General features: G+C 66.8%; 93 protein-coding genes, 1 tRNA gene and 4 pseudogenes (2 of these 98 running past the window's edge). 38 read left to right on the forward strand and 60 right to left on the reverse strand.

All coding sequences use genetic code 11. The features are described 5' to 3' along the window. From tolB to aspS, 14 genes are all read right to left on the reverse strand, one after another. Positions 1-1237 carry the 5' portion of a Tol-Pal system beta propeller repeat protein TolB gene (tolB, locus tag AC3IR9_RS16070; RefSeq protein WP_489291941.1) on the reverse strand. It extends 83 nt beyond the left edge of the window, so only the first 1237 of its 1320 coding nucleotides appear in the window; its start codon is at positions 1235-1237; its stop codon lies off the left edge, out of view. A 162-nt stretch (positions 1238-1399) separates the two neighbouring features. Then, positions 1400-2461, reverse strand: coding sequence for a cell envelope integrity protein TolA (gene tolA, locus AC3IR9_RS16075; RefSeq protein WP_489291942.1), 1062 nt, complete (start codon positions 2459-2461; stop codon positions 1400-1402). After that, on the reverse strand, positions 2451-2879 hold the full coding sequence (gene tolR, locus AC3IR9_RS16080) for a protein TolR (RefSeq protein ID WP_489291943.1): 429 nt from the start codon (positions 2877-2879) through the stop codon (positions 2451-2453). The genes tolA and tolR overlap by 11 nt, the downstream gene beginning before the upstream one ends. A gap of 23 nt (positions 2880-2902) precedes the next feature. Beyond that, positions 2903-3682, reverse strand: a complete 780-nt coding sequence (gene tolQ, locus AC3IR9_RS16085) for a protein TolQ (RefSeq protein WP_489291944.1) — start codon at positions 3680-3682, stop codon at positions 2903-2905. Positions 3683-3692: 10 nt separating this feature from the next. Next, a complete protein-coding gene (gene ybgC, locus AC3IR9_RS16090) occupies positions 3693-4124 on the reverse strand; it encodes a tol-pal system-associated acyl-CoA thioesterase (protein ID WP_489291945.1) in 432 nt (143 codons plus the stop codon). Beyond that, positions 4114-5154 carry a Holliday junction branch migration DNA helicase RuvB gene (gene ruvB, locus AC3IR9_RS16095; RefSeq protein ID WP_489291946.1) on the reverse strand — a complete coding sequence of 347 codons (1041 nt, stop codon included), beginning with the start codon at positions 5152-5154 and terminating at the stop codon, positions 4114-4116. The genes ybgC and ruvB overlap by 11 nt, the downstream gene beginning before the upstream one ends. Positions 5155-5721: 567 nt before the next feature. Continuing rightward, a complete protein-coding gene (locus tag AC3IR9_RS16100) occupies positions 5722-7572 on the reverse strand; it encodes a potassium transporter Kup (RefSeq protein WP_489295864.1) in 1851 nt (616 codons plus the stop codon). A 119-nt stretch (positions 7573-7691) separates the two neighbouring features. Then, positions 7692-8282: a Holliday junction branch migration protein RuvA gene (gene ruvA, locus AC3IR9_RS16105; RefSeq protein WP_489291947.1), complete on the reverse strand. Its 591-nt coding sequence runs from the start codon at positions 8280-8282 to the stop codon at positions 7692-7694. A gap of 10 nt (positions 8283-8292) precedes the next feature. Next, complete coding sequence (gene ruvC, locus AC3IR9_RS16110) at positions 8293-8814, reverse strand: crossover junction endodeoxyribonuclease RuvC (RefSeq protein ID WP_489291948.1); 522 nt, start codon at positions 8812-8814, stop codon at positions 8293-8295. 129 nt (positions 8815-8943) lie between these two features. Further along, the gene (locus AC3IR9_RS16115; protein ID WP_489291950.1) at positions 8944-9675 is read right to left on the reverse strand and encodes a YebC/PmpR family DNA-binding transcriptional regulator; all 732 of its coding nucleotides are present in this window, start codon (positions 9673-9675) and stop codon (positions 8944-8946) included. 83 nt (positions 9676-9758) lie between these two features. Then, complete coding sequence (locus AC3IR9_RS16120) at positions 9759-10391, reverse strand: esterase/lipase family protein (protein WP_489291951.1); 633 nt, start codon at positions 10389-10391, stop codon at positions 9759-9761. 200 nt (positions 10392-10591) lie between these two features. Next, the gene (locus AC3IR9_RS16125) at positions 10592-11116 is read right to left on the reverse strand and encodes a GNAT family N-acetyltransferase (protein ID WP_489291952.1); all 525 of its coding nucleotides are present in this window, start codon (positions 11114-11116) and stop codon (positions 10592-10594) included. Between the two features lie 20 nt (positions 11117-11136). After that, positions 11137-11484, reverse strand: coding sequence for a DNA primase (locus tag AC3IR9_RS16130; RefSeq protein WP_489291953.1), 348 nt, complete (start codon positions 11482-11484; stop codon positions 11137-11139). A gap of 85 nt (positions 11485-11569) precedes the next feature. Beyond that, positions 11570-13321 (reverse strand): aspartate--tRNA ligase, encoded by a 1752-nt coding sequence (gene aspS / locus AC3IR9_RS16135; RefSeq protein WP_489291954.1) that lies wholly within the window; start codon positions 13319-13321, stop codon positions 11570-11572. Between the two features lie 471 nt (positions 13322-13792). On the opposite strand from aspS, the gene AC3IR9_RS16140 reads away from it, so the two are divergent. Continuing rightward, positions 13793-14452: a DUF3011 domain-containing protein gene (locus AC3IR9_RS16140; RefSeq protein WP_489295865.1), complete on the forward strand. Its 660-nt coding sequence runs from the start codon at positions 13793-13795 to the stop codon at positions 14450-14452. 15 nt (positions 14453-14467) lie between these two features. Here the strand turns inward: AC3IR9_RS16140 and AC3IR9_RS16145 are convergent, their stop codons facing one another. Beyond that, a complete protein-coding gene (locus AC3IR9_RS16145; protein WP_489291956.1) occupies positions 14468-15157 on the reverse strand; it encodes a hypothetical protein in 690 nt (229 codons plus the stop codon). A gap of 117 nt (positions 15158-15274) precedes the next feature. Here AC3IR9_RS16145 and AC3IR9_RS16150 point away from each other — a divergent pair, with 117 nt between their 5' ends. Together AC3IR9_RS16150 and ggpS are read left to right on the forward strand one after the other, a co-directional pair. Then, complete coding sequence (locus AC3IR9_RS16150; protein WP_489291957.1) at positions 15275-16561, forward strand: MFS transporter; 1287 nt, start codon at positions 15275-15277, stop codon at positions 16559-16561. An 8-nt stretch (positions 16562-16569) separates the two neighbouring features. Then, positions 16570-18870, forward strand: coding sequence for a glucosylglycerol-phosphate synthase (gene ggpS, locus AC3IR9_RS16155; RefSeq protein WP_489295866.1), 2301 nt, complete (start codon positions 16570-16572; stop codon positions 18868-18870). A gap of 115 nt (positions 18871-18985) precedes the next feature. On the opposite strand, the gene blaL2 is transcribed toward ggpS, so the two are convergent. Next, complete coding sequence (blaL2, locus tag AC3IR9_RS16160; RefSeq protein WP_489291958.1) at positions 18986-19891, reverse strand: L2 family extended-spectrum class A beta-lactamase; 906 nt, start codon at positions 19889-19891, stop codon at positions 18986-18988. Positions 19892-20123: 232 nt separating this feature from the next. On the opposite strand from blaL2, the pseudogene AC3IR9_RS16165 reads away from it, so the two are divergent. Next, a pseudogene (locus tag AC3IR9_RS16165) lies at positions 20124-20984 on the forward strand (LysR family transcriptional regulator); the annotation flags it as partial. Between the two features lie 198 nt (positions 20985-21182). Here AC3IR9_RS16165 and AC3IR9_RS16170 read toward each other — a convergent pair. Continuing rightward, positions 21183-23039 (reverse strand): ABC-F family ATP-binding cassette domain-containing protein, encoded by a 1857-nt coding sequence (locus AC3IR9_RS16170; protein ID WP_489291960.1) that lies wholly within the window; start codon positions 23037-23039, stop codon positions 21183-21185. Between the two features lie 343 nt (positions 23040-23382). Between AC3IR9_RS16170 and AC3IR9_RS16175 the strand changes: the two genes are divergently transcribed. Further along, positions 23383-25776: a TonB-dependent receptor plug domain-containing protein gene (locus tag AC3IR9_RS16175; protein ID WP_489291961.1), complete on the forward strand. Its 2394-nt coding sequence runs from the start codon at positions 23383-23385 to the stop codon at positions 25774-25776. Positions 25777-26061: 285 nt separating this feature from the next. Next, positions 26062-27762 (forward strand): YbaL family putative K(+) efflux transporter, encoded by a 1701-nt coding sequence (ybaL, locus tag AC3IR9_RS16180; RefSeq protein WP_489291963.1) that lies wholly within the window; start codon positions 26062-26064, stop codon positions 27760-27762. Positions 27763-27796: 34 nt separating this feature from the next. On the opposite strand, the gene AC3IR9_RS16185 is transcribed toward ybaL, so the two are convergent. Both AC3IR9_RS16185 and AC3IR9_RS16190 read right to left on the reverse strand, forming a co-directional pair. Then, positions 27797-28678 carry an AraC family transcriptional regulator gene (locus AC3IR9_RS16185; RefSeq protein WP_489291964.1) on the reverse strand — a complete coding sequence of 294 codons (882 nt, stop codon included), beginning with the start codon at positions 28676-28678 and terminating at the stop codon, positions 27797-27799. Between the two features lie 156 nt (positions 28679-28834). Further along, on the reverse strand, positions 28835-30151 hold the full coding sequence (locus tag AC3IR9_RS16190) for an O-acetylhomoserine aminocarboxypropyltransferase/cysteine synthase family protein (RefSeq protein ID WP_489291965.1): 1317 nt from the start codon (positions 30149-30151) through the stop codon (positions 28835-28837). Positions 30152-30383: 232 nt separating this feature from the next. On the opposite strand from AC3IR9_RS16190, the gene AC3IR9_RS16195 reads away from it, so the two are divergent. From AC3IR9_RS16195 to AC3IR9_RS16205, 3 genes are all read left to right on the forward strand, one after another. Beyond that, entirely contained in the window at positions 30384-31112 is a 729-nt protein-coding gene (locus tag AC3IR9_RS16195) for a winged helix-turn-helix domain-containing protein (RefSeq protein ID WP_489291966.1), read from the forward strand. A 3-nt stretch (positions 31113-31115) separates the two neighbouring features. Continuing rightward, entirely contained in the window at positions 31116-32405 is a 1290-nt protein-coding gene (locus tag AC3IR9_RS16200) for an ATP-binding protein (protein ID WP_489291967.1), read from the forward strand. Positions 32406-32516: 111 nt separating this feature from the next. Further along, on the forward strand, positions 32517-33317 hold the full coding sequence (locus AC3IR9_RS16205) for a MipA/OmpV family protein (protein WP_489291969.1): 801 nt from the start codon (positions 32517-32519) through the stop codon (positions 33315-33317). Between the two features lie 72 nt (positions 33318-33389). On the opposite strand, the gene clpB is transcribed toward AC3IR9_RS16205, so the two are convergent. Continuing rightward, the gene (gene clpB / locus AC3IR9_RS16210) at positions 33390-35975 is read right to left on the reverse strand and encodes an ATP-dependent chaperone ClpB (RefSeq protein ID WP_489291970.1); all 2586 of its coding nucleotides are present in this window, start codon (positions 35973-35975) and stop codon (positions 33390-33392) included. Positions 35976-36259: 284 nt separating this feature from the next. After that, the gene (locus AC3IR9_RS16215; protein WP_489291972.1) at positions 36260-37090 is read right to left on the reverse strand and encodes a DUF3014 domain-containing protein; all 831 of its coding nucleotides are present in this window, start codon (positions 37088-37090) and stop codon (positions 36260-36262) included. Positions 37091-37319: 229 nt separating this feature from the next. Here AC3IR9_RS16215 and AC3IR9_RS16220 point away from each other — a divergent pair, with 229 nt between their 5' ends. After that, positions 37320-38030: a glutathione S-transferase gene (locus AC3IR9_RS16220; protein ID WP_489291973.1), complete on the forward strand. Its 711-nt coding sequence runs from the start codon at positions 37320-37322 to the stop codon at positions 38028-38030. A 1-nt stretch (position 38031) separates the two neighbouring features. On the opposite strand, the gene AC3IR9_RS16225 is transcribed toward AC3IR9_RS16220, so the two are convergent. From AC3IR9_RS16225 to AC3IR9_RS16235, 3 genes are all read right to left on the reverse strand, one after another. Beyond that, positions 38032-39642 carry a SulP family inorganic anion transporter gene (locus AC3IR9_RS16225; protein WP_489291975.1) on the reverse strand — a complete coding sequence of 537 codons (1611 nt, stop codon included), beginning with the start codon at positions 39640-39642 and terminating at the stop codon, positions 38032-38034. A 166-nt stretch (positions 39643-39808) separates the two neighbouring features. Next, positions 39809-41530, reverse strand: coding sequence for a thiamine pyrophosphate-dependent enzyme (locus AC3IR9_RS16230; protein WP_489291977.1), 1722 nt, complete (start codon positions 41528-41530; stop codon positions 39809-39811). A gap of 99 nt (positions 41531-41629) precedes the next feature. Beyond that, positions 41630-42112 (reverse strand): DUF3574 domain-containing protein, encoded by a 483-nt coding sequence (locus tag AC3IR9_RS16235; protein ID WP_489291979.1) that lies wholly within the window; start codon positions 42110-42112, stop codon positions 41630-41632. Between the two features lie 223 nt (positions 42113-42335). Here AC3IR9_RS16235 and AC3IR9_RS16240 point away from each other — a divergent pair, with 223 nt between their 5' ends. The 5 genes from AC3IR9_RS16240 to AC3IR9_RS16260 all read left to right on the forward strand — a co-directional run bounded on the left by AC3IR9_RS16240 (position 42336) and on the right by AC3IR9_RS16260 (position 50668). Beyond that, entirely contained in the window at positions 42336-44786 is a 2451-nt protein-coding gene (locus AC3IR9_RS16240) for a TonB-dependent receptor plug domain-containing protein (RefSeq protein ID WP_489291981.1), read from the forward strand. A gap of 166 nt (positions 44787-44952) precedes the next feature. Next, positions 44953-45711: a trehalose-phosphatase gene (otsB, locus tag AC3IR9_RS16245; RefSeq protein ID WP_489291983.1), complete on the forward strand. Its 759-nt coding sequence runs from the start codon at positions 44953-44955 to the stop codon at positions 45709-45711. Positions 45712-45828: 117 nt separating this feature from the next. Next, positions 45829-47610: a glycoside hydrolase family 15 protein gene (locus AC3IR9_RS16250; RefSeq protein WP_489291984.1), complete on the forward strand. Its 1782-nt coding sequence runs from the start codon at positions 45829-45831 to the stop codon at positions 47608-47610. Next, the gene (gene otsA / locus AC3IR9_RS16255) at positions 47607-48971 is read left to right on the forward strand and encodes an alpha,alpha-trehalose-phosphate synthase (UDP-forming) (RefSeq protein WP_489291985.1); all 1365 of its coding nucleotides are present in this window, start codon (positions 47607-47609) and stop codon (positions 48969-48971) included. Before AC3IR9_RS16250 ends, otsA begins: the two co-directional genes overlap by 4 nt. Positions 48972-49312: 341 nt before the next feature. Then, positions 49313-50668: an OmpA family protein gene (locus AC3IR9_RS16260; RefSeq protein WP_489291986.1), complete on the forward strand. Its 1356-nt coding sequence runs from the start codon at positions 49313-49315 to the stop codon at positions 50666-50668. 10 nt (positions 50669-50678) lie between these two features. Here the strand turns inward: AC3IR9_RS16260 and AC3IR9_RS16265 are convergent, their stop codons facing one another. From AC3IR9_RS16265 to rluD, 3 genes are read right to left on the reverse strand one after another with little or no spacing between them, the layout of a single operon-like run. Beyond that, positions 50679-51122 carry a thiol-disulfide oxidoreductase DCC family protein gene (locus AC3IR9_RS16265; protein ID WP_489291987.1) on the reverse strand — a complete coding sequence of 148 codons (444 nt, stop codon included), beginning with the start codon at positions 51120-51122 and terminating at the stop codon, positions 50679-50681. A gap of 4 nt (positions 51123-51126) precedes the next feature. After that, the gene (pgeF, locus tag AC3IR9_RS16270; RefSeq protein WP_489291988.1) at positions 51127-51906 is read right to left on the reverse strand and encodes a peptidoglycan editing factor PgeF; all 780 of its coding nucleotides are present in this window, start codon (positions 51904-51906) and stop codon (positions 51127-51129) included. Then, entirely contained in the window at positions 51906-52901 is a 996-nt protein-coding gene (rluD, locus tag AC3IR9_RS16275; RefSeq protein ID WP_489291989.1) for a 23S rRNA pseudouridine(1911/1915/1917) synthase RluD, read from the reverse strand. The genes pgeF and rluD overlap by 1 nt, the downstream gene beginning before the upstream one ends. A 116-nt stretch (positions 52902-53017) precedes the next feature. Between rluD and AC3IR9_RS16280 the strand changes: the two genes are divergently transcribed. Both AC3IR9_RS16280 and AC3IR9_RS16285 read left to right on the forward strand, forming a co-directional pair. After that, positions 53018-53902, forward strand: a complete 885-nt coding sequence (locus AC3IR9_RS16280) for an outer membrane protein assembly factor BamD (RefSeq protein ID WP_489291991.1) — start codon at positions 53018-53020, stop codon at positions 53900-53902. Positions 53903-54048: 146 nt separating this feature from the next. After that, positions 54049-54423: pseudogene (locus tag AC3IR9_RS16285) on the forward strand (IS3 family transposase); the annotation flags it as partial. Here the strand turns inward: AC3IR9_RS16285 and AC3IR9_RS16290 are convergent. After that, positions 54411-55631, reverse strand: coding sequence for an ISL3 family transposase (locus AC3IR9_RS16290; protein WP_489291085.1), 1221 nt, complete (start codon positions 55629-55631; stop codon positions 54411-54413). The pseudogene AC3IR9_RS16285 and the gene AC3IR9_RS16290 sit on opposite strands and share 13 nt — an antisense overlap. A gap of 83 nt (positions 55632-55714) precedes the next feature. On the opposite strand from AC3IR9_RS16290, the pseudogene AC3IR9_RS16295 reads away from it, so the two are divergent. Together AC3IR9_RS16295 and AC3IR9_RS16300 are read left to right on the forward strand one after the other, a co-directional pair. After that, positions 55715-56596: pseudogene (locus AC3IR9_RS16295) on the forward strand (IS3 family transposase); the annotation flags it as partial. A gap of 185 nt (positions 56597-56781) precedes the next feature. Beyond that, the gene (locus AC3IR9_RS16300; RefSeq protein WP_489291993.1) at positions 56782-58020 is read left to right on the forward strand and encodes a lipase family protein; all 1239 of its coding nucleotides are present in this window, start codon (positions 56782-56784) and stop codon (positions 58018-58020) included. Between the two features lie 34 nt (positions 58021-58054). Here the strand turns inward: AC3IR9_RS16300 and AC3IR9_RS16305 are convergent, their stop codons facing one another. From AC3IR9_RS16305 to sucC, 3 genes are all read right to left on the reverse strand, one after another. Then, positions 58055-59689, reverse strand: coding sequence for an NAD+ synthase (locus tag AC3IR9_RS16305; RefSeq protein ID WP_489291994.1), 1635 nt, complete (start codon positions 59687-59689; stop codon positions 58055-58057). Positions 59690-60026: 337 nt separating this feature from the next. Beyond that, positions 60027-60902: a succinate--CoA ligase subunit alpha gene (gene sucD / locus AC3IR9_RS16310; protein WP_489291996.1), complete on the reverse strand. Its 876-nt coding sequence runs from the start codon at positions 60900-60902 to the stop codon at positions 60027-60029. A 20-nt stretch (positions 60903-60922) separates the two neighbouring features. Continuing rightward, entirely contained in the window at positions 60923-62092 is a 1170-nt protein-coding gene (sucC, locus tag AC3IR9_RS16315; RefSeq protein WP_489291997.1) for an ADP-forming succinate--CoA ligase subunit beta, read from the reverse strand. Between the two features lie 352 nt (positions 62093-62444). On the opposite strand from sucC, the pseudogene AC3IR9_RS16320 reads away from it, so the two are divergent. Next, positions 62445-64059 (forward strand): annotated as a pseudogene (locus tag AC3IR9_RS16320) (sensor histidine kinase). A gap of 88 nt (positions 64060-64147) precedes the next feature. Beyond that, positions 64148-65533: a sigma-54-dependent transcriptional regulator gene (locus AC3IR9_RS16325; protein ID WP_489291999.1), complete on the forward strand. Its 1386-nt coding sequence runs from the start codon at positions 64148-64150 to the stop codon at positions 65531-65533. A gap of 91 nt (positions 65534-65624) precedes the next feature. On the opposite strand, the gene pilB is transcribed toward AC3IR9_RS16325, so the two are convergent. The 3 genes from pilB to AC3IR9_RS16340 all read right to left on the reverse strand — a co-directional run bounded on the left by pilB (position 65625) and on the right by AC3IR9_RS16340 (position 68344). After that, complete coding sequence (gene pilB / locus AC3IR9_RS16330; protein ID WP_489292000.1) at positions 65625-67352, reverse strand: type IV-A pilus assembly ATPase PilB; 1728 nt, start codon at positions 67350-67352, stop codon at positions 65625-65627. 53 nt (positions 67353-67405) lie between these two features. After that, entirely contained in the window at positions 67406-67816 is a 411-nt protein-coding gene (locus tag AC3IR9_RS16335) for a pilin (protein WP_489292002.1), read from the reverse strand. 99 nt (positions 67817-67915) lie between these two features. After that, complete coding sequence (locus tag AC3IR9_RS16340) at positions 67916-68344, reverse strand: pilin (RefSeq protein WP_489292004.1); 429 nt, start codon at positions 68342-68344, stop codon at positions 67916-67918. Between the two features lie 356 nt (positions 68345-68700). Here AC3IR9_RS16340 and AC3IR9_RS16345 point away from each other — a divergent pair, with 356 nt between their 5' ends. Genes AC3IR9_RS16345 through coaE form a run of 3 tightly spaced genes read left to right on the forward strand, consistent with a single transcriptional unit; the run spans position 68701 to position 71462 of the window. After that, positions 68701-69960 (forward strand): type II secretion system F family protein, encoded by a 1260-nt coding sequence (locus AC3IR9_RS16345; RefSeq protein WP_489292006.1) that lies wholly within the window; start codon positions 68701-68703, stop codon positions 69958-69960. Between the two features lie 7 nt (positions 69961-69967). After that, positions 69968-70831 (forward strand): prepilin peptidase, encoded by an 864-nt coding sequence (locus AC3IR9_RS16350; RefSeq protein ID WP_489292007.1) that lies wholly within the window; start codon positions 69968-69970, stop codon positions 70829-70831. Positions 70832-70841: 10 nt separating this feature from the next. After that, positions 70842-71462 carry a dephospho-CoA kinase gene (gene coaE / locus AC3IR9_RS16355; RefSeq protein WP_489292008.1) on the forward strand — a complete coding sequence of 207 codons (621 nt, stop codon included), beginning with the start codon at positions 70842-70844 and terminating at the stop codon, positions 71460-71462. A 20-nt stretch (positions 71463-71482) separates the two neighbouring features. Here the strand turns inward: coaE and AC3IR9_RS16360 are convergent, their stop codons facing one another. From AC3IR9_RS16360 to AC3IR9_RS16380, 5 genes are all read right to left on the reverse strand, one after another. Continuing rightward, on the reverse strand, positions 71483-72850 hold the full coding sequence (locus AC3IR9_RS16360; RefSeq protein WP_489292009.1) for a sensor histidine kinase: 1368 nt from the start codon (positions 72848-72850) through the stop codon (positions 71483-71485). Then, entirely contained in the window at positions 72813-73490 is a 678-nt protein-coding gene (locus AC3IR9_RS16365; RefSeq protein ID WP_017356179.1) for a response regulator transcription factor, read from the reverse strand. The genes AC3IR9_RS16360 and AC3IR9_RS16365 overlap by 38 nt, the downstream gene beginning before the upstream one ends. 143 nt (positions 73491-73633) lie before the next feature. Further along, a complete protein-coding gene (locus tag AC3IR9_RS16370; RefSeq protein ID WP_489292012.1) occupies positions 73634-74104 on the reverse strand; it encodes a hypothetical protein in 471 nt (156 codons plus the stop codon). 238 nt (positions 74105-74342) lie between these two features. Further along, entirely contained in the window at positions 74343-75236 is an 894-nt protein-coding gene (rimK, locus tag AC3IR9_RS16375; RefSeq protein ID WP_489292013.1) for a 30S ribosomal protein S6--L-glutamate ligase, read from the reverse strand. A 134-nt stretch (positions 75237-75370) separates the two neighbouring features. Beyond that, the gene (locus AC3IR9_RS16380) at positions 75371-75808 is read right to left on the reverse strand and encodes a winged helix-turn-helix transcriptional regulator (RefSeq protein WP_489292014.1); all 438 of its coding nucleotides are present in this window, start codon (positions 75806-75808) and stop codon (positions 75371-75373) included. A gap of 64 nt (positions 75809-75872) precedes the next feature. Between AC3IR9_RS16380 and AC3IR9_RS16385 the strand changes: the two genes are divergently transcribed. After that, positions 75873-76826 (forward strand): aromatic alcohol reductase, encoded by a 954-nt coding sequence (locus AC3IR9_RS16385; RefSeq protein WP_489292015.1) that lies wholly within the window; start codon positions 75873-75875, stop codon positions 76824-76826. Between the two features lie 98 nt (positions 76827-76924). Here the strand turns inward: AC3IR9_RS16385 and AC3IR9_RS16390 are convergent, their stop codons facing one another. The 3 genes from AC3IR9_RS16390 to AC3IR9_RS16400 all read right to left on the reverse strand — a co-directional run bounded on the left by AC3IR9_RS16390 (position 76925) and on the right by AC3IR9_RS16400 (position 80052). Further along, positions 76925-77791, reverse strand: coding sequence for a hypothetical protein (locus AC3IR9_RS16390; RefSeq protein ID WP_489292016.1), 867 nt, complete (start codon positions 77789-77791; stop codon positions 76925-76927). A 233-nt stretch (positions 77792-78024) separates the two neighbouring features. Beyond that, a tRNA-Gly gene (locus tag AC3IR9_RS16395) sits at positions 78025-78098 on the reverse strand. Between the two features lie 124 nt (positions 78099-78222). Continuing rightward, positions 78223-80052: an autotransporter outer membrane beta-barrel domain-containing protein gene (locus AC3IR9_RS16400; RefSeq protein ID WP_489292017.1), complete on the reverse strand. Its 1830-nt coding sequence runs from the start codon at positions 80050-80052 to the stop codon at positions 78223-78225. A 203-nt stretch (positions 80053-80255) separates the two neighbouring features. Here AC3IR9_RS16400 and thiS point away from each other — a divergent pair, with 203 nt between their 5' ends. The 4 genes from thiS to AC3IR9_RS16420 all read left to right on the forward strand — a co-directional run bounded on the left by thiS (position 80256) and on the right by AC3IR9_RS16420 (position 83961). Beyond that, positions 80256-80456 carry a sulfur carrier protein ThiS gene (thiS, locus tag AC3IR9_RS16405; RefSeq protein WP_489292019.1) on the forward strand — a complete coding sequence of 67 codons (201 nt, stop codon included), beginning with the start codon at positions 80256-80258 and terminating at the stop codon, positions 80454-80456. 86 nt (positions 80457-80542) lie between these two features. Further along, positions 80543-81352, forward strand: a complete 810-nt coding sequence (locus AC3IR9_RS16410) for a thiazole synthase (RefSeq protein ID WP_489292020.1) — start codon at positions 80543-80545, stop codon at positions 81350-81352. Next, positions 81352-82086: a tRNA (guanosine(46)-N7)-methyltransferase TrmB gene (gene trmB, locus AC3IR9_RS16415; protein WP_489292022.1), complete on the forward strand. Its 735-nt coding sequence runs from the start codon at positions 81352-81354 to the stop codon at positions 82084-82086. Before AC3IR9_RS16410 ends, trmB begins: the two co-directional genes overlap by 1 nt. Positions 82087-82113: 27 nt before the next feature. Beyond that, positions 82114-83961 carry an SLC13 family permease gene (locus AC3IR9_RS16420; protein ID WP_489292023.1) on the forward strand — a complete coding sequence of 616 codons (1848 nt, stop codon included), beginning with the start codon at positions 82114-82116 and terminating at the stop codon, positions 83959-83961. A 69-nt stretch (positions 83962-84030) separates the two neighbouring features. Here AC3IR9_RS16420 and AC3IR9_RS16425 read toward each other — a convergent pair whose 3' ends face one another. Further along, a complete protein-coding gene (locus AC3IR9_RS16425; RefSeq protein ID WP_489292025.1) occupies positions 84031-84378 on the reverse strand; it encodes a Rieske (2Fe-2S) protein in 348 nt (115 codons plus the stop codon). A 176-nt stretch (positions 84379-84554) separates the two neighbouring features. Here AC3IR9_RS16425 and AC3IR9_RS16430 point away from each other — a divergent pair, with 176 nt between their 5' ends. From AC3IR9_RS16430 to AC3IR9_RS16445, 4 genes are all read left to right on the forward strand, one after another. After that, positions 84555-84833, forward strand: a complete 279-nt coding sequence (locus AC3IR9_RS16430; RefSeq protein ID WP_489292026.1) for a hypothetical protein — start codon at positions 84555-84557, stop codon at positions 84831-84833. Between the two features lie 128 nt (positions 84834-84961). Beyond that, on the forward strand, positions 84962-85669 hold the full coding sequence (locus tag AC3IR9_RS16435) for a fumarylacetoacetate hydrolase family protein (RefSeq protein ID WP_489292028.1): 708 nt from the start codon (positions 84962-84964) through the stop codon (positions 85667-85669). 56 nt (positions 85670-85725) lie between these two features. Further along, positions 85726-86130 (forward strand): large-conductance mechanosensitive channel protein MscL, encoded by a 405-nt coding sequence (mscL, locus tag AC3IR9_RS16440; RefSeq protein ID WP_489292029.1) that lies wholly within the window; start codon positions 85726-85728, stop codon positions 86128-86130. A gap of 242 nt (positions 86131-86372) precedes the next feature. Next, the gene (locus tag AC3IR9_RS16445) at positions 86373-87794 is read left to right on the forward strand and encodes a M28 family peptidase (RefSeq protein WP_489292031.1); all 1422 of its coding nucleotides are present in this window, start codon (positions 86373-86375) and stop codon (positions 87792-87794) included. Positions 87795-87839: 45 nt separating this feature from the next. Here AC3IR9_RS16445 and AC3IR9_RS16450 read toward each other — a convergent pair whose 3' ends face one another. The 11 genes from AC3IR9_RS16450 to AC3IR9_RS16500 form a co-directional block, all read right to left on the reverse strand. Beyond that, the gene (locus AC3IR9_RS16450) at positions 87840-89312 is read right to left on the reverse strand and encodes an alanine/glycine:cation symporter family protein (RefSeq protein WP_489292032.1); all 1473 of its coding nucleotides are present in this window, start codon (positions 89310-89312) and stop codon (positions 87840-87842) included. A 58-nt stretch (positions 89313-89370) separates the two neighbouring features. Beyond that, positions 89371-90354, reverse strand: coding sequence for a hypothetical protein (locus AC3IR9_RS16455; protein ID WP_489292034.1), 984 nt, complete (start codon positions 90352-90354; stop codon positions 89371-89373). A 400-nt stretch (positions 90355-90754) separates the two neighbouring features. Next, positions 90755-91975, reverse strand: coding sequence for an ISL3 family transposase (locus AC3IR9_RS16460; RefSeq protein WP_489291085.1), 1221 nt, complete (start codon positions 91973-91975; stop codon positions 90755-90757). Between the two features lie 503 nt (positions 91976-92478). Next, entirely contained in the window at positions 92479-93315 is an 837-nt protein-coding gene (locus AC3IR9_RS16465) for a TrmH family RNA methyltransferase (protein ID WP_489292035.1), read from the reverse strand. Beyond that, positions 93308-94825: an alanine/glycine:cation symporter family protein gene (locus AC3IR9_RS16470; protein ID WP_489292037.1), complete on the reverse strand. Its 1518-nt coding sequence runs from the start codon at positions 94823-94825 to the stop codon at positions 93308-93310. Before AC3IR9_RS16470 ends, AC3IR9_RS16465 begins: the two co-directional genes overlap by 8 nt. A 128-nt stretch (positions 94826-94953) precedes the next feature. Then, positions 94954-95493 (reverse strand): GNAT family N-acetyltransferase, encoded by a 540-nt coding sequence (locus tag AC3IR9_RS16475; protein ID WP_489292038.1) that lies wholly within the window; start codon positions 95491-95493, stop codon positions 94954-94956. After that, positions 95486-98611 carry an efflux RND transporter permease subunit gene (locus AC3IR9_RS16480; RefSeq protein WP_489292040.1) on the reverse strand — a complete coding sequence of 1042 codons (3126 nt, stop codon included), beginning with the start codon at positions 98609-98611 and terminating at the stop codon, positions 95486-95488. The genes AC3IR9_RS16475 and AC3IR9_RS16480 overlap by 8 nt, the downstream gene beginning before the upstream one ends. Further along, a complete protein-coding gene (locus AC3IR9_RS16485) occupies positions 98608-99699 on the reverse strand; it encodes an efflux RND transporter periplasmic adaptor subunit (protein WP_489292041.1) in 1092 nt (363 codons plus the stop codon). The genes AC3IR9_RS16480 and AC3IR9_RS16485 overlap by 4 nt, the downstream gene beginning before the upstream one ends. A 240-nt stretch (positions 99700-99939) precedes the next feature. Further along, complete coding sequence (locus AC3IR9_RS16490) at positions 99940-102000, reverse strand: TonB-dependent copper receptor (protein WP_489292043.1); 2061 nt, start codon at positions 101998-102000, stop codon at positions 99940-99942. Positions 102001-102074: 74 nt separating this feature from the next. Continuing rightward, positions 102075-102557: a hypothetical protein gene (locus AC3IR9_RS16495; protein ID WP_489292045.1), complete on the reverse strand. Its 483-nt coding sequence runs from the start codon at positions 102555-102557 to the stop codon at positions 102075-102077. 223 nt (positions 102558-102780) lie between these two features. Next, entirely contained in the window at positions 102781-103764 is a 984-nt protein-coding gene (locus tag AC3IR9_RS16500; RefSeq protein WP_489292047.1) for a LysR family transcriptional regulator, read from the reverse strand. Positions 103765-103943: 179 nt separating this feature from the next. Here AC3IR9_RS16500 and cysK point away from each other — a divergent pair, with 179 nt between their 5' ends. Both cysK and AC3IR9_RS16510 read left to right on the forward strand, forming a co-directional pair. Then, complete coding sequence (cysK, locus tag AC3IR9_RS16505; protein WP_489292048.1) at positions 103944-104903, forward strand: cysteine synthase A; 960 nt, start codon at positions 103944-103946, stop codon at positions 104901-104903. A gap of 244 nt (positions 104904-105147) precedes the next feature. After that, on the forward strand, positions 105148-105744 hold the full coding sequence (locus tag AC3IR9_RS16510) for an O-acetyl-ADP-ribose deacetylase (protein WP_489292049.1): 597 nt from the start codon (positions 105148-105150) through the stop codon (positions 105742-105744). Between the two features lie 63 nt (positions 105745-105807). Here the strand turns inward: AC3IR9_RS16510 and AC3IR9_RS16515 are convergent, their stop codons facing one another. After that, positions 105808-106446 (reverse strand): hypothetical protein, encoded by a 639-nt coding sequence (locus AC3IR9_RS16515; RefSeq protein ID WP_489292051.1) that lies wholly within the window; start codon positions 106444-106446, stop codon positions 105808-105810. Positions 106447-106734: 288 nt separating this feature from the next. Between AC3IR9_RS16515 and AC3IR9_RS16520 the strand changes: the two genes are divergently transcribed. Beyond that, on the forward strand, positions 106735-107415 hold the full coding sequence (locus tag AC3IR9_RS16520) for a hypothetical protein (RefSeq protein ID WP_489292053.1): 681 nt from the start codon (positions 106735-106737) through the stop codon (positions 107413-107415). Between the two features lie 46 nt (positions 107416-107461). Here AC3IR9_RS16520 and AC3IR9_RS16525 read toward each other — a convergent pair whose 3' ends face one another. Then, complete coding sequence (locus tag AC3IR9_RS16525; RefSeq protein WP_489292055.1) at positions 107462-108766, reverse strand: M1 family metallopeptidase; 1305 nt, start codon at positions 108764-108766, stop codon at positions 107462-107464. A 226-nt stretch (positions 108767-108992) separates the two neighbouring features. On the opposite strand from AC3IR9_RS16525, the gene AC3IR9_RS16530 reads away from it, so the two are divergent. Together AC3IR9_RS16530 and AC3IR9_RS16535 are read left to right on the forward strand one after the other, a co-directional pair. Then, positions 108993-110771: a S8 family serine peptidase gene (locus AC3IR9_RS16530; RefSeq protein ID WP_489292056.1), complete on the forward strand. Its 1779-nt coding sequence runs from the start codon at positions 108993-108995 to the stop codon at positions 110769-110771. Further along, positions 110771-111355 carry a DNA breaking-rejoining protein gene (locus AC3IR9_RS16535; RefSeq protein ID WP_489295868.1) on the forward strand — a complete coding sequence of 195 codons (585 nt, stop codon included), beginning with the start codon at positions 110771-110773 and terminating at the stop codon, positions 111353-111355. Before AC3IR9_RS16530 ends, AC3IR9_RS16535 begins: the two co-directional genes overlap by 1 nt. A gap of 65 nt (positions 111356-111420) precedes the next feature. Here the strand turns inward: AC3IR9_RS16535 and AC3IR9_RS16540 are convergent, their stop codons facing one another. The 4 genes from AC3IR9_RS16540 to AC3IR9_RS16555 form a co-directional block, all read right to left on the reverse strand. After that, on the reverse strand, positions 111421-112425 hold the full coding sequence (locus AC3IR9_RS16540) for a class I fructose-bisphosphate aldolase (RefSeq protein ID WP_489292058.1): 1005 nt from the start codon (positions 112423-112425) through the stop codon (positions 111421-111423). A 245-nt stretch (positions 112426-112670) separates the two neighbouring features. Continuing rightward, positions 112671-114137, reverse strand: coding sequence for a pyruvate kinase (pyk, locus tag AC3IR9_RS16545; RefSeq protein ID WP_489292060.1), 1467 nt, complete (start codon positions 114135-114137; stop codon positions 112671-112673). A gap of 214 nt (positions 114138-114351) precedes the next feature. Further along, the gene (locus AC3IR9_RS16550) at positions 114352-115002 is read right to left on the reverse strand and encodes an HAD hydrolase-like protein (protein ID WP_489292062.1); all 651 of its coding nucleotides are present in this window, start codon (positions 115000-115002) and stop codon (positions 114352-114354) included. Between the two features lie 40 nt (positions 115003-115042). After that, positions 115043-115343, reverse strand: partial view of a phosphoglycerate kinase gene (locus AC3IR9_RS16555; protein WP_489292063.1) — the 3' portion only. Its footprint extends 875 nt past the window's final position; the window shows 301 of its 1176 coding nt (coding positions 876-1176); its start codon lies beyond the right edge, outside the window — the gene reads right to left on this strand; its stop codon occupies positions 115043-115045.

Genomic DNA, 115343 nt, shown 5'->3' on the forward strand with positions numbered 1-115343 from the left:
CGGCCGAGACGGCATACAACACTCCACGGCCACCCTCGCGGGCGGCGTACAACACCATGCTTGCGTTGGGCGCAAAGCTCGGCGATTCATCCAGCGACCCCGGCGACAGCGTGCTCCAGCGTGCCGACCCCAGGCTGCTGTCCATCATGGCGATCTTGTAGGTATTGCCACTGCCCTGGGCCACCACCAGCTTCTTGCCGTCGAAGGACAGGCTGGGCGTGGCGTTGTAGTTGCCCTGGAAGGTCACGCGCGAGGCACTGCCGCCGCTGGAAGCCACCTGGTAGATCTGCGGGCGGCCGCCCCGGTCGGAGGTGAAGTAGATGCTGGCGCCGTCGGCACTCCAGGTCGGCTCGGTGTCGATGGCGAAGTGGTTGGTCAGCTGGGTGAGCTGCTTGCTGCCCAGGTCCATCACGTAGATTTCCGGGTTGCCGCTGCGCGACAGCGACAGGGCCAGGCGGCGGCCGTCCGGCGAGAACGCCGGGGCGCTGTTGATGCCGCGGAAGCTGGTGACCAGTTCACGGGCACCGGTGGAGATGTTCTGGATGTAGATCGCCGAATTGCCACGCTCGAAGCTGACGTAAGCCAGGCGGTTGCCATCCGGGCTCCACGACGGCGACAGCAGCGGCTCGGCCGAACGCACGATGGTCTGCGGGTTGAAGCCATCCGAATCGGCCACCATCAGCGCAAAGCGCATCGCATCGCCCTTGCCGCTGGCGGTCACGTAGGCGATACGGGTCCAGAATGCGCCGCGCACCCCGGTGATCTTTTCGTAGATGGCATCGGCCATCTGGTGGGCGACATCGCGCATGGCATTGCCACGGGCGGTCATCGCCAGGCCAAGCAGGCGCTCGCCCTTGGGCACGTCATACAGTTCGTATTCGACGCGGTAGGCGCCGGCGCCGGCATCCATGACCCGGCCGACCACGATGTAGTTCTGCTTCAGCGCGCGCCAGGTGGCGAACTGGATCTCGCTGCCACGGGTGGGCTTTTCGACGATCTGCGCTTCGGGCAGCGTGCGGAACTGGCCGGAACGCTCCAGGTCGGCGCGCACCACGGCGGCCACATCGGTCTGCGGGGCACCGGCGCTGCCTTGGTAGGGCATCGGCACCACGGTGATCGGCGTAGCGGACGCATTGCCGCCAATGATGTCGATATCCAGCCCCTTCTGCTGCGCGAGGGCAGCAAAGGGCAACAACAGCGCCGCAACAACGGCAAGCCAGCGAGGCATCTTCTTCATGGATCGCTCAATAGGGGGAAAACCGGAACGAGGGATAACAGGACGGCGGTGAACAGTTTCGCAATCATGAACCAAGGCCGTGTGAAATCCGAGTCACTGCAGACACAAAACTCACGCGCCGTTAACGATATTGATCAGCTGGCATCCCTGCCCCACCCCGGATCAGCGATCCTGCGCGGTGAACGTGAAATTGATGGTCCGCGCGAACACGGACTCAAACCCGCGGTACGGCAGCGGTTGCGCATTGAGCACGGCCGCCTCGATCGAGCGACGGCCCGCCTCGTCGAACGGGCAGCTGCCACTGACCTTGGCCTGGATGACCTGGCCACCGGGGATCTGGGTGATGGAGACCTGGCAGCGCTGCCCCAGCGGCACCGAATCGGGACGGGTCCACTGCGCCGACACCTTCTGCTGGATCGCTGCGGCGTACTTGGCGCTGAGATCGTCGCTGGTCCCGCCTGCACCGGCGGCCGGTTGCGCCGCGCCGGTGGCCCCGGACGTGGCGGCCGAGGCACTGGCCGCACGCGCGGCCGACACCTGGCGCAGCTTCTGCTCGGCCAGCTTGGCCTCGTTCTCCGCCTGCGCGCGCTTGCGACGGATCTCGGCCAGCTTCTTGTCGCGTTCGGCGTCGGCCTTGGCGTCATTGGCCTGCTGTTCCTGCTCGGCCAGCTTCTTCTTGTCGGCCGCTTCCTGCTGCTTGGCCAGGCGCAGCTTCTGCTCGGCCTGTTCCTGGCGCTGGCGCTCGGTCAGGTCGATCTGTTCCTGGCGACGCTTGGCTTCTTGTTCCTGCCGGGCTTTCTCGGCGGCGATGGACAGCGCGCTCACCGCGTCCTGGTCGACCGTATCGGGCTGCGCGACGCGCTCCTGCGCCTGTTGCTGCTGCGGCGTAGGGGCGTCCTGCGGGCGCGGCTCTTCAATGGGCTGCGGCGGCGGCACGGTGTCTTCGGGGATCGGCTCGGGCGGGACGACCGGCTCGGGCAGGTCCGGCAGTTTTTCCGAGGCGCGCAGCGCCTGGCGGGCGGCGCCGGCTTCGGACGCGGACAACTGCAGGCTGGCCTCGATGGCCGGATCGCCAGCGGCGGCCTCGGTGGTGCGCTGCGGCGACCACAGCCAGGCGCCGATGAACACCAGCGCAAGCAGCAGGTGCACGCCGATCGCCAGCGCGATCGGCAGACCCCACTTCTCTTCAGACTGGCGCTGCGGTGGCAGGGCTTCAGCGTGCATCGGTCGCCAAGCCCACCTTTTCCACGTTGGCGCGCTTGATCACGTCCATCGCCGCGATCACCTTCTCGTAGGCCACGGCCTTGTCGGCGGCCACGATCACGCGCACGTTCTTGTCCTGCGCGGCCAGGGCGCCCAGCTGCGCCTGCAGCTGGCCGGCGTCCATCAGCGCCGGCTCCTTGGCGTCGGGCAGCTTGAGGCTGAGCTGGCCGTCCAGGCGGACCGAGACGATGACCGGGTCCTGCTTGCTTTCCAGCGCCTTGGCCTGGGAGTTGGGCAGGTCGACATCAAAGCTCAGCGTGAGCAGCGGCGCGGTGACCATGAAGATGATCAGCAGCACCAGCATGACGTCGATATAGGGCACGACGTTGATTTCGGATTTGAGCTTGCGGCGCTTGCGGCGGCCGATGGCAGCAGTCATGGCAGGGTCCTTGTGCTGGGCGCTTACTCGTCGCCCGCGGTCTGGCGCTGCAGGATCGAGCTGAACTCTTCTGCGAAGGTTTCAAAACGGACCGACATGCGCTCCACGCGGGTGGTGAAGCGGTTGTAGGCCCACACCGCCGGGATCGCCACGAACAGGCCGATGGCGGTGGCGAACAGGGCTTCGGAGATGCCCGGGGCGACCGAGGCGATACCGGCCTGCTCACCGCTGTTGATCATGTCGTGCATGGTCACCATGATGCCGAACACGGTGCCCACCAGGCCCACGTACGGCGCGGTGGAACCGATGTTGGCCAGCAGCTCCAGGCTGCGTTCCATCTGGTCCACTTCACGGGTGTAGGTGGTACGCATGGCGCGCTGGGCGCCTTCGAGCTGGGCACGGCCATCGAAACCGCGCTTGTCGCGCAGACGCGTGAACTCGCGGAAGCCGGCTTCGAAGATCGCCTCCAGGCCGCCCACCTTGCGGTTGCGGTCGGTGGCCGAACTGTACAGCTTGCCCAGGTCGGCGCCGGACCAGAAGCGGCTTTCAAACTCGTCCGCTTCGCGGTTGGCCGCGTTGAACACGCGCGCCTTGCGGAAGATGATCACCCAGCTGATGAACGAGCCGGCCAACAGCAGCAGCACGATGATCTTCACCGGCAGGCTGGCCTTTATCATCAGGTCCAGGTAGTTGATGCCACCGCCATGGGCGGCCTGCGCGACCGTCTGCGCCGCAGCGCTGGTCACTTCCTGCGGCAGCGCCTCGGTCACCGTGGCCTGCAGGGCCAGGAGCATTGCGATCATCCGGTGTTCCTCACTGTGCGGATACTTGAAGTTCGTAGGGTTTCAACGCGGCAAGGAGTGCATCGTCCATGCCGCGCGGTTTGAAGGTGGAGGCATCCAATGCCGCGATCCGGACCTGGGCGGTCAGCAGCGTTTGATCGCCGCGACACACCGTCTGGTCGAACACCATGCTGGCGCGCTTGCACTGCACCAGCGTGGCGGTTACCTCCAGCGCATCGTCCAGCCGCGCCGGCTTGAGGAAGTCCATGCTCATCGCCCGGACCGCGAACACCAGGCCGTGCTCGGTGCGCGTGCGCTCCTGGCCAAAGCCCAGCGCCCGCATCCATTCGGTCCGTGCCCGTTCCATGAAGGCAACGTAGCGCGCGTGGTAGACCACCCCGCCCGCGTCGGTATCTTCCCAATATATGCGTGTCGGCCAACTGAACCGGGCGTCAACCGCCATCAATGGCCTCCGCGAACAGGTCCGCCGGCGGGTTCTTGGGCTTCAGGCCCAGGTGCCGGTAGGCCTTGTGCGTGCACATGCGGCCACGTGCGGTGCGGATCAGGAAACCCTGCTGGATCAGGTACGGTTCGACCACGTCTTCCAGCGTGCCGCGCTCTTCGGACAGCGCCGCGGCCAGCGATTCAACCCCGACCGGGCCGCCGTCGAAGTAGTCGACCATGGTCCGCAGCAGACGCCGATCCAGCTCGTCGAAGCCTTCCGGGTCCACTTTCAGCATCTGCATGGCGGCCTGGGCCACGTCCTGGTCGATATGCCCGGCGGCCTTGACCTGGGCGTAATCGCGCACGCGCCGCAGCAGCCGGTTGGCGATGCGCGGGGTGCCGCGCGAGCGCCGCGCGATTTCAGCCGCGCCTTCGGCGGTGCAGTCGATGTTGAGGATGGCGGCCGAGCGGCGCACGATCTTCGTCAATTCTTCCGGGGTGTAGAACTCCAGCCGGTGCACGATGCCGAAGCGGTCGCGCAGCGGCGCGGTCAGCAGCCCGGCGCGGGTGGTGGCACCGATCAAGGTGAACGGCGGCAGGTCGATCTTGATCGAGCGCGCCGCAGGGCCCTCGCCGATCATGATGTCGATCTGGAAATCTTCCATCGCCGGGTACAGCACTTCTTCCACCACCGGCGACAGGCGGTGGATTTCATCGATGAACAGCACATCGTGCGGCTGCAGGTTGGTCAGCAGCGCGGCCAGGTCACCGGCCTTTTCGATCACCGGACCGGAGGTGACCCGCAGCGCCACGCCCAGCTCATTGGCGATCACATGGCTCAGGGTGGTCTTGCCCAGCCCGGGCGGGCCGAAGATCAGCACGTGGTCGAGCGCGTCGCCACGGGCCTTGGTGGCCTCGATATAGATCGACAGCTGTTCGCGCACCGGCGCCTGGCCCAGGTAATCGGCCATGCGCTTGGGGCGGATGCTGGCGTCGGTGCCCTCGTCTTCGCGGGTGGCACCGGCAGCGATGATGCGGTCGTCGGTCATGCCGCAATTATGCGGCAAAAGCGTGAGGTTCGACCGGGCTGCGCCCGGCACCGCGTAGTGCCGGGCTCTGCCCGGCAACAGCCAAGGCCAAGGCATACAGCCGGTGTGCTGAGGGGAGGCGGGGTGGGTCCGGTTGCAGGGGACGCTGCAAGTCCCGCTCCGCGGCCCGGCCCAGCCGCTAGCGGCTGTGCGTTCGGTCGCATGCGAGGCAGTGCCTCGCAAGCAATGCGCCCTCACCCATGTAAGCTCGGTCGCCGCATCCATGCGGCTCACGCCCCCGCAACCGGACCCACCCCGCCTTCGCCAGCACCCCGGGCGCTGCCAGGCATGCAGCGCCAAGACCGCTTTCAGCCCAGCAGTGCCCGCCGACTGTCTGGAGGAGAGCCCCCTTGTTGTTCAAGGGGGCGCACCGAAGGTGCAGGGATAAGGTGGAATGCGCGGAACGCTGGCGCCAATGGCGACTGCGTTTCAAGGGGGCGCACCGAAGGTGCAGGGATAAGGTGGAATGCCCCCGGGCCCCGAGGTTTGCGCAGCAAACCTTGGGCCGCAGGTAGCGATCTGACGCAGTCAGATCTCTACCTGGGCACCCAGCTCGACCAACCGGTTGCCCGGAATCCGGAAGAATCCGGTGGCCGGGGCCGCATTGCGGTGCATCAGCGCGAACAGCTTGTCGCGCCAGATCGGCATGCCACGGTTGGCCGTGGCCACGATGGTCTCGCGGCTGGCGAAGAAGGTGGTGTCCATCGGGTCGAAGTAGATCCCGCCGTGGTCGCACGAACGCATCAGCGCCAGCGGCACGTCCGGGGTCTCCATGAAGCCGAAGCGCACATAGATGCGATAGAACTCATCGCCCACCGATTCGATCTTCAGCCGCTGGCCCTCCGGTGCATACGGCACCGGCAGCGTCACCACGTGCAGGAACACGTTGCGCTCGTGCAGCACCTTGTTGTGCTTGAGGTTGTGCATCAGCGCATGCGGCGCCACCGATGGGTCGGCGGTGAGGAACACCGCCGTGCCCGGAACGCGCACCGGCGGGGCCAGCATCAGCCCCGGCAGGAAGGTGTCGATGCGGATGCCGTCCTTGCGGATCTCATCGCGCAGCAGCTCCCTGCCACGGCGCCAGGTCCGCATCATGGTGAACAGCACGATGCCCAGCACCACCGGGAACCACGCGCCCTGCAGCAGCTTGGCGCCGTTGGCGATCACAAAGCCGAGGTCGATGATGAAGAAGATCACGCACAGCGGAATGATCCAGTAGCGCGATTTTGGCCACAGCGCGCGGGCCACCAGCGCCAGCAGCAGCGTATCGATGAGCATGGTCGCCGACACCGAGATGCCGTAGGCCACCGCCAGGTTGGACGAGCTGCGGAACGCCAGCACCAGCCCGATCACCATCACCGCGATACCCCAGTTGATGCCCGGGATGTAGATCTGGCCGATGGTGTCGTGCGAGGTGTGGGTGATCCGCATCCGCGGGATGTAACCCAGCTGCATGGCCTGGCGCGAGACCGAGAAGGCGCCGGTGATGACCGACTGCGAGGCGATCACCGCGGCCATCGTGGCCAGCACGATCATCGGGTACAGCGCCCACTCCGGCACCGCCTCGAAGAACGGGTTCTTGACCGCTTCGGGGTTGTTGAGCACCAGCGCGCCCTGCCCCAGGTAGTTCAGCACCAGGCACGGCAGCACGAAGAAATACCAGGCATGGCGGATCGGCTTGGCCCCGAAGTGGCCCATGTCGGCGTACAGCGCCTCGCCACCGGTCACCGCCAGCACCACCGCGCCGAGGATGAAGATGCCGTGCCAGCCATGCTCCATGAAGAAGCGCAGCGCCCACATCGGGTTGAAGGCCTTGAGCACTTCGGGGGCATCGATGATGTTCCAGATGCCGATCGCGGCCAGCGAGATGAACCAGATCGAGGTGATCGGCCCGAACAGCTTGCCGATCTTCTCGGTGCCGAAACGCTGCACGGCAAACACCGCCAGCAGCACGACCACGGTAATGGGCACGATGAAGTTGTGCAGGCCCGGCGCGGCGACCTCCAGGCCTTCGACCGCACCGAGCACCGAGATCGCCGGGGTGATCACCCCGTCGCCGAAGAACAGCGAGGCCCCGAAGATGCCCAGGATGCCGACCACGTAGGCCGAGCGCGAGCCGTTGCGCAGGGTGCGCTGGGTCAGCGCCATCAGCGCCATGATGCCGCCCTCGCCCTCGTTGTCGGCACGCATGATGATGGTGACGTACTTCAGCGTCACCACGATGTTCAACGCCCAGAACGCCAGCGACAACACGCCCAACACGGTGTCATGGTCGCTGGTCAGGCCGTAGTGCGGCGAGAACGCTTCCTTCAGCGTGTACAGCGGGCTGGTACCGATGTCGCCGAACACCACGCCGATGGCGCCGATCATCAACGCCATGCCGCCGGCCGCGGGGCCGTGGCCGTGCGCGGCATGGCCGTTGTCGTGCTGGGTGGGAGAGGTGGACATGGGGCTCCGGGCGGGACGCGGTCGGTATCAGGAATGGGCCGGCGCGCGGATCAGCGCAGCGCGGCCTGCAGGGCTTTGCGGATCACGATGGCGACATCATCGCCGTCGGCGTTGGCGTCGCGGGCCATGCGCGCCGCCTCGGCGGGCTTGTAGCCCAGCTGCTGCAGCGCCACGGTCGCTTCGGACACCGGGTCGGTGGCCGGTGCGGCACCGGCGATCGGCGCCCCGCCGCCACCAAAGTTGGCCGCACGGTCGCGCAGTTCCAGCACCATGCGCTCGGCGGTCTTCTTGCCGATGCCGGGGATGCGGGTCAGCGCGGTGATGTCACCGGCCTGCAGCATCCGCGCGAACTCGTCCACGCTCACCCCGGACAGCACCGCCAGCGCGATCTTCGCGCCGATCCCGCTGACCTTCTGCACGTCGCGGAACAAACGGCGCTCGCCCTCGCGCAGGAAGCCGTACAGCGACACGCTGTCTTCCTTCTGCGCGTAGTGGGTGAACAGGGTGACTTCACGGCCCAGCTCGGGCAGGTCGTAGAAGGTGCTCATCGGCGCCTCCAGCTCATAGCCGACGCCATTGACGTCGATCAGCAACCACGGCGGCGCCTTGTAGGCCACGATCCCGCGCAGACGACCAATCATGCAGTTTTCCTCATTTCCGGCTCCAGGCCTGGCGGGCGCTGACGCCCAGGCGCTGTGCCGTGGCCCGTACGTGGGCGTGGGTGATGGCCACGGCCAACGCATCGGCGGCGTCGGCCTGCAGCTTGGTTTTCAGGTTGAGCATAAGCGCGACCATGTGTTGGACCTGTTGCTTTTCCGCGCCACCACGGCCGACCACCGCCAGCTTGATTTCAGTGGCCGCGTACTCGCTGACCGGCAGGTCACGCATGACCACCGCGGAGATCGCCGCGCCGCGCGCCTGGCCCAGCTTCAGGGCCGAATCGGGGTTGCGGGCCATGAACACCTTCTCGATCGCCACTTCGTCGGGGCGATACTCCTCGACCAGGGCGTTCAGGCCCAGCACCAGCAGTTTCATCCGCTGCGGGAAATCGTCGGCGCCCAGCAGCACCAGCGGCAGGTGGTGGACGTGCACCACCTTGCCGGTGGCGTCCACATCAATGATGCCCACCCCGGTGCGCTGCGACCCGGGGTCGATGCCGAGGATGCGGGTCATGCGGCACGCACACGGCCGGGCAGGACCCGGGGCGGCGCAGTGCGACGGCGATGGCAGGAAACGGCAAAGGTCATCATGGTCGGCATTGTCCGCCCACCGGCCGCCAAAGGCGACCGGTAGTGCGTCCGGTCAGGCGTAGGCGTCCGCGCCGAGCTCGGCGTTGGAATACACGTCCTGCACGTCGTCCAGGTCTTCGAGCATGTCCAGCATCTTCTTGACCTGCAAGGCGGTGTCGCCTTCGACCTTGATGTCGTTGTCGGCGCGGAAGGTCAGCTCGGCATGGTCGGCCTTCAGACCCGCGCGTTCCATCGCATCGCGGACGGCATGGAAACTGTCGGCGGCGGTGAGCACATCGATCGCGCCGTCCTCCGGGTAGACCACGATATCGTCCGCGCCGGCCTCGATGGCCGCCTCGGTGATGGTCTCTTCGTCCGCGCCCGGGGCGAAGTGGAGCACGCCCACGCGCTTGAACATGAAGCCCACCGAGCCTTCGGTGCCCATGTTGCCGCCGCACTTGCTGAACGCGTGGCGCACATCGGCCACGGTGCGTACGCGGTTGTCGGTCAGGCAGTCCACGATCACGGCCACGCCACCGGGGGCATAGCCCTCGTAGCGGATCTCTTCGTATTCAACGCCTTCCAGCTCGCCGGTGGCCTTCTTGATGGCGCGCTCGATCACGTCCTTGGACATGTTCGAGGACAGGCCCTTGTCCATTGCCACGCGCAGCCGCGGGTTGTTGTTGGGGTCGCCTCCACCGCCGCGCGCGGCGACGCCGATCTCGCGGATGATCTTGGTGAAAATCTTGCCGCGCTTCGCGTCAGACGCGTTTTTGCGGTTTTCGATCGAGGGACCTCTACCCATGGGTGTTTCCGTGCTTATGGTCAGGAACAGGGCGCGGATTCTACCTGATCGGCCCCCCGCCCCGTGTTAGCACCGGTCCCGGGTCAGGCCGCGTGGGCGGCCTGGTCGTGGCGAAAGCGGCCATCGCGCAGGAAAGCGGCGGTCTGCCGCGCGGCATCCGGGGAAAACACCAGCCCGCTATGGCTGGCCGGGACCACGCAATGGTCGGCCAGGCCCGGCAACTGGGTCTCATCCAGCCCCACGGTGCCGTCGGAGGCCTCGCCGATGGCGCCGAGCAGGCTGCCCAGCCCGTGCGGCACGGAACCGGCGACCAGCCCCACCTGCGCGCGGCCTTCCCAGGCCGGCAGGCCGTCCAGCAGCAGGTCGCTGCTGCGGCCCAGCGCCAGCGACCAGCCGTGCTCGGCCAGCGACCGGGCGGTGCCACTGCCCCGCAGCGGCGAGCCCAGGCAGACCACCCGCGATACCGGCAGGTCGGGCTGCTGGCGCAGTGCTTCCAGCGCGACCAGGCCCCCCAGGCTGTGCCCGACCAGCGAGACCGGCCCGCTGTCCTTGAGCCGCTCCAGCAACTGCGGGACGGCCACGTCCGGGCCGCCGAACACGCTGGAGTAGCCGAAGGTATCCACCGAAAAGCCGCGGGCGCGCAGCCGCCAGGCCAACGGGCCAACCCAGGCGCGCGCATTCCAGATGCCGTGCAGCAGTAAAACAGGGGGATTCATCTAACGAGCCTAAAGGGTGTCACGCAGCGTGGAGTGAAGGCCGAGGCTGCCCCTCACACATCGGACAGCCCCGCAATCGGTCGCCGATTCCAAGGGCGCGTGGCGACGCGTGCACCAGTATGTCGCCTCGGCTGACCAGGGCACGACAACGGCAGGTGAAGCCGTTGCGGCACAGGGGGAGCGGGCACTCTGCGGCACGCTCAGCGCGCGGCTGCCAAGGGGCGTCGCAGGATGAACTCCAGGTCGCGCACCTTGCCGACCGGGAACTCGTAGGTTCCCACCTGCTGGAAGCCATAACGCGCATAGAAGCGCTGCGCGCCGAAATTTTCCGACCACACGCCCAGCCACAACGTGCGCGGGCCGTCGCGTTCGAGCCACTCCAGCACCGTTTCCAGCAGCCGGCTGCCCCAGCCACAACTCTGTTCGTCCTTGATCAGGTACAGGCGTTTGAGTTCACCATCGCCCTGCTGCACCTCCCCGTGCGGCAGGCCACAGGGGCCGGCGGCGGCATGGCCGACGGCCACCCCGTCACGCTCAAGCAACCAGACCGCATAGTCCGGGTGGGCCAGGATGACCTGCTGCCGCTCCACGGTGTAGCTTTCGTCCAGGAAGTCCTGCAGGTCCTGTGCCGGATACAGGGGGCCGAAGGTCTCCACGAAGGTACGCGCGGCCAGCACCGACAGGGTCGGTGCGTCGGCGACGGTGGCACGACGGATGGCGTACATGGGAAGGGTCCGGGCGGGCGTCAGGCCCGCGCTCCGTCGGCATCGGCGGGGTCTTCTTCGCCGTCCTCGTCGTCCTCTTCCTCTTCCTCGTACTCTTCTTCCTCGTCGTCCTCTTCGCTTTCCTCGCCTTCTTCCTCGTCTTCGTCGAGCTCGTCTTCTTCGTCGTCTTCGTAATCTTCCACGCCGAAGTCCTCGCCATCCCAACGGCCTTCGCCGTCGGTGACGAAGGTCAGCGCCATCGCGGCCGGATTGGTACCCACGCGCACCAGCCAGCCACCGAACACGCGGGCGCGTTCGGTCACCAGGGCCGCATCGGCGCCTTCATTGCCCAGCTTTTCCCACTCCAGCGAAAACGCAAACTCGGTCATTGAGGGATCTCCTGGGCTGATTGGGGGATGCCGGCTGGGCAGGGGCCTACGATAACAGCCGGGCAGAGCCCGGCTCTACGTTGGATCAGGCTTTGCGCGGGCGGACCTGGACGTGCACCTCGGCCAGCTGCGCGTCGGGGATCGGCGACGGTGCGCCGGTCATCAGGCACTGGGCGCCGGTGGTCTTGGGGAACGGGATGACATCGCGGATCGACTCGGTACCGGCCATCAGCGCGGCGATGCGGTCGATGCCGAAGGCGATGCCACCGTGCGGCGGCGCGCCGAAACGCAGCGCGTCCAGCAGGAAGCCGAACTTGCCTTCGGCCTCTTCAGCGCCGATGCCGAGCAGTTCAAACACCGCGCTCTGCAGGTCCGAGCGGTGGATACGGATCGACCCACCGCCGATCTCGTTGCCGTTGAGCACCATGTCGTAGCCGCGCGACACGGCGGTCCTGGCATTGGCACGCAGGTCGGCAATGTCGTCCACCGCCGGGGCGGTGAAGGGGTGATGCAGGGCGACGTAGCGCTGGGCTTCGTCGTCGTATTCGAACATCGGGAAGTCGGTGACCCACAGCGGTGCCCAGCCCGCAGCCACCAGGCCGAAGTCCTTGCCGGCTTTCAGGCGCAGCGCGCCCATGAAGTCGGACACCTTGTTGTAGCCACCAGCGCCGAAGAACACGATGTCGCCGTTGCCGGCACCGACGTGCGCGACCAGGGCGGCGAACGCGTCTTCGCTGAAGAACTTGGCGATCGGCGAGCTGATTTCACCGGTATCGGCGATCTTGATGTAGGCCAGGCCCTTGGCACCGTACTTGGCGGCGTGCGCGGCGTAGTCGTCGATCTGCTTGCGGCTCAGCGTGGCGCCGCCCGGAATGCGCAGCGCGGCCACACGGCCGTCGGCATCGTTGGCGGCGGCGGTGAACACCGGGAACTCGCTGGTCTTGACCAGCTCGGCCACGTCCACCAGCTCCAGCGCGATGCGCAGGTCCGGCTTGTCCGACCCGAAGCGACGCATCGCCTCGGCCCAGGTCAACCGTGGGAAGCTCGCCGCCAGGTCTACGTCCACCACTTCCTTGAAGATGGCGCGGATCATGTCTTCGACGAAGTTCTGCACGTCGGCTTCGGCGACGAAGGCGAATTCCATGTCCAGCTGGGTGAATTCGAGCTGGCGATCGGCGCGCAGGGCTTCATCGCGGAAGCAGCGGGCGATCTGGTAGTAACGGTCGAAGCCGGCCACCATCAGGATCTGCTTGAACAGCTGCGGGCTCTGCGGCAGGGCGTAGAACTCGCCCGGGTGCATGCGCGCGGGCACCAGGAAGTCACGCGCGCCTTCCGGGGTGGCCTTGGTCAGGATCGGGGTTTCGATGTCCTGGAAGCCGGTGGCGTCCAGGTGACGGCGCAGCGCCTGCACCAGCTTGATGCGGGTGCGCTGCATGCGCTGCATCTCCGGGCGGCGCAGGTCCAGGTAGCGGTACTTCAGGCGGGTTTCCTCGCCCGGGTTCTCGTGCGCGTGGAACGGCAGCGGCTCGGCCTTGTTGAGGATGGTGATGGCCGTGGCAATCACCTCCACCTTGCCGGTGCGGAGCTTGTCGTTGGCTGCGTGACGCGCGCGCACCACCCCTTCCACCTGCAGCACGTCCTCATAGCCCAGCGAGGCGGCGACGGCGAACACTTCTGCGTTGTCGACCTCCACCGTCACCTGCACGATGCCTTCATGATCACGGAGATCGATGAAGCAGACGCCCCCCTGGTTGCGGGCAACGTCGGTCCAGCCGGCGAGGGTAACGGTTTGGCCAATCAGGGTCTCATCGACCAGGCCACAGAAGTGGGTACGCATGGGGGGTAACGCTCCGCAGGAGAATGCCGGCACCAGGTTGCACCGGACAGCCCTTTATTCTGCGGGGTTGACTGCCCGGGGGCAAATGGATGCGGCCGCCCCCCTGCCCTGAGCGGGGCCCCTGACGCGGTTCGGCCGGGCATCACGCGCTTTGTACCGGCCCCCTCCCTATAGTCCGCGCACCAACGACCGCAAGGGGATGTCGCCATGAACCGTCGCCTCACCGTTGCCTGCCTGGCCCTCGCGCTGGGCTGTACCGCCCCGGTCGCGCAGGCCCAGATGAACACGCGCGCCTACGCGCCGGAAAACCTGTCCCAGCTGTCCTCCCCCGACCGCACCCGGGTCATCACCCAGGAATACGCCGACCAGTCCAATGGCCGCCGCATTCCCGACGACCAACTGCGCTTCTACCTGGCCCAGGTCAACTCGGGCTGGGGCTTTTCACGGATCAAGCAGGATATCGCCAGCTCGATGGGTGGCGGGGGCGGTGGAGGCGGTGGAGGCGGCAACAACGGCACGATCCGCTGCGAAAGCCAGAACAACCGCGAACGGGTCTGCAACACCGGCTGGCGCAGCGCGCGGTTGTCCCGGCAGATTTCCGGCAGCGCCTGTCAGGAAGGGCGCACCTGGGGCTCGCGCAATGGCACGGTGTGGGTGACCGGCGGTTGCCGGGCCGAGTTCGTCGAAGGCCGCGGCAACGGCGGCAACTGGGGCGGTGGTGGCGGCAGCGGCGGCACCATCCGCTGCGAAAGCCAGGACAACCGGGAGCGCAGCTGCAACACCGGTTGGCGCAACGCCACCCTGGTCCGGCAGATCTCCGGCACGGCCTGCGTGGAAGGCCAGACCTGGGGCGTACGCAACGGCTCGATCTGGGTCAACCGCGGCTGCCGCGGCGAATTCGCCGAAGCACGCGGGGGCGGTGGCGGGGGCGGGGGCAACAGCAATTACAGCGTGACCTGCAGCAGCAACAGCAACCGCCAGCAGACCTGTGCCTGGGACGCCCGCCAAGGGCGCCCGGTGCTGGTCCAGCAGCTGTCCGGCAGCGCCTGCGCGGAAGGCCGCAGCTGGGGCTACAGCAACAACGCGCTGTGGGTCAGCAACGGCTGCCGGGCGCGCTTCGGGGTGCGCTGAACGGTTGCCGGCCGCTCAGTCGATGGCATCCAGCGCCGCCGACCAGAAGCTGGAACCGTCCGCGGCGGTGGCCGTCGCGGTGGCGGTGTCGCCCCACGGCGCGGGCGGCAGCGCGACCGGCTTGCTCAGGTCGAACTCGACCTGGAAGCGGCGACCGCCCGGACGGGTCAGCTCATAGATGAAGCGCTGGTCCGTTTCGATCTCCATGGCCCAGGTGTTCTGCACCGAGGGCAGCATGTCGGCCTTGCGGAACATCGCCACCGAATCGGCATCCACCGGGAACTCCTGCCGCTGTGAGGTGCCCGGCGGCTTGCTGTCGCCGCCATACAGGGTGATGGCATCGGGGCTGCCGTCGCGGTGGCGGTGGTCATGCTTCAGGCGCAGGCCGTTATCGGTACGGCTGAGCACCCAGGTGCGTGAATGGTCGTCGCCCACGTGGAACGGGATGCGCAGCTGGTGCGCAGGATCGTCGCAACCGCGCACGTGCATCACCAGGCGCTTGCCGTCGAACGGATCGGGCGCATCGCTGCGCGGCGCATTGGCGATGACGCGACCTTCAAATGCCTTGCCGCAATGCGCGGCAACGGCAGCCAGGAACGCATCGGCCGGCGCGTTGGCGACATCATGGGGCACCGCATCGGGTTGGCGGGCACAGCCGGCCAGGGCCAGCAACAGAACAGCAGGGGCAAGGGCAGAGACATTCATGGCTCTACCCTAACGGCCTCGGCGCGCCGGGGCAAACCGCAGCGACCGGGACGACATTGAACGGTGTGCTAGGGTAGGACAGGTGTTGGCATTACCTCTTCCACCGGGTCCGCGCGCATGCTGCGCCTGACCGCTCTGCTTGTCGGCGTCGCGCTGCTCCTCACCGGCAGCGGGCTTCTGGGTACCCTGCTGGCGGTGCGCGGCGGGCAGGCCGGCTTCGGTGCCGGCACGCTGGGGCTGGTGATGTCCGGGTATTTCGCCGGGTTCTTCATCGGCACGTTTTTCGCGCCCTCGCTGATCGGCCGCATCGGGCATATCCGCGCATTCGCCTTCTTCGCCGCGCTCGCCGCCATCGCGGTGCTGCTGCATCCGCTGTGGATCACGCCGGTGGGCTGGGGGGTGCTGCGCATCGTCACCGGTATCGCCCTGGTCGGGCTGTACACGGTGATTGAAAGCTGGCTCAACGCCGAGCCCGATCCGCGCCTGCGCAGCCGCGCGTTCTCGCTCTACATGGTGGTGAACCTGTCGGCGCTGGCACTGGGCCAGGTCCTGCTGATGCTCGGTGATGCCAGCGCCACCGGCATGTTCATGCTCACCGCGATCCTGGTCTGCGCGGCGGTACTGCCGGTCACCGCGACCCAGTTGCGCCAGCCCGACGTGCCGGTGGTAAGCCGCCTCACCCTGTCGCGGCTGTACGCCATGGCGCCGGCGGCCACCGTGGCCGCCGGCCTGTCCGGGCTGGCGATGGGCGCGTTCTGGGGCCTGCTGCCGGTGTATGCCGGCGATGTCGGACTGAGTGGCAATGGCGTGGCGCTGTTCATGCTCACCGCCATTGCCGGCGGTGCGCTGCTGCAGTGGCCGCTGGGGCATATCAGCGATGGTCATGACCGTCGCAATGGGCTGGTCGCACTGAGCGTGGTGGCCGCCGCGATCGCCGTGGTGGCCTCGCTGCCGATGATCCAGCAGCAGACGCACCTGCTGTTCGGCCTGTTCTTTTTCTACGGTGGACTGGCGTTTTCGCTGTATCCGTTCGCGGTGGCGCACATGCTCGACTACCTGCCGCGCGAGGACCTGCTCTCCGGCTGCTCCAGCCTGCTGCTGGTGCACGGCGTAGGGGCAGCCGTGGGCCCGGCGATCGCCGGTGCAGCCATGCAGCAGTTCGGCCCGGCCGCGCTGCCCCTGTACTTCGCGGTGGTGCTGACCCTGCTGGCGGTGTTCACCACCGCGCGCCTGCTGAGCTTTGCGCGGCTGCGCACCCATCCGGTCGGCTTCCGGCTGATGCTGCGCACCACGCCATCGGCACTGGAACTGATGCCGGAGACCGACAGCGTCGCGGCCGATGCGCCCTCCGAACCCTCACCCACCGCTCCCCATCCCTTCGACTCCGATAAGGAAGTGCATTGACTGTTTCGATTCCCACGACCCTCACTCCGCCCCGTACACCGTCGGCACCGCCGGCCCCGCACCTCATCCTGGCCACCGATCTGGATGGCACCTTTCTCGCTGGCGATGCCGCCGCGCGACACCGGCTGTACCGGCTGGTCGACCAGCATCCCGATATCAGCCTGATCTTCATCACCGGCCGCGGCCTGGAAGCGGTGATGCCGCTGCTCTCCGACCCGGCCATTCCGCGCCCGGACTACGTGGTCTGCGACGTCGGCGCCACGGTGGTGGACGGCCACACGTTGCAGCCCCTGCAGCCCCTGCAATCGATGATCGATGCCCACTGGCCCGGCGAACACGTGGTGGCCGCGGCGATGCGTCCCTTCACCGCGCTGCAGCGCCAGGACGTTCCGCAGGAACGCCGCTGCTCGTACTTCTGCGATCCCGACACGCTGGCGCCGCTGCGCGCGCAGATCCAGGCCGCCGCACAGGCGCTGGGCTGCGATGTGCTGTATTCGGCCGACCGCTATCTGGACATCCTGCCGCCGGACACCGACAAGGGCCGCACCCTGGCCGCGCTTGCGCGCCTGCTGGACCTGCCACGCGATCGCATCCTGGTGGCCGGCGACACCCTCAACGACCTGTCGATGTATACCGCCGGCTTCCGCGGCGTATGCGTGGGCGATTCCGAGCCGGCACTGACGGCGGCAACCACTGCGCTGCCCCATACGTTCCACGCCGTCGCACCGGGCTGCGGTGGCATCCTCGAAGCGATCGAACACTTCGGCCTGCTCGCCGACGACGATCCCTTCCTGTATGCCCCCGTGCAGGCACGTGCCGCCGGCGCCGACCTGGTGATGGTCTATCACCGCCTGCCCTTCGATGAAGTGATGGAGGACGGCGTGCTGGTACAGCGTCCACCGCGCTCGCCGAACGGCATCATTCCCTCGCTGCTGAGTTTCTTTGAAGGCGGCCAGAAGGGCTCCTGGGTGGCCTGGGGCATCGACGATCCCAAGCGCGGCCCGTTCCAGACCCACATGGCGATCGATGCCGAGCGCTACCCGACCCTCACCGCCGCGCGCGTGCCGCTGAGCCGGCAGGAAGTGGACATCTTCTACAAGCGCTTCTCCAAGGAAGCGTTCTGGCCGATGCTGCATGTGTTCTGGGAGCGCGCCAAGTTCCGCGAGGACGACTGGCAGGTGTTCCTGAAGGTCAACCGCAAGTTCGCCCAGGCCACCGCTGCCGAGGCCGCGCACGGGGCCACGGTGTGGCTCCACGATTACAACCTGTGGATGGTGCCGGCCACGCTGCGCGAACTGCGCCCGGACCTGAAGATCGCGTTCTTCCACCACACCTATTTCCCGTCGGCCGACGTGTTCAACGTGGTGCCGTGGCGGCGCGAAATCATCGGCAGCCTGTTGAGCTGCGACTACATCGGTTTTCATATTCCGCGCCAGGTGGAGAACTTCGTCGACGTGGTCCGCGGGGCGATGCCGGCCGAGCGGCTGGCCTGGGAAAGCTGCGCGCCGCGCTTCCTCACCTACGGCTGTGCAGTGGGCCTGGACACGATGACCACGCGGCTGCGCGTGGGCGACCGCGAGGTGGCGTTGGGCGCCCACCCGGTCGGCACCGACCTGCGCCGCATCCACACCGTGCTGGCGCGCAGCGACGTGCGCAACGACATCTTCAAGCTGCGCCGCGAAATCGGCGCACGCAAGCTGGTGCTGTCGGTGGAACGGCTGGATTACACCAAGGGCACGCTGGCCAAGCTGGAGGCGTTCGAGCGCCTGCTGGAGCAGCACCCCGAACGCCAGGGCAAGGTCACCCTGCTGATGGTCTGCGTGCCGGCAGCCCGCGAAATGACCGTCTACCGCACCCTGCAGAACCAGATCGAGCAAGCGGTGGGCCGCATCAACGGGCGTTTTTCGCGGCTGGACTGGACCCCCGTGCGGTTCTTCGCGCAGGCGTTGCCGTTTCACGAGGTGGTGGCCCATTACGCCGCCGCGCAGGTGATGTGGATCACCCCGCTGCGCGACGGGTTGAACCTGGTGGCCAAGGAATTCGTGGCCACCCATGGCATCGAGGGCAGCAGCGGCGTGCTGGTGTTGAGCGAGTTCGCCGGGGCGGCGGCCGAACTGAAAGGCGCGGTACTGACCAACCCGCACGATCCAGCCGACCTCACCGCTGGCTTGCTGCAGGCGCTGTCGATGCCCGAAGACGAAGCCACCGGGCGCATGCGCCAGTTGTTCGGCAGCGTGGAGTACTACGACGTGGACCGCTGGGGCCGGGAGTTTCTCGAAGCGGTGCGCGGCGACGGCAGCGTCACGTAGAGCCGACCGTTGGTCGGCTGCATCACGGCGCTGCAATCGAACGCACCGGCATAGCCCACCAACGGTCGGCTCTACGATAATTGAACGTACCGGCGTAGCCGACCAACGGTCGGCTCTACGGCGCCTGCAGGTGTCGTTCGGCGATCACCGCGACCTGGCGCAGCACGTCGTTGCGCCCGGCGTCGTCCACCGTGGCGCCCTGCAGGTAGCTGGTCAGCACCCACGGCGCACCGCCGGCCAGCGGCCACAGGAGGGCGATGTCGTTGGTGGTGTCCTCGCCGTTGCTGCCGGTCTTGTCGCCCACCCGCCACGCCTTGGACAGCCCGGCGCGCAAGCGCGCATCACCGGTTTCGTTGTCGATCAGCCAATCGGCCAGCTGCTGGCGTGACGCCGGCTTGAGCACGTTGCCCAGCACGAAGCGCTGCAGGCTGGCGGCCATCGCCGCCGGGCTGGTGGTGTCGCGCGGGTCGCCGGGCGTGAAGCGGTTCATCTCCGGCTCAAAACGATCATTACGGGTCACCGCATCGCCGTTGTCGCGCAGGAAGCGAGTCACCGCAGGCGGTCCGCCGACGACCCCCAGCAGCAGGTTGGCAGCCGGGTTGTCACTGGTGACCATGGTGGTGCGGCACAGGTCGCGCACGGTCATGTCCTTGCCGACGTGGCGGGCGGTCGTGGGCGCGTGCGAGAGCATGTCCTGCTGGCGCACCGGCACGCGCCGGTCGAGGTCGAGCTGGCCGGCGTCGGCCAGGTGCAGCACGGCCGAACACAGGACAAACTTGAAGGTGCTGCACATCGGGAAGCGCTCGTCCTGGCGGTTGCCGACCCGCTTCCCGGTCGCGGTGTTCAACAGGGTCACGCCGAGGCGGCCGCCGCTGGCCGCTTCCAGCGCGGCGAAGTCCTTGGCCGCGGCGATGGTGGCCGGCGTGGGGGCAGCCACCGGCACCTTGGCCAAGGCCGTGGCGGCCAGTGCCGAGGCGGCAGCGGCACCGGTCCATTGCAGGAACTGTCGTCGAGCGAGCATGCAGGTTCTCCTTGTTGGAGACAGGAGTATTCACGCCTGGCTGGGCGGGCACCAACGAGTAGATTCAGGGTGAGGCATTAGATGCATTCATGCCTTGAGGGCGACGCCCCTGGCGGATGCGACCTGCCACGCGGCATTTCAGCGAGGCAATCAGTGATCCCGGCCCATGGCTGGCGCCGCCGGAAGACGGAATCAATGCGATCATCCATCAACCCCGCTCACGGCTTTGACCATGCTTCGCCCCCAATTACCGCTCAATGCGCTGCGCGCTTTCGAGGCTGCTGCGCGCCACCAGAACTTCACCCGCGCCGCGCTGGAACTGTGCGTCAGCCAGGCCGCGCTGAGCCACCAGATCCGTGCGCTGGAGGACCGGCTGGGGGTATCGCTGTTCAATCGCCTGCCGCGCGGGGTAGCGCTGACCGATGAGGGGGCGCGCCTGTATCCGGTGCTCAACGAGGCCTTCGACCGCATCGCGGTGAGCCTGGACCGGTTCGTCGGCGGGCACTTCCGCGAGGTGCTCAGCGTGGGCGTGGTGGGCACCTTCGCGACCGGCTGGCTGCTGCCGCGACTGGCGGATTTTTCCGCGCGGCATCCCGATATCGAGCTGCGCCTGCAGACCCACAACAACCGTATCGACCTGGCCGGCGAAGGCCTGGACCTGGCGATCCGCTTCGGCGATGGCGATTGGCAGGGGCAGTTGAGCACACCGGTGCTGGAGGCACCGTTCGCGCCGCTGTGCGCCCCGGCGCTGGCGCGCACATTGCGGCACTCGCGCGATCTGGCCAACGTGACCCTGCTGCGCTCCTACCGCAGCGACGAATGGCCACGCTGGCTGCAGGCCGCCGGCGTGGCCGAGCTGGAGGCGCGTGGGCCGGTGTTCGACTCGTCGCTGACCCTGGCCGGCGCGGCGGCGGCCGGGGCCGGGGTGGCGTTGTTGCCGCTGAAGATGTTCGAGCAGGACCTGGCGCAGGGGCGGCTGATCCAGCCCTTCGCGCAGACCCTGGACCTGGGCCGTTACTGGTTGACGCGGCTGCGCTCGCGTGCGGAAAGCGATGCGGCGCGCAGGTTCCGGGAATGGCTGGAAACCCCGGGCGACGTACCGACCGTGGGTCGGCATGCCGCGCCGGTGGCAATACCGGCGCCGACGCCCGTACCGACCAACGGTCGGTACCTACCTCGGTAGGCCACGACCGTTGGTCGTGGCGCGCGGGGTCCGTGCATCCCGACCGATCGTACCGACCCACGGTCGGTACCTACCAGGTGTCGACCGTGGGTCGGCACGGAGGGCCGCTCAGCCCTCCAGCAATTCCATCCAGGTCTGCTCGGCCTTGCCGAGCAGGGTCGCGGTGGCTTCGCGGTCACGCCCCAGCACGGCCATGCGGGTGGCATCGGCATAGTTGCCGGGATCGGCCAGCTGGCGATCAAGCTCGGCCAGCAGTGCTTCCAGCTCGCCCACCTTGGCTTCGGCGGCGGCCAGCTTGTGCGGGTTGGCCGGTTTCCTTGCCGGCATCGGCGGCGTCGGCGGCATCGGGTCGGGGGCGGCCACGGCCATTTTCTGCTTGGTGCCCTGCGCCGCCGGACGCGAACGCAACCACGCCGCGTAGGCATCCAGGTCGCCATCGAACGGCTCGACCACGCCGTCGGCAACGCGCCAGAACGTATCGCAGACCAGGCCGATCAGATGGCGGTCATGGGAGACCATCACGATCGCGCCCTCGAAATCGGCCAGTGCTTCGGCCAGCGCTTCGCGCATTTCCAGGTCCAAGTGGTTGGTCGGTTCGTCGAGCAGCAGCACGTTGGGCTGCTGGTAGGCGATCAGCGCCAAGGCCAGACGCGCACGTTCGCCACCGGAGAAACCATCCACCGGCTCGAAGGCGCGATCACCGGCGAAGTTCCACTTGCCGAGGAAATCGCGGAATCCCTGGTTCGGTGCATCCGGGGCCAGGTCGCGGAAATGCTCCATCGGCGACTGCCCTTCGTGCAGCGACTCCACCGTGTGCTGGGCGAAATAGCCGATGCGCAGGTCCGGGTGCGCGGCACGCTCACCGGCGATGGGCGCCAGTTCGCCGACCAGGGTCTTCACCAGCGTGGTCTTGCCCGCGCCGTTGGGACCCAGCAGGCCGATGCGCTGGCCGGCTTCCAGGCCGAAGCCCACGTTGTGCAGGATCACCGAATCGGCGCCGTAACCGGCCTCGACGTGGTTGAGCCGGATCAGCGAGAACGGCAGTTTGGCCGGCGGCGAGAATTCGATGCGGAACTCGCGCTCGGCGCGCACCGCTTCGGTGCCGGCCAGCTTGGCCAGCCGCTTCATCCGGCTCTGCGCCTGGGCGGCCTTGCTGGCCTGGGCCTTGAAGCGGTCGATGAAGCTCTGCAGGTGGGCGCGCTCGGTCTGTTCCTTGTCGTGCGCCAACTGCTGCTGGCGCAGCTGCTCGGCGCGCTGGCGCTCGAAGTCGGTGTAGCCGCCGGGGTACAGCTTGGCACCGCCGCCGTGCAGGTGCAGGGTGTGGGTGGCGACGTTGTCGAGGAACTCGCGGTCGTGCGAGATCAGCAGCAGCGTACCCGGGTACTTGAGCAGCCACTGTTCCAGCCAGAACACCGCGTCCAGATCCAGGTGGTTGGTCGGTTCGTCCAGCAGCAGCAGGTCGCTGGGCATCATCAGCGCGCGGGCCAGGTTCAGCCGCACGCGCCAGCCGCCGGAGAACGAAGACACCGCCCGCGAGTGGGTCTCGGCCGGGAAGCCCAGGCCGTGCAGCAGCTTGCCGGCCCGCGCTTCGGCGTCGTAGGCGCCGATCTCGGCCATCTTCTGGTGCGCGGTGGCTACCGCCTCCCAGTCTTCACGCGCGGCCGCGTCAGCCTCTTCGCGCATGACCGCGGCCACCTCGGTGTCGCCCTCCAGCACGAACTGCAGCGCCGGGTCGGGCAGCGACGGGGTTTCCTGGGCCACGCTGGCGATGCGGACCTTGCCGGGCAGGTCGACGTCACCCTTGTCGGCCTCCAGTTCGCCCTTCACGGCCGCGAACAGGCTGGACTTGCCGGCCCCGTTGCGGCCGACCACGCCGACGCGGTACCCCGCATGCAGGGTCAGGTCGACGTTGGACAACAGCAGCCGTTCGCCACGGCGCAAGGCGAAATTACGAAGAGAAATCATGGGGGTTTCCAGAGAACGGTTTGGAATGTGCTGATGAGCACCCTTCCTGCGACGTAATTCTAACGTTAACGAATACTTGACGCGCCCCGGGATGCGCGGCAGGCCTCGTCTCTCTCTCCCACGACCCTGCCTGCGCGTCCCCGGGACCCTCCCGTCGAACCCCTCGATTGGCGTAAATAGTTGCTGCTGCAACGTTTTTTGCCGATATGACCGGGATTTGACAGCTGATGAATATTCCGTTAATCCGTCTATTGCGCACCGCAACAACCGCCTTCGCAGACCCGCTCCCCGCAGTCGTGATGTCGCCACGGTGCCGCACCGTCCCTACCGGAGCCACATCCTGATGAACCGCAAGACCAGTACGCTCGCCGCCGCCGTAGCTGTTGCGCTCGGTATCTCCAGCCTGTCGGCATCGGCACAGGACGCGCCCGCGCGCACCGCCGCCAACACCCTGGACACCATCATCGTTACCGGTACCCGGGTCGCCGACCGCACCGTGGCCGAATCGCAGTCGCCGATCGACATCATCACCCCCGAAGCCCTGCAGTCCACCGGCACCACCGAACTGGCCACCGCGCTGGCCCGGGCCCTGCCCTCGCTGAACTTCCCGCGCCCGGCGCTGACCGACGGCACCAGCGGCATCCGCCCGGCGCAGCTGCGCGGGCTGTCGCCGGACCAGGTGCTGGTACTGGTCAATGGCAAGCGCCGGCATACCTCGGCGCAGATCAACGTCAACGGCAGCATCGGTCGTGGCTCATCGGCGGTGGACATCAATGCGATCCCGATCGCGGCGATCGAGCGGGTCGAAGTACTGCGCGATGGCGCCTCGGCGCAGTACGGCTCGGACGCCATCGCCGGGGTGGTCAACATCGTGCTGAAGGGCTCTTCGGCCGGCGGCAGCCTGGCGCTGGATGCAGGCCAGTATTCCGCCGGCGACGGCAACAAGTACCAGCTCTCCGGTGACACCGGGATCGGCTTCGCCGACGGCCGGGGCAGCCTGCATGTGGCCGGCCAGATCCTCCAGCAGGACGAAAGCAACCGCGCCGGTCCCTACCAGGGCACCACGCCCAACACCGGCAACTTCCCCAACATCGGCCAGACCACCTTCGTGGTCGGCGATCCGCAGGTGGATGCCACCGCCGCGTCGGCCAACGCCAGCTTCCAGTTCAGCGACCACGTCTCCGCTTACGCCACGGCGATGGCCAGCAACCGCGACATCACCTCGTTTGCGTTCTACCGCTCGCGCAACAACAGCAGCCAGGGTGCATTGCTGGCGCAGACCTACCCCGATGGCTTCGTGCCGGAGATCAACCAGTACTCCAAGGACCGCTCGCTGGTGGCCGGGGTCAAGGGCGGCACCGACAGCGGCTGGAACTGGGACGTCAGCGCCAACCACGGCGAGAACAAGATCGACTTCCACACCCGCAACAGCATCAACTACAGCCTCGGCGTGGACAGCCCGCGCTCGTTCTACGACGGCGCGCTGAAGTACACCCAGGACATCTTCAACGCCGATGTCACCAAGACCCTGGACTGGGGCCTGGCCTACCCGGTCACGCTGTCCTTCGGCGGCGAGTACCGCAAGGAAAAGTGGGAGCAGTCGGCCGGTGAACTGAATTCCTATACCGGCAGCGGCGCGCAGGGCTTCGGTGGCTTCACCCCGCTCAATGCGGTGGACGCGGACCGCAACAACTACGCGGTGTATGCCGGCCTGGAAGCCGACCTCACCGACAAGTTCTCCGCCGGCGTCACCGGCCGCTATGAAGACTATTCGGACTTCGGCGACAAGTTCTCCGGCAAGCTGTCGGCGCGCTATGCGTTCACCGACAAGATCGCGCTGCGCGCCACCGCCTCCAGTGGTTTCCGTGCGCCGTCGCTGGCCCAGCAGAGCTACCAGGCCGTCACCAGCACCATCATCAACGGCGTGTTCGTCGACCGTGGCACCTTCCCCACCACCAGCGCGGCCGCCCAGGCACTGGGTGCCAGCCCGCTGAAGGCCGAAAGCTCCACCTCCTACAGCGTGGGCCTGGTGCTGCAGCCGGTGGATCGGCTGTACCTGACCGTGGATGCGTACCAGATCGACATCGACGATCGCATCGTGCTGTCCACCAACATCACCACCAATGCCGCGGCCACCTCGCTGCTGACCGGGTTGGGGCTGCCCAACGTCACCGCGTTCTCCTACTTCACCAACGGCGTGGATACCCGCACCCGCGGTATCGATGCGGTGTCCAGCTACAGCATCCCGTTCGCCGCCAGCTCGCTGGAGCTGACCGCCGCCTACAGCTACAACGAGACCGAAGTGAAGCAGTTCATCGCCTCGCCGCCGGTGTTCGGCACGCTGGGCATCACCCAGTCGCTGATCGGCCGCGACGAGATCGGCCGCATCGAGGACAGCTACCCACGCGACAAGACCATCCTCAGCGGCACCTGGCGCAGCGACCATTGGGACCTGAACCTGGCCGCGACCCGCTATGGCAGCTTCACCGTGCGCAACTCGGCCACCGCGCTGCGCGACCAGAGCTACGATGCCTCGTGGGTACTGGACGCCTCGGTGAGCTACAAGCCCAGCGACAACTGGGCGCTCACCCTGGGCGCGGACAACCTGCTGGACGAGTACCCCGACCGCACCGTGGACCTGCAGAACTCCACCTGGGGCATGCTGCCGTACAGCAACTACTCGCCGTATGGCTTCAATGGTGCGTATGTGTACGGGCGGGTCACCTACAAGTGGTAATGAGGTAGTGCCGGCCGCCGGCCGGCAACCCCATGAAACCCCGGGCATCGCGTGGTTGCCGGCCAGCGGCCGGCACTACCGATACCCCACCTGCCCCGGTCCGCCGGGGCAGATTCGTTTTCGGCGTGCCAATGCGGGTTTCGCGCATTCATCGCTGCTGCCCCCGGATGTCCCGGACAGCACATCACCTGACCACGGGGACCTAGCAGCATTGCGGCCGCCGATGTTTGCTCGATACCACCGCATCGGTGAAAATCGGGACATCCCCTATTTCTGCGAGCCCCGATGCACCATGACACCGACCTGATCAACATCGTTGCCGTTGGCCTCGGGCTCGCCTTCATCTTTGGCGCGCTGGCCAACAAGCTGCGTTTGTCCCCCCTGGTCGGTTATCTGGTGGCAGGCATCTGCGTTGGACCGTTCACGCCCGGCTTCGTCGCCGACCAGGCGCTGGCCAACCAGTTGGCCGAAATCGGCGTGATGCTGCTGATGTTCGGTGTCGGCCTGCACTTTTCGCTGAAAGACCTGATGGCGGTCAAGGCGATCGCCATTCCCGGTGCGATCGGCCAGATCCTGGTCGCCACCCTGCTCGGCTGGGGCCTGGCCGCGTTGATGGGCTGGCCGGTGATCTACGGCGTGGTGTTCGGCTTCTCGCTGGCCACCGCCAGCACCGTGGTGCTGCTGCGCGCGATGGAAGAGCGCCGCCTGCTGGAAACCCAGCGCGGCAAGATCGCCATCGGCTGGCTGATCGTCGAAGACCTGGCCTGCGTGCTGGCCCTGGTGATGATGCCGGTGCTGGCCGGTGTGTTCGGCCCGGACGCGGCCAATGAAACCCACACCGTCGGCAGCGTGCTGGCCAGCATCGGCTGGACCTTCGTGCAGCTGGGCCTGTTCGTGGCGGTGATGCTGGTGGTCGGGCGCCGGGTGATCCCCTGGATCCTCGAACGCATCGCCGGCACCGGTTCGCGCGAGCTGTTCACCCTGGCAGTGCTGGCGATCGCGCTGGGCGTGGCGTTCGGCTCGGCGATGCTGTTCGGAGTGTCCTTCGCCCTCGGCGCCTTCTTCGCCGGCATGCTGCTCAATGAATCCGAGCTCAGCCACAAGGCCGCCAACGATTCGCTGCCGCTGCGCGATGCCTTCGCGGTGCTGTTCTTCGTCTCGGTGGGCATGCTGTTCAACCCCAGCATCCTGATCGAGCACCCGTGGCAGGTGCTGGCCACGGCGGGGATCATCATGTTCGGCAAGTCGGCCGCCGCGTTCGTGATCGTGCGCGCGTTCGGCCATCCCACCGGCACCGCACTGACCATTTCCGCCAGCCTGGCGCAGATCGGCGAGTTCGCCTTCATCATCGCCGGCCTCGGCGTGACCCTGAAGATCCTGCCGCCCACCGGGCAGGCGCTGGTGCTGGCCGGTGCGCTGATTTCAATCATGCTCAACCCGCTGGTGTTCGGCCTGCTCGACCGCTGGCTGCTCAAGCACCAGGAGACCGCCCCGGCCGCGGTTGAGATCGAACTGCCGCCGGGCCCGTCGCTGGACCTGCACGACCACGCCATCGTGATCGGCTACGGCCGGGTCGGCAGCGCGCTGGCGCAAGTCCTGCGCGATCGCGGCGTGCCGGTGCTGATCATCGATGACAACAAGGAACACGTGGCCGAGGCGCACGCCGCCGGGCTGCCCGGCATCCGCGGCAGCGCGGCGTCGGACAAGGTCCTGGCCGAGGCCCATCCCGACCGCGCCAAGATCGCCGTGCTGGCCATTCCGCAACCGCTGGAAGCCGGCGAAACGCTGGCCAAGCTGCGCGCGCTCAACCCGACCCTGACCCTGCTGGCACGCGCCCATAGCGATGCCGAGGTCAAGCACCTGCTTGCGCACGGCGCCGATGGCACGGTGATGGCCGAACGCGAGCTGGCCTATTCGCTGGCCGAGATGGTGATGTCCACCCCGCCGTACCGCAGCCTGGGCAAGCACACCATTCCGGTGGTCTGAGCGACAACGGGGCACTGCGGACGGGGCGTATCCACTACTGCAGCGGCACGCAGATGTCCGCGCGCAGGATCGCCTCGGGCGTTTCCTCGGGGTCGTCCAGGTAGTGGTAATGCAGCGGCGCGTCGCGCAGCGCGCGCCCGCTGTCGGGCAGCCACTGGCGCAGCAGTGCATCGGTGGCCGCTTCCAGCCCGGCGTAGCTGCCCACATGCCGCAGCACCGCGTACTCGCCACCGCCCAGGGTCAACCCGCGCAGCGCTGCCGGCAGGTCGGTGAACGCGCGGCCAAAGCCCATCCCGCAGTCGAACTCGCATGCATCGGCGGGTACGTCCCGGTGGTCGTTCAGCGCGATCCCCACCAGTGCCTGCAGCGCCTCGGCCAGGCCCTGTTCGGCCGCCCATGCATAGATCTGGCCGAACGCCTGGTCGAGGTCGTCGAAGGCCCCGCGCGTGCGCAGTACCACCACGTCGAACGGTTCCAGCGCGGTGACCTGTACCTGCAGCGGGATGCTGTCATCGGTGCCATCACCGGCCGGCAACGACAGCCGCTGCTGCCACCGTGCACGCAGCCCCGCATCGTCCCGCAGCGCGCTCGGCGTGGTATCCAACGCCTGCCGGCAGGCCCGCGCAAACGCCTGTGGACTCTCGTAGCCGACGTCCAGGGCCACCGCGGTCACCCGGCTGTCGGCCTGCGCCAGCAGCTGCAGTGCGTGCAGCAGGCGCAGCCGGGCCACGGTACGCCCGGGCGTTTCACCGGTCAGCGCGCGGTACAGGCGATGGAAGTGGAACGGCGACTGGTGGGCAACGGCGGCCAGCTGCTCCAGGTCGGGCAAGGGCCGCCCCTCGCGCAGGCACTGCTGCAGGTAAGCGATGACGCGGTCGATGCCATGGTGCTGGCGGACCTGGGCGATACGGCTCATGGTGGGCTCCTTGTCGGGTTGACGCGCAGCATGCGTCGGTCCCCGGCACGGCGCGTGGCCGATCTTGCGCAACTGCCGGGAGCCGCCGGCTGATCCTAGCGTCCCCCGCTGGCGCTACGCCATGCCTGGCCGCACCGACCGCAGTGGGCCGCACCGCTAGGCCGTTGCCAACGCCTGCTGCAGATCGGCCAGCAGGTCATCAATGTGCTCGATGCCCACCGACAGCCGCACGGTGTCCTCGCTCACGCCCGCCCTGTCCAGCTCGGCCGCATCCAGCTGGCGATGCGTGGTGGACGCGGGATGGGTGGCCAGCGACTTGGCATCGCCCAGGTTCACCAGCCGGGTGAACAACTGCAGGGCATCCAGGAAACGCGCACCCGCGGCGCGGCCACCGGGCAGGCCGAAGGTCAGCACGCCCGAGCCGTGCCCGCGCAGGTATTTCTGCACCAACGCGTGCTCGGGATGGTCGGGCAACGCGGCATAGTTCACCCAGTCGACCTTGGCGTGGTCGCGCAGGAAGCTGGCCACGGCCAGGGTATTGGCGTTGATCCGGTCCAGGCGCAGCGCCAACGTCTCGATGCCCTGCAGGATCAGGAAGGAATTGAACGGCGAAATCGCCGCGCCGGTGTTGCGCAGCGGCACCACCCGCGCGCGCCCGATGTAGGCTGCCGGCCCCAGCGCCTCGGTGTAGACCACGCCGTGGTAGCTGACATCGGGTTCGTTCAAGCGCGGGAAGCGCTGTTTGTGCTCGGCCCAGGGAAAACGGCCGGAATCGACGATCGCCCCACCCAGGCTGGTGCCATGGCCACCGAGGTACTTGGTCAGGGAGTGCACCACGATGTCCGCGCCGAAATCGAATGAACGCTGCAGGTACGGCGTGGCCACGGTGTTGTCCACGATCAGCGGCACGCCGTGCGCATGCGCGATCCTGGCCACGGCCTCGATGTCGGTGATGTTGCCGCGCGGGTTGCCGATCGACTCGACGAACACCGCCTTGGTGCGCGCGTCGATCAGCGCGGCAAAGGCCTGCGGATCGTTGTAATCGGCGAACCGGGTCTGGATGCCGAACTGCGGCAGGGTGTGGGCGAACAGATTGTAGGTGCCGCCGTACAGCGCGCTGGAGGAGACGATGTTGTCGCCGGCCTCGGCGATGGTCTGGATCGCATAGGTGATCGCGGCCTGGCCCGACGCCAGCGCCAAGGCGCCGATGCCGCCTTCGAGCGCGGCAATGCGCTGCTCCAGCACATCGGTGGTCGGGTTCATGATGCGCGTGTAGATGTTGCCCGGCACCTTGAGGTCGAACAGATCCGCCCCGTGCTGGGTGTCATCGAAGGCGTAGGCCACGGTCTGGTAGATCGGCACCGCCACCGCGCGGGTGGTCGGATCGGGCCGGTAACCGCCGTGGACGGCGATGGTTTCCGCTTTCCATTGCCGCGCCAGCGTGGCGTGTTCGGGACTGCCGTGCTCTGACATCGCGCTTCCTCCAGTTGAACCGCGACGATACCCAAGCCACGCCGCGGTGCACACCACGGCTCATGCCAATTGCGCATGGCGATAGGCACGGCGGTGATCTGCGCCGATGCCGCACCGCACGCCGGCGCATGGTGGCTGTTGGTGGGGGTTCAGCGTTTTCGCCCAATGCCACTGCTAGTCTTCGCCGCCACCCGGGTAAAAACCGCCCACCACCGGCAAGGAGCCTCGGACCATGTGTGCAGCGCAATGGATGCCCGACAGCCTGCCGATCGCATTGCCACGGGTATTGCTGGTAGAAGACGACCGCCGCCTTGGCGAACTGGTGCAGCACTACCTGGGCGAGCACGGCTTTGCGGTTGAACCGGTGCATCGCGGCGACCACGCCGTCGAGGCCTGCCGACGGCTGTCGCCGCAGGTGGTGGTGCTGGACCTGATGCTGCCCGGCATCGGCGGTATTGACGTATGCCGCCAGATCCGCGCGTTCTCCGACGTGCCGATCCTGATCCTGACCGCCTGCGAAGACGACGTGGAGCAGGTGCTCGGCCTGGAATCGGGCGCCGACGACTACGTACTCAAGCCGATCGAACCGCGCCTGCTGCTGGCTCGCCTGCGCGCCTTGCTGCGCCGCCAGCAGCCCGTCGGCTGGAACCGCAGCAATGCCCGTTTCGGCAGCCTGCGCATCGATCGGGCCGAGCGCGAGGTCAGCCATGAACAGCAGCGGGTGGAACTGAGCACCACCGAATTTGAAATCCTGTGGGTGCTGGCCAGCCAGCCCGGGCAGATCCTGTCGCGCGACCAGATCCTGCTGGCCGTGCGCGGGATCGGTTTCGACGGGTTGGACCGCAGCGTGGACGTGTGCATCGGCAAGCTGCGCCGCAAACTCGGCGACGACCCACGCGAGCCGCGCCGGATCAAGACCATCTGGGGCCGTGGCTACCAGTTCAACCCGGCCGGCTGGTAACCCATGATCCGTCTGTTCCTGCGCCTGTGGCTGATCACCGGGGCCTGCTTCGTGCTGTCGGTGCTGAGCTTGAACCTGGTGCTGGACCGCTTTTTCAGCCCGAAACTGGATGCGGTGTACATCCAGCAGATCCGCGGACAGGTGTATGCACTGCGCGAGGGTCTGGCCGGGCGCGACCTCGATGCGCAGCGGCAGCAGCTGGAACGCTGGCAGCCACACTACGGGATCGGCCTGACCCTGCTGGACGCGCCACCGGTACTGGACGCCAACGAGAAGGCCGCGCTGCAGGACCACCGCTTCGTGGTCCGCGACGACTTCCAATGGGTGCTGTTGCCCATCGACGCCGATGACGGCCGCTGGCTCAGCCTGCACCTGCCCGGTGAAGTCACCCTGACCCTGCACATGACCGTGCTGGCCTATCTGGGCATCCTGGTCCTGCTCGGGATCAGCATCTACCTGTGGGTGCGCCTGTTCTGGCGCGACCTGGAAGTGCTGCGCGGGCATGCCGACCGGATCGGCGCGGGCGAGCTGCACGCGCGCGCGCAGGTATCGCCACACTCGCAGCTGCGGGTCATCGTCGAACATTCCAACCGCATGGCCGCGCGCGTGGCCGACCTGGTGCAGGGCCAACGCGACCTCACCCATGCACTGTCGCACGAGCTGCGTACGCCGGTGGCGCGGCTGGCGTTCGGATTGGACCTGGTCGAGAACGCCAGCGAGGAACGCCGCGCGCCGCTGCTGGCAGGCATGCGCAGCGACCTGGCCGAACTCAACCGGCTGGTCAACGAACTGCTCGCTTACGAGCGCCTGGAGCATCGCGAGGCCGACCAGACGCGGCCCGAGATCGACGCGGTGACCTGGCTGCAGCAGGCCCTGGCCGACCCGCAGCGCGAAGCCGCCGCGACGGGTATCGGCCTGGCGGTGGTGGGCAGCACGCCGCAACGCGTGCAACTGGACCCACGGCTGATGCAGCTGGCGTTGAGCAACCTGGCCTGCAATGCGCTGCGCCATGCACGGACGCAGGTGCAGGTGAGCCTGTGGGAGACCGCACCTGGCCACTGGCGCCTGCGCGTGGACGACGACGGCCCGGGCATCGCCGCTGCCGACCGGCAGCGGGTGTTCGCGCCCTTTACCCGGCTCGATGACAGCCGCAGCCGCGACACCGGCGGCGTCGGCCTGGGCCTGGCGATCGTGCGCCGCATCGCCGAACGCCATGGCGGCCACGCCAGTGCCACGCGCGCCGCATTGGGAGGCGCGCGCTTTGACATCCAGTGGTCGGTCGCGCGCAGCTGAACCGCCGCCGTCCCCGGCTACATCTGCTTACAACTCTCCTACAAATGTGGAAAGAACCGCTGCGCCGTCATCGCCAAGATGCCCGCATCCTTTCCCCTGTAGAGAATCTGCATGAATTCGATCTGCCTGCTGCTCGCCCTTGCCCCGCTGACCCTGCTGCCGGTGGCCAATGCCGAAGCGGCCTCCCCCGCCGAGGACCGCTGGGGTTTCGATGTGATGGTGGGTGGTGGCGTGGCGCCGCGCTACAGCGGCAGCGAAGACTACACCGCCGTGCCGCAACTGGCCTTTGAGGTGCGTGCACCGGGCGGTTGGTTTCTCGGTAGCAGTGGGCTGGGCTGGGGCACCACCTTCGGTGAGCGCGGCAGCCTGCGCGGTTACGTCGGCGGCAGCGGCAGCCGCCGCGACAAGGACACGCTGCTCGGCGGCTCGGACCATCTTCGCGGCATGGGCGACATCCGCACGCGGTTACTGGTGGGCGTGGATGGCAGTGTCTCGATCGGGCCGACGGTGTTGAGCGCCAGCGTGCAGCATGCGCCCAAGGACAAGGACCGTGGCGACAACGGGCTGGCCACCGGCCACGTGCTGCTGTCGCTGGAGGTGCCGTTGTTCGACCTGGGCGGCGGCACGCTCAGCGCCAGTGTATCCACCGAGTACGGCGATGCCGGCTACGTGCAGACCTGGTACGGGGTGAGCCGCGCCCAGGCCGCGCGCAGCGGCTTCAAGGCCTATGCGCCGTCGGCCGGGCTGACCAGTGCCGGCGTCGGTCTGAAATGGGTGCGCCCGATGAGCGCCAGCAGCAGCCTGTTCATCGGCGTGGAAGGCAGCCGCCTGCTCGGCGACGCGGCCGACAGCCCGATCGTGCAGAAGCAGACGCAGCTGGGTGCGATGAGCGGCTACCAGTACCGCTGGTAAGCGTCCGTCACGCGCAATGAAAACGCCCGGTGGCAGCAGCCACCGGGCGTTCGCGTTCCGCGCGTTGCAGGATCACCCCTTGATGAAGGCCAGCCGGTGGTCGGCGGCGTCGACCTGGATCACATCGCCATTGCTGAACTCGCCGGACAGGATCTTCTGCGCCAACGGGTTCTCCAGCTGGGCCTGGATCGCACGCTTGAGCGGGCGCGCGCCATAGATCGGATCGAAGCCGACATTGCCCAGCAGCTCGAACGCCGCATCGCTGACCTCGATGCGCAGGCCGCGCTCGGCCAGGCGCTTCTCCAGTCCCTGCATCTGGATGCGGGCGATCTGCTTGATCTGCACCTTGTCCAGCGGATGGAACACCACGATGTCGTCCAGCCGGTTGATGAACTCCGGGCGGAAATGCGCCTGCACCACGCCCATCACCGCGGCCTTCATCTGCGTGTAGGCCTCCGGCGTGTCGTCGCCGCTCATGTCCTGGATCTGGTGCGAGCCGAGGTTGGAGGTCATCACGATGACGGTGTTGCGGAAGTCCACCGTGCGGCCCTGGCCATCGGTGAGGCGGCCATCGTCGAGCACCTGCAGCAGGATGTTGAACACATCCGGGTGCGCCTTCTCCACCTCATCGAGCAGGATCAGCGAATACGGGCGACGGCGCACCGCCTCGGTCAGGTAGCCACCTTCTTCGTAGCCGACATAGCCAGGCGGCGCCCCGATCAGGCGCGCGACGCTGTGCTTCTCCATGAACTCGCTCATGTCGATGCGGATCATCGCGTCGCTGCTGTCGAACAGGAATTCGGCCAGGGCCTTGCACAGCTCGGTCTTGCCTACCCCGGTCGGGCCCAGGAACAGGAACGAACCACTCGGGCGATCCGGATCGGACAGCCCGGCGCGCGAACGCCGCACCGCGTCGGACACCACTTTGATCGCCTCCTCCTGGCCGACCACGCGTGCATGCAGCATCTCTTCCATGCGCAACAGCTTGTCGCGTTCGCCTTCCAGCATGCGGTTGACCGGGATACCGGTCCAGCGCGACACCACCTCGGCGATTTCCTCGGCGGTGACCCGGTCCTGGACCAGCTTGAACTCGGTGGTTTCCACTTCCTGCGCAGCAGCCAACTGCTTTTCCAGCTGCGGCAGCTGGCCATACTGGATTTCGCTCATGCGGCCGAAATCCTGCCGGCGCTGCGCCGACTCCAGTTCCAGCCTGGCCTGCTCGATCTGTTCCTTGATCCGGGTCGCGCCCTGCAGCGTGGCCTTCTCCGACTTCCAGATTTCGTTGAGGTCGGAGAACTCGCGTTCCAGCCCGTCGATGTCGGTTTCCAGGTCGGCCAGACGCTGCCGGGAGGCCTCGTCCTTTTCCTTCTTGAGCATTTCGCGCTGGATCTTGAGCTGGATCAACCGGCGTTCCAGGCGGTCCAGTTCTTCGGGCTTGGAGTCGATCTCCATGCGGATGCGCGAAGCCGCCTCGTCCATCAGATCGATGGCCTTGTCGGGCAACTGGCGGTCGGCGATATAGCGGTGCGACAGCGTGGCCGCCGCGACAATGGCCGGGTCGGTGATCTCCACGCCGTGGTGCACGGCATACTTTTCCTTCAACCCGCGCAGGATCGCGATGGTGTCTTCCACGCTCGGCTCGCCCACCAGCACCTTCTGGAAGCGGCGCTCCAGCGCGGCATCCTTCTCGATGTACTTGCGGTACTCATCCAGCGTGGTGGCACCCACGCAGTGCAGCTCGCCACGGGCCAGCGCAGGCTTGAGCATGTTGCCGGCATCCATCGCGCCATCGGCCTTGCCCGCGCCGACCATGGTGTGCAGTTCGTCAATGAACAGGATCACCTGGCCTTCGCTCTTGGACAGGTCGTTGAGCACGCCCTTGAGGCGCTCTTCGAACTCGCCGCGGAACTTGGCGCCAGCGATCAACGCGCCCATGTCCAGCGACAGCACACGCTTGCCGCGCAGGCCTTCGGGCACTTCGTCGTTGATGATGCGCTGGGCCAGGCCCTCGACAATAGCGGTCTTGCCCACGCCGGGCTCGCCGATCAGCACCGGGTTGTTCTTGGTCCGGCGCTGCAGCACCTGGATGGTGCGGCGGATTTCCTCATCGCGGCCGATCACCGGGTCCAGCTTGCCGCTCTCGGCGCGCGCGGTGAGGTCGATGGTGTATTTCTCCAGCGCCTGGCGCTGGTCTTCGGCATTTTCCGACTGCACGCTCTCGCCGCCGCGGATCTTGCCGATGGCCGCGTCGATCTTGCTCTTGTCGGCACCGGCGGCGCGCAGCGCCATGCCCAGCGTGCCACTGTCATCCAGCGCGGCCAGCACGAACCACTCGCTGGCGATGAAGGCATCGCCATGCTGCTGGGCCAGCTTGTCGGTGTTGTTGAGCAGCCGGTTCAGATCGTTGCCGATCGACAGGTTGCCTTCCTGCCCGGACACCTTGGGCAGTGCTTCGAGGGCTTCATTGAGGCGCTCGCGCAGCACCGGCACGTTGACGCCGGCCTGGGCCAGCAGCGGCCGCGTGCTGCCACCCTGCTGGTCGAGCAGCGCGCTGAACACGTGCACCGGTTCGATGATGTTGTGGTCGCGACCCACCGCCAGCGACTGCGCGTCGGCCAGCGCCTGTTGGAAGCGCGAGGTGAGCTTGTCCATCCGCATGGGGAATTCCTCTTTCGTGTAGTGGCCAGCGTGGCTGGCAGATGTAATCGATATGCGGTTGCCGTGCAGTGATTCAAGACAAACCGGCACTGGCGGTACAGGCCACATACTGCACTACTTGCGAATCCTTCTCATTATTATCCAGTGACGGGCGCGGTCCCGGCCGTGCACGACGCTCACGCCCCCTTTTCGCAACCGGACCCGCTGCTGCGCCCACGCGGACTCGGCCGCCAGGACCTGCAGGATCTGGAAACCTTCCTGCAGGCGTTGTAGCGCGCCCGTGGTCAGCCGCGGGTGAGCACCGCACGTATCGCGCGCAGCTGCTTTTTCACCGCCCGCGCCTGCTCGGCATCCATGCGCAGCAGCAGCTTCTGCCCCACCGAGCGCGACTGCAACGCAGGATCGACAAAGCGATAGCGACCGCGCTCATCGCGATCCACCGCCACCGGACGGGACGGCTCCGGTGTCTGCAGCAGGTGGTCGATCACCCCCACCAGCCGATCATTGAAGTACGCGTCGGGCTGTCCCAGTTCCGCATACGCCTGCTGGAGCAAAGGGTAGACGCGCACATAGGCCTTGCCCGCTGCAGCCGCGTCCAACGCGGTGAACGCCGTCACGTAGGGGGCGTAGCGCGCGGCGTTGGCCGCGGCGATGTGCGTCGTGCCCTCCACGGTGTCGACCTGCAGGCTGCCGGGCAGCGCACGCACCGCCATCGCAGGCGTTGGCACGCTGGGCTTGTCGAGATTGTCGATGTGGGTCACCACGCGCTGGACCAGATGGTCGCGCAGCAGCAGTGCCAGTGCACCGTCGCCGTTGAACAGCGCCGCCAGTGCGTCGAACACCGCCCCATCGCTGTCGGCCAGCGTGGGCAGTGCTGGATCGGCCGCATCACGGGGATCGACCGGGTGCTGGATGGAAGGCGGCGCATGAGCCGCAGGGGATGCAGGAACGGGCCGTATCTTCGTGCCCGCACCCTGCGCCGCTGGCGCCTGCACGGGCACCTGTATGTCATCGACAAGACCGCGCAGGGTGTCGCTGAACAACCACGCCCCCGCACTGCCGATCACCACCACGCCGAGCACCCAAGGCCAGATCGCCTTTCCACTGTTCTGCATGTTGCGGTACCTCGCTTTTCACCTGCATGGACAACGTGTGACCCGCGCATCTGCCCGGGGTTCCCTACGCACCTTCGGTAAAGCGTGGTGCGTGCTGACACCACATCATTCCGCATGCGCGATGAACCGCTGCTCCCTTTGCGGGATTCCTGCACGATGAACACGATCCGATCACATCCGCTTTGCATCTGCACGCCGATGCTGTGCCTTGGCCTGCCGGAGCACCGCGATGCACTATGAGCTTTACTACTGGACCGGTATCCAGGGCCGTGGCGAGTTCATCCGCCTGGCCCTGGAAGATGCCGGCGCGAACTACACCGATATGGCACGCGTGCACGGCGATGCGGTGATGCAGCCGTTTCTGGACGGCAAGGCCGACGGCCTGCGCCCTTTCGCGCCCCCCTTCCTGAAAGTCGGCCGGCAGGTGATCGCGCAGGTCGGTGCGATCCTGGACCACCTCGGCCCGGAACTCGGGCTGGTGCCCGGTGCCGCCTCACGCAGGCATCAGGCGCTGCAGCTGCAGCTGACCCTCGCCGACCTGGTCGCGGAGGTACACGACACCCACCACCCCATTGCGGCCTCGCAGTATTACGAAGACCAGAAACGGGAAGCGAAGGCACGGGCCGACGCGATGCGCGCCGAGCGGCTGCCGAAATTTCTCGGCTACTTCGAAGACGTACTCAAGGCCAACGGCGAGCGCCATCCGCTGCGCGAGCATTCCTACGTGGATCTCTCGCTGTTCCAGGTAGTGAGCGGGTTGGACTACATGTTCCCACGGCGGATGCAGGCGTTGTGGCCGAAGCTGCCGCTGCTGCGCGCGCTCAAGGACCGGGTGGAGCGGCGGCCGAACATCGCCGCCTACCTGGCCTCCGACCGCCGTTTGGCCTTCAACACCAACGGCATCTTCCGCCACTACCCGGAACTGGACGGCGTCCGGTAGATCACGACCGTTGGTCGTGATCCACGCGGCCCTGCTTCTGCAAAGAGAGCAGCGCCAGCAACCCGGCCAACGCCACATACGCACCGGCAAACTGCCACATGATGATCTTCGGCAGGCCCTGCAGGTCCCACGGCAGGTAGATGCCGCCGCGCGGGTCCACCGAATGGATCAGCCCGAACAGGGTCAGCGCCGCCGCCACCAGCAACACACCAGAGGCACGCAGCAGCTTGCCGTCGATCATCGCCACCACCGCGGCAATCCACAGCATCGAGGTGATGATGAAGCCGTTGCCCAAGGTGAAGATCACCGCAAGCTCCGGCAGGCCATGGCCGTCGAGCGTAGTGGTCATCGCCGCCAGCTGCTCCGGGGCGATCCAGCCCGGTGCCTTGATCGCCAGCAGGTAGGCCACCGACGGCAGGAAGCCCAGCACCATCGCCCCGGCATGCTCGCGCGGAGTGGCCTGGAAGGCCTGGGTGGTGATGTCGATGGCCACGTACACGATGATCGGCGCCAGCACCGCCAACGGCAGCCACTGCACCAGCCCGGAGATCACCCCGAGCATGCCGCCGATGCCCACGAACAGGCCGGTCAGCAGCGTGTAGCCGCTGCGCGCGCCCATGTGCTTGTAGGCGGGTTGGCCGATGTACGGCGTGGTCTGCGCGACGCCGCCGCACAGCCCGGCCACCAGCGTGGCCACCGCTTCCACCAGCAGGATGTCACGGGTGCGGTAGTCGTCACCGGCCGCGCGCGCGCTCTCGGAGACGTTGATCCCGCCCACCACCATCAGCAGGCCGAACGGCAGCAGCAACGGCAGGTAGGTGATCGCCGTCGGCAAGCCCTCGATGAAGCCCAGCGTCGGCCACGGCAGCACCACCTGCGGCGGCGTCCATACCGGCACGTGGAAGCCCGGCGCGCCCAGCCCGGCCAGGCCCAGCCCGTAATACAGGGCGGTGCCGAACACGAACGCCACCAGCACCCCCGGCGCACGGATCGGCAGCTTGCGCTTGGCGATCAGCACGTACAGCAGCAGGCCCAGGGTAACGAAGCCGACGATCGGCGAGCGCAGGGTTTCCAGCAGCGGCAGGAAGCCCATCAGCACGATCGCGATGCCGGCGATGGAGCCCAGCAGCGACGCACGCGGCAGCGCGCGGGTGACCGCTTCGCCGAAGAACGACAGGATGATCTTGAGCACGCCCATGATCACCAGCGAGGCCATGCCCAGCTGCCAGGTGGCAATGGCCGCATCGTGCGGGGCCAGCCCCTGCGCCTTGAAGGCCAGGAAGGCCGGGCCGAGCACCAGCAGCGCCATGCCGATGCTGGTCGGCGCATCCAGGCCGAGCGGCATCGCGGTAACGTCATCGCGGCCGGTGCGCGCGGCCAGCCGCCGCGCCATCCAGGTGTAGAGCACGTTGCCGACCAGCACGCCGAAGGCGGTGCCCGGGAACATCCGCCCGAACACCATGTCGGCCGGGAACTGGAAGATGCCGACCAGCGCCATCGCGATGAAGCCGAGGATCGACAGGTTGTCGACCACCAGGCCGAAGAAGCCGTTGAAATCGCCGGCGACGAACCAGCGGGGGCGTCCGGACGGGACAGGAGCGGAGGCGGACATGCGCGGGCACTGCCATGGGGTGGGGGTAGCCGATGGTAGGGCCAGAGCGCTCCCAGTAACAGGCATGCGAATGGAACGACGGGGCGCAAACGGCGTACCGACCAACGGTCGGCACCTACCGGACGGGGATGATCTCCGGTAGGTCGCCACCGTTGGTGGTGACGCCTCAGGGCTTGTTGAGGAAATTGTTCGCCAGCAGGTCGCGCACATCCCCCACCCGCCCGCTCAGCAACGCCTTGGCCGCATACAGCGCGGTGCCCGCCACCTGCTTGGCCTCCACCTGCGGGGGCATCACCAGCTCGGTCGGGCTGGTGTGCACATCCAACAGCGCTGGGCCGGGGTGGCCCAGGAAATCCTTGACCGCCTGCTCCAGGTCCTCGGAGCGGGTGACGGTACGGCCGTAGAACCCGATCACCTCAGCCAGGCGGCCGAAATCGGGGTTCTTCAGGTCGGTGTAGTTGTCCAGCAGGCCTTCGACCTTCTGCTCCAGCTCGACGAAGTTCAGCGAGCTGTTGTTGTAGACCACCACCTTGATCGGCAGATCCTCCTGGATCGCGGTCAACAGGTCGCCCAGCAGCATGGCGATGCCCCCATCCCCGGACAGCGAGATCACCTGCCGCCCCGGATACGCCTTCTGCAGGCCCAGCGCCTGCGGCATCGCGTTGGCCATCGTGCCGTGCAGCAGGCTGGTCAGGGTGCGGCGGCGGCCGTTGCTGCGGATATGCCGCAGGATCCACACCATCGGCGAGCCGCCGTCGGCCGTGAACAGCGCATCATCGCTGGCATGGCGGTCGATCAGCGCGGTCAGGTGCTGCGGGTGGATCAACGTGCCCTCGCCCGGCTTCTCTTCCTCGGCACGCCTGGCCAGTGCCTTGTCGCGGTGGCCGATGCATTCGTCCAGGAAGCTGCGGTCGTCGCGCTCGGGCAACAGCGGCAGCAACGCCTGCAACGTCGGGCCGATGTCGCCGACCACGCCCAGGTCGACCGGATGGCGACGGCCCAGGTGGCTGCCATCGTGGTCCACCTGGATGATCGTGGCCTTGTCCGGGTAGTACTGGCCCCAGGCAAAATCGGCGCCGAGCAGCAGCAAGGTGTCGCAGGCCATCAGCGTGTGGTACCCGGACTCGATCCCGAAGATGCCGGTCATGCCCATGTTGTACGGGTTGTCGTGCTCGACGAAATCCTTGGCCCGCGAGGTATGCGCGATCGGCGCCTGCAGCCGCGCGCCCAGCGCCACCAGTGCATCGTGCGCGTGCTCGCAGCCGGCCCCGGCGTAGATGCCGATGCGCTTGCCCTGCCCGATCAACGCGGCGATGCGCTGCAGTTCGTCATCGCTGGGGCGCAGCACCGGCTGGGTGTAGTGCACTGAAAACGGCACATCGTGCTTGACCTCGGCCTCGCTGATGTCCGCCGGCAGGATCACCACCGCCACCCCGCGCCGGCTGATCGCCGCCTGGCAGGCCAACGCCACCACCCGGCGCGCCTGCTCGGGGCTGTGCACCTGCTCGCAGAACACGCTGCAGCTGGCGTATACCGCTTTGAAATCCACCTCCTGCGGAAACTCCATGCCCAGCTCGGCGGTCACCACCTGGCTGGCGATCAGCACCATCGGCGCGCGGTTGCGGTTGGTCTCGAACACCCCGTTGATGAAGTGCAGCCCACCCGGCCCGCACGAACCGGCGCAGGCGGTCAGCCGCCCGCTGATCAGCGATTCGGCGCCAGCAGCGAACGCGGCCACTTCCTCATGGCGCATGTGCACCCACTCGATCTCGCTGTGGTGGATGGCATCGGTGACGTAGTTGAGGGTGTCGCCGACGATGCCGTAACAATGACGGACGCCAGCAGCCTGCAGGGTTTCAACCACGATCTCGGCAACGCGCTTGCTCATGACGGACCTTCCAGAACGGGGGAAGCTCCAGCCTAGCCATGCGCAGGTGACACCGATGTGCGAATCCCGTGATCACCGGATCCGCGCGTCAGCGGCCACTCAGAACGAGACTTCCACCGCCTGCTGCGCCCACAGCACCGACTGGTGGCCGGTGGCCTGCTTCCACGCCAGCCGGATCGCTTCGATGTCGGCACGGCGCTGCGGGGTGTTTTCGTGCAGCACCACCAGCACCTTGGTGCGCAGGCGGTTGGGCTCGGCCGCGCCGCGGAACAGCCACTGTCCGTAGGCGTCGAACACGGTCAGGCCGTCCGGGAAACGCGGGGTGACCTGCTTGTCCAGGAACGCGCGCCATTGTTCTTCGCTGATCGCATCGGTCTGCTTGCGCTCGGAGGCGCCGCTTTCCTCGCCCACGCCGAAGTACAGCTCGCTGCGCACCCAGCCGGCGGCGGCATCCGGGCGCGCAGCATCGCCCTGCAGGGTCGCGGTGGCCGTGGCCGGCGGGGGCGACCTGGCTGCAGGGGCGGCAGTGGCACAACCGCTGGCGGCCAGCACCAGGGCGATCAGAACGGCGTAGGACTTCATCGACAGACTCCGGAAAACGGGTGGATCAAGGGGTGAGAAGCGTGCAGGACATCCGGTTCCCGCGCTGATGACCAGCGGTTATCTGCTGATGCCAGCTCGCGATGGGACTTGCATCACAACAGCCATCACGCCAAGATAATATATCGCTTCATCCGGATAGATGTAACTGAAACTATCCCTCCTCCCCCGTTCTGCCCCCCCCCGTCGTCCTGCTGGAGTCCGCATGTCCCGTCCGTCCGCGTCGCGCCTTGGCCTTGCCATCGCGCTGGTCCTCGCTTCCCCCCTGCTCACCCAGGATGCCTCTGCGCAGGACGCGCCCGGCTCGGCCACCACGCTGGACACCGTGATCGTCACCGGCACCCGCGCGGTGGACCGCACCGTGCTGGAGTCGACCTCGCCGGTGGATGTGCTCACCGCCGAGGACATCCGCAAGGCCGGCGTGGTCAATGGTGAACTGGGCAGCGCGCTGCAGGCGCTGTTGCCCTCGTTCAACTTCCCGCGCCAGTCCAACTCCGGCGGCGCCGACCACATCCGCGCCGCACAGCTGCGCGGACTGTCGCCGGACCAGGTGCTGGTGCTGGTGAACGGCAAGCGCCGCCACAGCAGCGCGCTGGTCAACACCGACAGCAAGATCGGCAAGGGCACCACCCCGGTCGACTTCAACGCGATTCCGGTCAGCGCGATCAAGCGCATCGAAGTGCTGCGCGACGGCGCCGGCGCGCTGTACGGCTCGGACGCGGTGGCGGGCGTGATCAACGTGATCCTGGATGACGCCCCGGAAGGCGGCGCGTTTGAAGCCAGCTTCGGTGCCAACCATACCAACCTCAAGCCGATCGACCGCACCCTCACCGACGGCCAGACCAGCTATGCCAGCGCCAAGGTCGGCACGCGGCTGGGCGAGGACGGCGGCTTCCTGCGCGTGGGCCTGGAGCTGAAAAACCACGAAGGCACCAACCGCGCCGGCTTCGACCAGATTCCGCCGTGGGACCAGAGCGACACCAACCTGGCGCTGCAGGGCCAGCGCAACTACGTGCTGGGCGACGGCAAGACCCGCGATCTGAACGCCTGGATCAACAGCGAGCTGCCGTTCGGCGAAACCTCCAAGTTCTATTTCTTCAGCACCTTCAACCAGCGCGACAGCGAAGGCGCCAACTACTTCCGCTACCCCGACAGCGATGCCAACTGGGCGCAGGTGTATCCCAACGGTTACCGTCCCATTTCCGAAGGTGAGAACCGCGACGTGCAGGCCGTGGCCGGCGCCAAGGGCCAGTGGGGCGAGTGGAACTACGATGCCAGCCTGGATTACGGCACCAACTCGTTCACCTACCGCCTGCGCGACTCGCTCAACGCCTCGCTCGGCCCGACCAGCCCGACCCGCTTCAAGACCGGCGATTATCAGAACGAACTGACCGTGGCCAACCTTGACCTGGGCCGCGTGTTCACCCAGGGCGAGAACACCACCCACAGCCTCGGCCTGGGCCTGGAAGCGCGCCGCGACCACTACCAGACCCGCCCGGGCGACCCAAGCAGCTACGCTGCCGGCCCGTTCACCGATCGCCCGACCGGCTCGCAGGCCGGCGGCGGCCTGACTCCGCAGGATGCCACCTCGCTGTCGCGCGATGTCGCCAGCGCGTACGCCAGCCTGTCCAGCCAGTTCGGCGAGCACTTCTCCAGCGATCTGGCCGCGCGCTACGAGCACAGCGATGATTTCGGTGGCGAGCTCACCGGCAAGCTCGGCCTGCGCTACGAATTCACCCCGGCGTTCGCGCTGCGCGGCGCGATCTCCAACAACTTCCGCGCGCCGTCGCTGGCCCAGATTGGGTACGAATCCACCTCCACCGGCTACAACGCCGCCGGCCAGCTGGTGCAGGGGCGCGTGTTGTCGGTGAACAATCCCATCGCACGCGGGCTGGGCGCCGCCGAGCTGAAGCCGGAAAAGTCGCTCAACACCAGCCTGGGCTTCACCAGCCGCATCGGCTCGCACTTCGATCTGTCGCTGGACTTCTTCCAGATCGACATCGACGACCGCATCGCGTTGTCGGAAAGCATCACCGGCGATGCGCTCACCGACTATGTGCAGCAGCAGTTCGGCGTGGCCGGCCTGCAGAGCGCCAGCTTCTTCGTCAATGCCGCCGACACCCGCACCCGCGGTGCCGAGCTGGTGACCAACTGGCGGCAATCGCTGGGCAATGGCGAACTGCTGTTGACCGGCACCTACGCCTATACCAAGACCACGCTGAAGAACGTACTGGCCACCCCGCCCGGGTTGCTCGCGCTGGACCCGGACTATGTTCTGTTCGGCGTGGAGGAAACCAACACCCTCACCGACGCCACCCCACGCACGCGTGGTTCGCTGGCGGCGAGCTGGAACAACGACCACTGGTCGCTGAGCAGCCGGGTCAACCGCTACGGCAGCGTCACCCGCGTGTTCAATTTCGGTGACGGCTACATTCCGCGCCAGACCTATGGCGCCGAATGGCAGCTGGATGCCGAAGTGGAGTTCAAGATCACCCCGCAATGGGCGGTGGCCATAGGCGGGCAGAACCTGACCGACAACTATTCCGATCCTTCCAACGAAGACATCCATTACTTCGGCAACCTGCCCTATGACGTGCTGTCGCCGATCGGCAGCAACGGGGCGTATTACTACGGGCGCGTACGCTATACGTTCTGATTGACGCCGTTACGTTCTGATTGACGCCGTAGAGCCGACCGTTGGTCGGCTGCACCGAACAGCGGCCGACCAAACCGAACAGCAGCCGACCAACGGTCGGCTCTACGGGTACCCGTTACCGGCCCCATGACCTGACGATCACACCATCGCTGGCATGTTGGTGGGCATGGCCAACGACCTCCCCCCACGTCCGCCGCCGCCGTTGCTGGACGATGCCTGCGCGTTGTTCCTCGACGTGGACGGCACCCTCATCGAATTCGAACGCGACCCCGATGCGGTCACCCTGCTGCCGGAAGTGCGCGAGGCGATCGGCCGCATCAGCGATCGACTGGAAGGCGCCGTCGCGCTGATCAGTGGCCGCCCGCTCGCCCAGCTCGATGCCCTGTTCGCTCCCCTGCACCTGCCTGCCGCAGGCCTGCATGGACATGAGCTGCGCCGTGCCGACGGCCACCTCGACAACCCCGTCGACAGTGCCGATACCGGCGCGTGGCTGCATGCCGTGCACCAGCAGGCGATGCGCTTCGCGCACGGCCACCCCGGCGTGCTGGTGGAAGACAAGGGGCGCAGCCTGGCACTGCACTGGCGCGGCGCACCGCATGCCGCCACCGAGGTCCGCGCATTCGCCGACCGGCACATCCGCGGCAACGCCGGCTACCGCCTGCAACCGGGCGACCATGTGGTCGAGTTCGTGCCCGAGGGCAGCGACAAGGGCCGCGCATTGCAGCACCTCATGCAGCACCCGCCCTTCCGCGGGCGCCTGCCGGTATTCCTGGGCGACGACCTGACCGACGAATTCGGCTTCCACGCCGCCGATGCACTGCATGGCTGGAGCGTGCTGGTCGGCACGCGCAGCCCCAGCAGCGCCGTGTTCGCCCTGCCGGACATCCGCAGCGTGCATGCCTGGCTGCAGGAAAACGCCTACTGAGCATTGTCATCGACGGCAACACGCCACGTCTGTCGCGTGCCTGCCATCGCGCTCCCCACCGATGCCGCACCCTGCCCTGTCGGCAGCCGCGCGGCCCGAACGAGATGTAGCAGACCCATGAAAGAAAGCGATCTGAATCTTGGCGTGGTCGGCAACGGCAGCTTCGGCGCCTTGATCGACCAGAATGCCCGCGTCGTCTGGAGTTGCCTGCCCACCTTCGACGGCGACCCCACCTTCTGTGCACTGCTCAGCCCCAACCAGCAGGAAGGCGGCGATTTCGCCATCGAACTGGAAGACCTGGAGCGCAGCGAGCAGAGCTACCTCACCAACACCGCCATCCTCCGCACGGTGCTGCACGACAAGCACGGCGGCGCGCTGGAGATCATCGACTTCGCGCCGCGCTGGCGCCAGAACGATCGCTTCTACCGCCCGGTCAGCCTGATCCGCCAGGTGCGGCCATTGACCGGCAACCCGCGCATCATCGTGCGTGCGCGTCCATTGGCCGACTGGGGCGCGCGCGTACCCGATGCCACCTGGGGCAGCAACCACATCCGCTGGGTGCTGCCCAACCACGTGCTGCGCCTGACTACCGACGTGCCGCTGCGCATGGTCCGCGATGGCCTGCCGTTCGTCCTCAGCCACCCGGTGCACCTGGTACTGGGCGTGGATGAATCGCTGAACCGCACGCTCAGCGGCTACGTACAGGAAGCTTTCCAGCGCACCGGCGACTACTGGCGCGAATGGGTGCGCTACCTGTCCATTCCGCTGGAATGGCAGGCGGCGGTGATCCGCAGCGCGATCACCCTGAAGCTGTGCCAGTACGAGGACAGCGGCGCGATCATCGCCGCGATGACCACCTCCATCCCCGAGGCCCCCGGCAGCATCCGCAACTGGGATTACCGCTACTGCTGGCTGCGCGATGCCGCGTTCGTGGTGCGCACGCTCAACCGGCTCGGCGCCACCCGCAGCATGGAGCAGTTCCTCGGCTACATCTTCAACCTGGCCACCACCGACGGTGTGCTGCAGCCGCTGTATGGCATCGGCTTCGAGACCCGGCTGGAAGAAACCGAAGTGGCCTCGCTGTCCGGCTACCGGGGCATGGGCCCGGTGCGCCGGGGCAACCTGGCCTGGGTACAGCGCCAGCACGATGTGTACGGCAGCGTGGTGCTGGCCTCCACCCAGCTGTTCTTCGACCAGCGCCTGCAGGACCCCGGCGACGCGCACACGTTCGCGCGGCTGGAACCGCTCGGCGAGCAGGCCTTCGCCCTGCATGACGTGCCCGATGCCGGGTTGTGGGAATTCCGCGGCCGCACCGAGGTGCACACCTACACCAGCGCGATGTGCTGGGCCGCCTGCGACCGCCTATGCAAGATCGCCGTGCGGCTGCGGCTCGACGACCGCGCCACCTACTGGCGCGAGCGTGCCGACACCATCCATGGCCGCATCCTCGAGCAGGCGTGGAGCGGCGATCTCGGCCACTTCACCGATACCTTCGGCGGCCACCGGCTGGATGCCTCGTTGCTGCTGCTGGCCGACATCGGCTTCATCGAGGCGACCGACGCGCGCTTCGTGGCCACCGTCGAGGCGATCGGGCGCGATCTCAAGCATGGCAATGCGCTGTACCGCTACGTGGCGCCGGATGACTTCGGCGAGCCGGAAACCAGCTTCACCATCTGCACCTTCTGGTACATCGATGCGCTCGCCGCGATCGGCCGCATGGACGAAGCCCGCGAGATGTTCGAGATGCTGCTCGAACGCCGCAACCCGCTCGGGCTGTTGTCCGAAGACCTCGCCTTCGACAATGGCGAGGCCTGGGGCAACTTCCCGCAGACGTACTCGCATGTGGGCCTGATCACCGCGGCGATGCGCCTGTCGCGCAGCTGGCAGGAAGCCTCATGAGCCGCCTCGTGGTTGTCTCCAACCGCGTCGCCGTGCCGGGCGAATCCCACGCCGGCGGGCTGGCGGTGGGGCTGCTGGCCGCGCTCAAGGAACGCGGCGGCATGTGGTTCGGCTGGAGCGGCAAATCCGTGCGCGATTCCAGCGGCACGCTGCACGAGCAGACCGAAGGCGACATCCGCTACGTCACCATGGACCTGGCCAAGCGCGACGTCGACGGCTACTACAACGGCTTTGCCAACCGCACGCTGTGGCCGCTGCTGCACTTCCGCCTGGACCTGGTGGACTACGACCGCGCCACCCGCGAAACCTATCGCCGGGTCAATGCGCTGTTTGCCGAGAAGCTGGCCCCGCTGCTGCGCGAAGACGACATCGTGTGGATCCACGATTACCACCTGATCCCGCTGGCCTCGCTGCTGCGCGAGCGCGGCATCGGCTGCCGGATCGGTTTCTTCCTGCATGTCCCGATGCCCTCGGCCGACCTGCTGCAGGCCATGCCCGACCACCTGCGCCTGTTCTCCAGCCTGTATGCCTACGACCTGGTGGGGTTCCAGACCCAGCGCGATGCCGACCGCTTCCAATCCTACGTACGCCTGTTCGGCGGCGGCCGGGTGCTGGCCGATGGCATGCTTGAAGCGCCCGGCGGGCGCCAGTTCCGCGCGGCCGCCTTCCCGATCGGCATCGATACCGGGCACATCGAACGCCAGGCCAAGGCCGGCGCCAACAAGCCGGCCGTGCGCGACCTGCGCAACAGCCTGCGCGACCGGCAACTAGCGATCGGGGTGGACCGGCTGGACTACTCCAAGGGCCTGCCCGAACGCTTCCAGGGCTTCGAACGTTACCTGGAGCGCCATCCCGACCAGCGCGGCAGCCTCACCTACCTGCAGATCGCGCCGGTCTCGCGCGGCGACGTCACCGAGTACCGGCAGCTGCGCAGCCAGCTGGAACAGATCGCCGGCCACATCAACGGCGGCCACGCCGCACCGGACTGGACCCCGCTGCGTTACGTCAACCAGAACTTCACCCATGCCACCCTGACCGGTTTCTATCGTGCCGCCGCCGTGGGCCTGGTGACGCCGCTGCGCGACGGCATGAACCTGGTCGCCAAGGAGTACGTGGCCTCGCAGGATCCGGACAATCCCGGCGTGCTGGTGCTGTCGCTGCTGGCCGGCGCCGCCGACGAACTCAAGCAAGCACTGCTGGTCAATCCGCACGACCTGGACGGTGTCGCCGACGCCATCGCCACCGCCGCGACCATGCCGCTGCGCAAACGCATCGAGCGCTGGCAGGCGATGATGGAACACCTGCGCACGCACGACATCAACCACTGGCGGCAGACTTACCTGCAGGCCCTGGAAGGCTGAAACGGCGCAGCGCAGCGGATCGCGCCACGGCACGCGCACCCGACGTCGCATTCGGCACGAATCAGTGACGGATGAAACGATCCTGCGACACCACCCCCGACGCGGCTTCAGCTGTCGCAATCTGCTCGCTGCAGACGAGAATCCGCGCTGCCTCAAGTCGTTACGTCGATAGACGACGTAAATGCCTACGTTGAGGACCTGAAACAAACGCGACCTCCCTGCGATATTTCATTTCGCATTGACGCTGACTTACCAAAGTGACGCCCCCAGCAGCCCATGCATATCGCACGGGCCGGTTGCTGCACCGCGCGGTGCACGACCTTTCCAAGGGGATTGATGGCATGTCAGCGTTCGACCGTTTCATCGAAGATGCCGCCGTACGGCTGGAGCTGGGGTTTCGCGCACGCAGCGTGGTCGGGGTACTGGTGAGCTGGATCGCATCGCATCCGCTGGGGCTGGACGGCCTGGAGCAGCAGTTCGAGCAGGCCGGGCTGGGCACCCGCTTCCGCTCCTGGCAGCGACCGGCCGCGCCACCCCTGCCGATCATCGCCAGCGAGCTGGAGCGCGCCATCGGTACCCACGCGCTTACCGCGCTGGCGCGCAAGGCGGTGCTGCCACCCGGCACGTTCCGCGTGATGGCCTGCAGCCTGCTACCCGGACTGATCGGCCTGATGACGCCACCGGGCACGCTGGCCGCACAGGGCCTGCTCGCCCCTACCCGGCGCAACGCTCGCCTGCAGCGGCTGCGCATGACCGGGGCGGTGCCCTCGCGGGCCATGCACGGGCTGGCCCTGCGCAGCATGCTGTGGTTGCTGGGAGGCATGGCGCTGCTCACGCTGGGGGCCTGGCTGCACGTGAAGATGCGCACCCCGCTGTGGGTGGCCCCTACGCTGATTGAACAGAGCGATGCACGGCTGACCCTACGCCAGTACGGTACGCGGGTGGTGGTGGAAGGGCAGTTGCCCACCGAATCGGATCGCCGCAGGATCTGGAACGCGCTGGCCAGCGTGTACGGCCATGCCCACGTGCGTGACGACATCCGGCTGCAGCACGGTACGCGGCCGCCACGCTGGCTTGACCGCCTGGCCACCCGGCTGCCGCAGCTGCAGGGCGACGGCCTGGTGCTGGCCCTGGAGGGCAACCGCCTGCAGGTCGATACCACCGCCATGGAAGCGTCGCAGCGGCTGGCGGTGTCGCGCCTGTTGCGCCGGGATTTCGCCGACCTGCACACCACCGGCCTGTGGGGACCGGGCCTGGCCGCGCTGGCCCAGCTTCCCGACCACGCCGACGCCGTGCAACTGGTCGACGCGCTCAACCAGACCACCCTGACATTCGCCCCCGGCTCGGCCGGCCTCCGCAACGACTCGGCCGACACCCTCCTCGCGATCGCCGCGGCGCTGCAGGCCGCGCCTCAGGGCCTGGTGCTGGAGGTCGGTACGCACACCGACAGCGTCGGCACGGCAGCCACCAACCTGGCGCTGAGCCAGCAACGCGCCGAGGCCGTCCGCGACGCGCTCCAGGCCCACGGCGTGGCGGCAACGATGCTGAAGCCGGTCGGCCATGGCCAGGAGCAACCGGTAGCCGACAACCGCAGCGATGCCGGTCGCGCGCGCAATCGGCGCATCGTCTACAGCGTGGCACCCCCGCTGGCCCCGCAGCGCCGGCCAGAGGCCCTGGCGCTGGGCCAGCGGCGCTGAGCGGGGCGGCTCAGTCCAGGAAGCGGGCGGCCTGCGCCGGATCGGGCAGGTAACACTGGTCATGGCGCCCGAACCAGCGGTAGCGGTTGCGGGCCAGCGCCAGGTACGCACGGTCGCGCAGCCCGGCCGGAATCACCCGCAGCACGCCCAGCGCGCGCCAGCCGCCGCCCAGTCCCTGCAGCACGCGCAGGATCGCATCGGTATCGGTCCAGGCCCGGCCGTCCTGGATCAACAGGAACGAGGATGGGTCATCCGGATTCAAGCCATGCTGCGCCAGCAGCGCGCGACCGTGGCTGCCCTGCATCGCCGCGAACCGATAGCCGATTCGATGGTCGAAACGCAGCAGGAAGCGCACCCACTGATTGCACAGCGCGCACACGCCATCGAACACGATCACCGGCGCATCGGGGCCCGAATCGGGGGTGGCATCGGTGCGGGCGTTGGCGCGGTGCATGCGTTCAGGGCGCGATCCAGGCCAGCGTCGCCATGCGGCCGCTGCGGCGGTCGCGCCGGTGCGAATAGAAGCGCTGCGGCTCGGCGATGCTGCACCAGCGGCCCCCGCTCACCTGTGCCGGCTCCACCCCGACACTGTGCAGGCGGCGGCGTGCCAGCGCATACAGATCCACCGTCCAGTGGCCGGCGCGGGTCGCCACGAAGGCCGCCTCGGCCGCGGCGTCACGATCGACGAACGCGGCGAACACGTCTTCGCCCACCTCGTAATGGGCCGGCCCGGCGGCCGGGCCCAGCCACGCCTGCAGCTGTCCGGCCGGGGTGTGCATTGCCGCGACGGTCGCCTCCAGCATGCCATCGGCCAAGCCGCGCCAGCCCGCGTGCGCGGCCGCCACTTCACTGCCGTCGCGCGCGGCAAACACCACCGGCAGGCAGTCGGCGGTGAGGATCGCCAGTACCACGCCCGGTACCGAGGTCACCGCCGCATCGGCGGTCGGTTCCACCTCCACGCCCACCGCCGCCGGGGGAGCGTGCATGCGCAACACGGTGGTGCCGTGCACCTGGCGCAGCCAATGCGGTGCCGAGGGCAGCGCCAGCCCGGCCTGGAGCAGGTCGCGGTTGTGCTGCACCTGCACCGGGTCGTCGCCGTCGGCGGCGTAGCGGTTGCCCATGTTGAACTGGTCGAACGGCGGCGCCGAACCACCGGCGCCGAAGCGCAGGGTGGTGAGCGCATGCACCCGCGCCGGGGCCGGCCACTCCGCATCCAGCACCGGTACGGACGCGGCCATCAGCGGCGACCGCGCTCCAGCTCGGCAAAGCGTTTGCTGTCTTCGCGCAGCGCCTGCAGCAGGGCCAGCATGTCCGCCGGCGGCGGGGCGCTGTTGCTGATCGTTTCACCGGTGATCGGATGCACGAATTCCAGCGTTTCAGCGTGCAGGGCCTGGCGCTTGAAGCCACGCAGCTGCGCGACCAGTTCGTCGGTGGCGCCCTTGGGCAACTTCAACGCACCGCCGTACAGCTGGTCGCCGATGATCGCGTGGCGCAGGTGCGCCATGTGCACGCGGATCTGGTGAGTGCGCCCGGTTTCCAGCCGGCACTCCAGCGCGGTGTGCGCACGGAAGCGCTCGCGCAGCCGGTAATGGGTGATCGCATCCTTGCCGTCTTCGCGCACGGCCATGCGCACGCGGTCGCGCGGATGGCGGTCGATCGCCGCATCGGCGGTGCCGCCCGATACCAGCGCCCCCACCACGATCGCCAGGTACTGGCGGTGCACTTCCCGTGCCGACAGCTGCTCCACCAGCGCGGTCTGCGCCTGGATCGTGCGGGCGATCACCATGACGCCACTGGTGTCCTTGTCCAGCCGGTGCACGATGCCCGCGCGCGGCAGCACCGACAGCGACGGGTCGCGGAACAGCAGCGCATTGACCAGGGTACCGGTCGGATTGCCCGCACCGGGGTGGACCACCAGCCCGACCGGCTTGTTGATGACGAACACATGCTCGTCCTCGTACAGCACCTCCAGCGGGATGTCCTCCGGCTCGGCGTGGGTCTGGGTGTCGAGCACGACATGCAGGCTGGCCACCTCGCCACCGCGCACCGGGTCGCGCCCGCGCACCGTCTGGCCGTCCAGCAGGACGTCCCCGGACTTGATCCACTCGGTCAGCCGGGAACGTGAAAATTCAGGGAACAGCTCGGCCAGCACGGCGTCGAAGCGCCGGCCAGCGGCGGTATCGGGCACGATGGCCTGGCGGGGGGATTCGGATTCAGAAGCGTTATCAGACATGGCAAAAGCACCGCAAGGAGACAAATTTGGGGTCCGGTCGACCAGTTTCAGTCGCGGGACAGGCCACTAGGCTATCATCGACCCCTCGTATTCCAGCCGCGTCCCGCCCTGACCCCATGATCCGACGCTCTTCTTTGCTGTCCGCGCCCGTTCGCACCGCCGTCCTGATGCTGGTTCTGGCCCTCGTCGCCACCGGCTGCCACCGCGGCGCCAAGGGTGACAACCCGGACGAAGGCCAGCCGGTTGAAAAGCTCTACGAGAAAAGCCACGGCCTGATGGAGGGGGGCAACTGGAGCGGTGCCGAAGGCAGCTTCCGCCGCCTGATCGCCCAGTACCCGTATGGCCCCTACACCGAGCAGGCGATGATCGAAACCGCCTACGCCCAGTACAAGGCCGGCAAGCACGATGACGCGGTGTCCAGCATCGACCGCTTCATCCGTACCTACCCGACCCACCGCAACATCGCCTACCTGTACTACCTGCGTGGCCTGTCCAACGGCAACCGCAACACGGTGTTCCTGCGCCGGGTGTGGTCGCTGGACCCGAGCCGCCGCGACCTGTCCACCCCGCACCAGGCCTACGCCGACTTCAACATCGTCGTCGATCGCTACCCCAACAGCCGTTACGCCGCCGATGCGCGCCAGCGCATGCTGGAACTGCGCGACGTATTCGCCCAGCACGAGCTGGACAATGCCCTGTACTACCTGCGCCGCCAGGCCTGGGTGTCCGCTGCCGGCCGCGCCAACTTCCTGCTGGAAACCTACCCGCAGAGCGCCTTCCAGTACGACGCCGTGGCCACCCTGGGCGAGGCCTACACCCACCTGGGCAACAAAACCCTGGCCGACGATGCCCGCCGCGTGCTTGAGCTCAACCAGCCCGAGCACCCGTGGCTGCAGGGCAAGTGGCCGAAGTACCCGTGGATGGTGCGCAAGCTGAACCCGTTCGCCGGCGAGAAGTCCGCCAGCACCGGCCAGCGCAACGCGAAGCTGGAACGCAAGTAATGAACAGGCCCCGCAAGGGGCCTTTTCATTGCAGGGTACTGGCCGATACGCCGGTCACCCCAAGGGCCCCACACGGGGCCTTTTTCATGCCTCTGACCCGTCCTGAATTGAGTTGACACCTTTTCCCACAGGAAGAGGAATGTTCAATGAATTCAACAATCAGGCGCAGCCAGCGGGATTACTCGCTGGCCTTCAAGTTGTCGGTGGTGGACCAGGTCGAGCGTGGGGAGCTGACCTACAAGCAGGCCCAGGAGCGCTACGGAATCCAAGGACGGAGCACCGTGCTGTCGTGGCTTCGGCGACATGGTCGGCAAGACTGGTCAGGTGGGGCATCATCTGCCCCCATGACCACAGCTCCCAAGTCCGGAACGGCCAAGCCGCTGACACCGGAACAACAGATCAAAGTCCTGCAGGTTCAGCTGCGGGAGGCGACCGAGAAGGCGCAGCTTTTCGAGGCCATCGTGGATGTGCTCAAGGAAGACTACGGGGTGCGCATCGTAAAAAAGGTTCATCGCGGAATACCGGGGAACGCTGCACGGATTTTCAGGAAGAAGTACTCCTGATCCCGATAGCCGTAGGCCCGGCGTTTGATGACCTTGATGGTGTTGTTGATGCCTTCGACGATGCTGGTATTGAGGCGGTGTCGGCAACGCGACACGATCCCATGCAGATAGGCTTTGAGCCGTTGTGCAAACAGCGCCAAGGCGGCGATTCCGCTGCGCTGGGCCTGCTCCAGCCACTGGTTCCAAGCCTTCCTGGCCCATCCGGGATGGCGGTAAAACCACAGTCGCTTGAGCTCATCGCGCATCAGATAGGTGGTGAGGAGCGGTTGATTTGCTTCCAGCAGCTCATCCAGCCGCACCGTCTGATGCCGGTCCAGGTTGCTGCGATTGCGCAGTAGCAGCCATCGGCTGGATTTGATGACACGGCGCGCAGGCTTGTCGTGCCGGAGCTTGTTGGCCTGGTCCACGCGAACCCGGTCGATCACTTCGCGACCGTACTTGGCCACCACATGGAACAAGTCGAAGACGATCTCGGCATTGGGACAGTTGGCCCGGATCTCCACTTCATAGGCCGTCGTCATGTCGATCGCCACGGCGCGCAATTGCTCGGAAACGCCCGGGGGAAGCTGCTCAAAAAAGGCACGCGCCGTATCGCGGGAGCGCCCGTTGCCCAGCCAAAGTACCTGGCGACTGATCGGATCCACCACGACCGTTGCATAGCGGTGACCCTTGTGCAGCGCAAATTCGTCCATCGCCAGGTAGTGGATCTGGCTCCAGTCCGGGGCTTGGACAGACTCACGCAACAAGGCTTTATCCAGTGCCTTGACCGTATGCCAGCCCAACTGGAAAAAGCGTGCCACGGCCAGGATATTGCTGGATACCAGCAACTGGCTGACCGCTTCGGCCAGCCGGTCAGTGACCCGCTGGTAGCGGCCAAGCCAGCTCAACTTCTCCAGGCGCGGCCCAGCGCACTGGGGGCACCAGACGCGCCGTCGCGGCACCACCAGCGCAACGCGCAATGCCATCAGGGGCAGATCGCGTACCCGGCGCACCGTCGTCTCGTGCACTTGCCGGCATCGGCTCCCGCAGTGCTCGCAATGCATCGTGCGGGCCGTGGGTTTGAGGTAGATAGTGACGGTCCGGCTGTCGCCTTCCGGCCAGGCGATCCGCTCCACCCGGTAGCCTTCCCAGCCACCCAGCCTCTCAATCGTCTTCCGATCCAGCATGACCTGACCCCTGAGGCCCTGATTTCAGGCTTCAAGGGTAACGGGAGCCGGCAAAAGCTCCACGCTAATCCGCGATGAACCGTAAAAAAGCCTTCCGGCAAGTCCTCACGCAAAGGCGCCTCCAAGGCGTAAGCGTGGCAAGGGCTTGCCGGCATTTTGGTATCAGTCGCCAAGCGTACTATCAGGCAGGCCATCGTCAGCAGCGGCAATTGGCCGACGGTGCTCGGGCGCTCGCGCTGGTAGGTGGCTATCGAGCGCGCCAGCCGCGCATCGGCACGCGCAAGCTGCATCATCTGATTGGACCGACGCTTCAAGCATCGGGAGTGGCAATGGGGCGCGACCGTCTGTTTGGCGTCCTTCGTGATGCCCGGCTGCTGGTCCCCATGCGGCGGGCGTACCACAAGACGACCGACAGCCATCACCGCTTCCGGCGGCACCCCAATCTTCTCAAGCCCGGCGAAGGGCGCGTGGTACCGACCGGCAGTGAGCAGGTCTGGGTAGCCGACATTACCTACCTGCCCACGCAGGGGAAATTTGTATACCTGAGCCTGATTACCGATGTGTGGTCGCGCAGGATCGTGGGCTGGAGCGTGCACGACACCCTGCAGACCGAACAGGTCGCCCAAGCACTGCAGATGGCGCTGAAGGAACGAAAAACGCGGCAGCAGCTGATCCATCACTCCGACCGGGGTATCCAGTACTGCTCGGACTACTACCAGAAGATCCACGCCAGGCATGGGGTGACCTGCTCGATGACCGATGGCTACGACTGCTACCAGAATGCGCTGGCCGAACGGGTCAATGGAATTTTGAAGGGCGAGTTCCTGCTGCACCGGCCTCGGGACCTGCTGCAGGCACGCCAGATGGTCGCCGAGTCGGTGGGGATCTATAACGCCGAGCGGCCGCACCTGTCGCTTAAAATGCAAACGCCCGATGCGGTGCATCGGGCGTCTCTGGCCGCCTGACGGCGGCCAGATCATCCGCCACAGGTGTCAACCTATGGCAGGACGGGTCACTCGCCCACTTCCCGGCGGGCATAGGAATCGGCCGAAACCGCCCCTGCTGTGACCGCCATCGCGGCCTTTCACGGCAGCCTGCATACAGACTTCGGCGCACGAAGCAGGTCCCTCCGGCCTGCACAGGTGCCCTCATGCCACTGCCCTCCCCGCGTCGTCGCAGCCCTACCCTGCTCGCCCTCAGCCTGTCGCTGTGCGCCCTTCCGGCCCTGGCCCAGCAGTCCGGCCAGCTGGTGTCGGCCCAGCCCTTTCATGCCGACTGGCTGCCCGTCGAGGCCGCCCAGGTCTACAAGGTCAGCTATGGCACCCGCAACCTGCACCAGCAACCGGCGCTGAGCACCGGCCTGGTGTTCCTGCCTGCTGGCCCGGCCCCGGCCGGTGGCTGGCCCGTGGTGTCCTGGGCCCACGGCACCCAGGGCATCGCCGACCACTGCGCACCCTCGGTGTCCGGCCCGTTCCAGCCGGCCCGTGATGCGGCCTACCTGGGCCAGTACCTGCAGCACGGCTACGCCATCGTCGCCTCGGACTTCCAGGGCATGGGCTCCCCCGGCGAGCACGCCTACCTGCACGGCCCCAGCGTGGCCCACAACATCGTGGACCTGGTCAGCGCCGGGCAGCAGCTCAACGCGCGCCTGCCCGCCACCCAGCAGCTCTCCCCGCGCTGGGTGTCGGTGGGGCATTCGCAGGGCGCCGGCGCGGCGGTCTATGCCGCGAGCGTGGCCTCGGCGCTGGGCGGGCCGGCGCTGGACTTCCGTGGCGCGGTGGGCACCGGCACGCCCGCCTGGGTCAACCTGACCACCCGTGGACTCGGCCCGGGCTCCACCCAGCAGCTGGGTGCGGGGGTCAACGCCTACATGAGCTACCTGATCAACGGCCTGCTCCAGGCCGAGCCGCGCATCGACGGCCTGCTCACCGACCTGGGCCGGCAGCGCCTGGCGATGGCCCGGCAGCTGTGCCTGGCCGACCTCACCCGGGAACTGGACGGCGCCACCCTCGCCGAGTACTTCCACACCCCGCTGAGCGCCATCCCCGGCATCGGCCAGACCCTGGACGACTACCTGGGCATGCCGCTGCGCGGATTCGACCAGCCGCTCCTGCTCGCGCACGGCTCACGCGATACCGATGTCAGCTATGTCGGCACGCTGCTGTATGCACTGGTACTGGCCATCCATCGGCAGCCGGTCGCCTTCCGCAGCTATCCGGTCACCCATGCGCAGACCATGCAGGCGGCCAGTGCCGATGCGCTGGCGTTCGTCGACGCGCGCTTTGGCACGACCCCGGCCCATCGCGCGCCGGGCTGGAACGTCAGCGCTGCCGACATCGCCGCCGCCACGGACGGCATCGATGACCTGCCCGAAGAGGTGCTGCGCTGAGACCGGCCGCCACAGGCGACCGGCCGCGCATCCCTCACCCCTGGTAGCCGTTGCTGATCGGGTAACGGCGCTCGCGGCCAAACGCGCGGCGCGAGACCTTCGGGCCGGGGGCGGCCTGGTGACGCTTCCACTCGCTGGTGCGTACCAGGCGCAGCACGCGGTCCACCACCTCGGCAGCGTAACCGGCGGCGACGATCTCCTCGCGCGACTGTTCCTGGTCCACGAAGCGGTACAGGATGCCGTCCAGCACGTCGTAGGCCGGCAGCGAATCCTGGTCGGTCTGGTTGTCGCGCAGTTCGGCCGACGGCGGCCGGCTGATCACCGCCGGCGGGATCACCGGTGCGCCGCCCACCGTGTTGCGCCATTTGGACAAGCCGAACACCTCGGTCTTGTACAGGTCCTTGAGCGGGGCATAGCCACCGCACATGTCGCCGTAGATGGTCGCGTAGCCCACCGCGTACTCGCTCTTGTTGCCGGTGGTCAGCAGCAGCCCGCCAAACTTGTTGGACAGCGCCATCAGGATCACCCCACGGCTGCGCGACTGCAGGTTCTCTTCGGTCACATCGGCGGCCTGGCCTTCAAACATCGGGCCCAGCGCGGCCATCAGCCCCTCGAATACCGGCTCGATCGACACCGCCTCAAGCGTCACCCCCAGCGCGCGGCACTGCTCGGCGGCCAGGTCGTTGGACATGCCGGCGGTGTAGCGCGATGGCAAGCGCACCGCGGTGACGTTGTCCGCGCCCAGCGCATCCACCGCCATCGCAAGCACCAGCGCCGAATCGATGCCGCCGGACAGGCCCAGCCAGACCTTCTTGAAGCCGTTCTTGCGGCAGTAATCCTGGATGCCACGGGTGACCGCGCGCCAGGCCAGCGCGTCCATGCTCTCGTCGCCGTCGTCGATCCACTCGCGCGGCAGGAAGCGCCGCGTGCTGGCCTCGTAATCCACCACCAGCCACTGGTCGGTGAACGCCGCCGCTGCCGGATGCACCGTGCCATCGCCATCGGCCACCACCGAAGCGCCATCGAACACCAGTGAATCCTGGCCGCCCACCACGTTGAGGTAGGCAATCGCCGCGCCGCTCTCACGGGTGCGCTCGGCCAGCAGTGCATCGCGCTGGGCATGCTTGCCGCGCTCGTACGGCGAGGCATTGGGCACGATCACCAGCTGCGCGCCCTGGCGCACGGTATCGGCCAGCGGCTCGGCAAACCACAGGTCTTCGCAGACCAGTACGCCCACCGGCACGCCGTTCAACTCGAACACGCAGCTGCCGCCATCCGGGTCCACATCGAAGTAGCGGCGCTCATCGAACACCGCGTAATTGGGCAGCTCGCGCTTGCGATAGGTGTGCAGCACGGCGCCATCGCGCAGCACGCTGGCCGCGTTGTAGACCACCGCCCCGGCGGCCTGTGGCCAGCCCACCACCGCGGTGATGCCGGTGGCGGCCGCCGCGATGCGCTCCAGCGCCTGCTGGCAGTCGTACAGGAACCCCGGGCGCAGCAGCAGGTCTTCCGGCGGATACCCGCTGATGGCCAGTTCCGGGAACACCACCAGTTCGGCACCGTACTCATCGCGCGCCTCGGCGATCATCGCGATGATGGTGTCGGTATTGCGCGCCACCGCACCCACCGGGAAATCAAACTGCGCCATCGCGATGCGGATCGAAGCCATGAAGGTCCAGCCTGTGGTTGCAATGCACCCATTGTAGTGCCGGGCTCTGCCCGGCAACCACGCAGTGCCCGGCGGAATCGCGTATCGACCAACGGTCGATACCTACCGGAAGGGTAGAGCCGGTCCAGCGGTCGGCAGGATGGTGACACCGCTCGGTAGCGCCCGACCGTTGGTCGGGCGGCGGCGTGGTGGCGCCGGAGGGTAGCGCCCGACCGTTGGTCGGGCGGCGGTGCGACACGGGTGCCGCAGAACGCAGAAAGGCCGCCCGGAGGCGGCCTTTCTTAGCCGACCAACGGTCGGCTCTACGACACGTCGGCCGCGTGTGCGGCCGGCAGTCTTACTTCACCAGCTTGGCAATCGCCGCGCCCAGGTCGCCCGGCGAACGCACGGTGACGACGCCAGCGGCTTCCATGGCGGCAAACTTGCCTTCCGCGGTGCCCTTGCCACCCGATGCGATCGCACCGGCGTGGCCCATGCGCTTGCCGGCCGGGGCCGACGCGCCAGCGATGAAACCGACGACCGGCTTCTTCACGAACTGCTTGATGTACTCGGCACCGGCTTCTTCAGCATCGCCGCCGATTTCGCCGACCATGATGATGCCCAGGGTCTGCGGATCTTCGTTGAACAGCTTCAGGCAGTCGACGAAGTTCAGGCCGTTGATCGGGTCGCCACCGATACCGATGCAGGTGGACTGGCCCAGGCCGACTTCGGTGGTCTGCTTGACCGCTTCATAGGTCAGGGTGCCCGAGCGCGACACGATGCCGATCTTGCCCGGCATGTGGATGTGGCCCGGCATGATGCCGATCTTGCACTCGCCGGGGGTGATGACGCCCGGGCAGTTCGGACCGACCAGCACGGTGTCCGGATGCGAGCGGGTCAGCACGTTCTTGACGCGCAGCATGTCCAGCACCGGGATGCCTTCGGTGATGCAGACGATGACCTTGATGCCGGCAGCCGCCGCTTCCAGGATCGCATCGGCCGCGTACGGCGGCGGCACGTAGATCACCGACGCGTCGGCGTGGGTGCTTTCCACGGCCTCGGCCACGGTGTTGAAGACCGGCAGGTCGATGTGGGTGGTGCCGCCCTTGCCGGGGGTCACGCCGCCAACAACCTGGGTGCCGTACTCGATCATCTGAGTGGCGTGGAAGGTACCCTGCTGGCCGGTGAAGCCCTGCACGATCACCTTGGTGTTTTTGTTAATCAAGACAGACATTTATATTCCTTGGTGTCGGATCAGGCGGCGGCTTTGACAGCAGCGACGACCTTCTTGGCACCGTCGTTGATGTTGTCTGCCGGGATGATGGCCATGCCGCTGTCACGCAGCAGCTGCTTGCCTTCTTCCACATTGGTGCCTTCCAGGCGCACCACGACCGGAACCTTGACGCCCACTTCCTTCACGGCGGCGATGATGCCTTCGGCAATCATGTCGCAGCGGACGATGCCGCCGAAGATGTTGACGAAGATGCCTTCGACCTTGTCCGAGGACAGGATCAGCTTGAAGGCTTCGATGACGCGCTGCTTGTTGGCACCGCCGCCCACGTCCAGGAAGTTCGCCGGCTCGCCGCCGTTGAGCTTGATGACGTCCATGGTGGCCATGGCCAGGCCGGCGCCGTTGACCATGCAGCCGATGTTGCCGTCCATGGTGACGTAATTGATGTCCATCTCCGAAGCGATCACTTCGGTCGGGTCTTCCTGGGTCTTGTCGCGCATGGCGACCAGGGCCTTCTGACGGAACGCGGCGTTGTCGTCGCTGTCGAACTTGCCGTCCAGCGCGTACAGGTTGCCGTCGTCCAGGATGGCCAGCGGGTTGATTTCAACCAGCGCCAGGTCCTTTTCGTTGAAGAGGCGGTACAGGTTCACCATGATGTTGGCGAACTGGCCGGCCTGCTTGGCAGTCAGGCCCAGCTTGAAGCCGAAATCGCGGCCGTGGTAACCCTGCACGCCTTCAACGAAATCAACGTTGAGCGAGTGGATCAGCTCCGGGGTTTCAGCGGCAACCTGCTCGATCTCCACGCCGCCTTCCGAAGAAGCGATGTAGGTGATGGTCTTGGTGCCACGGTCAACCAGCACCGACAGGTACAGTTCCTTGACGATCTCACCGGCGGTGGTCACCAGCACCAGGTTGACCGGCAGCTCGACGCCAGCGGTCTGGTAGGTGGCCATCTTGGTGCCGAGCATCTTGGCCGCAGCGGCCTTCACATCGTCGGTGGTCTTGCAGAACTTGACGCCGCCCGCCTTGCCGCGACCGCCAGCATGGATCTGCGCCTTGACCATCCAGGGGCCCTGGCCCAGCGACTGGGCAGCGGCAACGGCTTCGTCCGCGGTAGCGGCGACCTTGCCGGCCGGGACCGGGATGCCGTACTCGGCAAGCAGTTGTTTTGACTGGTATTCGTGGAAATTCATGCGTCACCGTGGGAATAGGAACGACCGCACGCATCTCCAAGGCTCCCTCACGGGGCACCGGCACGGACCGCGGCGGGCCCACTATTGTGGACGAGCCGGCGCGCAGGCGCAAAGACACGCGTGGCGGCCCCGGAGCCGGGGCAGTTTTCCACCTTCATTCAGGCAGTTGCGACGCCGCCACCGGCCCACCACCAGGCCGGCGGCGCTCGAAATGCGCGGCAGGGGTGCGATTGGCCAGCCCCTTGGAGGGGCTGGGTGCCTATACTGACCGCTCAACGGACCGGCCCGGGCCGTTGAAACGCAGCCGAGCAGCGCTCGGCTTGACCAGGGCAGCCAGAAGGGGAGTTCCGGCGTGTCACCCAGTGCTTCATTGATCGACCGCATCGAATCGATACCGCGGCGCGAGCTGTACTTTTTCGCCCTGTACCGGCTGCTGATGGCCGCGGTGATCGCCGCGCTGCTGTTCAGCCCGCTCAACTCGATGGTGGGCCCGTCCGACCATCCGCAGCTGGCTACCTGGGTCAGTGGCGCCTACCTGCTGCTGTCGCTGCTGATCCTGGTGGTGGGCCGCAACGAGCGCTGGCTGCGCCCGATCGTGGTGGGTAGCGTGGCGGTGGACATCGTCGCGGCCACCCTGCTGGCCCACGCCCTGCCCGGCGCCAGTGCCGGCATCTCGATGTCGCTGCTGTTCAACGTCGCCGCCGCCGCCACCCTGCTGCCGCTGAGCCTGGGCATGGGCATCGCGCTGACCGCCAGCGCGGCCACCGCCGGTGAATACGTCTGGAAGCTGGTCGAAGGCGGCGATCCCACCCGCACCCTGGCCGAACTGGCAATGTTCATTACCAGCTACCTGGCCCTGGCCTTCGTCAGCTACCAGGTGGGCAACCGCGCCCGCCGCAACCAGCAACTGGCCAACCAGCGCGGCGACGAGGTCGCCAACCTGTTTGAGATCAACGAGCTGATCATCCGCCGCATGCGCACCGGCGTACTGGTGGTGGACGCGGCCAACCGCATCACCCTGGCCAACGAAGCGGCCTCCACCCTGATCGGCGATGCCGACGGCAATGGCGGCAGCGGCCGGCTGGAGCTGGGCAGCGCCGCACCGGACCTGAGCCGTCGTCTGCAGCGCTGGCGCAATGGCTGGACCAACGAGGAAACGCCGCTGCAGTTGTCCCCGGACCAACCCGAGGTGCAGCCACGCTTTGCCCGCCTGCTGGCCGGCAGCGACCTGACCCTGGTGTTCCTGGATGACTCCAGCGTGGTCTCCCGCCGTGCGGAATCGCTGACCCTGTCGGCGATGGGACGCTTCTCGGCCAGCCTGGCCCACGAGATCCGCAACCCGCTGGCCGCGATCAACTACGCCGCCCAGCTGCTGGAAGAATCCACCGCCATCGGCGATACCGACCGCCGCCTGCTGCAGATCATCCACCAGCAGTGCCAGCGCACCAACGGCATCGTCGAAAGCGTGCTCGGGCTGGCCCGGCGCGAGCGCGCCAATCCTGAAAACCTGGACCTGGCCGCGTTCGTGCGCCGCTTCGTGCTGGAGTACAAACAGGGCATCACCCTGGAAACCGACAGCATCGAACCGATCATCACCGAGACCTCGGTACACGCCCTGGTCGACCCGCGCCACCTGCACCAGATCCTCACCGTGCTGGTGCACAACGCACTCAAGTACGGCCGTATCGCCCAGGAGCCGGCGCGGGTGCGGCTGCGGGTGGCGCGCCAGGAGCGCGCCGCCGTCATCGAACGTCATGGACCGCGGCCCCGGCATCCCCGAGACGGTGGCCAACCAGCTGTTCCGCCCGTTCTTCACCACCTCCGAACACGGCACCGGGCTGGGCCTGTATATCGCCCGCGAGCTGTGCAAGGCCAACCAGGCCAACCTGGAGTATGTGTCGGTGCCGGCCGGCGGTGCGTGCTTCCGGCTGGTACTGGCCGGTCCACACACGATGCTCCCGCAATGACCCGACCCGCGCAGGCACCGACCCTGCGATGGGGCGCACGCGTCAAACATTTGTCGGATACAACCGCCCTCGGCTATCTTCCCCGCATATGAACGAAAACCGCAGCGCCCTCGTCGTCGACGACGAACGTGACATCCGCGAACTGCTGGTACTGACCCTGGGCCGCATGGGCCTGCGGATCAGCACCGCGGCCAATCTCGCCGAAGCCCGCGAACTGCTGGCCAGCAATCCCTACGACCTTTGCATCACCGACATGCGCCTGCCCGACGGCAACGGCATCGAACTGGTCACCGAGATCGCCCAGCATTACCCACGCACTCCCGTGGCGATGATCACCGCGTTCGGCAGCATGGACCTGGCAGTGGAAGCGCTGAAGGCCGGCGCCTTCGACTTCGTCAGCAAGCCGGTGGACATCTCGGTGCTGCGCGGCCTGGTCAAGCACGCGCTGGAACTCAACAACAGCGAACGTGCCGCGCCACCGCCGCCGCCCTCCGAACAGGCCGCGCGCCTGCTCGGCGAGTCGCCGGTGATGGACGTGCTGCGCACCACCATCGCCAAGGTCGCGCGCAGCCAGGCTCCGGTCTACATCCTCGGCGAATCCGGCGTGGGCAAGGAACTGGTGGCACGCACCATCCACGCGCAGAGCGCGCGCGCGATTGGCACCTTCGTCCCGGTCAACTGTGGCGCCATCCCGTCCGAACTGATGGAAAGCGAGTTCTTCGGCCACAAGAAGGGCAGCTTCAGCGGCGCCCATGCCGACAAGCCCGGCCTGTTCCAGGCCGCGCATGGCGGCACCCTGTTCCTGGACGAAGTGGCCGAGCTGCCGCTGCAGATGCAGGTCAAGCTGCTGCGCGCGATCCAGGAGAAATCCATCCGTCCGGTGGGTTCGGCCACCGAAGTTCCGGTCGATGTGCGCATCCTCTCGGCCACCCATAAAGACCTGGGCGAGCTGGTCGAGGACGGGCGCTTCCGCCACGATCTCTACTACCGCATCAACGTGATCGAACTGCGCGTGCCGCCCCTACGCGAGCGCCGCAGCGACCTGCCCAAGCTGGCCGCCGCGATCCTGGCACGCCTGGCACGCACCCACGAGCGCCCCACTCCGCTGCTGGCCCCGTCGGCACTGGAGGCACTGGCCCAGTACCACTTCCCCGGCAACGTGCGCGAACTGGAGAACATCCTGGAACGCGCGCTGGCGCTGGCCGAAGCCGACAGCATCGGCGCCCCCGACCTGCGCCTGCCGCAGCACGGCAGCGCGCGCCATGCCAGCGGTAGCGCGGCGGTACACGAAGAAGCCGTGGTCGACCTGCCGGCCGGCAACGGTGCGCTGCCCTCCTACATCGAGCAGATGGAGCGCACCGCAATCCAGCGCGCGCTGGAAGAGAACCGCTGGAACAAGACCCGCACCGCCGCGCAGCTGGGCATCACCTTCCGCGCGCTGCGCTACAAGTTGAAAAAGCTCGGCATGGATTAGTTGCCCACCGGGCATATCCGGTAGGTGCCGACCGTTGGTCGGCACGATGCATCACCGTTACGTGCCGGCCACCGGCCGGCACGCCGGCCGATCAATCCTTGGTCACCCGATTGATCTCAGCCAGGCTGGTCGTCCCCGCCGCCGCCTTGACCAGCGCGCTCTGGCGCAGGTCATTCACCCCCGCGCGCTGCGCCGCCTCGGCAATCTGGATCGCATTGCCACCGGCCAGCACGATCACCGAAATCTCCTCGCTCATCGGCATCACCTGGTAGATACCGGTACGGCCCTTGTAGCCCTCGGTGCATTCTTCGCAGCCGACCGGCTCATACAACTTGATGCCCGCATCGATCTGGTCCTGGCTGAATCCTTCGGCCAGCAGCGCATGCGCCGGCAGCTCGATCGGCCGCTTGCAGTTGCTGCACAGGCGCCGCGCCAGGCGCTGGGCAATCACCAGCGTCACCGAACTGGTGATATTGAACGGTGCGATGCCCATGTTCATCAGGCGCGCGATGGTCTGCGGCGCATCGTTGGTGTGCAGCGTGGACAGCACCATGTGGCCGGTCTGCGCGGCCTTGATCGCGATCTCGGCGGTTTCCAGGTCACGGATTTCGCCGACCATGATGATGTCCGGGTCCTGCCGCAGGAACGAACGCAAGGCCACCGCGAAGGTCATGCCGCGCTTGTTGTTCTGCTGCACCTGGTTGACCCCGGGCAGGCGGATTTCAACCGGATCTTCGGCGGTGGAGATGTTGCGGGTTTCATCGTTGAGGATGCCCAGCGCGGTATACAGCGACACCGTCTTGCCCGACCCAGTCGGGCCGGTCACCAGCACCATGCCGTACGGCTTGTGGATGGCCTCCAGGAACAGGCGCTGCTGTTCCGGCTCGTAACCCAGTTTGTCGATGCCCAGCTTGGCCGCGCTGCCATCGAGGATACGCAGCACGATCTTCTCGCCGAACAGCGTGGGCAGCGTGCTCACGCGGAAATCGATCTGGCGGGTCTTGGACAGGTTGAGCTTGATCCGCCCATCCTGCGGCACGCGCTTCTCGGCGATGTCCAGCTGCGACATCACCTTCAGGCGCGCGGCGATGCGCTGGCTGAGCTTGACCGGGGCCTTGGCCACGTTCTTGAGCAGGCCATCGATGCGGAAACGCACCCGGTAGTCGTCTTCATACGGTTCAAAATGGATGTCCGACGCGCCCTTGCGGATCGCATCGACCAACACCTTGTTGACGAACTTCACCACCGGGGTGTCGTCGCCCTTGGCGTCCACGCCGGTGTCGGTGGAGCCGCCTTCTTCGTCACCCCCGGACACGTCCAGGTCGCCCATGCCCTCATCGTCACCGCCGAGGTTACCGGCCAGGGTGTCGTGCTTGGATTGCCACTGTTCCAGGGTGCGCTTGATCTGCTCCTCATCCACCAGGATCGGCTCCACCACCAGGTTGGTGTGGAACTTGATCTCATCCAGGGAATGGGTGGGGTCGCTGGTGCCGATGAACAGCTTGCCGCCGCGCTTGAACAGCGGCAGCACCCGGTGCTTGCGCAGCAGCTCCTCGCTGACCAGGCTGATGGCGTTGTGGCTGCCGTCGAACACCGACACGTCCAGCAAGGGCATGCCGAACTCCAGCGCGTTGGCGGCGGCCAGTTGAGCGGCGGTGACCAGCTTCTTTTCGGCAAACCACTGGGGCAATGGCTGTTTGGCCGCGCCGGCCTTGGCCATGGCGTCGCGCGCGGTGACCTCGTCCAGCGCGCCGTCCTGGACCAGGCGGCGGGCGATGCCGGTGATCCCGACGAGATTGGCGGTGATTGCGGCATTCATTGGGCAGATCCTTCAGTACTTGACTGCATTATGGCCAGCAAGCGCCATGGGTACTAGCACCCCGCAGGACGATACGGCTCGCCAAATGCGGTGGCGTCACAGGTCCAGACACCATCAGTGTTACGCCGAAGCACAAGCTCAAGGCCATTAACCGCGGGGCCGCCGGCGACGGTGCAGGAGATGGTGCTCACGCCCAAGTCGGACAACGCCGCGGAAACCGCTGTACAACGGTCAGTGACGGCAAGCCCTACGTAAGCTGCGTCAACCAGCGCCGCATTCCTGCTGTCTTGTGCAACTGACTCAACAGTAGTTTTGCCGGGACGAATCTCTGCCAATGCGGCGGTGACTTGAGCCCTTGCGACGTAAATCTGGTAAGCAGGCACAGCAATTGCGGCAAGAATGGCGATGATTGCCACAACAATCATCAGCTCGATCAGGGTAAATCCGGAAGGCTTGTGAGGCATATTCTCTCCCCTTGAGAATCAGTCTCTTCACAACGAACAATTAGCAAAAGAAAGGCCCCGACGATGCGGGGCCTCCCTTAACAGCACCAACGCAACCAATTAACCCTGGCAGGTCGCCGGAGCGTACTTGGTCTTGTCAGCAGCAGCCAGATCGGAAGTGCAAGCCCAGGTGCCGTCAGCATCGCGCGACCAGGTGATGTTTTTGCCAGCAACCTTAGGATTGCCCTTCAGCTCACAGACAATGGTGCCCACGCCGGCAGCCGGTGCGGTGGCGGTCATCTCGCAACGGTCGCTATCAGCCTTCAGGCCAAGATTCGTGACGGTGGTGTACTCGGTGGCAGTCTCGACGCCGTCATTGACCTTGGTTTCATACGACGTCTTGCCGGCACCGGCTTCAGCCATGCCCGCAGTGAACTGCGACTTGGCCACATAGTTCTGGTACTGCGGCAGCGCAATCGCGGCCAGAATGGCGATGATCGCAACAACGATCATCAGTTCGATCAGGGTAAAGCCCTGCTGCTTCTTCATGAATACATCCCCTAGAGGTAGGAAAAAATGAACACTGGGTCGAAGCCTGTGCCGGCGGACCGGTGAGCAAGGCTGGCGCCCGTGCGGGTGGATCAAAGCAGGTTGCGTGCCAACTTCGTAGCAATGCTCCCCAGCATTCCCCGGCGCAATCATGGCAGCAATATGCAGGATTGGAACCCCCCTCACGGTAATTTGCGACCAAACCGGCAGTGTGACGTGTTGCGTCACCTTGTGACCCAGCGGGTCTATGACGCAGGTCACGGACCGCCGTGGCCAGGGGATGCCACAGACGCCAGGAACCGGCTAACATGCCGCGCAGATAGCCCGCCTGGGGATGGCGTGGCTGGGGAGCCTGTATGTCTGTCAGCCGTAGTGCCGTCAAGAAAGAGCCCGTGGCGCGTAGCACCATGGAATTGCAGCCGTTTGTCTGGGAGGGGACCGACAAGCGGGGCATCAAGATGAAGGGTGAACAGCCCGCCAAGAACATGAACCTGCTGCGCGCCGAGCTGCGCCGCCAGGGCATTACGCCCACGGTGGTCAAGCCCAAGCCCAAGCCTTTGTTCGGTGCGGCGGGCAGCTCAATCAGCTCCAAGGACATCGCCTTCTTCAGTCGCCAGATGGCGACCATGATGAAATCCGGCGTGCCCATCGTGGGGGCGCTGGACATCATTGGCAGCGGACACAAGAACCCGCGCATGAAGAAGATGGTGGACACCATCCGCACTGATATCGAGGGAGGCTCGTCGCTCAACGAAGCGATCAGTCGCCATCCGGTCCAGTTCGACGAGTTGTACCGCAACTTGGTCAAGGCCGGCGAAGGTGCCGGTGTACTGGAGACCGTGCTGGAGACGGTGGCCAACTACAAAGAAAATATCGAAGCGCTGAAGGGCAAGATCAAGAAAGCCCTGTTCTATCCGATCATGGTGTTTGCTGTTGCCATGCTGGTGAGCGGCATCCTGCTGGTGTGGGTGGTCCCACAGTTCGAAGAAGTGTTCAAGGGCTTCGGCGCAGATCTGCCGGCGTTTACCCAGATGATCGTGAACATGTCGCGTTTCATGGTGGCTTGGTGGTGGTTAATTCTGATCGTGACAATTGGCGCTGTGGTCGGCTTCATCGCCGCCTACAAACGCTCTCCCAAAATGCAGCACACGATGGACCGCCTGATCCTGAAGTTCCCGGTCATCGGCCAACTGATGCACAACAGTGCCATCGCCCGGTTTGCCCGCACCACCGCCGTGACCTTCAAGGCCGGCGTGCCGCTGGTGGAGGCCCTGAGCATCGTGGCCGGCGCCACGGGCAACAAGGTCTACGAAGAAGCCGTGCTGCGCATGCGCGATGACGTGTCGGTCGGTTACCCGGTCAACATGGCCATGAAGCAGACCAATCTGTTCCCGCACATGGTGATCCAGATGACCGGCATCGGCGAAGAGGCCGGCGCCCTGGATGCCATGCTGTTCAAGGTGGCGGAGTACTATGAGCAGGAAGTCAACAATGCCGTGGACGCACTGGCCAGCCTGCTGGAACCGATTGTGATGGTGGTTATTGGTACCATCGTCGGCGGCATGGTGATCGGCATGTACCTGCCCATCTTCAAGCTCGCCTCGGTAGTTGGATAACTAAGCAATGGCATTTCTCGACCAGCACGTCGGTCTCGGCTACCCCGCCGCGGCCGGCCTGGGGCTGCTGCTGGGCAGCTTCCTCAACGTAGTCATCCTGCGCCTGCCCAAGCGGCTGGAGTGGCAGTGGAAGCGCGACGCCCGCGAAGTCCTGGAAGAACCAGACATCTACGAGCCGCCACCGCCGGGGATCGTGGTGGAGCCCTCGCACTGCCCGCACTGCAAGCACAAGCTGTCCTGGTACGAGAACATCCCGCTGTTCAGCTGGCTGGTACTGCGTGGCAAGTGCCGCCATTGCCACGCCCCCATCTCCATCCAGTACCCGCTGGTGGAGCTGGTGACCGCCCTGCTGGTGCTGGCCAGCGTGTGGCAGTTCGGGTTTGGCTGGCAGGGCTTCGGCGCCATCGTGCTGAGCTGCTTCCTGGTGGCGCTGTCGGGCATCGACCTGCGCACCCAGCTGCTGCCCGACCAGTTGACCCTGCCCTTGATGTGGCTGGGCCTGATCGCCGCCAGTGACAACCTCTATATGCCGGCCAAGCCGGCGTTGCTCGGGGCGCTGGCCGGGTATCTGTCGCTGTGGTCGGTGTGGTGGCTGTTCAAGCAGGTCACCGGCAAGGAAGGCATGGGCCATGGCGATTTCAAGCTGCTGGCGGCACTGGGCGCCTGGTGTGGGTTGAAGGGCATCCTGCCGATCATCCTGCTGTCGTCGGTGGTCGGGGCGATCATCGGCTCGGTCTGGCTGTACTCGCGCGGCCGCGATCGCGCCACGCCGATCCCGTTCGGTCCTTATTTGGCGATTGCCGGCTGGATCGTGTTCATGTGGGGCGAGCAGCTGATCAACGCCTACCTGGGCTACGCCGGCCTACGCTGAGGGCCGGCCGATGAGTCGTTACACCATCGGGCTCACCGGCGGCGTCGCCGCCGGCAAGAGCGCGCTGAGCAGCCGCTTCGAAGCACTGGGCATCACCGTGGCCGATGCCGACGTGGCCGCCCGCGCGGTAGTCGCGCCCGGCAGTGAGGGGCTGGCCCGGATCGTTGCGCATTTTGGTACGGACATCCTGCTGGCCGACGGCCAGCTTGACCGCGCCGCCTTGCGCGAGCGCATCTTTGCTTCAGTGCAGGAGCGCCAGGCACTGGAAGCCATTACCCATCCGGCGATCCGCGAACGGCTGCGGCAGACCTGCGAGCAGGCCGAAGGCCCCTACGCGATCGCCGCGATCCCGCTGTTGACCGAAGCCGGCGGGCGCCAGCACTACCCGTGGTTGAACCGGGTCCTGGTGGTGGATGTGCCGGTGGCCGTACAGCATGCGCGGCTGATGCAGCGCGACGGCATCACCAGCGAACTGGCCGACCGCATGATCGCCGCCCAGGCCAGCCGCGAGGCGCGCCTGGCGCTGGCCGATGATGTGGTGGTCAATGACGGGCCGCCGGAACACCTGCAGGCCCAGGTCGAACAGCTGGACCGCCTGTACCGGACGCTGGCCACCGCCGACCCCAGGTAGCGCATCTGATAGAAGGCCGGTTACAGCGCGGGCGCGAAGGTCAACGTGGCAATCACGCCGCGATCCACGCCGGGCCGCACGCTGACCTGCCAGCCATACAGGTCGCACAGGCGACTGACGATCGACAGGCCGATGCCGCCGCCTTGCGAATGCCCGGCATGGGTGCCGCGATAGCCGCGCTGGAACAGCTTGGCCGCGTCTTCGGCACTCAGTCCCGGGCCGCTGTCGACCACATCGACGCCGTTGCTGCTCACGCATACCCGCACCGAGCCTTCCTGCGAGTACTTCACCGCGTTGCCGATCAGGTTGCCCAAGGCCACCGACAGCGCCGATTCGGGGGCGTCGATGACCAGGTCGCGCTCGCCTTCCAGCAGCAGTTCCAGCGGCTTGCCGCCCAGCTGCGCGCGGTGCGCATCCAGCAGTTGCTCGGCCACCCGCGCCACATTGCTGATGCCCTGCCCGCGTTCATTGCGCGACAACAGCAACAGCGAGCCGATCAGGTCGGTGCACTGCTGTTCTGCGCGCTGGATGCGTTGCAGGCGTTGCAGCACCTTTTCATCCAGGCCGGGGCGGGCGAGCAGCAGCTCGGTGGCCCCCCGGATCACCGCCAGCGGGGTACGCAGCTCGTGGCTGACATCGGCGTTGAATTCACGGTCGCGCTGCACCACTTCGGTCAACCGCGAGGAATAGTCATCGAGGGCCTGGGCCAGCTGGCCCACTTCATCGTCCGGGAAGCGCGGCGCCAGTGGCTCCGGCTCGCTGGTGCCGCCGCGATAGGCACGCAGCCGTGCGGCCAGGTCCGAGACCGGCTTCATGACTTTGGAGGCCGACCACCAGCCCAGTACCAGCGACAGCACGCTGAATACCAGGACAGACACCAGCAGCGCGCGATTGAGCTGGGACTCACCGCGAATGCTTTCGGTCATGTCATAAGCCAGGAAGAACCATGCATCCGGCGTCTTGCGCACTGCAAGCTTGTAGGAGAACGCCTTGCCCTTCTCATCCACGCCGCTGACGCCGTGGATACCATCATTCAGCTCATACCAGTCCGGCTCTTCCTGCCGCAGCGCTTGAAATTTGTCTGGCTTGACCAGGCGCGCATACATCTGCTGCACCGGCAGATCGGGGTTGCGCGAGGGGTTGGCAGCGTAGCGCTTGGCGTACTCGTCGATGTTGCGGTTCAACACGTCTTCCACCAACTGGTTTTCCACGCGGGCGCGGGTCCAGGTAGTGGCAAACGCGAACAGCGCCGTCAGGCAGAAGCCCAACAGCGCGAACGAGACGATGATGCGGCTGCGCAGCCGGCGCCGGTAAGGCGCCCGGCGTCGCTCCCCCTTGCCCGTCACCGGATCAGGCTTCGGGCGCGGCGATGCGGTATCCGATGCCATGACGGGTCTGGATCAGCGGCACCTCGAAAGGCTTGTCGACCACGGCGCGCAGACCATGGATATGCACGCGCAGCGAGTCCGAATCGGGCAGTTCTTCGCCCCATACGCGGGTTTCCAGCTCCTGGCGGGTTACCACGGCCGGTGCGGCTTCCATCAGCGCCTGCAGGATCTTCAGCGCGGTCGGGTTGAGCTGCAGCAGCTTGCCCTGGCGGCGCACTTCCAGCGTGTCCAGGTTGTATTCCAGGTCGCCGGTTTCCAGCACGCGGGTCTGTACGCCCTTGCCGCGACGCGACAGGGCGTTCAACCGCACTTCCACTTCCTGCAGCGCGAACGGCTTGATCAGGTAGTCGTCGGCACCGGAATCGAAACCGGCCAGCTTGTTGTCCAGCGAATCACGCGCGGTGAGCATCAACACCGGGGTCTGCTTGCGCGCTTCATTGCGCAGCTTGCGGCAGACTTCAATGCCGTCCATGCCGGGCAGGTTGAGGTCCAGCACGATCGCATCGAACTCGTGCACCACGGCCAGGTGCAGGCCGGTCACGCCATCGGCGGCAAAGTCCACGGTGTGGCCGCGGTCTTCAAGGTAGTCGCCCAGGTTGGCGGCGATGTCGCTGTTGTCTTCAATTACAAGAATTCGCACTGTGACCTCTGTTTCGTGAGGGGTTGGCCTGAAAACCGATGCTGCGGCGGTAACCGCAGCACCGATTGCCTTGCGCTGCCTGCTGAACGATACAGGCTCGATTCTTAATAGTAGACACCGAACGATGCCACGCCCGCGTCAAATCACCTGCCGGGAACCAAATTGTTGAAGCGCTGGTGGTCATTGAGCAGCGCACGGCCACTTTCCGTGGCGCGGCGGCGCTGGGCCACGGTCAGGCAGACGCTCTGCGGCATGTTGCTGCCGGTGGTGCGCTCGCGGCGGCAGATCATGCGACTGTCTTCCTTGGCCCGGGACATCAGCGTATTGACCACTTCCTGGTCGTTGAACACGGCGGTGCGTGCCGCCGGGTTGAGTTCACTTGCCAAGGTATGCCCGTCCATTTTCACTTTGATCCGGCCCAACGCACCCTGCACCGTGGATTTGTCCTCCACGCTCAACTCACTATAGGCCTCGCTGCCCAGCGCGGTCTCCACACGACTGATCTGGATCGCCACCGGCTCATCGGCGGTCATTTTTACGGGGGCCTCGTCACGCTTGGCCTGGGCGGTGCCCGCCACCAGCAGAGCGAGCATCAACACGGTGATTCGACGCATCTTCACAACTCCCATCCTTCCCTGAACGAATCGCAACTGTACGAGCCTGCCGGTGCTGGAACAAGGGACTGATGGCAGGGTTTGGCCGGTAAAAAGGCCCAGGCGGAAACCGCCTGGGCCTGAAGTGTGTTCCCGATTACCGAATCCTGCTGAGGAGGGCAGAGCTGCGGTTCGTTGAAGCCTACGCCGCCCCCGATTAAAGCCTTGTTAAGAGCATGGAAACTTTCCGAAAATCCGCTCAGGCCTTTGAAATGGAAGGCTTTTTCATTCCAGCCACGTGATCGATGATGCGCCCGGCCAGGTCCTCCCTGCAGATCGCCTCGATGCCCTCCAGGCCGGGGGTGGAATTGACCTCGAGCACCAGTGGGCCACGGCTGGAGCGGATCAGATCGACTCCGGCCACGCTCAGACCCAGCGCCTTGGCCGAGCGCACCGCCACCTGCTGCTCGGCGCGGCTGGCCTTGGCGGCGCGGGCGCTGCCGCCGGCATGCAGGTTGGAGCGGAAATCGCCCTCCGGGGCCTGCCGTTGCATCGCCCCCACCACCTGGTCGCCCACCACCAGGCAGCGCAGGTCCGCGCCCTGGGCCTCACCGATGAATTCCTGCATCAGGAAATTGGCGTAGAGCCCGCGCAGCGCCTCAACGATGCCGCGCGACGCGCTGGCCTTCTCGGTCAGGATCACCCCACGGCCCTGGGTGCCTTCGTTGAGCTTCACCACATGCGGCGGCGGCCCCAGCATCGACAGCAGGTCCACGGTGTCGTCCGGGTTGTCGCCAAACACCGTCACCGGCATGTCGATGCCCTTGGAGGCCAGGATCTGATGCGCGCGCAGCTTGTCGCGCGCGCGCAGGATGGCATCGGACGGATTGGGCGTGCGCGCCCCCATCATCTCGAACTGGCGCAGCACCGCGGTGCCGTAGCGGGTGACCGAGGCACCGATGCGCGGAATGACCGCGTCCACGCCGGTGATCGGGCGGCCCTTGTAATGCATGGTGAAACCATCGGCGGCGATCCGCATGTAGCAACGCAGTGGATCGAGCACCCGCACGGTATGTCCACGCGTACGCGCGGCCTCGACCAGGCGGCGCGTGGAGTACAGCTTGCTGTTGCGGGAAAGGATGGCCAGTTTCATCGCGGCGCGCGCAGGGGGAAAGCGCGCAGCATAGCGCGCGACGGAGACGCGGCGATGATGGTCATTTCGTCGCGTGTGCGGCGGGATTGCGCGTGGGGTCGGGCGTCGCCGGTAACCAGCACCGTCGCCCCCGGCTAGTCCCCCGGGCCGTCGCCGGGGTGGGTTGCATCGTACCGGCGCCGGGCAGCGCGGAAGCCCTCGGCATGGTCGATGACCCAGCGCCAGATCGGCAGCATGGCCAGCAACAGCCCCCGCCCCAGTTCGGTCAGCGCATAGTCCACGCGCGGCGGCACTTCGCCGTGGTCGCAACGGGTAATCAACCCGTCACGTTCCAACTGCCGCAGCGTCCGGGTCAGCATGCGCTGGGTGACGCCGTCCAGGCGACGGGCGATGTCGGCGTGGCGCAGCGTGCCGGCCACGCCGAGCGCGTGCACCACCCCAAGCGACCACCGATTGCCGGCATGGGCCAGGATGGCGCGCTTCAGGCCATCGTCATCGCTGCTCAACGCATCGCAGGCTTCCTGCGACTGCTGCACCAGATCATCGAAGGAGGGGGGAATATGCGGTATCACCGGTGTGCCTTCTTCTCGCGGAGGGGGACTGTCACTACCATTTTCGACTTTACAGGAGTCGAAAATGTCCATCGCAACCCCATTCCCCGCGTCCGTCCTGGTGCTGGGTGCCGGCGAACTCGGCCGGTGCGTCCTGCATGAGCTGGCCCTGCTGCGCGACCGCGGGCAGGCCGGGGCGATCTCGGTGCTGCTGCGGCCCGCGGCGGCACCGCCATCGGCCGCCGACAGCGCGCATCGTCATCAGTTGCACGATCGTGGTATCCAGCCCATCGAAGCGGACCTGGCCACGGCCTCGGTCAGTGAACTGTCCCACCTGTTTTCTGCATTCGAGCAGGTCATCTGCTGCACCGGTTTCGTCGGCGGCACCGGCACCCAGCGCCGGATTACCGCCGCCGTGCTGGACGCGGGCGTGGCGCACTACATTCCCTGGCAGTTCGGGGTGGACTACGACGCGATCGGCCGGGGCAGCGGCCAGGAAGTCTGGGACGAGCAGCTCGACGTACGCGACCTGCTGCGCCGCCAGCACAAGGTGCGCTGGACGATCGTGTCGACCGGCATGTTCACCAGCTTCGTGTTCCTGCCCGCCTTCGGCCTGGTCGACCTGGTCCACGACCGCGTGCGTGCGCTGGGCGATTGGGATTTCCAGCTCACGGTCACCACGCCGCAGGACATCGGCCACCTGACCGCGCGGATCGCAACCGCGCGACCGGCGGTCGACAACCAGGTCATCAAGGTTGCCGGCGACACCTTCAGCTACCGCCAGCTTGCCGATACCCTGGAGCGCGTGCTTGGCAGGCCATTCGCGCGTGCGCTGTGGACCCCGTCGCAGCTGGCAGCCGACGCTGCCGCGCAGCCTGACGATGCCATGCGCAAGTATCGCCTGGCGTTCGCGCGGCCGCACGGCGTCGCCTGGCCGAAACAGGACAGCTTCAATGTCCGCGAAGGCATCGCGGTGACGGACCTGGAAAGATGGCTGCTGGATCCTGCCGGCCATGCAGGCATCCAGGCACGTGACTGATACGGGCAAGTGCCCGACCGGGCCGAGCTGGGAAACCCCTGGCTGGAGACATCGCATCTCGAGGATCGCCGCTGGCTCACGCAGGTCGGCTCCGCTGGCTACACCACCAGATGACCGAAGAAGTACCGCCTGCCTACTTCAAAGCGCAGCGGAGACGCCAGATACCGGTCCAGGACAGCTGACGCTTCCCGGGGTTGAAACAAGCCTTTTTCCCCATAGAAACTCGAGCAATCGACTCCGGAATACACCTCGAATTTCCGTCTCCAGATCAGAAAGTTTCCCCAGTCGATCCACTCGTCGCCGCCCTTGGGTACGAGCGACTTCCTCATGAGCCAGATTTGTTGGTTCATATCGACAGGCCTTCCGCCTGAGATCGACACCCGGTCGCCGCCAAAGGCGTCCTTGAACTGGGCCAGCCGGGCATCGACAGCCTTGAGGTAGGCGACCTCAGTCAGACCGCTGGCGTAGAACTGCGGCTCACCCTCGATGGGATCGAGGAGGTTCACTATGTTCGTCTCTACCGATTCCCGATCGGCTCTACGGCCAAGCGCACGCCAGGCCTCAAGCATGAAGGGGACCAACCAAAGAACGCCGGACCACTGGGCTGCCAGACTGGCCTCGATGCGTAAATAATCCGGTCCTTCGAGCATGAGCTCGGCAAGGAACTCCAGGTCGGTATCCAGTCCCGCATCCGCCGTCAGACCCAGGCAAGCCGATACCAGCGTCGGAGCATTGTGCTTGTCCAGTATCCACCGTCTCAGCTTGGATACGTGGCGGTAGTCCCCACGCTTTGCATGTTCCAGGACGGACGCCAGTTCAATCCAGGGGTCCTCAATCGACAACTCGCCCGGCGACAGCACTTCTGCTGGCGCGGAATCTGAGTAGTGATATCCACGCCCTTTCCAATAGAAGCAACCCTGAAGGTACTTCGGCCTTTGGGTGTGCTTGTAACTGAAGGTCTTCATATCGTAGCAAGGGAGAGTTTCAGTTCCGCGAACTGCGCGCGAAGGCAGGTGCGGACAAGGCCGATTCGGCCAAGGACATAGGAAAGGCGCGGGCCCCGCTGGGCACTCATCGGTCACGACGACCGGGAGCTGCGTTCGAGAGCGGAGAAGGGCCAGAACTTTGCCCACGAGGTGAATTGCGGGGCGGTCTGGATACTGCGGAGCGGCCCGAAATCCCCGGAAGCCGCAGGATATGGAGCGGGTGAAGGGAATCGAACCCTCGTCAGTAGCTTGGGAAGCTACAGCTCTACCATTGAGCTACACCCGCGCGGTGCCGGACAAGTCTATGCGGCGGAGCGGTAAAAAGGCAACGGGCGGCACTGGGCCGCCCGTTGCTTCTGGCTTTCACCGGCCGCGCGCAGCGCCCCGACCGGGACGCTGCGCGGGGGCGGTCAGAAGCTGCCGCTGAAGCTGGCAAACACCGTGGCGTCGCGCGCACGCTTCTGCAGCGTGGTGGTGCTCAGGCCGACGTTGCTCTGCAGGCCGAACAGGGTCATGCGCGCACCCAGCACGGCGGTGGCGTAGTCCTTGTCGAACTCCAGGCCCGGCACCTTGTACATGCCCGCGTCGGGCATGGTCTGCAGCCACGCGCTGGCCTGCTTGCCGTCTTCGAACTCGTGGTCGTAGGTGACCTGGACGTACGGCTTGACGCTGCCGCCATCGAAGCGTGCCTGCCAGCCAAGGCGACCGACGGTCGAATCCATCTTCTGGTCGGCATAGCCCAACGCGGTGGCGCTGAGGTTGCTTTCGGTGTAACCGTCCAGCTTGACCTTCTGCCAGATCACCGCCGCCACCGGGCCGTGGCGGAAGCCGCCTTCGGCGCCGAACTCGTAACCGGCATTCAACGCGGCGGTCAGGTTGCTGCCTTCCGGCGACCCGGTGTGCTCGCGGGTGGCCGGGCCGAGCTGGACCTTGCGGGTCACGTCATAGTCCAGCCAGCTGTAGCTGACCTGGCCGTTGACCCAGGCGCGCTCGCCATACCAGCCGGCGAACAGGCCCAGCGAGGTGTCGGACTGGGTGAAGTCGCCCTTGCTGTTGCCGAAGTCGGCATCCATGCGGCCATAGCCGGCGAAACCACCGACCACCAGCCCGTCCTTGGCCCAATCCACACCAAACAGGCCGGCCGGCGCCATGCCGTCGTACAGGTCGGCGTGGGCGTAGCGCTGCATGTCACCGCGCAGGTTGCCCCACCAGCTCAGGCCATCGGCCGGACGGCCGTCAAGGTGCCAGCTGACCTGGTCGGCGCGCGAACGGCCCACGGTCTGCGCCGAGTGGGTCAATACCTGCTGCAGGCGCGGTGCCTCCAGGATCGACAGGGTGTACTGGCCCAGCATTTCGTGGGTGGCGCTGGTGGGGTGCACGCCATCGGCGAAGACGTAGCTGCTGGCGGCATCCGGGGCGGCGTAGCTGGTCGGGTTGCAGGTCAGCGAGGAGGCCGTGGTGCAGGCGGTGCCGGAGACATTGCGGAAACCGTAGGTGCCCGGGTCGGCGACGATTTCCTGCAGGATGTGGAAGGTATCCACCGGAATCACCTGCAGGCCGGCCGCTTTCAGGCCACCAAACAGCGCGTCGTTGTACGCCTTGGCCAGCGCGGTGCCGGCGGCCATGGCGGTCGGGCCACCGGCGCGCGAGCCCGGGGTCAGGCCGATGTCCGGAAGGGTCGGGACCACGATGTACTGCGCGCCGGCCCCCTTGAGGGTCGCCACGATGCCGACCTGGTCGGCCACCGCCGCGCCAAGTGTGGCCGCTACCGGCGCGCCATTCTGGATGGCGAACAGGTCGTTGGCGCCGCCCCACACCGTGTACAGCGCGTTGGCGTCAGCCTTGCCACCGTTGGCGGCCAGGTACTGGTTCATCTGGGTCTTGAGCGAGTACACCGGCACCGCCGGCGTGCCGGCGGCCAGCACCTGGCTGGTGTCCACGCCGACCCGGGCACCGCCGATTGCGTAGTTGTCACCGGTCTGGCCATTGCCGTGGGCAGCACCGTTGGTGCCGTAGTAATGGGAGATGTACTGCGCGTAGGTCCAGCCCGGGTTGGTGGTGAACTGGCCGGTGACCGCCTGCACGCCGGCCGGCAGCAGCGGGCGGAAGTAGCCGGCATCGGTCAGGCTGTCGCCGAAGAACACGGTGCTGGTGTACGGCGACTGGGCCATTGCCGGCACGGCAGCCAGGGCGATGGCGACGGCCATCAGGGAACGCAGGGGGCGCTTGCTGAGCAGCATGTAAAAACTCCTTGAAGTGGGGAGAACGACCGACGTACGCCGGCGCACGGTGCCATGGTTTCACTGCACCTCGACTGATTCACGCTGCGCTGCGGCATGGATGGCTGCGGAAACCACGCACACCCCGTCGCAACGGCCTCCACGGCCGTTGCGACCGGTCGGCACGGGTACGCAGAACAGGCCGGTTGAGGGACAATGCCGACATGAACATCGTGCTCAATGGCGCTACCCGCCCGCTTCCGCAAGGGTCCTCCGTGGTGGACCTGCTGCAGGCCGAAGACCTGCTCGAACGCCGCGTTGCCGTCGAGGTCAATGGCGAGATCATCACCCGCAGCCGCCATGCCAGCCACGCGCTGCAGGACGGCGACGTGGTCGAAATCGTGCATGCGTTGGGCGGCGGTTGAGCCGGCAGGCCCCCACCGCGACCGCCCCTGCCCGGCTCTGTGCACGGTCGCGCCCATATGACGCGCGATAGGCGATAATTCCACGCATGAATGCACACGCCCCCACTGATTCGCTGGTGATTGCCGGCAAGACCTACGGATCCCGGCTGCTGACCGGGACCGGCAAGTTCAAGGACCTGGAAGAAACCCGCATCGCCACCGAGGCGGCCGGCGCCCAGATCGTGACCGTGGCGATCCGCCGCACCCCGTTCTTCAACCAGGATGTCGGGCAGAACCCGGGCGAGCCGAACCTGCTCGACGTACTGCCGCCGCACCGCTACACCATCCTGCCCAACACCGCCGGCTGCTACACCGCCGAAGACGCCGTGCGCACCTGCCGCCTGGCGCGCGAACTGCTCGACGGCCACAACCTGACCAAGCTGGAAGTGCTGGGCGACCAGAAAACGTTGTACCCGGACGTGGTGCAGACCCTCAAAGCCGCCGAACAGCTGGTCAAGGATGGCTTCGAGGTGATGGTCTACACCTCCGATGACCCGATCCTGGCCAAGCGCCTGGAGGAAATCGGCTGCGCCGCGGTGATGCCGCTGGCCGCGCCGATCGGCTCGGGCCTGGGCATCCAGAACAAGTACAACCTGCTGCAGATCATCGAAGACGCCAAGGTGCCGATCATCGTCGATGCCGGCGTCGGGACCGCCTCCGATGCGGCCATTGCGATGGAGCTGGGCTGCGACGGCGTATTGATGAACACCGCCATTGCCGGCGCCCGCAACCCGGTGCTGATGGCCAGCGCGATGCGCAAGGCGGTCGAAGCCGGCCGCGAGGCCTTCCTGGCCGGGCGCATTCCGCGCAAGCGCTATGCCAGCGCGTCCTCGCCGGTGGAAGGAGTGATCGGCTGATGACCGACCCGTTCTCGAGCACCGGCGCCAAGGCGCCGCCCAAGCCCTTCACCATCACCGAAGGCCGCCGCGAGGTGCGCAGTTTCGTGCTGCGCCAGGGGCGTTTCACCCCGGCCCAGCAGCGCGCGTTCGATGACCGCTGGCCGCGCTTCGGGCTGGATTTCACTGGGGCGCCTCGCGACCTGGCCGCCACCTTCGGGCGCGACGCGCACAAGGTGCTGGAAATCGGCTTCGGCAACGGCACCGCGCTGCGCTTTGCCGCGCAGCAGGACCCGGGCCGCGATTACATCGGCATCGAAGTGCACGCCCCCGGCGTGGGCCGGCTGCTCAACGCGCTGGCCGATGACAACGCCGACCACGTGCGCCTGTACCACCACGATGCGGTGGAGGTGCTGGAGAAGGAAATCGCCGATGGTGCGCTGGATGAAGTGCGCATCTATTTCCCCGATCCGTGGCACAAGAAGCGCCACAACAAGCGCCGCCTGCTGCAGCCGGCCTTCGCCGACCTGCTGGTGCGCAAGCTGCGCGCCGGTGGCCGCCTGCACTGCGCGACCGACTGGGAAGATTACGCCGAGCAGATGTGGGACGTGCTTGACGCCACCGCCGGCCTGGTCAACCGGGCCGGACCGCGTGGCCAGGTGGAACGCCCCGACTGGCGCCCACAGACCCACTTCGAGACCCGGGGCCAGAAGCTCGGCCACGGCGTGTGGGACCTGTTGTACGACCGCACCTGATCCCACCCCAAGGAACCGCGCCACCTCATGGATACCGCGCTGACGCTGACCACCGATATGAAGCTCGTGCTCGGGCTGGTGGGATTCACGATGGCGATGTTCCTGTTCGAGCGTATCCGCGCCGACGTGGTGGCGCTGGTGGTGCTGGTGGTGCTGGGCGTTACCGGCCTGATCGCGCCGGAGGAAATCTTCGGCGGTTTCTCCGGCAACGCGGTGATGAGCATCATCGCCACCACCATCCTGGGCGCGGGCCTGGACCGCACCGGGGCGCTGAACCGGTTGGCGGCATGGCTGCTGCGGCGCGGACATGGCGTTGAACAGCGCCTGCTGATGATGACCACCGCGATCGCCGGGTTGAACTCGTCATTCATGCAGAACCCCTCGGTGATGGCGCTGTACCTGCCGGTGGCCTCGCGCCTTGCCGCGCGCACCGGGCTGACCATGCAGCGGCTGCTGCTGCCGATCGCCGCGGCGATCGTGATGGGCGGGGCGCTGACCATGGTCGGCAACTCGCCGCTGATCCTGCTCAACGATCTGCTGGCCTCGGCCAACAACAACCTGCCCTCGGGCCTGGCCACCATCGAACCGCTGCGCATGTTCGCGCCGCTGCCGATCGGCGTGGCGCTGCTGATCGCCTCGCTGCTGTACTTCCGCTATTTCGGCAACCGCAAGCTGGTCGAAGAGGAAAGCCTGGTCAACGACGGGGTGACCCCGGCGCGCACCGAAAGCTACTTCGCCAAGACCTACGGGATCGAAGGCGATGTGTTCGAACTGGTGGTCAGCGCCGAAAGCCCGCTGGTCGGGATGACCCTGGGCGAAGCGGAAAACCTGCACGACGCGCCACTGCTGCTGGCGCTCAAGACCGGCAACGACACCCGCTTGGCACCGCCGGCGGAAATGCGCATCTGGGTGGGCAGCGTGCTTGGGGTGATGGGCGCGCGCCAGCAGGTCAACGACTTCGCGCAGAACCAGTTCCTGCGCATGTCCTCGCGCTTGAAGCACCTGGGCGACCTGTTCAACCCCAGCCGCGCCGGCATCTCCGAGGCGGTGGTGCCGCCCACCTCGGATGTGATCGGCAAGACCGCCTCCGAGCTGCGCCTGCGCAAGCAGCGCGGCATCAGCCTGCTGGCGATCAACCGCGACAAGCAGGTGATCCGCGAAGACGTGCGCAACGTGGCCCTGCGCGCCGGCGACATGCTGGTGTTCCACAGCATCTGGACCGACCTGGCCCAGGCCGCCAAGAGCCGCGACTTCGTGGTGGTCACCGACTATCCCAAGGGCGAGCAGCGCCCGCACAAGTTCAAGATCGCCATGACCATCTTCGCGATCACCATCCTGATCGCGCTGACCTCCAAGCTGCCGGTGGCGCTGACCCTGATGACCGGCGTGGCCGGCATGCTGCTCACCGGCGTGCTGCGCATGGACGAGGCCTACGCCTCGATCAACTGGAAGACCATCTTCATGATGGCCGGGCTGATTCCGCTGGGATGGGCGATGGACAGCAGTGGCGCGGCGGCGTGGGTGGCCGGGCACACCATCGACCGCCTGCCCACCGGCATCCCGGTCTGGGTGCTGGAAATTGCATTGGCGCTGTTGACCACGGTGTTTTCACTGGTGATCAGCCATGTCGGGGCGACCATCGTGATGGTGCCGATCGCGGTGAACCTGGCGCTGGCGGCGGGCGGCAACCCCACCGCGTTCGCATTGATCGTGGCGTTGTCGGCGTCCAACAACCTGATGACGGCATCCAATCCGGTGATTTCGATGATCACCGGCCCGGCCAATTACACCCCACGCGAGTTGTGGCGGGTGGGCGCGCCGTTGTCGCTGATCTACACCGCCGTGGTGGTGGTGATGATCAACCTGATGTTCTGACCCGGTGGCGGGTAGTACCGACCGTTGCTCGGTACACGGTGACCGCATCGCGACCCACGGCGCTGCTGCCTACCGCAGAAACACCTGGCCGTCGCGAACCTGCAGCGGCACGGCGCGCAGGCGGTCGCCCTTGCACGGGCCCGCCACGCAGATGCCGTCGTCCAGTGAAAACGAGGCCCCGTGCGCGGCACACACCAGATGGCCTTCGCGGCTCTTGAGGAACTGCCCCGGCGCCCAGTCCAGCCGGCGCCCGGCGTGCGGACAGATGTTCAGCCAGCCCTGCACCGCATCGCCCTGCCGGTACAGCACCACCGATTCACTATCGCCGTCCAAGGTGGCATCGACCTCGGCAAAGCCTTCATCGGCAATGGCCTGCAGGGTGATCAACGGCGCAGCAGTGGTATCGGACGCAGACATGTGGGAGATCGATCACGGCGGGGCCGCATTCTCTCACGTCGTCATATGACTGGCTCCACGATGAACACAAGTCATTGATTTCAAATGAACGGAGTTCTCGTTTAACGAGTTTTTCACTCAATGACAGGAGTCACCTTGGATACTCATGTTTCGCTGACTTCAGCCAAAGAAACGCCATGTATAGCCGCTTCGTCCAGTTCAACTCGTTCCGCACCCTGTTCGCGCCACGCAAGCCGCGCCATCCGTTGGTGCGCGTTGCGGTGGGACTGCTGGGCCTGGCGATCCTGGCAGCGCTGGTGTTTGTCGGGGTGTTCGTGGGTGCGGCGATGATCATCGCCGGCCTGGCCTGGAAGCTGCTGGCCCAGCGCAAGCAGAACGCGCGCGCGGGCGATGCGCAGGTGGTCGAGGCCGAGTACCGCGTGGTGCGCAAGCCGGCGTTGCCGCTGTCGCGCTGAGGGTTCGCCGCGCGCGGCCGCGCGGCGCTGTCTGATAGTTCTGCCACCACCGGATGCTGCGCGCTGGCGTGGCGTGCTGCGCGCGCTCGTTCTAGACTGCCGAGAACCCTTGGTGACAGGACACGCGCATGACCGATGTAATCCCCACGCCCGAGCAACCGCGCATTCCGGTCGCCGGCGGCGGCACCTTCCCGGTGCGCCGCATCTACTGTGTCGGCCGCAACTTCGCCGACCATGCGCGCGAGATGGGCGCGGCGGTGCCGGCCGCAGACGACCGCGGCCGCCCCATGTTCTTCAGCAAACCAGCCGATGCCATCGTGGTCGGGCATGACGATGTGATCCCCTACCCGCCCGCCACGTCGGACCTGCACCATGAGGTGGAGCTGGTGGTGGCGATCGGTCGCGATGCGCCGGCCGGCGAACTGCCCGTCGACCAGGCCGACGCGCTGGTGTTCGGCTATGGCGTGGGGCTGGACCTGACCCGCCGCGACCTCCAGGCCGCCGCCAAGGCAAAGGGCCATCCGTGGGATCCGGCCAAGGGCTTCGATCATTCCGCGCCCATCAGCGAACTGGTGCCGGCCGGTGAAGTCGGCGACCTGGCCGCGTTGAATCTGTCGCTGGAAATCAACGGTGAAGTGCGCCAGCAGTCGCTGCTGGACCAGATGATCTGGACCGTGCCGGAGATCCTGCATGAGCTGTCCAAGCTGTGGGCACTGAAGGCCGGCGACCTGGTCTTCATGGGTACCCCCGCCGGGGTGGCCGCATTGAAGCCGGGCGACCGTTTCAGCGCGCGCCTGGAGAACGTCGCCGAACGCCACGGCATCATCGCCGGATGACAACGGCTGGGTTACGCTGCGCCGTCCTTTGATTACCCCGCGACTGGAGAAACCCGATGGGAATGTTCACTGAGTTCAAGGAATTCGCCATGCGTGGCAACGTCATCGACCTGGCGGTCGGTGTCGTCATCGGTGCGGCCTTCGGCAAGATCGTCACCGCGCTGGTGGACAAGATCATCATGCCGCCGCTGGGCTGGGCGATCGGCCGGGTGGACTTCTCGCAGCTGGCCTGGACGCTGTCACCGGCACGGCTGGGCGAGGACGGCAAGGAAATACCGGCGGTGGTGATCGGCTACGGTGACTTCCTCAACACGCTGGTGCAGTTTTTGATCGTGGCGTTTGCGATCTTCCTGGTGGTCAAGGTGATCAACCGCCTGGCCCGCAAGAAGGACGCCGCCCCGGCCGCCCCGGCGGAAGAAGTGCTGCTGCTGCGCGAGATCCGCGATAATTTGAAGCGTTGAGGCCTGCGTACCGACCAACGGTCGGTACCTACCGGGGGTGGGGGCGTCGGTACCTACCCGGGGTAGGCGGCGACCGTTGGTCGTCGCTCGCGGTGCTGCCAGCCGATCGATCCGAAAGCCCCGCGCCTGCGGGGCTTTCGCATTTGGAAATCAGCATCCGCCCCACCATGACCTCCCGCCCATGTGCGGCTGCGGCAGACTGCTAAGCTCGGACGCTTCCGCCCCGTTTCCCGGAGTTGTCCATGCGTCGCCGCGTCCTTGCCATCGCATCCTCCCTCGCCCTGCTGGCCGCCCCGGCGTTCGCGGCGACCGGTACCACCACGCTGCCGCCGAAGTCGCTGGCCACTGCCGCCGAGCTGCGCGAGCAGGCCCTCAAGGACGATACCGGCTGGAAGGTGGTCGAATCGCTGACCACCGAAATCGGCCCGCGCATCGCCGGTGGCGAGGCCGATGCCCGGGCAGTGGCCTGGGCGGTCGCCAAGTTCAAGTCGCTGGGCTTTGACAAGGTCTGGACCGAGCCGGTCACCTTCCCCAAGTGGGAGCGCCGCAGTGAACAGGCCGCGGTGACCGGCAAGCATGCCCAGCCGCTGGCCATCACCGCGCTCGGCGGCAGCCCCGGCGGCACGGTCGAGGCCGAGGTGGTGCGGTTTGCCGACCTGGCCGCACTGCAGGCGGCGCCGGAAGGCGCGCTCAAGGGCAAGATCGCCTTCGTCGATTACCAGATGACCGCCTATCGCGATGGCCGCGACTACGGCAATGGCGGCGCGGTGCGCAGCAAGGGTCCTTCTGAAGCGATCCGCAAAGGCGCGGTCGGCTTTGTGATGCGCTCGGCCGGCACCGATTCACACCGTGTACCGCATACCGGCATCACCCGCTTCGACGACGGCCTGACCCCGGTGCCGTCTGCGGCGTTGTCGGTACCCGATGCCAACCAGCTGGCGCGCCTGGTCGCGCTCGGCAGCACCACGCTGAAGCTGAGCCTGGATTGCGGTTGGGATGGCAAGGCCACCTCGTACAACGTGATCGGCGAAATCACCGGCCGCAGCCTGCCCAAGGAAGTCGTCGTCATCGGTGGTCACCTGGATTCCTGGGACCTGGGCACCGGTGCGGTGGATGATGGCGCAGGCGTGGGCATCACCATGGCCGCCGGCCACCTGATCGGCCAGCTCAAGCAGGCGCCGAAGCGGACCATCCGCGTGGTCGCCTTCGCCAACGAGGAACAGGGCCTTTACGGCGGCAAGGCCTACGCCGAGGCACATGCCAAGGATGTGGCGCTGCACCAGCTGGCCGCCGAGAGCGATTTCGGTGCCGGCCGCATCTACGCATTCAACACCGGCTCGCCGAACCCGGAAGGGTCACGCGAGGCCACCGCCCAGATCGCCGAAGTACTCAAGCCGCTCGGCATCGCCTACACCGCCGACAAGGGTGGCCCGGGCCCGGACGTGGGCCCGCTGGCCGCCAAGGGCGGTGCGTGGGCATGGCTGGCACAGGACGGCAGCGACTACTTCCACCTGCACCACACCGCCGATGACACGCTGGACAAGATCGACCCGGCAGCGTTGGCGCAGAACGTGGCCGCCTATACGGTATTCGCCTATCTGGCGGCCGAGGCCGACGGCAGCTTCGGCAGTGAAGCCAAGCCGACCACGCCCCCGAACGAGTGATATCGCGCAGGGGCCACGGCACATCGCCGTGGCCCCTGCCCTTGCCTACTTGCCGTTGTTGGTGCGGGCGACGATCTCGTGCCACAACTCGGCCTTGGCCACGCCTGCCGCACGCGGGTCGAACACCGGATCTACACCGGCCTTGCGGCTTTTTTCATAGTCGCGCAACGCAGCCAGCGCCGGCTTCTGCAACAGCAGGAGCGCGATGATGTTGAACCACGACATCAGCCCCACCCCGATATCGCCGAGCGACCAGGCCACCGTGGCGCTGTTGACCGCCGACCAGGTCGCAACCCCCAGGAACGCTAGCCGGAACAGCGCGATGGTCCAGGGCGAATCACGGTTGCAGCGAAGGAACACCACGTTGGTTTCGGCGTTGTAGTACAACGCCAGGATGGTGCTGAACGCGAACGGCAGGATGGCCAGCGCGATGAAGCCGGTGCCGAAGCCGGGCAGTGCCGATTCCACCGCGTGCTGCACGTAATGCGGGCCGGCCTCCAGCCCCGGCACCTGCGCCACCAGCATGCCGCCACTGGCCACTGCCGCCGGGTCATAGACATTGAAGGCACCGGTGGAAAGGATCAGGAAGGCGGTCGCGCTGCACACCACCATGGTGTCGATGTAAACCGAGAATGCCTGCACCAGGCCCTGCTTGACCGGGTGCGAAACCTCGGCCGCCGCGGCCGGGTGTGCACCGCTGCCCATGCCCGCCTCGTTGGACATCACCCCGCGTCGTACGCCCCACTGGATGGCGGTGCCGATCATGGCGCCGAACGCGGCGTCTTTCCCGAAGGCGCTGTCGAGGATCAACCGGAACATGCCGGGCAGTGCCTCATGGTTGAGCGCCATGACCGTGCCCGCCACGATCAGGTAACCCAATGCCATGAACGGCACCACCACCTCGGTCACCCGCGCGATGCGGCGCACGCCGCCGAAGATCACCACCCCGACGATCAGCACCATGCCCAGCGCGGAGTACCCGGCCGGGATGCCCCATGCACCATCCAGTGCGCTGGCAATCGCATTGGACTGCGTGCCAGGCAACAGCAGCCCGCAGCCGATCACCGCGCTCCAGGCAAACAGCACCGCATACCAGCGCTGGCCCAGCGCACGCTCGATGTAATACGCCGGCCCACCGCGATACTGGCCGTTGGCATCGCGCTCCTTGTAGATCTGCGCCAGGGTGGATTCCATGAAGGCGCTGGCGGCGCCCAGGAAGGCCACGCACCACATCCATAAAATGGCACCCGGGCCGCCGTAGGCGATCGCCATGGCCACGCCGGCGATGTTGCCCACCCCGACCCTGCTGGACAGCGACAGGCTCAAGGCCTGGAAGGAAGACACACCGGAGGCGGAGCTGTTGGTCTTGAACAACAGGCGCAGCATGTCGGGCAATGCACGCAGCTGGATGAAGCGGGTGCGGATGGAGAAGTACAGACCGGCAAGCAGGCACAGGCCGACCAGCGCCGGGCTCCAGACCAGGCCGAGCAGTTGGGCGACGACGGTTTCCACGTTCATGGGCGGCTCCCACCGGGCAGGTGGGCAACGGCGTGCAGGGCAATCAACACGGCGGCCATCAGAAGAACATCCCCAGTGCGACCTGCGGGCTGACGAACGCACCGCTGTTGCGCCCGCCCACGCTGAACTCCACGCCGGCGATCAGGCCGACCGAGGGACTGAAGTGATACTCCACGGCCGGCGCGATGCTGACATTGCGGCTGGCCGGTCGGCGCTCGTTGATCTCCTTCAGGCCTTCCTGGCCGGGCACGTAGCCGGTGAGGCGCTGGTCGGTTTCGCGGCTGGCCGAGACCTCAAACACGCCCACCCAGCGACTATTGAAGCTGTATTCGGCACCCACCGACAGACCCAGCAGCGACCCGCGCGCGATGCTGCCGCGGAAACCCGGATCGGTGCCGTAGACGCTGCTGTCGTGCAGCGCCACGCGTGCGGGTGCAGGGCTGGCGCTGAGCTGGCCACGCCAACGCAGCGGTCGACCGTTGGGCATCCACAGCACCTGCTGGATCCCGAGGGCCAGCGTTGTCCGCTGCACGCCATCGCCCTGTGCGTTGAGCGGGTTGCCACCGATGCGGTCGTAGCTTCCGGTGGCAAAACGCTGCAGCAGCGCTACGGAAATCGCCGGGCGGCTGCCGTCCGCATTCGGTGCCTGCAGCAGGTACTGCAGGCGTGCGGTGGTATCGCCGGCACGGAACGAACCACTGCGGGAACCGCTGGCCTCGGCGCGGGCGGCGCTGAGGTTGACCTGCGCGGTGACGCGCTCGCCCATGCCGTAGGCAATGGGTACCACGGTCAGCCAGGCACCGCTGTCGGCGGGACTGCCGCGACGACGTCCACTGCTGTCGTAGTGGGCGTCGCTGTCGACGCGGACCAGGTACGGTTCGATGTACCAGTGCCCGCGCGGAACGCCGGCAGGATTGGCGGTGATCAGCGGCCCGGTGAAGTTGACGCCGTCGAGGCTGCGTTCCTGCGCAGCAAGCGGTATCGAGACAGCAAGGCCAACAACAGTTGCCAACGCGATCGCGGCAACACGGGGAACGGACAAGGCAGGCAGGGTCCTGCAACAACTCCCGAGGGACTGGCAAGGATGCGGTGCGTGACTGCACCGTCGGGCCAATCTGCACATCGGGAACAGCGGCAACAACGTAAGAAACACGCATTTGTGCGGATCTGTGCGGCACCGCACGTACAGCGCTCTACACGACTCGCAATGGTGTCGCGAAGTGCTGCAGGCGTCTTATTGCAATCGGGATTTCCATTGTTGCGAATAATAAAAAAGGTTCTTCTCCCCTGGGAGGGGAGAGGTCCACTCACAGGGCGACAGCAGCGAGCGGGGGCTTCGCTGGCTATGCCGCGAGCGTCCGGGGCCCCTTGGCGGCCGGCAGGTCCTTGTGCAAATGTCCCCCGGCCGACGCCTGCGGCGACGGCCTCCTCCTTTATTTGGTTCATCGCGGAATACCGGGGAACGCTGCACGGATTTTCAGGAAGAAGTACTCCTGATCCCGATAGCCGTAGGCCCGGCGTTTGATGACCTTGATGGTGTTGTTGATGCCTTCGACGATGCTGGTATTGAGGCGGTGTCGGCAACGCGACACGATCCCATGCAGATAGGCTTTGAGCCGTTGTGCAAACAGCGCCAAGGCGGCGATTCCGCTGCGCTGGGCCTGCTCCAGCCACTGGTTCCAAGCCTTCCTGGCCCATCCGGGATGGCGGTAAAACCACAGTCGCTTGAGCTCATCGCGCATCAGATAGGTGGTGAGGAGCGGTTGATTTGCTTCCAGCAGCTCATCCAGCCGCACCGTCTGATGCCGGTCCAGGTTGCTGCGATTGCGCAGTAGCAGCCATCGGCTGGATTTGATGACACGGCGCGCAGGCTTGTCGTGCCGGAGCTTGTTGGCCTGGTCCACGCGAACCCGGTCGATCACTTCGCGACCGTACTTGGCCACCACATGGAACAAGTCGAAGACGATCTCGGCATTGGGACAGTTGGCCCGGATCTCCACTTCATAGGCCGTCGTCATGTCGATCGCCACGGCGCGCAATTGCTCGGAAACGCCCGGGGGAAGCTGCTCAAAAAAGGCACGCGCCGTATCGCGGGAGCGCCCGTTGCCCAGCCAAAGTACCTGGCGACTGATCGGATCCACCACGACCGTTGCATAGCGGTGACCCTTGTGCAGCGCAAATTCGTCCATCGCCAGGTAGTGGATCTGGCTCCAGTCCGGGGCTTGGACAGACTCACGCAACAAGGCTTTATCCAGTGCCTTGACCGTATGCCAGCCCAACTGGAAAAAGCGTGCCACGGCCAGGATATTGCTGGATACCAGCAACTGGCTGACCGCTTCGGCCAGCCGGTCAGTGACCCGCTGGTAGCGGCCAAGCCAGCTCAACTTCTCCAGGCGCGGCCCAGCGCACTGGGGGCACCAGACGCGCCGTCGCGGCACCACCAGCGCAACGCGCAATGCCATCAGGGGCAGATCGCGTACCCGGCGCACCGTCGTCTCGTGCACTTGCCGGCATCGGCTCCCGCAGTGCTCGCAATGCATCGTGCGGGCCGTGGGTTTGAGGTAGATAGTGACGGTCCGGCTGTCGCCTTCCGGCCAGGCGATCCGCTCCACCCGGTAGCCTTCCCAGCCACCCAGCCTCTCAATCGTCTTCCGATCCAGCATGACCTGACCCCTGAGGCCCTGATTTCAGGCTTCAAGGGTAACGGGAGCCGGCAAAAGCTCCACGCTAATCCGCGATGAACCCTTTATTTTGCCAAGGGCCTGCCGGCCGCCAAGGGGCTCGCTTGCGGAATGCACAGGCGCACTCCGGTATTTGCCGTGTCCCTCCTGCCTGGCCAGATACAAACACCCAAACGCGCGTTGTGCTGTTCCCCCAGCGGGGAGAAGGACCATAAAAAAGCCCGGTCGCAATGCGACCGGGCTACCGGGATTGAGCACACCCCACGCGGTGAGCGCCACAAACTACCTGCGGTCCGGACAACGGCGCCGCGCTGGGTGGGTGTCTCTCCTCATCCACCCAGCACAGTACCGCTTTGCACTGTGACGCAGCGCAAGGGCTGGTCACTATGCGAAAAATCTGAATCGACTGTAGTCACAACGCTAACGGTGATCTGGATCACACCGCATAGGGCACGCGCGCAAGCGCGCTACCCGAAAACCATGAATCAATGCGCCTGGTGTCCATACCAGTGCGCCAGCAACACTGCTGTCGCCGATGCCACGTTGAGGCTTTCCACTGCGCCGGAACCGGGAATGGAGACCTGCAGGTCGCAGTCCTGTGCCAGTTCGCGGTCCATGCCTTCGCCTTCTGCGCCCATCACATAGACCAGGCGCGCCGGCAATGTACTGGCGAACAGGTTCTGGCCGCCGTCGACCAGCGTTGCCGCCAGGCCGAAACCGGCCGCACGCAGCTGCGCCATTGCCTCGGTTTCCTCGGGCAGGCGCACCAGCGGCACCGACTCGGCGCCGCCTTCGGCAACCCGGGCAGCGGCCCCGGACACGGCCAGGCTCGCGCCGGGAGGCAGCAGCAACCCGGACACACCGAAGTGTGCCGCCGAACGCAGGATCGCGCCGAAGTTGTGCGGGTTGCCCACGCCATCCAGCCACAGCGCCAGCACCGGCTTGCCGGTCGGGAGGCCTTCCAGCCACTCGCCCAGCGCAAGCATCGGCGCACGCAGCACGTCGGCCACCAGGCCTTCGTGATGGGTAGTGGCGGCCAGCTTGTTGAGGTCGCCCTCTTCCACCACCCGGTAGCCAACGCGGTTGGCCACGCACCACTTCAACACCGGCTGCATGCGCGGGATCAGCGACTCCACCAGGTACAGCTTGCGCAGCGCCTGCGGACGCTTTTCAAACAGTGCCTGCACGGCGTTCCAGCCGTACAGGCGCAGTTCGTCGTTGCCGCGCCCCGGCGGCGGCGGAGTGCCTTCGCGCGGCGGCAGCGGCGTGGCACGCGGTGGGCGCGCCGAGGGGCGACGGGCGTTTTTCCAGGGATCATTCACTACGGGACTGCTCCAGCTTGCGTTGACGCCAGAAATCGGCGTTCTTGATGCCCAATGCATCGGGGTCGAAGGTCGGATCCAGGCCGAGCTTCTTCTGTCGTTCGTAATCGCGCAGCGCCAGCATCGCCGGCTTCTGCACGATCAGGATGGCGATGATGTTCAACCAGGCCATCAGGCCCACGCCGATGTCGCCCAGCGCCCAGGCCATCTTGGCGTTGTGGAAGGCGCCGAACACCACCATGCCGAGGATGCCCAGGCGCAGCAGCAGCACGGTGAGCGGGCGTTTGCGGTTGTGGTTGATGTAGGCCAGGTTGGTCTCGGCCATGTAGTAATAGGCCATGATCGTGGTGAAGGCGAAGAAGAAGATCGCGATCGCCACGAAGCCCGACCCCCACCCCGGCAGCACGGTTTCCACCGCCGCCTGGGCATAGCCGGCCCCTTCGGCGACACCGGCCAGGCCGGCGAAGACCGGCTCGGCACCGGCTACCGGCGAGTACACGTTGTAGGTGCCCGCGGCCAGAATCAGGAACGCCGTGGCCGTACACACCATCATGGTGTCGAAATAGATCGCGAAGGCCTGCACGTAACCCTGCTTGGCCGGATGCGAGACTTCCGAGGCGGCGGCCGCGTGCGGGCCGGTACCCTGGCCGGCTTCATTGGCGTAGATGCCGCGCTTGACCCCCCACTCCACCGCCAATCCCATCATCGCGCCGAACGCGGCATGCGTTCCGAAGGCGCTGCTGAAGACCGTGCGGAACATGTCCGGCACGCGGTCGGCGTTGAGCATCATGATCACGATGGCCATCAGGATGAAGGCAGCGGCCATGAACGGCACCACCACTTCGGCGAAGTTGGCGATGCGCTTGACCCCGCCGAAGATGACCACGCCCAGCAGCAGCGCCACCACCAGGCCGATGCCCAGCTTGAGCGCCTGCACCGATTCCATGCCCATGAACTGGCCGTCCAGCGGGCCGCACAGCGCGCCACCGCGGCAGGCATTGATGATGCTGTCGGCGATGGCATTGGCCTGTACGCCCGGCATCAGGAAGCCGGCGGCGGCGATGGTGGCCATGGCAAAGGCCAGCGCATACCACTTCAGGCCCATGGCTTTTTCGATGTAGTAAGCCGGGCCACCGCGGTAGCGGCCTTCGGCGTCCTTGGTCTTGTAGATCTGCGCCAGGGTGCATTCGACATACGAGGTGGATGCGCCGAGGAAGCCCATCACCCACATCCAGAAGATCGCACCGGGGCCGCCGAAGGCGATCGCGGTGGCGACACCGGCGATGTTGCCGATGCCCATGCGCCCGGCCATCGACATGGCCAGGGCCTGGAACGAGGACACGCCCGCGTCGGACTTCTCGCCCTGTACGGTCAACCGGCACATCTCGAAGAAACCCCGGATCTGCATGAAACGGGTGCGGGCGCTGAAATACAGGCCAGCGGCCAGGCACAGGAAGATCAGGAATTTGCTCCAGATGATCCCGTTGATGATATTGACTACTTCTTCCACGCGCTCTCTCCAGTCGGCGGAAACAAAAGGAACGTCCCCGTCGGCTGGGACCCGGTCGATTCTCCACGATCCGCGCCGGGCTGCGTAGTGTCAATTTCGATGAATGGGCGGCTTTTGCCCCATGTGACTCAATCGAGGGTGCTGCGGGTCCGCGCGAAGCGGCGCAGGTCGTGCAGCTCGCCGCGCTTGAACACGGCGTGGCGCGCGCGGCCTTCCTCGATGAACCCGTTGCCGAGCAGGACCCGCGCCGAGCCTTCGTTGAAATCCAGCACCTCGGCCTGCAGCCGGTACAGGCGCAGGTGCTGCATCGCCCAAGGCGCGAACCGGCCGACCACGCCGGTCATCCAACCCTGCCCCCAGTAGCGCCGGCCCAGCCAGTAGCCCAGTTCGGCGCTGTGCACGCGCTCGCCCGCCCCGGGACGCACGCCGATGCTGCCGCAGGCGGCACCGTCGATCTCGATGGCCAGGTTGAGCGTGCCCGGGGGCAACACGTGGCCGCCCAGGAAAGCCTCGCCGTCGGCGCGGGTGTACGGATACGGGAAACGGTCGGCCAGGCCGCGCGAGACAAGCGCGTCATTGGCATGGACGAGCAACGCGTCCAGATCGTCCTGGCGCCAGGGGCGCAGGACGAAACCGTCGCCCTGCAGCGGCGGTGTGGGATCAGGCATGACCGCCCACCGAGGGCGTTTGCGCCTCCTGCTTCTCCAGCTCGCGCGCCACCGTTTCAGGCGAGCGCGTATACGGCGCCAGCAGCGAATAGAACGCCGGCACCACAAACAGCGACAGGAACGTGGACACGGCAACACCGAAGATCACCACGATGCCGATGGTGCCGCGACTGGCCGAGCCGGGTCCACCGGCGACCACCAGCGGGATCGCGCCGACGATCGTGGCAATGGAGGTCATCAGGATGGGGCGCAGGCGCACCATCGACGATTCGACGATGGCACGGTGCACGTCGCGCCCTTCATCGCGCAGCTGGTTGGCGAACTCCACGATCAGGATGCCGTTCTTGGCCGCCAGGCCGACCAGCATGACGATGCCGATCTGGCTGAACAGGTTGATGGTGCCGCCGCTGACATACAGCCCGAGCAGCGCGCCGAGCACGCCCAACGGCACGGTCAACATGATGACCAACGGATGGATGAAGCTCTCGAACTGCGCGGCCAGTACCAGGTAGACCACCAGCAGGGCCATGGCGAAGGTCAGCAGCACCGCGCTGCCGGCATTCTGGTACTCGCGCGATTCGCCCTTCCAGTCCAGCTGCGCATGTTGCGGCAGCTCTTCACTGGCCACCTGCCGGGCCCAGGCGATGGCGTCGCCCAACGGATAGCCCGGGGCCAGCCCGGCACTGATGGTGATCGAGCGCAGCCGGTTGAAACGGTTGAGGTTGCCGGCCTCGGCCACTTCACTGAGGGTGACCAGGTTGGACAGCGGCACCAGTTCGCCGCCGCTGGCGCGGACCCGGATCGCGGCAAGATCGGCCGGTGAGGCACGACCCTGGCGACCGGCCTGGACCAGCACGTCGTACTCCTCGCCGTTGTCGACGAAGGTGGTGACCCGGCGCGACCCCATCATGGTTTCCAGCGCGCTGCCAATGGCCGTGACCGACACACCGAGGTCGGCGGCACGTTGGCGGTTGATGTTGACGCGCATCTGCGGCCGCGTTTCCTTGTAGTCCGAGTCGGCGCCGACCAGGCCGGGGTTGTCGGCCATGCGCAGCAGCAGGCGGTCACGCCATTGCGCGATCTCGGCATATTCCGGCCCGCCCAGCACGATCTGGAACGGTTGCCCCTGGCTGCGCACCAGGCCGCCGCCCACCTGGGTGCGCACGCGCACGCCGCGCAGGCCATCGAGATGCTTCTGCAGGTCGGCGGCAACATCGGGCGTGGCGATGGCGCGCTGCTTCCACGGCTGCAGGAACACGCTGATGCGGCCGGTGTGCATTTCCTCACTGGCGCCGAAGCCGCCGGGCACGCGCGGGTTGGCGCGCACGATGGGATTGTCGCCGCCGACGAAGCCGGCGACGATCTTTTCCACCTGCTGGACCTGGCCGACGGTGTAGTCGTAGCCGGCGCCCTCGGGGCCGTCGATCATGATCTGGAACGAGCCGCGGTCTTCGGCCGGGGCCAGTTCGGAGGGCAGCACCTTGAGCAGCAGCGCGCTGGCCAGCAGCGACAGCAGCATCACCACGATGTAGATCCAGGTGCGGCCCACATGCCGCTCCAGCACCCGACCATAGGCGCTGGACACGCGCGACAGGCTGCGGTCGATGATGCCGTGCAGGCCACGCGGCGCACGGCCGTTGTGCGGCTTGAGCAGCTTGGAGGCCATCATCGGGGTGAGGGTCAGCGAGACGAACGCCGACAGCGCGACGGCCGCAGCCAGCGCAACGGCCAGTTCGCGGAACAGGCGGCCGGTGTTGCCTTCCAGGAAGCCGACCGGCAGGAACACCGCCACCAGCACGGCGGTGGTGGCGATGACCGCGAACGCCACCTGCGCGGTACCGCGCTTGGAAGCGACCAGCGGCGGCTCACCCAGGTCGATGCGTCGCTGCACGTTTTCGACCACGACGATGGCGTCATCCACCACCAGGCCGATACACAGCACCAGCGCCAGCAGGGTGAGCAGGTTGATGGAGAAGCCGAAGGCGTACAACGCGATGAACGCGGCGACCAGGCAGACCGGCACGGTCACCGCCGGAATCAAGGCCGCGCGGAAGCTGCCGAGGAACAGCCAGATCACTGCCAGCACCAGCAGCATGGCTTCCACCAGGGTGGCGTAGACGCGATCCACCGCCGCTTCGATGAAGGTGGTGTTGTCGAAGGCGACGAAAATGCGGGTGCCTTCGGGCAGGGTCAAGGCCACCCGCTCGGCTTCGGCACGGGCGGTGCGGGCCACGTCCAGCGAGTTGGCGGTGGAGGTCTTGACGATGCCCAGGCCGATGCCCGGCTCGCCGTTGCTGCGGTAGTAGGCGCGACGTTCCGAGGAGGCCAGTTCGATCTTGGCCACATCGCCCATGCGCACCACGTAACCATCGTTGCCCTTGCCGAGCGGGATGGTGGCGAAGTCCTCGGGTTTGACGTAGTTGCGCTCCACGCGCAGGGTGAAATCGCGGTCGGTCGATTCGATCCGGCCGGCCGGCAGTTCCACGTTTTCATTGCGCAGCGCGGTTTCGACATCGCCAACGGTCAGGCCACGCGCAGCGAGCTGGTCGCGGTCCAGCCAGATGCGCATGGCGTAGCGCTGGCGGCCACCGATGCGCACTTGGGCAACGCCGTCGAGGCTGGAGAAGCGGTCGACCACGTAGCGGTCGGCGTAGTCGCTCAACTCCAGGGTGTCCATGCTGGAGGACGCCATGTTGAACCAGATGATCGGGTCGGCATCGGATTCGACCTTGGCGATTTCCGGCGGCCGTGCTTCTTCGGGCATGCGGTCGGCAACGCGGCTGACCGCATCGCGGACATCGTTGGCGGCCGCTTCGATATCGCGGTTGGAACTGAACTCGATGCTGACCTGGGCGCGGCCGTTGGAGCTGCGCGCGTTGATGGTATCGATGCCTTCGATGCCGGCCAGGGCATCTTCAAGCACCTGGGTGACACGGCTTTCGATGACCGCGGCCGAGGCACCGGTGTAATCGACCGAGACCGAGACGATCGGCGGGTCGATGGCGGGCAGCTCACGCAGGGTAAGGCGGGTGAAGGACATGATGCCAAGCACGACCAGCAGCAGGCTCATCACCACGGCAAACACCGGGCGCTGGATGGAAACGTCGGAGAGCTTCATCCGGCCGCGCCCGGGGCGGTGGCCTTCGGCGGTGCATCGGACGCCGGGGCGGGATCGGGCCGGTCATCGACCTTCAGGCCGGGGCGCAGCTTGCCGGTGCCATCGACCACGATGCGCTCACCGGCGGCGAGACCGCTGAGGATTTCGACCACGCCGGCACGGCGGGCGCCGCTGCTGACGTCGACGCGCTCGACGGTGTGGTCGGCTTTGACGCGGTACACGAAGGAGTCGCGGCCGACCTGGACGACGGCGATTTCCGGAATGACCAGCGCCTGCCGCTCGGGGCGGAACATGCGGATGTCCAGCAGCATGCCCGGGCGCAGGGCGTGGTCGGCGTTGATGAAGTCAGCGCGGACGGTGACGGCGCGGGTGCCCGGGTCGACACGGGTGTCGATGGTGGCCACGACCCCTTCAAAACTCCGCCCGGGATAGGCCACGCTGGTAGCGGTGACTTTGTCGCCGTTGCCCAGGCTGGCCAGTTCGGCTTCGGGTACCTGGAAGTCGACGTGCATGCGCTCGATGTCGTCGAGCGTGGCAATGGTGGTGCTGGGCGTGACCAGCGAGCCGGCACTGACCTGGCGGATGCCAAGCACGCCGGCGAAGGGCGCGCGGACGCGGCGGTCGCCGATGTCCGACTGCATTTCGCGCACGCGGGCGTCGGCGGCATCGCGGATGGCGCGTTGGGTGTCCAGGGTGGCGCTGGCGACGAGCTGCTGGGCAGCTAGTTCGCGCTGGCGTTTGTAGAGTTGGTCGGCTTCGGCGAAGGTCGCCTGGGCCTGCAGCAGGGCGGCCTCCTGGGCTTGGCCACGGAGGGTGACCAGGGGCGTGCCGGCGCTGACCTGCTGTCCGCTCTCGAAGTGGACGGTCTCGATGATTTCGCTGACTTTGGCGGTGATGGTCACCGATTCGCGGGCTTTGGCCGTGCCCAGCGCCTGGAGGGTGTCGCTCCACGCGGTGGGCTGCACGATCTGGGTGGTGACGGGCACTTGTTCGGCCTGGCGGCGCGCGGCGTCGTTCTTGCTGCCACAGCCGGCCAGTGCGACCAGCATGAGGGCGGCGGCGATGCGCGCGGTGGTGCGTCCGAACATGAAGGAAAAGCCCCTTGGATTTACATGACCGCCGAGTGTATCGGTCGGGTGCTGCCGGGCATATGTGCCAAGCGTTTACCACGGTCTTCACAAGGCCCGGTGGCAGGCGCAATGGCTTTCATGATGGGCATTGCCGGGGTTGTATCGGCATGTATCGACGGATGTCGGCATGCGTCGCCGGGTGGGGCCGGAGGGGAGGTGTCTGCGCCTTGCAACGCCCCCACCCCGGCCGTGGCTACCTCAGTACGTGTAGTTCACCTTCATCCACGCCGTTCTGCCCGGCTCGTTGATCCGCACCGGATCGGCGGGGAAGCCGAAATCGGCGCTGCCGGCCAGGTTGAGGTGTTCGCTGTAGGCGCGGTCGAACAGGTTGTCGATGCCGGCGCTGAGCTGCAGGGCATCGCTGATGCGGTAGCGGGCGTTGAGGGCCAGGGTGGCGAAGCCGGCGCTGGGGCCGAGGTCGCGGGCGACGACGTTGCCTTGGCCGTCGGCAACGCGGTGCTGGTGGGTGACCGCGCGGGCCAGCGCACCGAGCGTCCAGCGCTGGCCTTCCCAGTTGGCGCTGAGCCGCGCTTCGAGCGGTGGCATCTGCGGGAGCGGCTGGCCGGTGCTGCGGTTTTCGCCCCAGGCATAGGCCAGGCTGCCGCCCAGTCTCCAGTGCGCGCCCAGGGTGAGGTCGGCACCGGCCTCGGCGCCGGCAATGCGGGCATCGACGTTGCTGGCCTGGGTCATGCTGCCCATCATGCCGCCGTCGCGGTAGGTGAACAGGATGTAGTCCTCCAGGCGACCGGCGTAGGCCGATACCCAGGCATTGAGGCGGTCGGTGCGGTACTGCAGGCCGAGGTCGAGTTGGGTGGTTTTTTCCGGCTGGAGCGCGGCGAAGGCGTTGCGGCTGCCGACCGGGCCCATGTTCGGGGAGAACAGTTCCCAGTAATCGGGCATGCGCTGGCTGTGGCCGATGCCGGTGTACCAGGTCAGCGCGGGCGCGATGTCGCGTTCGATGCGCAGGAAACCGCTGCCGAGGTTTTCCCGGCGGGTCTGGCCGGCGGTCGGGTTGGGCATGGCCATCATGCCGGTGCTGGTGCGCTGGTCGGTGACCTCGGCGCGGTCGATGCGCAGGCCGCCGATCCAGCGCTGGGCAGTGTCCTGGCCGAGGGTGATCTCGCTGAAGGCACCGAGATTGCTGAAGCGCGCATCGGTGCGCCACGGCTGTTGCCGGTAAGTGTTGCGGCCCATGCCATTGCGGCTGCGATGACGGCTGTCCTGGGCGTCGATGCCGGCCACGATGGCGATGCCCTGCCAGCGCCATTCCGAGGCGATGCGGCCGCCGGTGGTGCGGCGGTCGACATTGGACGCCATCGGCATGGGCATGCTGCTGGCCGGGTTGGGATCGCGCAGGGTGTAGTTGTCCATGACGTGGTCGGCGTCGTTGTAATACACGTTGGCCTGCAGCGTGTCCCAGGCGCCGGGCAGGTTGTCCTTTTCAAAGCGCGCGGCGTAGCTGGTGCGTTTGAAGGCGGCACCGTCCATGCCGCGGCCGGCGTAGCGGGCGATGGCGTCGCCGGTGCCGGCAGAGAGTTCCAGCACGGTGTCCGCGTCGGGGGTCCAGCCGACGGCGACGTCGCTGTTCCACTTGCGCCACCTGGAGGGCACCACGTCGCCGTTGCCATCCTGGTAGTCGTCCGCTTCGGAGCGGTTGCCGTTGAGCCGTACATAGCCTTGCGAAGCGCCGGCAGTGAGGTCGAGCACCTGGTCGTTGCGGTTGCGCGAGCCAACCAGCGCGCTGGCGTTGATGTCGATGCCCGGAGTGTCGAAGTGCGGGGTATCACGCTCGAAACGCACCGTGCCGGCAGAGGCACCGGCGCCCCAGCGCACGCTCTGCGGGCCCTTGATGATGGTCAGGCGGTCGAAGGTTTCCGGGGCGATGTAGGACAGCGGGTTGTCCATGCGCGACGGGCACGCACCGATCAGGTTGCCCTCGTTGCTGACGATGTTCAGGCGTGAGCCGAACATGCCGCGCAGCACCGGGTCGCCGTTGGTGCCGCCGTTGCGGATGGCCGAGAAACCGGGGACGGTCTTGAGGTAATCGGCACCGTCGCTGGCCGGCACCGGCTGGCGTGGCAGGCGCGGGTCGGTCACCCAGTGCAGGGGCGAGGACGGCGCGCTGGCGGTGACGACCAGGGTATCGAGGGTCTGCGCCGCGTCGCGTTCGGCAGCCAACAAGGGCAATGCGGCGAGGGCCAGGGACAGGGAAACAGACAGGCGCGTCATTGCGCCCGCGCTGCGGGGAGTCAGGTTCATGGTGGAACTCCAGAAAACGCACAGGCGCGCGCCGCCATCTCGGCGTCACGCGGCAGGAAAGGACGTCGGCGGTTTCAGGCGTTCAGTGGCGGGCCGCGCGCGGGATGCGCAGACCAGCGCAGGCTGCGCGGGGTGGCAACGGCGCGCAGCACGGCCGGGGCGATCACCGGCAGCGCCGGCAGCAGCAGGAGCACTACCGCCAGCCACGGCATCAGCCGCGAGGCCATCATGCAGTACTCGCAGGCCTCGCCGTGGCCGGCGTGTTCGTCCGTCAACGGCGCGTGCGCGGTTGGCGACGGCGCGGCGGCGTGCATCGGCATGTCCTCCATCGGCATCGCGTGATGCCGATGCGAGGCAGGCAGGCCGTGCCCGGCGTGCGGGTCGGCGGAGAGGACGACACTCGGCACCGCATGGGCCATGCCCGACGGCATCAGCATCAGCGGCGCCTCGGTATGTGCCTGCTGCCAGCGACTGACCAGCGGCGCCAGCGCCATCAGCAGCGTCGCCACGAAGGCAAGCTGCAGCAGGACGGCATACGGGCGGCAACGACGGTTCACCGCGCCAGTGTAGCGACCGACCGTTGCTCCGTCGGCGTTTCAGCCCTGCGACGAACCGTCGCAGGCGACGCGTGCCGACCAACGGTCGGCACCTACCGGGTAATCGTGCCCTCACCCCATCAGAAGGAAAGCCCCCTTCTGTTGAAGGGGGCGCGCCGAAGGCGCGGGGTAGAGGTGGAATGCGCGAACCATCGCCGTGCAGGTACCGACCAACGGTCGGCACCTACACGGTGATGGTCTGCGTCAACGATTCCCAGGTGGGCGGCAGCGGCCAGTTGGCTTCCTGGTTGCCATCGATCACCCGGCGCAGGTCGCGTGTGTCGATCTGCGGGGCCAACACGTGCACCAGTTCCAGCGCGTAGTCGCGCAGCACCCGGTCACGCGGCAGCACGGCCCAGGCGATGCACTCGTCGATCGGGGCCGGGGCCGGCCAGGCACGCAGGTCCTCGTCGCTGGCGTTGACCGCCATTTCCGCCAGCAGCCCCACGCCCAGGCCGGTGCGCACATAGGTCTTGATCAGGTCCGCGTCCAACGCGGTCAGCGCGATGTCCGGGGTCAGCCCGGCGCTGGCGAAGGCGCGCTGCAGCGACGAGGTGCCACGGGTGGAAGACTCGTAGCTGATCAGCGGCTGGGTCGACAGCGCCTGCAGGTCCGGCGCCGGACCGGGCCGGTCCAGCACATGCCCGCGTGGCACCAGCACCAGCCGGCGCCAGCGGTATAGCGGAATGGCCAGGCCGGCACTCGGCTCGGCGCCAGCCGTGGAGATGATGGCGATGTCCGCATCGCCCTGGCTGAGCAGGTCCAGCGCATCGCTTTCAGCGGCCTGCTGCAGGTGCACGCTGACCTGCGGGTAGGCCTGCTTGATCCGGGCCACGGCCGGCGGCAGTACGAAGCGCGCCTGGGTATGGGTGGTGGTGAGGATCAGCTGGCCCTGGCTTTCGCGGCGCTGGTTGGCGGCATAGGTGCGGATGTTGTTGGCTTCGCCCAGCACCGCGCGGGCGCGGCCGATCACTTCGACACCGGCCGGGGTGACGGCTTCCAGGCTGCGCCCCTTGCGCACGAACAGCAGGAAACCCAGCTCGTCTTCGAGCTGCTTGAGCTGCTTGGACAGCCCGGGTTGGGTGGCATGCACGCGCGAGGCGGCCAGCGTGATGTTGAGCTCGGCGTCGGCGATGGCCACCAGATAACGGAGTTGGGTCAGCGTCATGGGCGTGCGGCACGGCAGGCGAAGGGAGGGCAACCCGACTGTAGGGCAATTGCCGTCACCAGCTTATAACCAAATGTTGTTTAAGAAGGGTATCAGGTCATTTCCCGGGGGCATATACCGGGGCTACGTTCTGCCGGAGCCGCGCCGGGCGCGGAAAACTGCCTTCCCTGGAGCATCCCATGGCCCTGTACAACTCGATCCTGGACACCATCGGCAACACCCCGGTCGTGCGCCTGAACCGCATCGCCCCCGACCATGTCACCGTCTACGCCAAGGTCGAATCGTTCAACCCCGGCGGCTCGGTCAAGGACCGGCTGGCGCTGGCGATCATCCTGGATGCCGAGGCCCGCGGCGTACTCAAGCCCGGCGACACGATCGTGGAAGCCACGTCCGGCAATACCGGGGTGGCGCTGGCCATGGTGGCCGCAGCGCGGGGCTACAACTTCGTGGCGACCATGGTGGAGACCTTCTCCATCGAGCGCCGCAAGCTGATGCGCGCCTACGGCGCCAAGGTCATCCTGACCCCGGCCGCCGAGCGCGGCTCGGGCATGGTCCGCCGGGCCAAGGAGCTGGCCGACGAACACGGCTGGTTCCTGGCCAGCCAGTTCGCCAACCCGGCCAACCCGGCCTACCACCGCAACACCACCGCGCCGGAGATCCTGCGCGACTTCGCCGGCCGGCGGCTGGACTACTTCGTGACCGGCTGGGGCACCGGCGGCACCCTGACCGGGGTCGGCGAGGTACTCAAGGTGGCGCGCCCGGACACCCGCATCGTGGCCACCGAGCCGGCCGGCGCCGCCCTGCTCAAAGGTGATGACTGGAAGCCGCACAAGATCCAGGGCTGGACCCCCGACTTCGTGCCGGAAGTACTCAACCGCGGCGTCTACGATGAACTGCTGAGCATCGACGATGCCCGTGCGATCGAGACCTCGCGTCGGCTGGCCGCCGAGGAAGGCATTTTCGTCGGCATCTCGGCCGGCGCCACGGTGGCCAGTGCGCTGGACATCGCCGCACGCGCCGAGAAAGGCAGCGTGATCCTGGCGATGCTGCCCGACACCGGCGAACGCTACTTCTCCACCCCGCTGTTTGCCGACATCAACGAAGGCTCCGACGACGACTGGCTGGCCGGTCTGCCCTGATCCGCCCGTTATCTCCTGCATGCGGTCGACGCCCACCCCATGGTGGGCGTCTTCGTATTCAGGTACCGCCATCCGCTTCATCTACGGTGAAGCCGCCGCCCCGCATCGTGTCAGCGCAGGTCGGTGCATACCGGGTCGCACGGCCTGAGACGACGATGACGTAGCGTGGATGTCCTGCCGGTTATCGTGCAGGACGACAGTGTCATTCCGTTGCATGGACCCGGAATCAGAAGGAGCGGTACGCATGAAGATCGAAGTGTGGCAGGGCGACATCACAACCCTGGCGGTGGATGCGATCGTCAATGCGGCCAACGAATCCCTGCTGGGCGGGGGCGGTGTGGATGCCGCGATCCATCGCGCGGGCGGACCGCGCCTGCTGGCCGAATGCCAGGCCCTGCCGGAGATCCGCCCGGGGGTCCGCTGCACCACCGGCGAGGTACGCGCCACCGGCGCCTACAACCTCCCCGCGCGCCATGTATTCCATACCGTCGGCCCGGTCTGGCAGGACGGCCAGCGCGACGAGCCGGCGCTGCTGGCCAACTGCTACTGGAAATCGCTGCAGCTGGCCGAATCACTGGGCCTGCAGTCCATCGCGTTCCCCGCGATCAGCTGTGGCGTTTACGGCTATCCGCTGTACCAGGCCGCGCAGGTGGCCGTGACCGAGACACTGGCCTGGCAGCGCAGCCACGCGCAACCCAAGCGGATCGTGCTGGTGGCATTCAACACGGCCACGGCCAAGGCCTACCTGCAGGCGCTGACAGCGGCAGGACAGAGCGCCGAGGACACACGTGCGCCAACGGCACCGCCACTGGACGATGCAGGGTGGGCCGCTGCGCATTGATGCGGAGGGGCGTGATGCATGCAAAATGCCGGCATTACGCCGGCATTTTTCATCCGGCGTCGATCAGGGGCAGACTTGGGTGACCTTGGCGGTACAGCTCAAGCCGCCGCCCGCAGCGGGATACTGACCGCCGCAGGAAAGCGAGACCGTGCCGGGGCCGGTTGACGCGATGATCTGGCCTGGGGTCATCGACGCATTGGCGCCCGGGGACTGGATGCCACAGGTTGTGCCGGTAGTGCCACCCGATGCCGAGACGCATTGGATGGTGGCATTGGCCTTGACTGCGGCCAATCCCCGGAACGAGCTGCCGTTACTCGCCGATCCGGAAATAGTCTGCACGGCCGTGCACACCGTATCGTCAATCTCCGCCGTGCAGCTCAAGCCGCCGGTGGCGGGGTAACTGCCGCTGCAGTTGAGCACCACGTTGCCAGCACCCGTCGTGCCAATGGATTTACCCACTTCAACGACGCCGTTCCAGCCTGGAGCCTGCACATTGCAGCGCGGGGTAGTCCCGGCCGTGCCCCCGGATGCCTGCGTACAGGTGATCCGCGAAGCCGAGGGGGCAATCGCATTGCCCGAGGTGGAGCCACCGTTGCGCGCGCTCGCCGTGATGGTCTGCGTGGCAGCGCACGCCGCCCCCGCAAACAGACATCCGCAAACAAGCAGGGCAACAACACCGGAAAACCGTTGACGCTTCATCATTTACTACTCCTGTGGTGAAAAATTCCCTTCAGATGAGACAAAGACGGCCGGCATTCCGGGCCTCACGTGGACGCATCACGCCCACTTGCCTACAGCGCCCACGGCCGTGGGTGAGCGCGCTTGCCGCTACTGGAAAACGCTCCAGACACGCGCCTCGGCGAAGCCTACTGCGCATCGCGCAAACCAAAACGAGAACTGCGTTCTACTTCAATCTGTGCGGTCCTTATATTGTTTCGGTTGAACCACAACATCCGGCGTGGATGCGCAAGCGCCAACACGGGGAATGGCATGGGCAAGGGACGCACGCTGTTGGTTGGCACCTTGGCAGCACTGGCAGCCACCGGCGCCTGGTTCGGATGGCCGCAGGCGCTTTTCGGCAATGTGGCCCCGCGCTCGGACAGCGTAACGGCGACGACCCTCTCGGGAAGAGATGCCCCCGCAGCATCGTTGAAATCGCACGACGGCGCCGATGATGCCGCGACGGCAGCATGGAATGCGTCGCCGTCGATGCGCGGCCCTGCCATCGCCTCGCCCTACCTGGATGTCGAATCTGCCATGGTGCAGGGTTCGGCGCTCTCCTTCGAGCAGGCCATGCTCGCGCTGAAGGGCGAGGATTTTGATCACTACGTGAGCCTGATCGCACGGCAATCGATCCGTGATCCGGACGCGGCAGAACTGACCGAGCTGTATACCCGCAAGCTGGAGACTGCGTTGCAGGGAAACACCGCGCTGTCGTTGCAGCATTTCAGTTGCGGGCTGAGCCTGTGTGCAGGCTCGATCTCCACCGACGACCGCGCCGACGAAGCGCAGTTCGCGCAATGGCGGCGGACGTTGTCGCCAACCGGGGCTACCCCCGCCTATTCGATGATCGATGTGACGATTGCCGGAAAGAACGGTGGTATCGAGCACCGCTTCATCTTTTCGTCCGATGCCAGCATCAATGACATCCAGGGCCCGGCGCTGCCGTGACGTTGATGGGGCTGCGCTGACAACGTGCAGCCCCCATGAGGTGCCCCTAGCCAGGTCCTGCGCTGTAAACCCATTCCTGGAAGAACGGTTGCAGCGAGCGTCCTGCGGCCGCTTCCATCGCATGCTGGAAATCGGCGGTGACCACCGAGCGGCCGTCATGGGCCCGGGTGTAATCGCGCAGGCCCCGCCAGAACACCTCCTCACCCAGCTCGCCGCGCAACAGGTGCAGCACGTAGGCACCCTTGCGGTAGACCACGGCCCGGTCATCGGCCGTGGGGGAATTCCAGTCCGCATAGACCAACGCATGATCGGCGCCCTTGGCGCGCAATGCGTCCAGGCGCGTGCGCCAGCCCTGCACCTGCGCCTGGTAGGCGGCTTCGCCCTGGGCCTGCTGCAGGTAGGCGGCGGTCATGAAGTTGGCCATGCCTTCGTTGAGCCAGAAGTGCTCCCAGCTGGTGCAGGTCACCCGGTTACCCCACCACTGGTGCGCCGCTTCGTGCGCCATCAATGCGGTCTGGCTGGGATCCTCCAGTACCTCCCGGCCGTAGTCCTCGGACAGCAGCGACACGCCGGCAAGTTCCTGGCCGATGGTGCGCGCGACCAGTACCTGCTGGTAGTCGCCGCGATAGGGCAACCCGGCGCGCGCGGCGAAGAAGTCGAGCATGTCGCCGGTGGTGGCAAACAGGCGGCGCAGTGCATCGGGGGAGCGCTCCACCGACAGGAAGCGCAAGCGGATGGAACCGTGCCGGGCGGTGGCCTGCTGGTATCGCCCTGTCGCGAATCCATAGAGGTAACCGGGCATCGGCGTTTCCAGCCGCCAGCGGTGCCGTACCCGTCCATCAGCCAGGGTCTGCAACGGCAGCGCGCGACCGGTGCCGGCGGCGTGCAGCCCCGCCGGCAAGGTCACCGCAAGGTCCAGCGTCGCGCGCTCATCCGGGGCATCCACCGATGGCATCCACTGGCGGGTCGAGAAGACGGTGTAGACCTCCTCGCGCGCCGGCGCGAATTCCAGGCCGAACGCGGGTGAGCCCTGGTAGGCGATCTGCAATGTGCCGCGGCTGCCTTCGCGCATCGGTCGCGGCAGGCGGATATGCAACTGACCCTCGCGCTGCTCGAACGGCAGCGCGCGTCTCCCCTGCACTACCGATGACACTTCCAGCGCTCCGGTGTCCAGGGCAATGGACGACACCGCCGGTTGCGTGGCCTTGAATGTGATCGTCTGCTGCCCGCGCAGGTGTTTTGCGCCGATATCCGGTTCCAGCGCCACCGCGTAGTGCAGCACATCAATGCCGCGCGGCGATGCCGCCTGCGCCAGTGACGCGCTCGACAGCAGCAGTAGTGGCAGCAGCATCAGCGAGCACGGGCACTGCCTGCTCGCGTTTCGGAGCCGGCGCCTTGGATCGCAAAACGGCGTCGTTATAGCCGCTAAGCATGACTGTTTGTGACGTACTCCGCAGTTCTGCATCACGGCCTCATCGGGAGGTAGGGGGTTCCGCGTTGTGCCGCGTTTGGCTCATTACGGCGGGGCACTCCGTCCGCCGTCCTGCACCTGCCGATTCACAACAAAGGGATTATGTATGAAGCGACACATGCATCACCGCGCGCCCCTCCGCCCCGTGCGCCGGGTCCTGGCCACTGCCCTGGTCCTGGGCAGCCTGGCAGCCACGGCCCACGCCCAGCAGACCGATCCGCTGGCAGGCCGGCAGTGGCACCTGCTCAACACCGGGCAGGCAGTGCCGGCCGATACGCTGCCGGTGGCCGGCAACGATCTCAACGTGGATGGGCTGTTCCGCAACGGTATCCGGGGCCAGGGCGTGATCATCGGCATCGTCGACGATGGCCTGCAGATTGCCCACCCTGACCTGGCCGCCAACGTGGCGGCGATCGCGGGCAGGAACTTCGCCAACCAGTCCAACAACCCCTCCCCGTCCAATCCGGATGCGGACAACCACGGCACGATGGTGGGCGGCATTGCCGGTGCGGTGGGGGCGAACAATCTCGGCGTGCGCGGCGTGGCCCCGGCGGCCACGTTGAAGGGCTTCAACGTGCTTGCCTCCGATGCGCAGGGCAACCAGCAGAGCAACATCGAGTACTCGTGGTGGGACGGCGCTGAATCGGCCGACGTGCAGGTCTTCAACAACAGCTGGGGCGCAGGCCCGGGCAATCCGAACCTGCCGCTGGCCTTCAGCCAGAACACCGTCACCGCGTACGAGCAGGCGATGTCCGGCACGCGTGGTGGGCGTGGCGGCATCTATGTGAAGTCGGCAGGCAACAACTTCAACAACGGCACGATCGGCCCGAACCGGGACATCTGCAGCGCCGATACCAAGAACCGCAACACCGGCTGCGTGCCGGCCGGACGCGACCCGCGCAACAACCTGTTCAATGTGATCACCGTGGGCGCCGTCCGTGCCGATGGCGTGCGCTCGTCATACTCCTCCACCGGTTCGGCCCTGTGGGTATCGGCGTTCGGTGGCGAATACGGCCTGCAACAACAGTACGCGCCGGGCCTGGTGGCCCGCGCCTACGATCCAGCCATCGTCACCACCGATGTCACCGGCTGCGCGCAGGGCAGCAACAAAAACACCAACCGGCAGAACACGCTGGACAGCAACCTGTCCATCATCGACAGCACCTGCAACTACACCGCAAAGATGAACGGCACGTCGGCCTCGGCGCCGATGGTGTCCGGCGTCGCCGCGCTGGTGCTGGAAGCCAACCCGCGCCTGGGCTTCCGCGACGTGAAGTACATCCTGGCCACCACCGCCACCCGCAACCATCCCAACCAGCCGGCGGTGACGCTGGCCGACGGGCGCACGCTGGTGCCGGGCTGGACGGTGAATGCCGCCGGCCGCGCCTACAGCAACTGGTATGGCTTCGGCGTGGTGAACGCGGCGCGCGCGGTGCAGGTGGCCGAGACCTTCCAGCCGCTGGGCCCGCTGCTGGACAGCGGCCGGCGCACCACCACGCGCCGGGTGGCGATCGGCAACACCGCAGCGGCGGCGGCACGCCTGACCGTCCAGGTGGCCGGCGGTGCCGGTGCCATCGAGTCGGTACAGCTGGGCCTGCGGGTGAACCACAGCAACACCCGCCAGCTGCAGTTCGTGCTGGTCTCACCGGCGGGCACGCGCAGCGTGGTGCAACCTGCCTTCACCGCCATCGGTTCGGGCCTGAACGCCGCCTCGGTTGCCATCCAGAACAACTTCACCAGCTGGGACCTGCTGTCCAGCAATGCCTTCCTGGATGAGGCTGGTACCGGCACCTGGACCCTGGAAGTGACCGACATGGGACAAGCAGCCAGCGCCGCATCGCGCGGCAGCCTTGAATCCTTCACCCTCCGCGTCCTGGGACATTGATAATGAAGACGACCATTCTGTTGAGCACCCTCGCCTTCGCGGCGATTTCCTTCCCCGTCGGGGCGCAGAGCGCCGGCCAGACGCCCCCCGCCCGGAGCCTGTCGACCGTGGATGCGCAGCAACTCAAGCAGGCGGCCACCGGCCGTGCGTTCGATGTGGGTGGCACGCGCTTCCAGCTGGCGCCGTCGGCCAGCGTGCAGGCCGTAGGCGGCGGTCAGTTCCGGATCGCGCCGGCGGCAACGACCACGACCGCGGCCCCGGGCGCGCGCAGCAAGCGTTCGGTGGATGGCAGCGCCGGCGGAGCCGATGCCGGGGCCGCCAAGTTCGCCGCGGCGGTCTCCACCGATGGTGCGCCGGTGGTGGCCACTTCACGGGTGACGGTGTTCTTCACCGATGCGGCCGCCGCACAACGCGCGGCAAAGGCGACCGGCGGCACCGTGGTGACGCTGTCCAAGGCGTCCGGCCGGGCCACCGTGGAGTACCCGTCGGTGAATGCGGCGCTGGATGCGACCACGTCGCTGTTGTCGACCGCCGGGATTCGTGCGGCCGAGCCGGACCTGGTGCAGTGGGAAGAAAAAAAGTAAGGGAGTGAAAAAAGAAAACGCCGGCACTGGGCCGGCGTTTTTCCTGGTGCGTGGTCAGGCAGGTATCAGCCGTTCCACTTGCCCTGTGCGGCCAGGCCGTTTTCCTTGGCGCGGTCGTACACGGTCTGCTGCGCCTTGGCCACGTTGGCCTTGATGTCCTTGGCCCACAGCTTCAGTGCGGCCTGCTGCATGGCGCGGCCGTAGGAGAAGCTCAGCGGCCACGGCAGGTGACCCATCTGGTTCATCGCGTCCAGGTGCGCGGTGGACTGTTCGTCGCTCTGGCCACCGGACAGGAACACGATGCCCGGCAGGATCGCCGGCACGGTGCTCTTGAGGCACATGACGGTCGATTCAGCCACTTCCTCGACGTTGGCCTGCTCTTCGCAGCCCTTGCCGGAGATGACCATCGAGGCCTTCAGGATGGTGCCTTCCAGCAGCACGTTCTGCTGGTACAGCGCGTCGAACAGCGAACGCAGGGTGGCTTCGGTGACTTCGTAGCAGGTCTCGATGTCGTGGTCGCCGTCCATGATCACTTCCGGCTCGACCATCGGCACCAGGCCGCATTCCTGGCACAGCGCGGCGTAACGGGCCAGCGCATGCGCGTTGGACTCGATGCAGGTGCCCGACGGGATGCTTTCGCCGATGTTGATCACCGCACGCCACTTGGCAAAGCGCGCACCCAGCTTGTAGTACTCCTGCAGGCGTTCACGCAGGCCATCGAGACCTTCGGTGACCATCTCGCCCGGGCAGCCGGCCAGCGCATGGGCGCCCTTGTCGACCTTGATGCCCGGAATGATGCCCTGGGCGGCCAGGTACTTGGCGAACGGCACGCCGTCCTTGGTCGACTGACGGATGGTTTCGTCGTACAGGATCGCGCCGGAGATATGCTCGTTCAGCTTCGGCGTGGTGAGCAGCATCTCGCGGTAGGCGCGACGGTTCTCCTCGGTATTCTCCAGGCCGACGCTGGCGAAGCGCTTGCCGATGGTGCCGGTGGATTCGTCGATCGCGATGATGCCCTTGCCCGGGGCGACCATGGCCTGGGCGGTTTCAGCCAGCTGTTCGATGCTCATGTATTTCCTGTGGCGGGTGCGGGAAAAACGCAATTATAGCGGGCCGCCCCCGTGAACTGGCTGTACACGCGATCTGGAAACGATTCCAACCACAAACCGGCCACGCGACCGGATGTGTCTGGCGAGAAGCCCCCTGAGTCAGGGGGCAGCCGCGAAGCGGCGGGGGTCTGGGCGCTGGTAAGAAGGGCCCCACGGTTTGCAGCGCAAACCGTGGGGCGACAGCGCGTATGCGATGACGCGTGCCCTTACAGCTCGCCCAAGCCGCTGGCGCGGCCATCGTCACCCACTTCCAGCAGGCGCAGGGTGTTGGTGGCGCCATGGGTTTCCATGTGCTCGCCGCTGGTGAACACCACGCGGTCGCCGGCCTGCAGCTGGTTGGCTTCGACCAGCAGGCGGATGCTGCCGCGTGCGGCTTCACGCGGGGTGAAACCGCGGCTGTCGAAGTTGATCGGGAACACATCGCGCATCAGCGCCATCTGCCGGCGCGCGCCGTCATGGCGGGTCACCGCGAACACCGGCGCGGAGGCACGGAAACGCGACAGGTAGCGCGCGGTGCCGCCGGATTCGGTCATCGCCACGATCGCGCGCACGCCCACATGCTGGGACAGGAACATGGTAGCCATCGCGATGGCCTGGTCGGCACGTTCCAGGTTGCGCGGCGAGGCGCCGAAATCGGTTTCGGTCTGGAACTGGCGCTCGGCCCCCAGGCAGATGCGCGCCATCGCTTCGACCGCCTTGACCGGGTACATGCCGGCCGCGGTTTCGGCCGACAGCATCACCGCATCGGTACCGTCGATGACCGAGTTGGCCACGTCCAGCACTTCGGCGCGGGTCGGGATCGGGCTTTCGACCATCGACTGCAGCATCTGGGTGGCGGTGATCACCACCTTGTTCTGCGCCAGCGAGGCCTTGATGATTTTCTTCTGCAGGCCCGGCAGCTCGGCATCGCCGATTTCCACGCCGAGGTCGCCGCGCGCCACCATCACCACGTCGCTGGCGTCGACGATTTCTTCCAGGTTCTCGATGGCTTCGGTGCGCTCGATCTTGGACACCAGCGCGGCATAGCAGCCGTGCGATTCGGCGATCGCGCGGGCGTCGTTCATGTCCTGCGCGTTGCGGCAGAACGAGACGGCGATGAAGTCCACGCCGATCTTGGCCACGATGCCGATCAGCTCTTTGTCGCGCTCGGTCAGCGCGCCCAGCGAGAGGCCACCGCCCTGCTTGTTCAAGCCCTTGCGGTCGGACAGCACGCCGTCGTTGAGCACGGTGTTGATGATGCGCTCGCCAGCCACTTCAATGACCTGCAACTGCATCAGGCCATCGTCGAGCAGCAGCACGTCACCGGCCACCACGTCCTGCGGCAGGCCCAGGTAGCTCACACCGACCTGGGTGGTGTCGCCCGGCGGCGGGTTGGCCGAGGCCACCAGGTCGAAGCGGTCACCGGCCTTGAGCTTGATCTTGCCTTCGGTGAAACGCTCGATGCGGATCTTCGGGCCAGGCAGGTCGGCCAGGATGCCCACTTCCACGCCCACCCGCTGCGCGGCGGCACGTACGTCGGCGGCACGCTTGGCCTGCCCGGACGGATCGCCGTGGCTGAAGTTGAGGCGGACCACGTTCACGCCGGCGCGGAACAGATCCTCCAGCACGCCCGGCGGGTCGGTTGCCGGTCCGAGGGTGGCAAGGATCTTGGTGCGACGCTGACGCTCGATCATGGTGAATGGGCTCCCGTTAAAGGAGCAAAATTAGCACACCCGTCACTTCCCATGAATACGTTTACAGCCTTGGGGCAGCTGCCTCTGCGCGATGTCCTGCAGACAGCGTGCGATGACCGGACGGACAGTGGCTCACGCCGGTTTGCCGGTAATGCTTGGCCCCATTGACTCTGCGCTGGACATGCGGCGGGGTACGGAACCCCGCCGCCGGCCGTCAATCGATCAGCGACAACAGCGCATCCGGGGAGGCGGCCAGGTGCTGCGCACCGGCTGCCTGCAGCTCTTCGGCGCCCCCAAAACCCCACAACACGCCGATATTGCGCAGGCCATGGTGGCGCGCGCCTTCGATATCCATGCGTCGGTCCCCAATCATCCAGCACTGCGTGGGCAGCTGCGACAACCGCCGTAATGCCTCGGCCACCAGCTGCGGCTTGTCGCTGCGGCTGCCGTCGAGGGTCGCGCCAATCACGTCCTCGAAGCACGCGCCAAACGGCAGGTGATCGATGATGCGGCGCGCATGCGGCTCGTTCTTGGCGGTGACGATCGCCAGGCGATGGCCGCGCGCGTGCAGCGCCTGCACCACCTGGCCGATGCGGGGATACACCTCGTGCTCGCGCCAGCCGACCACATCGAAGCGCTCGCGGTAGTAGGCCACCGCCTGCTCCACCTGCGCCGGGTCGTCAAACAACGGCGCAAAACTGCTGCGCAGCGAGGGGCCGATCCAGCGCCGCAGTACCTCCTGCGGCGGCACCGGCTGGCCCATCCGGGTAAACGCGTGCGCCACACACTGGGTGATGCCCACCGCCGAATCGATCAGCGTGCCGTCGAGGTCGAAGAACAGCGTGTCGCGCGGCTCCAGGGGCATGCTCGTCACCTGGCGTCTCCGCAGATCCGTGCGCGGCCCATCACGCGCCGCGCGCCTCGAGTGCGGCGACTGCCGGCAGGGTCTTGCCTTCCAGGAATTCCAGGAACGCGCCGCCGCCGGTGGAGATGTAGCTGACCTGGTCGGCGATGTCGTACTTGTCCACGGCCGCCAGCGTATCGCCGCCCCCGGCGATGGAGAACGCCGGCGAGCGGGCGATGGCCTGGGCCAGTGCCTGGGTGCCGTGGCTGAAGGCCTCGAACTCGAAGACGCCGACCGGGCCGTTCCAGACCACGGTGCCGGCCTTGGCGATCAGCCCGGCGTAGTGCTGCGCGGTGTCCGGG

The sequence above is a fragment of the Stenotrophomonas sp. GL_101 genome, assembly GCF_057835675.1.

Bases quoted from the DNA above. Each gene is read 5' to 3' on its own strand.
- tolA (WP_489291942.1), bottom strand. From the start codon at position 2,461: ATGCACGCTGAAGCCCTGCCACCGCAGCGCCAGTCTGAAGAGAAGTGG.
- tolR (WP_489291943.1), bottom strand. From the start codon at position 2,879: ATGACTGCTGCCATCGGCCGCCGCAAGCGCCGCAAGCTCAAATCCGAA.
- tolQ (WP_489291944.1), bottom strand. From the start codon at position 3,682: ATGATCGCAATGCTCCTGGCCCTGCAGGCCACGGTGACCGAGGCGCTG.
- ybgC (WP_489291945.1), bottom strand. From the start codon at position 4,124: ATGGCGGTTGACGCCCGGTTCAGTTGGCCGACACGCATATATTGGGAA.
- ruvB (WP_489291946.1), bottom strand. From the start codon at position 5,154: ATGACCGACGACCGCATCATCGCTGCCGGTGCCACCCGCGAAGACGAG.
- AC3IR9_RS16100 (WP_489295864.1), bottom strand. From the start codon at position 7,572: ATGGCGTTGATGATCGGCGCCATCGGCGTGGTGTTCGGCGACATCGGT.
- ruvA (WP_489291947.1), bottom strand. From the start codon at position 8,282: ATGATTGGTCGTCTGCGCGGGATCGTGGCCTACAAGGCGCCGCCGTGG.
- ruvC (WP_489291948.1), bottom strand. From the start codon at position 8,814: ATGACCCGCATCCTCGGCATCGACCCCGGGTCGCAGCGCACCGGGGTG.
- AC3IR9_RS16115 (WP_489291950.1), bottom strand. From the start codon at position 9,675: ATGGGTAGAGGTCCCTCGATCGAAAACCGCAAAAACGCGTCTGACGCG.
- AC3IR9_RS16120 (WP_489291951.1), bottom strand. From the start codon at position 10,391: ATGAATCCCCCTGTTTTACTGCTGCACGGCATCTGGAATGCGCGCGCC.
- AC3IR9_RS16125 (WP_489291952.1), bottom strand. From the start codon at position 11,116: ATGTACGCCATCCGTCGTGCCACCGTCGCCGACGCACCGACCCTGTCG.
- AC3IR9_RS16130 (WP_489291953.1), bottom strand. From the start codon at position 11,484: ATGACCGAGTTTGCGTTTTCGCTGGAGTGGGAAAAGCTGGGCAATGAA.
- aspS (WP_489291954.1), bottom strand. From the start codon at position 13,321: ATGCGTACCCACTTCTGTGGCCTGGTCGATGAGACCCTGATTGGCCAA.
- AC3IR9_RS16140 (WP_489295865.1), top strand. From the start codon at position 13,793: ATGGGTGGCGGGGGCGGTGGAGGCGGTGGAGGCGGCAACAACGGCACG.
- AC3IR9_RS16145 (WP_489291956.1), bottom strand. From the start codon at position 15,157: ATGAATGTCTCTGCCCTTGCCCCTGCTGTTCTGTTGCTGGCCCTGGCC.
- AC3IR9_RS16150 (WP_489291957.1), top strand. From the start codon at position 15,275: ATGCTGCGCCTGACCGCTCTGCTTGTCGGCGTCGCGCTGCTCCTCACC.
- blaL2 (WP_489291958.1), bottom strand. From the start codon at position 19,891: ATGCTCGCTCGACGACAGTTCCTGCAATGGACCGGTGCCGCTGCCGCC.
- AC3IR9_RS16170 (WP_489291960.1), bottom strand. From the start codon at position 23,039: ATGATTTCTCTTCGTAATTTCGCCTTGCGCCGTGGCGAACGGCTGCTG.
- AC3IR9_RS16175 (WP_489291961.1), top strand. From the start codon at position 23,383: ATGAACCGCAAGACCAGTACGCTCGCCGCCGCCGTAGCTGTTGCGCTC.
- ybaL (WP_489291963.1), top strand. From the start codon at position 26,062: ATGCACCATGACACCGACCTGATCAACATCGTTGCCGTTGGCCTCGGG.
- AC3IR9_RS16185 (WP_489291964.1), bottom strand. From the start codon at position 28,678: ATGAGCCGTATCGCCCAGGTCCGCCAGCACCATGGCATCGACCGCGTC.
- AC3IR9_RS16190 (WP_489291965.1), bottom strand. From the start codon at position 30,151: ATGTCAGAGCACGGCAGTCCCGAACACGCCACGCTGGCGCGGCAATGG.
- AC3IR9_RS16195 (WP_489291966.1), top strand. From the start codon at position 30,384: ATGTGTGCAGCGCAATGGATGCCCGACAGCCTGCCGATCGCATTGCCA.
- AC3IR9_RS16200 (WP_489291967.1), top strand. From the start codon at position 31,116: ATGATCCGTCTGTTCCTGCGCCTGTGGCTGATCACCGGGGCCTGCTTC.
- AC3IR9_RS16205 (WP_489291969.1), top strand. From the start codon at position 32,517: ATGAATTCGATCTGCCTGCTGCTCGCCCTTGCCCCGCTGACCCTGCTG.
- clpB (WP_489291970.1), bottom strand. From the start codon at position 35,975: ATGCGGATGGACAAGCTCACCTCGCGCTTCCAACAGGCGCTGGCCGAC.
- AC3IR9_RS16215 (WP_489291972.1), bottom strand. From the start codon at position 37,090: ATGCAGAACAGTGGAAAGGCGATCTGGCCTTGGGTGCTCGGCGTGGTG.
- AC3IR9_RS16220 (WP_489291973.1), top strand. From the start codon at position 37,320: ATGCACTATGAGCTTTACTACTGGACCGGTATCCAGGGCCGTGGCGAG.
- AC3IR9_RS16225 (WP_489291975.1), bottom strand. From the start codon at position 39,642: ATGTCCGCCTCCGCTCCTGTCCCGTCCGGACGCCCCCGCTGGTTCGTC.
- AC3IR9_RS16230 (WP_489291977.1), bottom strand. From the start codon at position 41,530: ATGAGCAAGCGCGTTGCCGAGATCGTGGTTGAAACCCTGCAGGCTGCT.
- AC3IR9_RS16235 (WP_489291979.1), bottom strand. From the start codon at position 42,112: ATGAAGTCCTACGCCGTTCTGATCGCCCTGGTGCTGGCCGCCAGCGGT.
- AC3IR9_RS16240 (WP_489291981.1), top strand. From the start codon at position 42,336: ATGTCCCGTCCGTCCGCGTCGCGCCTTGGCCTTGCCATCGCGCTGGTC.
- otsB (WP_489291983.1), top strand. From the start codon at position 44,953: ATGGCCAACGACCTCCCCCCACGTCCGCCGCCGCCGTTGCTGGACGAT.
- AC3IR9_RS16250 (WP_489291984.1), top strand. From the start codon at position 45,829: ATGAAAGAAAGCGATCTGAATCTTGGCGTGGTCGGCAACGGCAGCTTC.
- otsA (WP_489291985.1), top strand. From the start codon at position 47,607: ATGAGCCGCCTCGTGGTTGTCTCCAACCGCGTCGCCGTGCCGGGCGAA.
- AC3IR9_RS16260 (WP_489291986.1), top strand. From the start codon at position 49,313: ATGTCAGCGTTCGACCGTTTCATCGAAGATGCCGCCGTACGGCTGGAG.
- AC3IR9_RS16265 (WP_489291987.1), bottom strand. From the start codon at position 51,122: ATGCACCGCGCCAACGCCCGCACCGATGCCACCCCCGATTCGGGCCCC.
- pgeF (WP_489291988.1), bottom strand. From the start codon at position 51,906: ATGGCCGCGTCCGTACCGGTGCTGGATGCGGAGTGGCCGGCCCCGGCG.
- rluD (WP_489291989.1), bottom strand. From the start codon at position 52,901: ATGTCTGATAACGCTTCTGAATCCGAATCCCCCCGCCAGGCCATCGTG.
- AC3IR9_RS16280 (WP_489291991.1), top strand. From the start codon at position 53,018: ATGATCCGACGCTCTTCTTTGCTGTCCGCGCCCGTTCGCACCGCCGTC.
- AC3IR9_RS16290 (WP_489291085.1), bottom strand. From the start codon at position 55,631: ATGCTGGATCGGAAGACGATTGAGAGGCTGGGTGGCTGGGAAGGCTAC.
- AC3IR9_RS16300 (WP_489291993.1), top strand. From the start codon at position 56,782: ATGCCACTGCCCTCCCCGCGTCGTCGCAGCCCTACCCTGCTCGCCCTC.
- AC3IR9_RS16305 (WP_489291994.1), bottom strand. From the start codon at position 59,689: ATGGCTTCGATCCGCATCGCGATGGCGCAGTTTGATTTCCCGGTGGGT.
- sucD (WP_489291996.1), bottom strand. From the start codon at position 60,902: ATGTCTGTCTTGATTAACAAAAACACCAAGGTGATCGTGCAGGGCTTC.
- sucC (WP_489291997.1), bottom strand. From the start codon at position 62,092: ATGAATTTCCACGAATACCAGTCAAAACAACTGCTTGCCGAGTACGGC.
- AC3IR9_RS16325 (WP_489291999.1), top strand. From the start codon at position 64,148: ATGAACGAAAACCGCAGCGCCCTCGTCGTCGACGACGAACGTGACATC.
- pilB (WP_489292000.1), bottom strand. From the start codon at position 67,352: ATGAATGCCGCAATCACCGCCAATCTCGTCGGGATCACCGGCATCGCC.
- AC3IR9_RS16335 (WP_489292002.1), bottom strand. From the start codon at position 67,816: ATGCCTCACAAGCCTTCCGGATTTACCCTGATCGAGCTGATGATTGTT.
- AC3IR9_RS16340 (WP_489292004.1), bottom strand. From the start codon at position 68,344: ATGAAGAAGCAGCAGGGCTTTACCCTGATCGAACTGATGATCGTTGTT.
- AC3IR9_RS16345 (WP_489292006.1), top strand. From the start codon at position 68,701: ATGTCTGTCAGCCGTAGTGCCGTCAAGAAAGAGCCCGTGGCGCGTAGC.
- AC3IR9_RS16350 (WP_489292007.1), top strand. From the start codon at position 69,968: ATGGCATTTCTCGACCAGCACGTCGGTCTCGGCTACCCCGCCGCGGCC.
- coaE (WP_489292008.1), top strand. From the start codon at position 70,842: ATGAGTCGTTACACCATCGGGCTCACCGGCGGCGTCGCCGCCGGCAAG.
- AC3IR9_RS16360 (WP_489292009.1), bottom strand. From the start codon at position 72,850: ATGGCATCGGATACCGCATCGCCGCGCCCGAAGCCTGATCCGGTGACG.
- AC3IR9_RS16370 (WP_489292012.1), bottom strand. From the start codon at position 74,104: ATGCGTCGAATCACCGTGTTGATGCTCGCTCTGCTGGTGGCGGGCACC.
- rimK (WP_489292013.1), bottom strand. From the start codon at position 75,236: ATGAAACTGGCCATCCTTTCCCGCAACAGCAAGCTGTACTCCACGCGC.
- AC3IR9_RS16385 (WP_489292015.1), top strand. From the start codon at position 75,873: ATGTCCATCGCAACCCCATTCCCCGCGTCCGTCCTGGTGCTGGGTGCC.
- AC3IR9_RS16390 (WP_489292016.1), bottom strand. From the start codon at position 77,791: ATGAAGACCTTCAGTTACAAGCACACCCAAAGGCCGAAGTACCTTCAG.
- AC3IR9_RS16400 (WP_489292017.1), bottom strand. From the start codon at position 80,052: ATGCTGCTCAGCAAGCGCCCCCTGCGTTCCCTGATGGCCGTCGCCATC.
- thiS (WP_489292019.1), top strand. From the start codon at position 80,256: ATGAACATCGTGCTCAATGGCGCTACCCGCCCGCTTCCGCAAGGGTCC.
- AC3IR9_RS16410 (WP_489292020.1), top strand. From the start codon at position 80,543: ATGAATGCACACGCCCCCACTGATTCGCTGGTGATTGCCGGCAAGACC.
- trmB (WP_489292022.1), top strand. From the start codon at position 81,352: ATGACCGACCCGTTCTCGAGCACCGGCGCCAAGGCGCCGCCCAAGCCC.
- AC3IR9_RS16420 (WP_489292023.1), top strand. From the start codon at position 82,114: ATGGATACCGCGCTGACGCTGACCACCGATATGAAGCTCGTGCTCGGG.
- AC3IR9_RS16425 (WP_489292025.1), bottom strand. From the start codon at position 84,378: ATGTCTGCGTCCGATACCACTGCTGCGCCGTTGATCACCCTGCAGGCC.
- AC3IR9_RS16430 (WP_489292026.1), top strand. From the start codon at position 84,555: ATGTATAGCCGCTTCGTCCAGTTCAACTCGTTCCGCACCCTGTTCGCG.
- AC3IR9_RS16435 (WP_489292028.1), top strand. From the start codon at position 84,962: ATGACCGATGTAATCCCCACGCCCGAGCAACCGCGCATTCCGGTCGCC.
- mscL (WP_489292029.1), top strand. From the start codon at position 85,726: ATGGGAATGTTCACTGAGTTCAAGGAATTCGCCATGCGTGGCAACGTC.
- AC3IR9_RS16445 (WP_489292031.1), top strand. From the start codon at position 86,373: ATGCGTCGCCGCGTCCTTGCCATCGCATCCTCCCTCGCCCTGCTGGCC.
- AC3IR9_RS16450 (WP_489292032.1), bottom strand. From the start codon at position 89,312: ATGAACGTGGAAACCGTCGTCGCCCAACTGCTCGGCCTGGTCTGGAGC.
- AC3IR9_RS16460 (WP_489291085.1), bottom strand. From the start codon at position 91,975: ATGCTGGATCGGAAGACGATTGAGAGGCTGGGTGGCTGGGAAGGCTAC.
- AC3IR9_RS16475 (WP_489292038.1), bottom strand. From the start codon at position 95,493: ATGCCTGATCCCACACCGCCGCTGCAGGGCGACGGTTTCGTCCTGCGC.
- AC3IR9_RS16480 (WP_489292040.1), bottom strand. From the start codon at position 98,611: ATGAAGCTCTCCGACGTTTCCATCCAGCGCCCGGTGTTTGCCGTGGTG.
- AC3IR9_RS16485 (WP_489292041.1), bottom strand. From the start codon at position 99,699: ATGTTCGGACGCACCACCGCGCGCATCGCCGCCGCCCTCATGCTGGTC.
- AC3IR9_RS16490 (WP_489292043.1), bottom strand. From the start codon at position 102,000: ATGAACCTGACTCCCCGCAGCGCGGGCGCAATGACGCGCCTGTCTGTT.
- AC3IR9_RS16500 (WP_489292047.1), bottom strand. From the start codon at position 103,764: ATGACGCTGACCCAACTCCGTTATCTGGTGGCCATCGCCGACGCCGAG.
- cysK (WP_489292048.1), top strand. From the start codon at position 103,944: ATGGCCCTGTACAACTCGATCCTGGACACCATCGGCAACACCCCGGTC.
- AC3IR9_RS16510 (WP_489292049.1), top strand. From the start codon at position 105,148: ATGAAGATCGAAGTGTGGCAGGGCGACATCACAACCCTGGCGGTGGAT.
- AC3IR9_RS16515 (WP_489292051.1), bottom strand. From the start codon at position 106,446: ATGATGAAGCGTCAACGGTTTTCCGGTGTTGTTGCCCTGCTTGTTTGC.
- AC3IR9_RS16520 (WP_489292053.1), top strand. From the start codon at position 106,735: ATGGGCAAGGGACGCACGCTGTTGGTTGGCACCTTGGCAGCACTGGCA.
- AC3IR9_RS16525 (WP_489292055.1), bottom strand. From the start codon at position 108,766: ATGCTGCTGCCACTACTGCTGCTGTCGAGCGCGTCACTGGCGCAGGCG.
- AC3IR9_RS16530 (WP_489292056.1), top strand. From the start codon at position 108,993: ATGAAGCGACACATGCATCACCGCGCGCCCCTCCGCCCCGTGCGCCGG.
- AC3IR9_RS16540 (WP_489292058.1), bottom strand. From the start codon at position 112,425: ATGAGCATCGAACAGCTGGCTGAAACCGCCCAGGCCATGGTCGCCCCG.
- pyk (WP_489292060.1), bottom strand. From the start codon at position 114,137: ATGATCGAGCGTCAGCGTCGCACCAAGATCCTTGCCACCCTCGGACCG.
- AC3IR9_RS16550 (WP_489292062.1), bottom strand. From the start codon at position 115,002: ATGCCCCTGGAGCCGCGCGACACGCTGTTCTTCGACCTCGACGGCACG.